Genomic DNA, 115,343 nt, shown 5'->3' with positions numbered 1-115,343 from the left:
AACAGTTAATAAAAGATAAGGTTACTTTTGATGTGGTAGTAATAGATCCTCCTAGTTTTGCTAAACAACAAAGCGAAATAGACTTGGCAAAGAAAAAATATGCACAATTGGCTAGTTTAGGATTGCAATTAACAGCAAAAAAGGGCTTATTAGTTTTAGCATCTTGCTCTAGCAGAATTCTAGCCCAAACTTTTTTTGATATAAATGCTCAAGTTTTAAGAGCTTCTAATAGAAACTATAAAATTATTTTAAAGACGCAACACGATACAGATCATCCTATAGGTTTTCCTGAAGGTGCTTATTTAAAATGTGGTTATTATAGCTTAGACCAATAAATTTTAAAGCTATAAATCTGAAAAACAGAATAAAAATGTGTCTGAAATTTAGTTTCAAATCTTATCTTTAAGATAAAAATGAAAATTGTTTATTTGTTTTTTGTAATACTTATGATACACCAAGATAACAACGCTATTATTTATCATTCAAAAACAGACCAGAACACCAATAATTGGTATGTGCTTAATGATGGTGTTATGGGAGGACTTTCAAAAAGCACAATATCAATAAATACAGAAGGAATTGCTTTATTTAAAGGGTACGTTACTACAGAAAACAATGGAGGTTTTGCTTCTGTTCGTTACGCTTTTAAAACAAAAGAAGTTTCGCCATTTACACATGTTGTATTACGAGTTAGAGGAGATGGTAAAACATATCAATTTAGAATTAAACAAAAACAAGAGCAACGTCATAGTTATGTAGCAACGTTTTCAACTTCTGGAAATTGGGAAACCATTACATTACCATTAGCAGATTTTTATCCTAGTTTTAGAGGTAAAAAATTAGATATACCCAATTATACAGCAACAACAATGGAAGAAATTGCATTTTTAATTGGTAATAAAACAAAAGAAATTTTTCACTTAGAAGTGAAAAGCATTATACTAAAATAAATATAAAAGAATAAAAATAGGTTAAAATATATCTAATATACATTAGCCAACTATACTATAAATACAAACATTATATGGCATCATTTTCAGCGTTAGGTTTACATAAAAACTATGTAAAGTCTTTAAAAGAATTAGGCATTAAAGAACCTACAGAAATACAACAACAAGCAATTCCTATTTTATTAAAATCTAAAAAAGATTTAATTGGTTTAGCACAAACAGGAACAGGAAAAACAGCTGCTTATGGTTTGCCTGTATTACATAGAATTAATCCGAATAAAGCTGAAATTCAAGCCCTAATTTTATCACCAACTCGTGAGCTTGTTCAACAAATAAAAAAACAGCTCTTTAAATTTACAAAGTATAATGATGCTAAAATATTTTGTGAAGGTGTGTATGGTGGCGAAAAAATAGATATTCAAATAAAAAATCTAAAACGTACTACACATATTATAGTTGCAACACCAGGACGATTAGTAGATCTTATTGGTAGAAACGTAGTGGATTTAAAAAATGTGGAAACTTTAGTTCTAGACGAAGCAGATGAAATGCTAAGTATGGGTTTTAAAGACGATTTAACTACCATTTTAAAAACTACAAAACCATCTAAAAACACCTGGCTTTTTTCGGCAACCATGCCTGAAGCTTTAAAAGATATTGTAAAACGCTATATAAAACCAGATGCTATTAAGCTAGAAGTAAACAGAAATAGTTTAGTAAACGCTAATATTAAGCATCTATTTGTAGAAACTACAATACAAAACAAAGTAAATGTATTGGTTTCTCTTTTAGAAGAAAGAGATACCGAACGTGGTATTATTTTCTGTAAAACTAAAGCAGGAACACAAGCATTAACAGAACAATTACAAAAAGAAGGATTTAATGTTGGCGCTCTAGAAGGCGATATGCAACAAAGAGATCGTGAAAAAGTAATGCGAGCTTTTAAAAATACCAGTTTACAAATATTAATTTCTACAGATGTTTCTGCAAGAGGTATTGATGTAAATAATCTAGGATTTGTAATTCATTACCAATTACCAGAACATTTAGAGTACTATACACATAGATCTGGTAGAACTGCTAGAGCAGGAAAAAAAGGAGAGTCTATAGCTTTAGTTTTGTCTAATGAAATTTCTAGAGTACAACAAATAGAAAAAGCGCTCGGAATTAAAATGAAACCAAAAACATTGTAATTTTTTTAATACTTTGGCTGCGTAATCAAGTAATTTGGAAGAACAAGATTTTATAAATGATTTAAAAGCTGGTAAGCAATTTGCCTATGCAAAGCTCATAGACCTATTTCAACAAAAGGTTTTTGCTACTTGCATTTCTTTTGTACCTAATAAAGAAGATGCAGAAGATATTGCTCAAGATGTGTTTTTAGAAGTTTTTAAATCTATTCATAAATTTAAAGGAAACTCTAAATTATCTACATGGATTTATAGAATAGCTACCAATAAAAGTTTAGAGTTTATTAGAAAAAAAAGTACCAAAAAACGATTTGCTTTTTTACAATCACTAACAGGAAATGATTTTGAAATAGACAAAACAAACTACTTTACAGAAATTAATCATCCTGGAATTGTTTTAGAACAAAAAGAAACCAGTGAAACCTTATTTTTAGCTATAAACCAGTTGCCAGAAGCACAAAGAATAGTATTTACATTGAATAAAATAGATGATAAAAGCTATAAGGAAATAAGTGAAATTACAAACAAAAGTATCAGTTCTATAGAGTCTCTTTTATTTAGAGCTAAAAAGAATTTACAAATTACTTTAGAGCACTTTTATAAAAATGAAAAATAAACGCAAGTTTTTAAAAATTTACGCATCTAAATAGATATGAAAGCAAATAATAATATTCAACAAAAAATAGAAAACACGTTTAAAGCTACAGAAGCTATTAAACAAGTTCCTGTTTCTCCATTTTTTAAAGATAAAACCATGCAGCATTTGTTTTCTCAAAAAGAAGAAGAAAAAGTAGTTTGGTCATGGTTTTCTCCAAAATTACAATTAGCAACTTTAGTTTGTTTGGTGCTATTAAATATTTTGGCTTTTACAAAATGGAAAGAAACAAAGTATGATGAAAATGTAAATCTGTTTGCAGAAACGTATGGTTTAACTACAAGTAGTTCTACATCTCTATTAAACTAGTAATTATGAAAAATAATAAAGTCTTATATATATTACTTCTTTTTTTAATTATTGTTAATGGTTTTTTCTTGTTTAATTACATGGCAAAATCTAACAATGATCCAGGTAGAAAAGACCCAATGAGTTTTTTAAAAAAAGAATTAAATTTTAATGAAGCTCAGTTAGAAAAATTAAAAGTTATAAATGCTACGCATCATCAAAACATGATGCGTACAAGTGATGAGATAAAAAATTTAAAAGATGCCTTGTTGACTAATATTTCTAACGAGTCTGTAAATAAAAACACCATAGATTCTATTGCAAGCTTAATAGGTGATAAGGAAACAAAGCTAGAAAAAGAAGTGTTCTATCACTTTAATAATATTCATAATTTATGCAATGCTAAACAAAAACAAAAGTTTAATAAAATTATAAAAGATGCAATGCATAAAGGAGTAGAAAGCGGAGGAAGACCTCGAGGAGCAGAAAGCCCAGAAGGTAATAGGCCACCTCCACCACCTCCAAATGGTTTTTAAAGCATTTATTTAAAAAAAAGCGTTTCATTATGAAACGCTTTTTTTTTGGCTTTTATTTAACAATATCCTGCACAAGTAATCTGCTTTACTGGCATCTAAAACTACATAACAATAAAATATTTAAATTATGAAAAGTAACACATTTAAAACAGTAGTATTCGTTTTTACATTAACAGTATGTATGACAAGCACAAGCTTTGCACAATCTCAAGATAGACAGCAAAGAACTCCTCCAACATTTAGTGAAATGTTAGAACAAATGGATGCCAATGAAGATGGTAAACTTGCTGAAGACGAAGTAAAAGGACCTTTAAAAGATGAGTTTTCTACCATTGACACAGATAAAGATGGTTATATCTCTGAAGAAGAAATGGAAAACGCTCCTAAGCCACAAAGAAGAGGAAGAAAATAATGGAATAACCCAAAATGTAATATACTATGAAAGAGGTTAAAAAGAAATTAGACATAATATTCGTAGCATTTTTATTCATTACAGCTATTAGCACGTTTAATGCGTGTAGTACAGATGATGATACTTCTGCTAGCGAAGAAGAAACACAAGAAACGGTAGATGATGCTGATTTTGTTGCAACCGATTGGACTACAGAAACCCATAGCAAAGATGTAGATCCTAATTTTGACGAGGTTTTTGAAGATAACGCAGTGAAAAGATTAGACATAGTTATTACAGAAGCACGTTGGCAAAGTATGCTAGAGGATATGACAGAAACCTATGGATCTTTTGGTTCTGGTGGTTCTGGAGCTTCTTTAGTAGATACAGACGAAAATCCAATTTTTGTGCCTGCAGAAGTGTTTTATAACGGATTAGAATGGTATCGTGTAGGTGTACGATTTAAAGGAAACTCTAGTTTGCAAACAAGTTGGCAAAACGGAATTTTAAAATTATCATTTAAACTAGATTTTGATGAGTTTGAAGATGATTATCCGCAAATTGACAACCAACGTTTCTATGGCTTTAAAAAATTAAGTCTTAAAAACAACTTTGATGATAAATCTATGCTTCGCGAAAAAGTGGCTACAGATGTTTTTAGAAATGCTGGATTAGTAGCTTCACATACCGCGTTTTATACACTTTATGTAGATCATGGTGATGGACCACAATACTTTGGTTTATATACCTTGGTAGAAGAAGTAGATGATACAGTTATAGATACCCAATTTTCTGATGATGATGGTAATTTATACAAACCAGATGGTGATGCAGCAAGTTTTGCTGCAGGAACCTATGATGAAGAGGAATATGTTAAGAAAACCAATGAGGATGAAGCCGATTTTTCTGATGTAGCTAGTCTGTTAGATGTGTTAAATGATGCTTCCAGAACAACAGACGCAAGTTCTTGGAGAACTAATTTAGATGCCGTTTTAGATACAGATGTATTTTTAAAATACTTAGCAGTAAATACAGTAATTCAAAATTGGGATACCTATGGCAGAATGACGCATAACTATTTTTTATACAATAATCCAGATACTAGTAAGCTAACATGGATTCCTTGGGATAATAATGAAGCACTGCAAACTGGTAAATTAGGTGGTTCACTAGCTCTAGACTTTTCGGGTTTAAACGATGCAGAATGGCCTCTAATTGGATATTTATATCAAGATGCTGTATATAAAAATCAATACGATAGCTATGTACAAGAAGTAATAGATAATACTTTTAATGAAAGCACCATGCAATCACAATACGCCACTTATGCTGCATTAATAGAACCTTATGCTACTTCAGAAATAGATGGTTATACCTTTTTAAATAGTAGTTCAGAGTTTCAAACTGCTGTAAATGAGTTAAACACACATGTAGCTTCTCGTGTTTCTGCAGTAAACAATTATTTAAACTAGATAAAGAAATAAAAATAAGTTTTTTGATTAGTTAATTCGTTAAAAGCTTCTTGAGGTAAAAATCTTGAAGCTTTTTTATTAATTATAATGTGTATATATCATGAGATTATTTAGAAAAATTAAAAAAAATCTAATCGCCTCAGGTAAAATAAAAAACTACCTGTTATATGCTTTAGGCGAAATTTTATTGATAGTTATAGGTATTTTAATTGCTTGGAAAATAAATAACAGCAATGAAATTAGAAAAAATAAAATTGTAGAATTAAAAATATACCAAAGCTTAAATGAAGAGTTAAATGCCAATTTAGTATTACTAGATTCTTCTGTAGTTAGGTATGCTCAAAATATACAAACCATACAAAATACCATTCAAAGCATACGCTCGCTACCAAAAGAGTTGTCAGATCAAGTAAAAGAAGGAATTATTAACGTAAACCATAAAGTTACAAAATTGCAAAGTGCTGCTATAAACTCGGTGAGCAGTACTAATAAATTCGAATTTATTGAAAGTGATTTGTTAAGAGATTTAATAGCTGCTTACCCAAATGAGCTAAATACTTTTGAAAATCAGGAAGCAAAAATTAGCAATATTGTTGTTAATCGGTTACAACCTGAAATTGAGTCGCATTTATCGTTAATTGATATTCTTTTAACTCGAGATCAAAGGCATAATAAAACAGAAACCTATTCTAAACAAGAAGACTATTATGCATTATTAAATAGTAAGGAGTATCAAAATGTGTTGATTGATCGATTGCTACAAACCGAGAATCAGCTCATAACTGCCAATAACTTGAGAGATAAAACACAAACCATTGCTTTTAAGCTAAATAAAGAATTAACAAATTAATACGTACAAACGTATTTACTATAAAAAAAGCACAAGTTTTTTGGTGTTACTGCATCTAAAGATAAAATACAATACACATGAAAAAGAAGAACCTAAAATCAATAATTTCCATTTTTTCTATGCTAATCTGTTTTAGCGTTTTTGCACAAGGACCTCCTGGTGGAGGCCAAGGTGGTAGAGGAGGAAAAGGTGGTCAAGAAAGAGAAAAACCAGATGCTTCAGAAATTTTATCCAAGTTAGATAGTAATAAAGATAATCGTATAGATAAAGAAGAAGCTGCCAAGGATCAAAGAGGTAAAATTGCTGAAGACTTTGAGGAAATAGATACCAATAGTGATGCATTTATTGACTTAGAAGAATTAGAAGATGCTTTAAATGATAGAAAAAAACCGAAAAAAATAGATCCTGAAAAATTAATAAAACAAATAGATGATGATGGAAATGGTATGCTAAATGAGTTGGAAGTTGCAGCAAAAGGAAAAAGAGATTTATCAGAAAAATTCAATGAAATAGATACTAATGAAGATGCCGAATTAGATATAGAAGAATTAAAAAGCTTCTTTGATGATAGTACAGACGACAACAAGTCAAAACGAAAAAAAAGAGATTAATTTAAAAAAAATACTAGAAATGAAAAACCTAAATACATTAAGCGTTGTCGTTATATTGGGTGCTTTTTTTGCATGTAAAAACACCAATAATATACATAGTCATGACGGATTACACAGCCATTCGCATGAGCACACTACAGATGCAAAAGAAACTGTAAATTACTTTGCAGATTATACCTTAGAAGATGAATCCTATGGTACAAAAACAAAAGTAACTATTGTTGGTGACCAACGTATTATGGTAACCAATTCTTTGCCTAATCATGAAACAGGAAGTTTTCCTAATTCAGGAAATCCAAATACTATTTCTGCGCAAAATAAAACCTATACTTTTCCGCTAAATCCTGTTTACACAGGAAAATCTAAATGGATGCGCGAACCAGGAATTGCTTTAAATGGTATTAAGTTTGAACCACAAACAGCAGAAGTTGTGGTTTGTGATACTGGTGAAAATTATCGTGTAGAAGCTATACAAAATGTTATAGATCTTGGTTTAGATTTTAATCATGCACACGTACAGCCAACAGGAGCATACCATTATCATGGTACACCAACTTCTATGATTGAAAAGTTTGATACTGGAAACGATTTGGTACATATAGGTTTTGCCCATGATGGTTTCCCTATGTATTATTCTAAAAGTGGTAAGTACAAACCAAGTTTTAAACTTTTAGATGGTAATAGAGAAGGTGAAGATTGTACTTATGATACGCCTAAAGAACATTTAGATATTGCTGTTGGTGGTCATCATGACGGAACTTTTGGTTCTGATTACGAATACGTAGAAGGTTATGGCGATTTAGATGCGTGTAATGGTATAGAAGTAGACGGACAATACATGTACCTTATAACTAATGAGTTTCCGTATGTTGGTAGATGTGTTATGGGTGAAGTTGCAGATGATAGCAACCAAAGAGGTCCACAAAACGGACCACAAGGGGGAGAAAGACCAAGTGTTTCCGAAATTTTAAAAAAATTAGATACCAATAAAGATGGTAAACTATCTATTAGTGAAACCAAAGGACCTTTAAAGAAAGATTTTGCTAAAATAGATACCAATAAGGATAATTTTTTAACAAAGGAAGAATTAAAAAATGGCTCTAACGCTAATGCACAGAGATCTTTAGGAGAACGACCACAACGAAAAGATCAGAATCGAAAAAAATAATTAAAAAAAATAGCGCAAGTATTTTGCAAGGAATGCATCTAAAAATAAAACCCTAAAAACATATATTATGAAAAACGTATTTAAACTTACCTTAGTAGCTATATTTTTAGCTTTTGGATTTGTGTCGTGCTCATCCGACGAGGAAAACATTGAAATTACAACAACTACAGAAGATGGAGAAGATGGAGAAGATGTTAATGATGTTGGTGATGACGAAAACACAGAAGCAGTAGCTCAATTACATCCAGCATTTGCCGCATTTTCAGATGCAGTAACCGTTACTTTATCAGATGATGGTACGCAAGTATATATTGAAACAACAGGTTATCCAGATCATACTTCTATTTATTGGGAAACAGACCATGCACTTTATGAAGACGAGTCTGTAAATGGTGTAGTAAAAACAACGCAAGACACATATATTGGTGGTGGTACTGGTGAAGCTGCAAGTTTTACTGTGGATGCTGTACCAAATTTAACAGGAGCATCAGAAGCTACACATTTAGATACTATTGGTATTGCTGTAAGTGGAGCTTCTATTTTTAATGACCAAGAAGGTGCGGGAGATTTAGACCAAGCTGCTGGAAGTTTAGATTATAATGGAGGTCATAAAGGTCCTGGTGTTTATCATTATCACTTAGAACCAAAATCGGTTTCTAATGATGATGATAATTTAGTAGGAATATTAGAAGATGGTGTGTTTATTTATGGAAGACAATGTAGCTCTACAGGTACTTATCCAACAGATTTAGATGCATCAGGAGGTCATACTTCTACTACACAATATACAGATGGAGAAGAAGAATACCATTATCATATCATTAATGAAGAATACAATGCTCCTTTATATGCTTATGATGAAGCAATTGTTCTTTTTGCAGGTCCATTTCAAGGATTCTAAAACAAATAAAGTATGAAACCAACTCTTTTTTTAATACTAATGGCCTTTTTTACCATAGGCTGTAAACAAACGTCTTCTAATAAAAGTACAGAAACGGTTGCTTTAAAAGAGCAAGCCAATACTATTGTTATAGATAGTTTTGAAGTATTAAAAAAAGAGTTAATTCTTAATGGAAATAAAGGAAAGTGGTATTATAAAGGAAAACCTTTTAATGGCTATTCTTTAAAATATTATCCAAATGGAATATTAGAAGAAAAATGGGGTTTTTATAACGGAAAAAGAGAAGGTGTTGCTAGACGTTGGACAAACAAAGGAAAGCTTCAAATAGAATCTTATTATAAAAACAATCGTTTACACGGAGTTTACAAAAGTTGGTGGGAAAATGGTGTTTTAGCAGGACAATCGCTTTATGAAAATGGTACGAAACAAGGCGAAGATAAAAAATGGTATCCAACAGGACAATTAGCTAAATTTAGAAACCTTGTGGATGGTAAAGAACAAGGACTTCAAAAAGCTTGGTTAGCCAATGGCAAGCTATATGTTAATTACGAAGCTAAAAATGGTCGCATTTTTGGTATGAGAAGAGCAAATTCATGTTATAGATTAGAAGATGAAGTTATTATTAAAAAGAAAAAAAAATAGAATCTTATTACTTGGTTTATTAGTACTTACTATAAGCTGTAAAAAACAAGTAAAAAAAGAAAATATAAAAGTAGTAGAAACTAGTAGAGTAGAATATTTGCCTTTTTATGAAGACGAATCTTTTACTCCGCATTGGTTAACACCTGGAAGTGATGAAGAAAAAAGTTTTCACAAAATACCAGATTTTAACCTAATAAATCAGTTAGGTGATACCATTACTCAAAATACGTTTCAAGATAAAATATATATAACCGATTTCTTTTATACAACCTGTCCTGGCATTTGTTTAAAAATGACCAATAATATGGTGAAAGTACAAGAAGCATTTAAAAATGATAATGACGTTGTAATGCTGTCTCATTCTGTAACTCCATCTATAGACTCTGTACCTGCTTTAAAAACCTACGCTAAAAATAATAATGTGATAGATAATAAATGGCATTTGGTTACAGGTGATAGAAATGAAATTTATACACTAGGTAGAGAGCATTATTTTGTAGAAAATGATTTAGGCGAAATAAAAAGTATGGATGATTTTCTTCACACCGAAAACTTTTTGTTAATAGATAAAAACAAGCATATTAGAGGAATTTACAATGGTTTAAATAGAGCTTCCATTGCGCAACTAATTACAGATGTAAAAGCATTGCAGTTAGAAAAGTAGTTTTAATGAATCTGATAGTAAAAGAGATAATTTTAATTCCATAATACAATTATAAATGAAATATAGACTTGAAATAGCATGTATTCTATTAGTTACAATAGGTTTTATAGCATGTTCCAGTGAGGATAATAGCACAACAATTGAAGAAACTACTTGGTATCAAGATTTAGATGGTGATGGTTTAGGTAATCCTAATGTCTTTATAATTTCAGATACCCAACCAGATGGTTATGTTTCAAATAATGAAGATACAGATGATGATGTAGTGGTTGTAGATTGTGTTTCAGACCAAACTTTAGATGATTCTAGAGGAGCATGTGATCAAACCTTAAGTTTTACAAATGATTATAATGAAACCATTTCAGGAAATAATAGAATAATTACCACCAATAGTATTCCAGACCATAGAGTTGGTTTATTTGGTATGGTACAAGGATCTTTAAATCCAAATGCTATTTCAGAACAAAATGGAAACTATACCATTACCATGGATCCTACAGAAGCTCCAAATATAACGCCTTTATTGGCTACAACAGGCTCAGGACCAAATGCAGGACCTCAATATTCTTTCGGTATTTTATTAAATGGTGTCGAGTTAGATCCTGTTGCAGCAGAACCTTTTCCGCATGAAGGTATTATGAGTCCTAATGTAAATTGGGAGTGGAATTTAGAAGCGCTAAATGTAAATCTTGGTGTAGATTGTAATAATGCGCATGTACAACCTACAGGAAAATACCATTATCATGGTTCGCCAACCTTGTTTTTAGAATCTTTAAATGTTCCAACCAATGCTATGACTTTAATTGGTTATGCTGCAGATGGTTTTCCTATTTATTATAAATATGCATATGCTGATGCTTATGACAATACTTCTGCTGTTATAGAAATGAGTTCTAGTTACCAGTTAAAAACAGGAGAAAGAGGAGGAGATGGAGTTACTGCTCCTTGTGATGTGTATAATGGTGTATATTCTAATGATTATGAATACATGGATGGATTAGGAACCTTAGATGCTCTTAATGGTAGATATGGTGTAACACCAGAATATCCAACAGGAACCTTTTATTATGTAATTACAGATGCGTTTCCTAGTATTCCTAGATACTTTAAAGGAACTCCTTCAAATGATTTTTCAATAGGTGCATAATCCATGAAAACTCCTAGTTTACTTATAGCTACTCTCTGCTTGTTCCTAAATTATGGTTTTGCGCATGATGCAAATAAAGCATTCTTTAAAATAGAACAAAAAGAGGATGTTGTTGTAGTAGAAGCGGAGTTTCCTTGGAGCATAAGATCTTCGCTATTAATAGCATTTCCTGATTTAGAGCTATCTAGAAAGCAAGAAGATTATGATGTTGCTTTATTTGATTATTTAAATAATCATTTAATAATCACTAATGGTTTAGAGCGTTTGCCTTTATTGTCTGTAAACAAAACGGTTTCACAAGGGCATTCGCACCAAGCTAATTATATACTTACTTTTAAAGGTGCTTCTTTTAATAAAATTACCAATAGTATAATGTGTAATTTAACAAGAGAGCAAACCAATTACCACGAGCTGTTATTACAAACTAAAAGTGTAGAATATATAACTACCAATACTGCCACTAGCTTTGAAATACACTTAGAGGAAAAAAATAATAAAAAAGCGCTTTCCTTTTATTATTTAGTAGGTATTATCGCTCTTTTACTAGGCTTTGTATGGTTTTATTTTACCAGAAAAAAAGCTAGTATGCATACTTCCGCATCATGAAAACAGATTTACTTTATCAGAATTCTTTTAAAGCCTAAGTAATTTTTATCTTAGAGCAATTAAAATGATAGGATAGATGTCTAAAAAATTATTCTCTAAGTTTTTTGCAATTTTGCTTTTAAGCTCTTGTGCAACTTATAAGGCGCAGTATAAAAATAGTACAAGCGTAAATACTTTTCCTGATAAGGAAATAGAACATTCTTTCTATTTAATTGGTGATGGAGGAAACTCGCCTTTAGGAGAATCTTCAAAAACAATTCAAGCTTTTAAATCAGAATTAGCTAAAGCATCTAAAAACAGTACAGCTATTTTTCTTGGTGATAATATTTATCCTAAAGGTTTACCTAATAAAGAAAGTGAAGACAGAGCCTTTGCAGAACACCAACTAAATACACAAACCCAAGCTACTGTAGATTTTAAAGGAAACACCATCTTTATTCCTGGAAATCACGATTGGTATAGTAACGGACTTAAAGGATTAAAACGTCAAGAAAAATATATTGAGAGTATATTAGGTAAAGACACTTTTTTACCAGAAAACGGTTGTCCTATTGATAAAATTCATGTTTCAGATGATGTAGAATTAATAATTATTGATACACAATGGTTTGTAACCAACTGGAATAATCATCCTACTATTAATGACGATTGCGAAATTAAAACCAGAGAACTTTTTTTTAATGAATACAGCAGTTTAATAAAAAAAGCAAGAGGTAAAACTACTATTGTAGCATTACACCATCCTATATATACCAATGGTTTACATGGAGGACAATATCATTTTAAAAGTCATTTGTCTCCAGCTCCAGTTTTAGGAACACTTAAAAATCTATTGCGCGTTACAACAGGAGTTTCTAATGCAGATATTCAAAATAAACGCTATAACGAACTAAGAAAAAGGCTAATAACCATTTCACAAGAAAATAGTAAAGTGGTTTTTGTTTCTGGTCACGAGCATAACTTACAATATTTAGTGCAAGACAATTTACGTCAAATTGTAAGTGGATCTGGGTCTAAAGTAACACCTACTAGAAATGTTGGAGGCGGACAATTTTCATACGGAACGCCAGGATATGCTAGGTTAGATGTCTTTAAAGATGGTTCTTCGTATGTGCGTTTTTATTCGGTTGAAGATAATAAATTGGTGTTTGAAACCGAAGTATTAAAACCAGATACCAATACAATAGATACCAAGTTTCCAGAAACTTTTCCGAAAGAAAAATCAGCTTCCATCTATTCTCAAGAAGAAACCGATAAATCTGCTTTTACTAAATTTTTATGGGGAAAAAGATACAGAGATACCTATAGTACAAAAGTTACAGTACCAACCGTAAATTTAGATACGCTTTTTGGTGGAGTCACGATAGGAAGAAGAGGAGGAGGAACACAGTCTAAATCACTGCGTCTTATTACCAAAGATGGCAAAAAACAATACGTCATGCGTGCTATGCGTAAACAAGGTACACAGTATTTGCAAGCTGCTTTTTTTAAAGACCAATATCTAGACGGAAAATTTGATGATACTGCTGCTGAAGATTTAATACTAGATGTATTTACAGGTTCACATCCTTATGCACTTTTTACGGTTGCCGATTTATCTGATGCTGTTGGTGTTTACCATTTAAACCCAAAACTATATTATATACCAAAGCAAAATGCTTTAGGAGATTATAATGAACAGTTTGGTGATGAGTTGTATATGATTGAAGAACATGCCTCTGATGGTCATGGAGATTTAGCAAGCTTCGGGTTTTCTAATAAGGTTTTAAGTACTGCAGATGTTATGGATAAGCTGCATAAAGACGAAGACTTAGTCATGGATGAAGCTGCTTATATTCGTGCTCGTTTATTTGATATGCTAATTGGTGATTGGGACAGACATCAAGACCAATGGCGTTGGTTAGAGTTTAAAGAAAACGGAAAAAAAGTATATAGACCTTTACCTAGAGATAGAGATCAGGTTTTTTCTATAATGTCTGATGGTGTAATGCTTACTTCTGCTGTTGCCATTATACCAACAGCTAGGTTATTGAGAAAATATGACGACGATTTAGTAGATGTAAAAGGGGTTAATGTAGAACCTTATCCTTTAGATATGGAGTTTATTATGCAGTCTAATAAAGAGGTTTGGAATGCACAAGTAAAAACCATTCAAGAAGGAATTACAGACCAGGTGATTGATAAAGCCTTTTTAAATTTTCCAGAAGAGGTTAGAGGAGAAGTAACAGATAAAATTAAAGCCACACTAAAAGCACGTCGTGCAAACCTTCAAAAAATTGCAGATAGATATTACAATCTAGTAAATAAATATGCTGTGATTAAAGGTACAAATAAAGACGATTGGTTTGATGTAGAGCGTTTGCCTAACGGAAAAACAAAAGTTACAGCTTACAGAATTAAAGGTGGAGAAAAAGCAGATATTTTTCATGAACGTACTTATAATAATACAGAAACTAATGAAATCTGGATTTATGGTTTAGATGATGACGATACGTTTCATGTATTTGGAAATAATACCAATAACCAAATGCGAGTACGTTTAATAGGAGGACAAAACCACGATGTTTATAATATTGAGCAAGGAAAAAAAGTGACTTTTTACGATTATAAATCTAAAGAAAGCACAATAGTAAACAAAAATGGACATCAAAAGTTTACAGATGATTATGAAACGAATGTGTATGATTATAAAAAGCTAAAAAATAATATAAACCAATTAGTACCAACTATTGGTTCTAATCCTGATGATGGTTTAAAAATAGGAATTGCTAATACCTATACGGTTTATGGTTTTGAACGCAATCCTTTTACTTCGCAACATACAATTTCTGCTGCCTATTATTTTGCAACCAATGGTTTTGAAATCGATTATAAAGGAGAATTTGCTAACGTATTTAAAGGGTTAAACTTTGGTTTAGATGCTAGTTTTAATAGTCCTAATTATGCCATTAACTTTTTTGATTATGGTAATTCTACTCCAAATCTTGAAACAGATGATGTGGTGGATATGGATTATAATCGTGTAAAAATAAGAAGCTTTTCTGTTAAACCATCTTTAATATGGCGAGGACAGTTAGGAGGTTATTTTAAAGCAGGTGTTTTATTTGAAAACAATGAAGTAGAAAGAACAACCGGAAGATTTATTAATACATTTATAGGTGATGGCAACGAAGTAAGTGATGCTTTTTATGGTGCAGATGCAACCTATTCTTTTCAAAATAAAGACAATAAAGCCTTTCCTACCTTAGGAATGCAATTTGGTTTACAAGTTGGTTTTAAAAACAATATAGATTCTAATAAAGGGTTTGGTTATATTATTCCAGAATTAGGTTTTGATTATAAATTAATACCAAGTGGTGCGTTAGTTTTAGCTACAAACTTTAGTGGACACTTTAATTTAGGAGATAATTTTGAGTTTTACCAAGCAGCAACTTTAGGAGCAAATACAGGGTTGCGTGGTTATAGAAACGAACGTTTTACAGGTAAAAGTGCATTTGTACAGAGTACAGATTTGCGTCTTAATTTTTTAAGCCTTAAAACAAATATAATACCAATAAGTCTTGGTGTTTATGGTGGTGCAGATTACGGACGTATTTGGGTAGATAATGATTTGGTTGCTAATGCTAGTTATAATAAAGATCAATGGAATACCTCATTTGGAGGAGGTCTTTTTGTTACTATGGTAGATATGTTTACTGCAAATGTATCTGCTTTTAATAGCGAGGATGGAATGCGTGTTGCTTTTAAATTAGGCTTTGGATTCTAAAAAAGTTACTCCTTTCTCCTATAATACATACAGATGCTACAGTTAATTGTAGCATCTTATTATGCCTATAATTTTATTTAATAAAAAAACACGTAATTGGTTTGGTGATACAGAAGTAATTCAATTTCTTGCATCATTAAATTTTGATTAAAAATGGATAACTTAATAGCCTTCTCAATAGCAGTGTTTACGGCATTTTTTGCTATTACAAACCCTATTTCAAACATGTCGGTTTTCTTGTCATTAACAGATGGTGCAGACAAAAAAACAAAACGAGATATTAATAAACGAGCAAATATAATTGCCTTTGTAATTGTTACGGTTTTTGTATTGCTGGGAAAATATATATTTAAACTATTTAATATTAGTATTCCTGCTTTTAAAATAACAGGTGGTATTCTTATATTTTTTATTGGTTTTGAAATGTTACAGTCTAAAAAATCAAACGTAAAAAATATTAAGAATGTTCATATTGATGAAAACATTGCAGTTTCACCACTAGCTATTCCTATTTTAGCAGGACCAGGAACCATTGTAACAGCAATGAATTTTGTGTCTAATGCAGAAGCTATACATATATTTTTGGTAATCGGTATATTTGGTTTAATGAGTTTATTAACCTTCTTTACGTTTAGATTAAGTGATCTAGTAGTTAAAATAGTTGGGTATAACGTGATCTCTGTAATTGGTAAAATCATGGGATTAATCATTGCCATTATTGGTACAGGTATGATTATTCAAGGAATTAAAATTTCTTTTAACCTAATAGCGCAATAACTAGATTGTATTAAAATATATAACATAACGTGTATATTTTAAGGTATAGATAAAAGCAAAAACCACAAAACAAGATTTATGGATAATGAATCTTGTTTTGTGGTTTTTTTATTGTTTTTACTACTAAAATTATAGTTTGCTATATGCTTATCAAATAATTTTTCTGAAACATTTTATCATAAATATCTTTGCTAAACATATATAGTTGAGCAGGTTTTTTTGAAACGCCTACTTGTTTTTCATCTAAAGCAATGATGTATTTTTTGTTTATTAATTTTCGTCTAAAATTTCTATTATCTATTTCAATTCCTAAAATAGATTCATATAAATCTTGTACGTCATTTATAGTAAACTTATCTGGAAGCAGTTTAAATATAATAGGTTTTGATAAACACTTTACCTTTAAATCTTCATAGGCCTCTAGTATTATTTGTTCATGATCAAAACCAACTTCTGGTAAATTGTTAACCGGAAACCATTTAGCCTTATTCTTATTGTTCTTTAAATTAACATCTTCGGTTTTTAATAAAAAATAATAGGCTATTGTTGTAGTTCTTAAATGGAAGGCTTCGTTTTTAATCCAAATAATATCTTTAGGATTCATTAAACGATCTGGATCACCAAAAGCTTTAAATTGCTTTTTATATTGATTTGTTAATCCTGTTAGCTCTTTTAAAACTCTAGTTGCAGTATCATCTAAGGTTTCATTTTTATATACGTGATATCCTGTTAAAACATAATCATTAACTAGAACTTCTTTTTTGTCTTCAGACTCTAAAAAACGATTAATTAATAAAACATTTAAAGACTTGGTATTTATATCATATCCAAAAACGACACAATCTACAGATATATTTAATATTTTTTCAGGCTCCATAAGTTAAAAGATTACAAAAATAGGTTTTTGGTTTGTTTGCTACTAATATATACAAAATTTAATAAACGTCATTTTTACATTATTAAAAATATCGTCCGTAATTGTAAAATCAGCAATTTAAGGGTCAATATAGTATACATAAAAGTTAAAATACTATATTTTTTTAGGGAAAAATTAGGATTTATATATTTAATTGTAATACATTTGAAAAACAAACGTAAAAATGACGTTTCTAATTGAAGCGAAATATTTAAAAAAAATACCATGAATAGACTTATAGATTTTTTTTTAAACACTATCTTAATAGAATACGACAATAAAAATTCAAAAAGAATTCTATTAGTAATAGGTGCAATGTTTTTTACTTTCAATATCGTTGAAGCGCAAGAGGAAGTTGTTGCAGATGAAATGGAGGATGCTTTTCAACCAATAAGTATTGGAGGTCATTTAAAAAATATGCACACATGGCATGGTTTTGTTGTTCATCCTGGTGCTGTACTTGCAACAAACATAGAGTATAACTCTAAAAATAAGAAATTTACATTTGGTTTTTGGGGAGGTGCTAGCTTTTCTACAGTAGATGTAAAAAATATAAATACAGGAGAAAATGAAAGTGCATACTATAAAGAGGTTTCTATTTATACCAAATATCGTTTTTCTGATAAATTCTTTATAGAAGCAGTTTCACATAACAATTATACAGGAGTAGAAGAAAGAGGAGATAAATTAGAATATTGGAGTTATGATAAAACCCAAGGATACAATTTTGTAGATTTTAATTTTGGTTATAACCTGACACCAAATACCTTATTATACTTTGCAACTATTATTGGTGGTGGTTCTGGAGATTATGAAGTACAAGACAATGGAGATTTAAAAAACTCATGGACTCATTATTTTGAAGTTTCTAGTAAAGTTTGGAAAAATCAAAATGCTAGTTTATCCTTATTTGCAGGTGGAGCTTGGTCTTTTATTACAGATAAAACTTTTTATACAGAAGGAGCAGGAAATATAATAAATGTAGGTGCTACGTATAATAAACAATTTTCGGTTTTTAAACATAATATACCAGTAGATGTAACCCTTATGTGGAATCCTGAGCAAGAAAAAACAGTAATACAACTAGATGTTACTTTATTTTAAATAATCTATTAACCAACATTTAGTACTCTCAATAATTTTAAGATTATGAAAACAAAAACTTTTAAAAACAATCTAAAAAAATACTTGTTTCCTATACTAGTTCTTTTATTGATTTTTAATCTTACTAGTTGTGCCGAACAACTTAATAATTCTGATGCTTCTACTAATAGTAGTGAGGAGTTTGATGGTGCAATTGAAAGTGAAATAGATCTTACAGGTAAAAAAATCGGATATTGCTCTCCAACACTAAATGCTCCTTATTACCAAGCGCTATGGCAGAGTATAAAAACAACTACAGAAAATAATGGCATGCAATTTTTGTCTGCAGATGGGCAAGATGATATTACAAAACAAATTGCAGCTGTTGAAGATTTAATTACAAAAGGTGTAGATGCTTTACTACTAAACCCTAAAGATCCTGATGCTTTAGTTGGTGTTACTAAAATAGCTAAAGCGGCAGGTATTCCAGTGTTTATTATTGATAGTTCTATAAATCCTAAAGCAGATTATATAACCACCATTCAAGCTAACAACCTAGCTAATGGAGCATTAGCAGGAGAGTGGTTGGCTAAAAAATTTGGTAAAAAGCAAATGAATATAGCCTTATTAAGTGGTAATGCAGGAAATCCTGTAGGTCGTACACGTAAACAAGGTTTATTACAAGGTATAACAGAAGAACAATTACGTACACAAGGGAAAATTAACTTAAACGTAAAAACACAAGCATATACAGAGTGGTCTTATGCTGGTGGTTTAAAAGCTATGGAAGACATTCTAGTAGCACATCCAGATATTAATGTAGTGATTACAGAATCTGATGTTTGTGTGTTAGGTGCTATTAAAGCCATTGCGCAAGCAGGTAAAACAGATGATATATTAATAGTAGCAGGAGCTGACGGACAAAAAGAAGCTATTAAATATATTATGGAAACCGATTTTTATGGTTGTACAGCAATGAATAGTCCTGTGCAAATAGGAAAAAATGCGGTGAAATATGCTGTTGAGTATATGAATGGAAAAAGAGATTTTGATAAAAAATCATACACAGCACCTTTGTTAATTACCAAAGAAAATGCTGCCGAATATTACAACCCAAACGCTATTTTTTAATAATTAAATATTTGATATGAAAAGTTCAGAAAATGAATATCGTCTTGAAATGACAGGAATATCAAAAAGTTTTGGTGTTGTTTCGGTACTTAAAAATGTAAATCTTAAAGTAAAACCTGCAGAAATTCATGCCTTGTTAGGCGAGAATGGTGCAGGAAAATCTACCTTAATTAAAATACTTAGTGGTGTACATCAAAAAGATACTGGTAAAGTAGTTTTAGATGGACAAGAGATTAAACCAAAAAACACGCATGAAGGACAAATTTTAGGTATAAACGTAGTATATCAAGAACTGTCTTTAGTCAATGATTTATCGGTTGCAGAAAATATTTATCTGCATAAATTAGGTGCTAATAAAACCTGGATGAATTGGAAAGGTTTAATTAAAGATGCACAAGAATTATTAGATTCTTTAGGGTTTAAAATAAATGCATCTGCCAAAGTAAAAAACTTAAGTATTGTACAAAAACAAGTGGTTGAAATTGCAAAAGCAATATCTGAAGACACCAAAGTTTTAGTGTTAGATGAGCCTACTACTGTTTTTGATCCTAAAGACGTTAAAAAGCTTTTTAATATTCTTTTTAAACTAAAAGAAAAAGGTATTTCAATCATATACATATCACATCACTTAGATGAAGTTTTTGAAATAGCAGATACTGTTACTGTACTTAGAGATGGTGTAGATACTGGTAGTATGGCTATTGCAGACACCAATAAAGATGGCGTAATTCATTTAATGATTGGTCGTGAGCTAAAAGACTTATATCCAGCAAGAACTATTGAAATAGGAGAAACGCCTATTTTTGAAGTCAAAAATTTAACCGCTAAAAATAACATGGTTCATGATGTGTCTTTTCATGTAAAACCTGGTGAAGTTTTAGGTATTGCAGGTTTAGGTGGAAGCGGAAGAACAGAAACAGCAAAACTTATTTTTGGTGCAGATAAAAAGAAATCTGGTACTTTAATTTTAGAAGGTAAAGAGATAAAAACCAACTCTCCTGTAGATGCTGCTGGTCATCAAATTGGTTTTGTGTCTGAAGATAGAAAAGAAGAAGGTGTCTTTTTACCATTGTCTATAAGACGTAATATTAGCGTTACAAGTTTCGATTCTATTTCTAGTAAACTTGGTTTTATAAATATAGAAAACGAATACAAAAAGGTTTTAGGACTTATTGAAAAACTAAACATTAAAACACCCAGCTCTGAGGTAGATGTAAAAAACCTAAGTGGTGGAAATCAACAAAAAGTAGCCTTAGCAAAATGGCTAAGTATTGATAGTAAAGTCATTTTTATTGATGAACCAACACGTGGAGTAGATGTAGGTGCAAAAATAGAAATCTATAAACTAATTAATGAGGTGGCAAAAAAAGGTGTTGGTGTTGTTGTTATTTCTTCAGATATGCCAGAAATAATGGGTATTTCAGATCGTATTCTTGTTATGCATGAAGGTACGTTTTATGGCGAATTACAAAAAGAACAATTTTCAGAAGAAAACATTTTACGTTACTCCATAGGAGAACCTTTAAAACAATATAATTAAACTAATAAACATTCACGTTATGGCTTTAACATTAAAAGAACAGCTAAGTACTCCTGGAGGTATTCTCAAGTTTTTAGTAAAGTATAATACTATATTCATTTTTATATTATTGGTGATTTTTTCAGCACTAATTTCTGATGTGTTTTTTACTTCAGTTAACCTTTCTAACTTATTAAAACAAGTTTCAGGTATTGGTATTATTAGTATTGGTATGCTTATAGTAATTTTAACTGGTGGTATTGATTTATCGGTTGGTTCTATGGTAGCATTACTAGCTGTTACCTTTGCTATTTTAATAAATATTTTCATTTTACCTGTCGCTATCTTATTTACAATTCTTATTGGTTTTGGTTTAGGAAGCATTTCAGGATATCTCGTCGCATATCAAAAAATGGCACCTTTTGTTGCCACATTAGCCTTAATGACTATTGCTAGAGGTTTAAGTTTTATCTACTCTAAAGGTTCTCCTATTACGTTTACAACAGTTGGTGGTAAGTACATGTCAGACTTTGCAAATAATGCAACTCTAGGTATTCCTAATATTGCCATTGTGTTTTTTGTCATTGTTATTATGGCAATGGTAATGTTGCGTTATAATGTTTTTGGTAGATTAATAATAGCCATAGGTAGTAATGAAGAGGCTTCTCGCTTATCCGGAATTAAAGTAAATAAATACAAATTTTTAGTGTATGCTATATCTGGTGCTTTGGCAGCAACAGCAGCTATTATTGTTGCTTCAAGAACCAATTTAGGTTCTCCTAATATGGGAATGGCTTGGGAGCTTGATGCAATTGCAGCAGTGGTAATTGGTGGCGCAAGTTTAAATGGAGGAAAAGGAACAGCTATAAATACATTAATGGGTGTACTTATTTTAGGTTTAATAGGAAACATTTTAAACCTACTAAATGTACCATCGTATCCACAACAAGTAGTAAAAGGAGCAATTATCATTTTTGCGGTTTTATTACAAAGATTTGAAAGCAAATAAATACATATTCTGTAATGGAAAATTTAAAATTAAATAATAAAAATCTTTCGCAAATAGCAGAAAGAGTTGCAACACCAAAGTATGATAGATCTGCAATTAAAACAGGAATTGTACATGTTGGTATTGGCGGATTTCATAGAGCGCATGAAGCGTTTTACACCAATCAATTATTACAAGATGGTACTGTAAAAGATTTGGGAATTTGTGGTGTTGCCTTATTAGATTTCGACACTAAAATCTATAATACTTTAAAAGAACAAGACGGTTTATATACCTTAATTGTTAAAGAATTAGATGGTACACATACTACACAAGTTATTGGTTCTATTGTTGAATGTTTATTTGCGCCAGAAAATCCAATAAAAGTCATTGAAAAAATGGCTAGTCCAGAGGTTAAAATCATCACATTAACTATTACAGAAGGTGGTTATAACTATAATGAAGCAACTAAAGAGTTTGATTTTACCAATCCGTTAATTATTCATGATTTAGAGTATCCTCAAGCACCAAAAACTATTTTTGGCTATCTAACACAAGCTTTAAAATTAAGAAAAGAACAAGGTTTAAAAGGAATAACCATTCAGTCTTGTGATAATATTCAAGGTAATGGACACATGATGCAAAAAATGCTTCTAAGTTATGTGGCTAAAGCGGAACCATCTTTAGTTACTTGGATGGAAACAAATGTATCTTTTCCAAATGCTATGGTAGATAGAATAACTCCTGTAACTTCAGCAGAAGATATAGCAAACCTAAAAGAAAACACAGGTATTGATGATGCTTGGCCAGTAGTTTGTGAGCCTTTTAAACAATGGGTTATTGAAGATAATTTTATTGCTGGAAGACCTGCTTGGGAAACCGTTGGAGCGCAGTTTGTACCTAACGTAGAACCTTATGAAAAAATGAAACTAAGCTTACTTAATGCAGGACATTCTGTAATAGGTTTACTAGGTGCATTAATGGGTTATAATACTATTGACGAAGCAGTACACAACACAAATATTAGAACCTTCCTAAATAACTATATGCATATAGAAGTTACTCCAACATTAGGAGATTTAGAAGGTATTAATCTTAACGATTATAAGCAATCGCTGTTAGAGCGTTTCGGAAACATAAATATCAAAGATCAAATTGATCGTATTTGTTCGGAAACTTCGGCTAAATATCCAATTTTCATCTTACCAACCATTAATTCACAATTAAAAGCAAATGGTTCTATAAAACTAGCTGCATTTGTTACTGCTGCTTGGGCAATATATAGTTTAGGTAAAGATGAAAAAGGAAAAGAACTAAACATTAAAGATGCTTTAAAACAAGAATTACACAAACAAGCAATAACAGCTACACAAACACCTTCTTCTTTTTTAGAAATTGACGCTGTTTTTGGAGATCTTAAAACAGAAAAAACCTTTGTAGAGGCATATACTACAGCTTATAACGATATAGTAAATAGAGGAGTAGAGGCTTGTATTAAAGAGTATAATAGCAATACAATTAAACCCAATTAAAATGAAAAATATAGTTTGTTTTGGCGAAGTTTTATGGGATGTTTTTACAACACATAAAAAAATAGGTGGTGCTCCTTTAAATGTTGCTTTGCGATTACAATCGTTAAACAATAAAGTGTCTATTATTAGTCGTATAGGTGAAGATGAAGATGGTGAAAAAATTAAAGATTATATCTTAGAGCATGGTATAGATATAGAAAACTTACAAGTAGACCAAAAACTAAAAACAGGTCAAGTGCAAGTAGTATTGAATGAAAAAGGTGCTGCTACTTATAATATAAAACTTCCTCGTGCTTGGGATAATATTAAATTAAACGAAAGCAACAAGAAAGTCACAGAAAATGCCGATGCTTTTATTTACGGAAGCTTAGCAGCAAGAAATAGTATTACAAGAATTACACTATATGAACTTTTAAAAATTGCGAAATATAAAATTTTTGATGTAAACCTTAGAGCTCCTTATTATACTATTGATGTTTTAAATATTTTAATGCAAGAAGCCGATTTTATAAAATTTAATGATGAAGAAATTATTGAAATTGGTATGGCATTACACTCTAAAACTAACGATTTAGAAAAAAACATTAGCTTTATAGCTTCACATACTAACACAAAAACTATTTGTGTAACCAAAGGTGCTGATGGTGCTATTTTATACTTTAATAACACCTTTTATTATAACAATGGTTATCCAATTCAAGTAGTAGATACTGTTGGTGCTGGAGATTCTTTTTTAGCTACTTTAATTAGTAAATTATTAAATAAAGACAATCCGCAAGAAGCCATTGATTATGCTTGTGCAGTTGGTGCATTAGTAGCAGGTAGTGAAGGCGCAAACCCAAAAATTAAAGAAGAAGATATTAATACATTTATTTCCCCTAGTTAGATTATTGATTAAATTGGATTAATAGTAGTTTAAAGCTTTATGAATTTTCATAAAGCTTTTTGCGTTTTTAATATTAACATTAAAAGAATATTATTATTTTAATAAAATAAATAGGTTTTGTTTTACTTATTTATATTTGAAGACAAAACAAAAACAAACAATTAATATATAAAATACATGAGAGCTATAGATTCCCTTTTAACCGAATATGCTGAAAGTCACCAAACAAAACTTAATATTGCCATACATTATATTTGTGTGCCATTAATTTTCTTTAGCTTAATTGGTTTGTTGGCTAGTATTCCTATGCCAGAAGCAGTAACAAATGCAATACCAATGGCTTTATTACCTTATGCACATGTAGGTACGCTAGTAATACTTTTTGGTTTAATATATTATTTACGTCTATCTATAGTACTTTTTATAGGTATGCTACTATTTTCGGCATTGGTATTATTGGGTATTCATCAAATAGCACAACTGCAAATAGCACCACTTTGGTTAATTATGATGATTATTTTTGTTGTGGCTTGGATAGGACAATTTATTGGTCATAATCACGAAGGCAAAAAACCTTCTTTTTTAAAAGATTTACAATTTTTAATGATTGGTCCTGCGTGGACTATGAGTCATTTGTTTGATGCTCTACATATTAAATTTTAAAGAATAATGTACACCAATTAAAAACAGTTTTTTAAAGCTGTTTTTTTTTGTTTTAAAACCAAAGTATTAAATTACTAAAACCAATAAAACTCTACTATCTTTGCACAAAATAAAATTTATGTCAAAATCATTTTCTAGTTTAGGTATTCACGAAGATTTACAACGCAGTTTAACAGCGTTAAATATTACAGTGCCAACAGATATTCAAGAAAAAGTAATTCCAGTAATATTAAACACGAATAAAGATGTTGTTGCTATTGCAAAAACAGGAACAGGTAAAACAGCAGCTTTTGGCTTGCCTTTATTACAATTAATAGACATAAATAAAAACAATATTCAAGCCGTAATTTTAGCTCCTACAAGAGAGTTAGGGCAACAGATTTACAAAAACCTTGAGGCTTTTAATACCGAAAAACTAAAGGTATCTATTGCAGGTTTATTTGGAGGTATACCTATTAAACCACAAATAGAAAAACTTAAAGAAACTACACATATTGTTATAGCAACACCAGGACGTTTAGCAGATGTAATAGATAGAAATGCTATAGATCTTAAAGACGTTACTTATTTTGTTTTAGACGAAGCTGATGAAATGGTAAGTGCGCATAAAGAAGGTGTAGATACCATCATTAAAGCTTTACCAAAAAAGCGAAGAACCTTATTGTTTACAGCTACTTTACCAGGAACAATAAAGCAATTGGTGCAAAATAACTTGTCTAAAAATCAAGTTACAATTGAAGCAGATATGCAAACTGTTGGTCACCAAAGTATAGACCATCAATATGTAGTTGTAGAGCCTATTGAAAAACTAAATGTATTAATGCATTTTTTAAATTCTAACGAAGGTAAACGCGGAATTATATTTTGTAAAACTAAAGCAGCAGTAAATAAATTAGCAAAAAACCTAGCTATAAATAAATTCTCATCTGGTGCTATTCATGGTAGTTTATCTCAAGGAATTCGTGATCGAATTATGGGACAATTTAGAGAAGGACATATTAATATTTTAGTGGCTACAGATTTGGCTGCTCGTGGTATAGATGTAAAAGACCTGGCCTTTGTTATTAATTATCATTTACCAGACACCTATGATGCTTATGTACATAGAAGTGGTCGTACAGCAAGAGCAGGAGCAACAGGTTTAGCTTTAAGTATTATACAAGAAGATGAAGTACAAGACATTCCTGAATTTGAAGAAGAATTAGGTATCGCTTTTACAGCATTTCAAAAAGCAGACGCTAAAAGTATTGAAGAAAATAACGGATTACTTTGGGCAAGAAAAATATTTAAAACGAAGCCTAATCGTGATATTCCTGAAGATTTTAAGGCAAAAGTAAAGACTATCTTTCATCATTTAACCAAAGAGGAGTTGGTAGATAAAATCTTATCGAATTATATAGCAGAAAACAATACCATTGTTGAAAAACAAACCGTTGAAAAGAAGAAGAAGAAAAAATAAACAATGGCACACTACAAAAAAGTACAGCAAGATATTTTAAACAAACTAAAAATAAAAGCGCTTAATCCTATGCAGGAAGAAGCCTTGCTATCTATTACTAGTACAGCAAATACCGTTTTATTATCTCCAACAGGAACAGGTAAAACAGTGGCTTTTTTATTACCAACTATTGCAGATTTAAATACCAATTGTAAAAATGTACAGTTGCTAATTTTAGTGCCATCGCGTGAGTTAGCTATTCAAATAGAACAAGTTATACGTACTATGGGTTCTGGCTTTAAAGCCAATGCTATTTATGGAGGAAGACCATTTAGTAAAGACAAAATAGATTTAGCACATACACCAGCAATAATTATTGGTACTCCTGGTCGTGTTGCAGATCATTTACGTAGAGAAACCTTTTTAGTAGATGATATTAAAACACTGGTTTTAGATGAGTTTGACAAATCTTTAGAAGTAGGATTTGAAAAAGAAATGAAAGAGATTATTAGTAGTCTTCCTAATATAAAAAAACGCATTTTAACCTCTGCTACACAAGACATGGAAATCCCTCGTTTTGTAGGTTTAAAAAACGAATTAGTAATCGATTATTTAGGTACTCAAGAATCGAATCTAGAAATTAAAAAAGTACTTTCTCCAGACAAAAATAAGCTGCAAACTTTAGTAGATTTATTACAGGATATTGGTAACAAACCAGGAATTATTTTCTGTAATTTTAAAGATACTATTCAATATGTTAGTAATTTTTTAACCGAAAATAATATTGCACATGGCTGTTTTCAAGGCGGAATGGAACAAATAGATAGAGAACGTGCTTTAATAAAATTTAGAAACGGAACGCATCAAATTATCATTGCTACAGATTTGGCAGCTCGTGGATTAGATATTCCAGAACTTAATTATATTATTCACTACCAATTACCATTAAAAGCAGAAGAGTTTACACACAGAAATGGTAGAACAGCACGTATGAATGCAGAAGGAACCGCTTATGTATTGCAATGGGATAAAGAAAAACTTCCAGATTTTATAGATACCAATATTATAGTTACTCCAAATGGTAAAACCACAACTATGCAAACCCAATGGAGTACTTTATTTATTTCTGGCGGAAGAAAAGATAAAATTTCTAAAGGAGATATTGCAGGTTTACTGTTTAAACAATGCAACCTAGAAAAATCTGAAATTGGTATTATTGAACTGAAACAAGATTGTGCTTTTGTTGCTATACCTAAAGCAAAGGCGCAAAACATTATTGCTAAAACAAACAATACACGTTTAAAAAAACGAAAAGTGCGTACTTATACCATTTAACTTTTCAAGAAAAATAAGGTAAACACATACAAACCAAGTTTAAAAGCTTGGTTTTTTTATTTTAAATAAGGAGCTAGATTTATTTTTTGTAAAAAAACAAAAACCATAAGTTAAAAAATTAGGACTTATGTATATTTATATTCTAAAAAAGGAGCGCAGCTAAAGTGTTTTTAAAGCATGTAATTAGCAAGCGCATAATGCAGAATAGTGTAAAAAAATTAAGCGAATGAAAAACGAAACACAAATTAAATGCCCAAACTGTGGTACATCTATAGATGTGCAAGACATTTTATCGCATCAATTAGAAGAAGAAATAAAACAAAAATACCAATCGCAAATTGCAGATGAAAAGAAGAAATACCAAAGTCAGCAAGAACGATTAAAACAAGAAAAGTTAGATTTTGAACAAAAGAAAAAGAAAGAAAATGAACTCTTTCAAATACGTTTAGAAAATCAGCTTAAAGCAGAAAAAAAAGAAATAGAAAATAAACTAAAGCTTAAACTAAAAGAAGAACAGTCTGAACAGTTTGATGCTTTACAAAAAGAACTAAACGAAAAATCTGCGCAAGTAAAAGAATTAAATCGCTCTAAGGCAATAATAGAAAAGCTTAAGAGAGAAAAAAGCGAATTAAAAGAAGCAGCTGAAGCTGAAGCTCAAAAAAAGCTAAATGAAATGTTAGCTTTAGAAAAAGAGAAGATTAAAAAGTTAGAAGAAGATAAAAACGAATTGCGTTTTAAAGAAATGCAAAAGCAGTTAGAAGACCAAAAAAAGCTTACCGAAGAAATGAAACGTAAGCAGGAGCAAGGTTCTATGCAATTGCAAGGCGAAGTACAAGAGCTTGCAATAGAAGAATGGTTGGCTACACAGTTTCCGTTAGATACCATTCAAGAAATTAAAAAAGGTGCTAGAGGAGGAGACTGTATTCAAATTGTACATTCTAGAACAGAACAAAATTGTGGTACCATTTATTATGAAAGTAAAAGAACCAAAGATTTTCAACCTACTTGGATTGAAAAATTTAAAGCAGATATTAGAGATAAAGGAGCAAATGTTGGTGTTTTAGTAACCGAAGTAATGCCTTCTGATATGGATAGAATGGGATTAAAAGATGGTATTTGGATTTGTAACTACGAAGAGTTTAAAGGCCTTTGTGCTGTTTTAAGAGAAGGAATTTTACAAGTAAACAATGCTATCGTTTCGCAAGAAAACAAAGGAGATAAAATGGATTTACTGTATGATTATCTTACCAGTAATACCTTTAGAATGCAAATTGAAGCGATTGTGGAAGGATTTACTCAAATGAAATCGGACTTAGAAAGCGAAAAACGTTCTATGCAAAGAATTTGGAAACAAAGAGAAAAGCAAATTGAAAAAGTGGTTACCAATACCATAGATATGTATGGTTCTATAAAAGGAATAGCAGGAAACGCCATACAATCTGTAAAAGCACTAGAATTACCAGGCTATGAGGAGGATATTAATTAACTAGAAATAAGAACGATTTTAATTTATTTTGCAATTAATTGAAATAAAAACACTAAAAAGAGTTGAACTTTGAATTAATGGCACTATACTTGCAAACTATTAAGTATAAATAAATTAAATTACATTACAATGAGTAAAGGAACAGTAAAATTTTTCAACGACACAAAAGGATTCGGTTTTATAACTGAAGAAGGAGTAGACAAAGATCATTTTGTGCACATTTCTGGACTAATCGATGAGATTAGAGAAGGTGATGAAGTTGAATATGATTTACAAGACGGAAAAAAAGGATTAAACGCAGTAAACGTAAAAGTTATCTAAGACATATTCATATATTTTCAAAAAGCCCATCTCTTGAGATGGGCTTTTTTATTTTATACGCTATTCAAATTCGTTTTATAAAACGTATTATAAACAAAAAAGGTTGCCTCAATTAGGCAACCTTTTTTAATACTATAAAACTAAATTAGTTTAAACTCTCTAATAATTTTTCTGCAACCAACTCTGAAGAAGCTGGGTTTTGCCCTGTAATTAAATTACCATCTTGAATGGCATAAGGAGCCCAGTTTTCACCATTAGAATACATAGCACCACTTTCTATAAGCATATCTTCTAATAACAATGGTACCACTTCTGTTAAACCAACGGCAGATTCTTCAGCATTTGAAAAGCCTGTAACTTTTTTACCTTTTACTAAAGCTTTTCCTTCTTCATTTTTAACATCTCTTAATACCGCTGGAGCATGACAAACAAAGGCAATAGGTTTTTCTTGGCTATTAAATTTTTCAATTAAAGCTACAGATGTTTTATCGTTAGTTAAATCCCATAAAGGACCATGACCTCCAGGATAAAATACAGCATCAAAATCATCTGCATTCATATCTAACAATTTGTTGGTATTTGCAATTTTAGATTTAGCATCTGCATCTTTATTAAAACGCTCTGTTGCTTCTGTTGCAGCATCTGGCGAATCACTACTTGGGTCTATTGGTGCAGCACCTCCTTTAGGTGTGGCAATAGTAATTTCTGCTCCTTTATCTAATAAAAAGTAATAAGGACTTGCAAATTCTTCTACCCAAAATCCTGTTTTCTTTCCGGTATCTCCTAATTGATCATGAGATGTTAATACAAATAATACTTTCATTTTTTTATCTTTTTTAGATTCTATTTTTTCGTCTGAAATTTTTTCAGAAACGATTTCCTTTTTACCATTATTACAACTAGAAGCTGTAATAATGGTAAGTGTTAAGGCTAGTGTTTTTATTAAATTCATTCTAATAATTAGTAAGCCATTTTTACAATTTTTTCTACTTTATCTGGTGATAAGTCTTGGTGTTCTCCTAAGCCTAACCAACCACGATCTGTAAAACGTTTTGAAATTTTTTCGGCAGTTCCTTCATAATCTTCCGTATAGTCTGATAATTTAGTATCAATACCTAATTCATGGAAAAAGACTACTGTTCTTTCAATAGCAGCATAGGCTTTATCGTCTGTACTACCTTCTGTAATATTCCACACACGCTCTGCATATTGTGCTAGCTTGTCTTTTTTAGCTTCAAAATTATATTTGTAATGACTAGGGGCAATTACAGCTAATGTTCTAGCATGATCAATACCAAATAAGGCAGTTAACTCATGACCAATAGCATGCACAGCCCAATCTGTAGGTACACCTTTTTGTATTAATCCGTTTAAAGCCATAGTACAACTCCACATAAAGTTAGAAGCCGCTTGGTAATCTGTAGGATCTTTAAGTACCTTTGGAGCCACTTCAATAAGAGTTTGTAAAATACTTTCGGCAAAATGATCTTGTAACGAAGCACCAATTGGATAGGTCATATATTGCTCTAAAACATGTGTAAAAGCATCTGTTAAACCATTTGCTAATTGACGTCTAGGAATAGAAGTAATTACCTGTGGATCTAGAATAGAAAATTGCGGAAATAAACCTGGTCCTCCCATAGCTAATTTCTCTTTGGTTTCTGCTCTAGTAATTACAGCACCTGAGTTCATTTCAGATCCTGTTGCAGGTAAAGTTAAAACGGTTCCAAAAGGCATTCCTTTTTCGGTTCTAATATTTTGGGTTAAAATATCCCAAGGCGTATCTCCTGTATATACAGCTGCAGCAGATAAAAACTTGGTACCATCAATAACAGAACCACCACCAACAGCTAATAAATAGGTGATATTTTCCTCTTTAATTATTTGTAGCGCATCCATTAAGGTTGCGTATTCTGGATTTGCAGGAATACCACCAAACTCTACAACATCAACATTAGATAATGCTGTTTTTACTTGATCGTATATGCCGTTCTTTTTAATACTTCCTCCACCATAAAGTAATAATACTTTGGCTTCTTTAGGAATTTCACTTTCTAATTTTTCTATGGTATCCTTTCCAAAAATTATTTTGGTTGGATTTTTAAATTCAAAATTGTTCATCTTCTTTTCTTTTTTAATTAAATTTTTACAATCATTTTTCCCTTGTTTTTACCTTCAAATAAATCGATAAAAGCATTCGGGATATTATCGAAACCTTCTACTACAGTTTCGGTATATTTTAGTTTTTCTTCACCTAACCAAGTCGCTAACTGTTGCATAGCTTCTTGGAATTTTTCAGCGTAATTAGAAACTATAAATCCTTGCATTAAAGCACTATTTTTTACTAAGAAAGGCTGTACGCTAATACTTTTAGGTGTCTCGGTTTTATTATAAACAGAAATAGCTCCACAAATAATAATTCTAGCAAAACGGTTTATATTGAATAAAACAGCATCAGAAATTGGTCCGCCAACATTATCAAAATAAATATCTACACCATTTGGAGCAGCTTTTTTAATAGCTGCATTTATATCTGTACAAGTATTATAATTGATACCAGCATCAAAGCCAAATTTGGTTTTTAGTAGTTCTATTTTTTCATCGGTTCCAGCAATTCCTATCACATGAAGCCCTAAAATTTTAGCTATTTGCCCAACAACAGAACCTACAGCACCAGCAGCACCAGAAACAACAATGGTTTCTCCTGCTTTTGGTTTTCCTATTTCATTTAATCCTAAATATGCCGTTAATCCTGTCATACCTAAAACACCTAAATACGTACTTAAAGGTGCTTTTGAGCCATCTACTTTTAGCAAGCCTTCTCCGTTAGAAACTTGTTGTGTTTGCCAAGCTAACAAGCCTGAAACAAAATCACCTTCTGTAAATTTACTGTTTTTAGATGCTATTACTTTTGCAATAACACCAGATTGAACAGGTTGGTTTAACTCAAAAGGTGGAACGTATGATTTTGCGTCGCTCATACGACCTCTTAAATAAGGATCTACAGAAACATAAACTGCTTCTAAGAGTATTTCTCCTTCAGAGATGGTAAGTGTTGTGTCTTTAGTAACAAATTCAAAATTTGAAACTGTTGGTTTTCCTTCTGGTCTGTTATTTAATAATATAGTCTTTATCATAATTGTTTTTTTTAGTCTATTACAGTTACTAATTAGTCTATTACAGTTACTAAGTCTTCCATAGGTTTTCTCACCTTAACAAGATTTACTAACCAATCTGCATCTTCTTTTCTATAACCTAATGGTAATAAAACAGCACTACGTAATCCTTTTTCTGGTAATCCTAAAATTTGATCCACAGCAGCAGGATCAAAACCTTCAATAGGTGTTGCATCTACACCTTCAAAGGCAGCAGCAGCTATAGCTTGCGAAAAAGCAATATACGCTTGTTTTGCAGCATGGTTAAAATTCTCTTCGGCATCTTTTTGAGGATATGCGTTTAATAACATTTGACGATAGTTTTCCCAACCTTCGTTTTTAAAACCACGAATATCATTGGTTAAATCAAACATATAATTAATTCTGTCTGCTGTATAGGTATCCCAAGCAGCAAAAACGAGTAAATGCGAACAGTCTGTAATTACAGATTGGTTCCAAGCTACAGGTTTAATTTGTTCTTTTATATCTTGATTTTTTATAACAAAAATTTCAAAAGGTTGTAATCCGCTTGAAGTAGGAGCTAAGCGAGCAGCTTCAAGAATACGTTCTATTTTTTCTTCGGATACTTTTTCGCCATTCATTGCTTTTGCAGCGTATCTCCAGTTTAATTTATCTAATAATTCCATGTAATTTTTTTTAGTTTTTTTTTGAAATTTGTTTAATATCATTGGAAGTTAAAATAACTTCGGCATGACTTGCACTATTTGCTAAATGTAGCATGGCTTGTGCAATATCGTTAGGTTCTATAATTTTATATTGTTTAAGTTTTCCTATAAATAATGGTTGTATTATTTTAAAAACAGCCAATGCTATTTTTTCTAATATTCGGCTTTCTTTACGGTTACCACCAATTAGAGAAGGTCTTAAAATAAAGGTATTTTTAATATTATATTGTAACACATCTTGTTCCATTTCCCCTTTTGTTTTATTGTAAAATACTGTACTATTTTTATTGGCTCCCATTGCAGAAATCACTAAAAAAGTATCAATATTATTTGCCTTTGCTAGCTTTGCAGCTGTAACAGGAATACCATAATCTATTTTTTTATATTGCGTTTTGTCAGGTGTTTTCTTTGCTGTTGTACCTATACAACAATACACTTCGTCTGCTATAAATTTGGCTTTAAAATCTTCAAGTTTTAAAAGGTCACCAATATATTGCGTGACTTTACTAGGTAATCCTTCTATTTTAGAACGAGAAAACAATTTGATACTTTGGTACCTATCATCTTCTAATAATTTTTGAAGTAATATGCTTCCGGTTAAACCGGTTGCGCCTAGTATTATAGCAGATTTATTCATTTTATTTACATTGTTTTATACTGCTCCAAGCAGATTGATAGGCTTCTTCTAATTGTTTTTCATCTAATTGAATATCACCTCTTTTTTGAATCATCATTAAAAACGATAACGGATTTATAGAATAGGCATATAATAAATAATCAGACAAGGGTTTAATTATACCTTCTTTTCTACCACGTTCCCAAAGGTCGAGTAGTGGTTGTAGGTGTTTGATACCTTCCTGTCTGCTATGTGCATCAATCATTGGTGTATTATCACATTGTGCCAAAAACATAGCGTTTTCACATTCTTTAAGTTTAAAGTCTGCAATACGTTTCCAGATGCGTTCAAAACCAGCTTCTACAGACATGGTTTCATCATAGTTTTTAAAAGCATATTCGGTGTATTCTGCTTTTACATCTATGTATGTTTGATTTACTAAATCTTGTTTGTTTTCAAAATATAAATAAATGGTAGCAGGTGATACATTTGCCATTTTTGCAATTTTACTCATTGGCGTAGCGTGAAAACCATTATTATTTACTAACTCAATGGTTGCTTTAACTAGCGCATTTCTTTTATCTATACTTTTTTGAAGTTTTGCCATTATCTAAAATTATAATACAAAGGTAAGTAAAAAATGAATGTTCATTCTTTTTTTAACATAAATTTATATTCAAAGGTATTTAGGTAAACTATAATAGAGAAGTACTGGAGTTTTACAGGTATGTATTATTTACATTATTTTCCTTCGGATTTGTTTCTGTTATAAACTTTATAAAAAGAAAAATGGAAATGATATGACAAATAATAATGATAAGCGTGAAGGTTTTAGTGAATAAAAAAAGCTCATTAATAGGAGCTAATGCTATTTGAAAAATAGTAAAAATACCTGAAGCTAATAAAATGGTTCCGTTGGCATATTTATCATTAATATAAATAACAGCAAATGTTAAAGAGAAAATAAATAAACAAAAAGCTCCTAAAAATATAAAGAACTGATTATTGTCTGGTATATAATTTATAACGAGTTCTACAACTGCTAAAATTAAATATAATACTAACATGATACCTACAATAACAGAGCCTTGAAGTAAAGATTTAAATTTACCTTTATTTAAATATTTTCTAAGGGTTAAGCTACATAGTATTAGGTATAAAGAGGTAAAAGAAGCAACCCAAACAAAGTATTCTTTAAAAGAAAATAAACTTAAAGTGGTTGAAATAAAAACAGCTATTAAAGCCACAACATACAAAGGATCTGCCTTCTTTTTTGTAATACTTAAATATTTTAATAATAATATTATAATAAGAAAAGGCATGGTACATAATAACTGCTTTTTTTCTGAAGTAATGCAAATTAAAATGGAAGCTAAAAACGATACATAAAATAAAAGATTAAGCACTTTTGTTTTAGTAGAAATATTATGATTGTCAAAATATTTTTTTACCATGTATCTTTTTAAAATAATGTCTTGTTAAGTTATAAAAATATATTATTTTTCTATAAACCTATAAAAAATAATTTAGTTTTCATATATAAATATAAAACTAATTAACTGTATATCATGAAATAAACGTTTAAATAACGTTAACTTAAATACAGGATAATGGAATAATTAAAAAATAACTTTCACACAAGGCTTAAGGAAACCTATTCATTTATAGATGAGAATATTATAATTAAATTAAAAGAATGTATAAAAACCGTTGTATTACTTATGATTTAATTATTTTTTTTGAACTAAACGGTTTAAAACTTATAAATAATAAAGTGTAAATTAACAGTAGTAGTAAATACCAGGTATTAGAAACAAGATCTACATAATCTATTTTACCATTAGAAAAACTTAAAATCATTAATACTTGTGCGCCATAAGGTAAAATACCTTGAACAATACAAGCAAATATATCTAAAATAGAAGCAGTGTTTTTGTTATCTAATTCATACTCGTCGTTTATTGTTTTTGCAATAGGTCCTGCAATAATAATAGAAACCGTATTATTAGCAATTGCCATATTAATAGTACCAACCAAAGAGGCAATACCCAATTGTGCTGATTTTTTATTTTTTATAAGTTTTTTAATATTGATTAAAAAATAATCAATCCCTCCGTTTCTAGATACTAAAGCTGCTAAACCACCAGTTAACAATGAAAGAAGAAATATTTCTGTCATATTTGTAAAACCTGTGTATGCTATTTTAGTAGATTCTATTAAGGTAAAATCTCCATATACAATTCCTAAAAACACTCCAGAAATAACACCTAAAAGTAAGGTTACAAATACATTGACACCAATTACAGATAAGGCAATAACCAAAATATAAGGCGCTATTTTTAATACAGAATAAGTATAAACAGTAGTGTCTTCTAAATTAGAATCTAGTTGTAATCCTTGAAAAACAAGAATAGCAATAGTAAACAAAGCTGCTGGAAGCGCTATTTTAATATTCTGTTTAAATTTATCACTCATTTTGCAACCTAAAGATTGTGTTGCTGCAATAGTGGTGTCTGATATAATAGATAAGTTATCACCAAACATACTACCTCCTAATAAAGCACCACATAAAATAGCTGGATCTACATTACTTTTTTCTGCAAAACCTATAACAATAGGAGCTAAAGCTACAATTGCACCAACAGAGGTTCCTGTAGAAACCGATAAAAAAGCTGCAATTATAAAAACACCAAAATAAATATACTGTATTGCTATAAAGTCTAATCCTAAATTTACAATAGCATCTACACTTCCTGTGGTTTTAGTTATGGTTGCAAATGCTCCCGCTAACAAATAGATCAAGCACATGGTTAATATTTTATCATCACCACATCCTTTTAAAAGGGTGTTTATTTTAGAATTTATAGTTTGTTTAAACATTAAAAACGCAACTATTATACCTACAATAACGGCTATTGGTGCAGGTAAAGCATAAAAGTCGTTAAGATAAATTCCTACACCTAAAAAGGTAAATACAAATACAAATAAGGGTATTAATGCAGAGAATTGTGGTGTAATTGCTTTTGAACTTGCCATTTGTCTTTTTTTTTCATTTTAAAAAGGAAATAGCTATTCGTATTAGAAGTATGGGTTAACATTTTTTCCAATGAATTGGCTTATCTATTCAGCACCTTGCTTGTTATTGCAGGTTGCTATCTCCTTTTTATGAGATTCTTGATAATTAATTTAAGTGCGCAAAAGTAATATATAAAAACAGTTCTATTTCTTAATAAATGTTAATTTTTTATAAAATATTTAAGTTCTGTATTAAAGTGAAAAACAATGAACTAACACTTAAATAGAAAAAGGTTTAGAATTTATAAAAATCTCATCGATAAAATAAAGGCATTTGTATATTCAATACTCGCAAACGTCTATCGCTTTATAATAAGTAAGTATATAGTTTCATCTTTGAATTGTTAAATCAAAACACTCAAAAAAATGAAATTATATCTCATCCTTGCCAGCATATTCTTTATGCAGTTATCTTTTGCTCAAGAGGTTTCTGATAGCAACACACCAAAAGTGTGGTCTTTAGAAGACTGCATTAGCTATGCTTTAGAAAATAATATTACTGTTAAAGATGCAACTTTAAATAAAAGCATTGCAGAAGTAGATTATAGTAAAGCAAAATCATCTAGATTGCCTAACTTATTTGGTAGTGCATCGCAAAATTTTTCTAGTGGTAATACCATTGACCCAATTACTAGCGATTATGTTACAGACCAAATTCATAGTACCAATGTTGGTATTAATAGTTCAATGACTTTGTTTAAAGGAAACCAACTTAATAATGAAATTAAGCAAAACAAAATATTGTTAGAACAGAGTATTTTTTTAGAAGAAGTAGAAAAAAATAACATCGTTTTAAACATTCTAGAAGTATATCTGCAAACCCTTTATAGTAAAGAAAATATCGCTATTGCGGAAAACAATTTATTAGCTTCAGAAACAGAAGAAGAAAGAGCTAAAGCTCGTTTAGATGCAGGAACAATCGCTTTAAGTGATTATACCGAAGCACAAAGCCAAACAGCTACAAACAAATACAATGTTATAGCAGCTAAAAATGATTACCAACAATATATTATTCAGCTAAAACAATTGTTAGAATTATCTCCAATGGATGATATGCAAGTAGAAAGCATTGATGAAAACATGGATTTAATAAATCTTGAAATGGATAAAGCAACCGTTTATAGTAAAGCTTTAGGAATTCTTCCAGAAATACAAGCTAGTAATTTAAATATTGCTGCTAATGAAAAAGAATTAGATATTGCTAAAGGAGCTTTTTTACCAACATTATCCTTAACAGGAAGTGTAGGTTCAGGTTTCACTAGTGTTAATGACAATACGTTTTCAGATCAGTTTGATATAAACTTTAATCAAAAATTAGGATTATCTTTAAGTATTCCAATTTTCAATAGAAACCAAACAAAAGCAGCAGTAAAAACAGCTGAACTAAATATTGAAAAAGCAGAAATACAAAAGCAATCTACAGAAAAAGAAGTGTATAAAAAAGTAGAAACAGCATATCAAAACGCATTATCTGCACAAGAACAAGTTATTGCTTCTGAAGCTTCTAAAATAGCAGCAGAACAATCATATAAACTAGCGCAGAAAAAATATGAATTAGGCGCTTTAAGTACTACAGATTTAGTAATAAGCCAAAACACGTTTACTAATGCACAACAAAATTATTTACAAGCTAAATACTTAAATATTTTATACCACCAATTATTACAATTTTACCAAGGAAACGACATTAAACTTTAAACCATACAATCATGAAAAATAATAAGAAAATCATAATAAGCGCCATAATATTAATAGTAATTGCTATTGTTGGTTTTAGCTTTTTTAAAGGCGATGACGCTGTAGTAATAGAACCAAAAACAGTTGCTGCTAAAAAAGCAAATGTTACTACAATGGTTACTGCAACAGGAACCATAGAACCTATAAATCAAGTAGATGTTGGTACGCAAGTGTCTGGAGTTGTAGAAAAAGTGTACGTAGATTATAACACTGTAGTTAAAGAAGGTCAATTAATAGCAGAGTTAGATAAAACCAATTTACAAGCATCGCTTACACAAGCACAAGCTGCTTATGATAATGCGGTAAGCCAGAGAGATTATACAAAAACTATCTACGACAGACAGAAAACCTTATACGATAATCAGGTGATTAGTAAGTCTGATTTTGATGATGCTAACTATAACTATCAAACAGCAAAAGGTACAGTAACACAGCGTTATTCTGATTTGCAATCGGCAAGAACCAACTTAGGATATGCTAATATTTACTCTCCAATTGACGGAGTGGTATTATCTAAAGATATTGAAGAAGGACAAACAGTAGCTGCAAGTTACAGTACACCAACCTTATTTACTATTGCTCAAGACTTAAAAGAAATGCAAGTAGAAGCAGATGTAGATGAAGCAGATATAGGACAAGTAAAAGAAGGACAACGTGTAGAATTTACAGTAGATGCTTACATAGGTGAAACTTTTAAAGGAGTGGTAACACAAGTACGTTTAGACCCAACAGTAACCTCAAATGTAGTTACTTATACAGTAGTTGTTAAAGCAGATAATGAAGATTTAAAACTAAAACCAGGTTTAACAGCAACCATTTCTATTTTTACTTTAGAGTTAAATGATGTGTTAACTGCTGAAGCTAAAGCAATCAACTTTAAACCAGAAAGAGAAATACTTGCTACTTACAACCAACAACATCAATTAGAGACAAATAATAGCGAAAGATCTAGAGAAGCAACCGCTCTTTGGGTATTAGAATCTAATGGATCTATTACACCTAAAACGGTAACACTTGGTGCTAGTGATGGTGTAAACGTTCAAATTTTAAGCGGAATTTCAGAAGGCGATAAATTAGTATATAGTTTAAAAGGTGTTTCTAAATCAGAAGCTAGTACTACAGAAAAAAGTGAAAGCCCTTTTATGCCACAACATCCAGGAGGAAACAGAAAAAAATAGAAAACCATGAGTAAAGAAATAATAAAAATACAGGATTTAAAACGTGATTTTACCATGGGAACCGAAACGGTTCATGCATTAAGAGGTATTTCATTTTCTATAAAAGAAGGCGAGTTTGTTACCATAATGGGATCTAGTGGTTCTGGTAAAAGTACTATGTTAAATATTTTGGGTTGTTTAGATCAACCCACTTCTGGAACCTATGAAATTGATGGTGTTAGTGTTAAAGATTTGTCACGTAATGAACTAGCAACTATTAGAAACGAAAAAATAGGATTCATTTTTCAATCTTATAATTTATTAGCACGAACATCTGCTATTGAAAACGTAGAATTACCTTTATTATATAACAGTAAAGTTTCTTCTGAAGAACGTAGAAAACGAGCTGTTGAAGCTCTTGAAAAAGTAGGATTAGGAGAGCGTTTACATCATACGCCTGCGCAACTTTCTGGAGGACAACAACAACGTGTTGCTATTGCTAGATCTTTGGTAAATAACCCAGTAATGATTTTAGCCGATGAAGCAACAGGAAATTTAGATACTAGAACCTCTTATGAAATCATGTCTTTATTTCAAGAGTTAAACAAACAAGGTATTACCATTACGTTTGTAACGCATGAACCAGACATTGCTACTTTTAGTAGTAGAACTGTGGTTTTAAAAGATGGTAATATTATACAAGATTACCAAAATCAAGATGTGCAATCTGCAGCTGCAGAATTAGCAAAATTACCTAAACAAGAACATTAATTATGAGACTATTAAATTTATTTAAAATCGCTACAAAAGCCATTGTTCTTAATAAAACAAGAACCTTGCTAACTATGCTAGGAATCATCATTGGTGTTGCTTCTGTAATTGCTATGTTAGCTATAGGTGAAGGCTCTAAAGAAAGTATTCGTACTACTATTTCTGCAATGGGTTCTAATATGATAACCATTCAACCAGGAGCAGACAACAGAGGTCCTGCAAGAGGTAGTGGAGGAGATGTACAAACCTTAACTTTAGCAAATTATGAAACTATAAAAGAGCAGTCTGATTTAATTAGCTACATCACACCTTTAGTTAATGGTAACGGACAAATTATTAATGGTTCTAACAACTGGCCTTCTTCCATTTATGGTGTAAACCCTGAATATTTAAATATCAAGGTAGTTGGTTTACAAAGTGGTAGTATGTTTACTGATGCAGAAGTGAAATCGGCTTCTAAAGTTGCTGTGATAGGGCAAACAGTAGTTGAGAATGTATTTCCTGATGGACAAGAACCTGTAGGGCAAATGATTCGTTTTAACAATATTCCTTTTAAAGTAATTGGGGTATTAGAGGAAAAAGGAGAGAACACCTTTGGTCAAGATCAAGACGATGTTGTGATTGCGCCTTATACCACAGTTCAAAAACGTATTTTAGCTATAGATCACCTAAACCAAATTATAGCTTCTGCTATTAGTGAAGATGATGCTCCAGATGCCGTAGAGCAGGTTAGTGCCATTTTACGTACCGAACATAAATTACTAGATGGTGAGGAAGATGATTTTACTGTGCGTTCTATGGAAGAGCTTATTTCTACCTTTAGTTCTACAAGTGAAATGCTTACCGTTTTATTAGTTGCAGTAGCTAGTATATCTCTATTAATTGGTGGTATTGGTATTATGAATATCATGTATGTTTCAGTTAAAGAACGTACCAAAGAAATTGGTTTACGTATGGCAGTAGGAGCAAAAGGAGCAGATATCTTAATGCAGTTTTTAATTGAAGCAATTTTAATAAGTATTACAGGTGGTGTTTTAGGTGTTATCCTAGGACTAGGATCAACCGTTTTCATCGAAAAATTCTTAAATTGGCCAACAAGCGTTGCTATGTATTCTATTATAATTTCCTTTGCAGTATGTGCGGTTACTGGTATCTTTTTTGGATGGTATCCAGCAAGAAAAGCTTCGGCTCTAGACCCAATTACAGCATTACGATATGAGTAATCTATTAAGTTTTAAGCATAGCATATATAAAGTAGAAATAATAACAATAAGGAGTACGGGTATATCAGATGGGCATTGGCAAAAAAAATGCTAATCAATGGTAACATAAAAATTGAAACAAGAAAATAGGGGTAAAATTAATACCGTTTAACACGAGCGTCTTTATCTTGCGGACAGTAATGTCTAAAAGTACATTGAATATACAATTTCAAAAGTGAATCATCTAGGGTTACTTTTAATGAGAAAACTCACAACCGGTAAAACCACAAACAATAAAAAAAATGAATAATTTAAGAGCACAAACTAAAGCTAAAATTGCAGCAGGACGACAAGCTAATCCTGACTTTATGAAAGGCGTTGATGAAATTATTAGTAAAGCAAAAGCCTTCCAACAAGGAGATAATGCTATTAAAATAGGGCAAAAAGCACCAAAATTTAAACTACCTACCCCTGAAGGAAAATCTATAGCGTTAGATATTTTGCTAGATAAAGGGCCAGTTGTTGTAACATTTTATCGTGGTGACTGGTGTCCGTACTGTAATTTACAGCTTAGAGCCTTACAAGCTAGATTAAATGATATTCATGAGCTTGGTGCTACACTTGTTGCTATCAGCCCACAAGTGCCAGATGGGTCAATGACAAAAAGTGAAATTAGTAAAATGGAATTTATAGTATTGTCTGACCAAGATGCAAAAGTTGCTTCGCAATATGGTGTTGCCTGGGAAGTTCCAGATTTTTTGATTGAACATATGCAAGTAGATCGTAATCTTGATTTGGAAAAAATCAATAATGGAAATGGTAAAATATTACCAATTCCAGCCACATTTGTGTTGGGAAATGACGGAATAGTGAAATGGAGCTATGTCAATGTTGATTATAGAACTCGTTCAGAGCCTAATGAGGTTATTGACGCTTTGAAAAACTTATCTTAAGTATTACGTTTACGAAATTGAGTTGCTGTAATTCCCATATTGCGCTTAAAAAACTGATTAAAATTAGCAACTTCATTAAAATTTAAGGCATAGGCAACCTCTGAAATCGACTTATCTATTTGATGTAATAATGTTTTTGCATATAACATTTTATAGTCTATAAGTACTTTTTGAGCGCTCTTACCTGTAGCGTTCTTAACACATTCCGTGAGGTAAATTGGACTAATATTCATTTGTTCTGCATATTCGTTGACTGTAAAGAATTTATTATTTCCCTTAAGGATCTGTTGTTCAAATTTAGTCATAATACTGTCAAACCTATTAGTGGAGACTATTCCTTTATTATTTTGAGTTGCACGCTTTACCTTATAAAGTAAAATTAATAATAGCGATCTAACAACCTCCTTATTGTGTATTTCTGTACTCCTAGATTCTTTATATAATTCTTGAGCAATAGGTAATATAGCTTTAAAATCGTTTTCAGACGTTTGATAAATAGGAATAGTATGGATTTTGAAAAAAGGAAATTCGTTTTGTAACCTATAGGACTGATTTAAATTAGTAAATATTGAGGCATTAAAATAAATGATATAGCCATAATCGTCATTGGGTGGTACTTTACTATAATTAATAACTTGAAAAGGGGAAACAATGGCTAAGCTATTCTCTAATTGATTAAGGGTTTGATTACCAATTTGAATGTTGGTAGTACTCTTATGTAAAATAGCAATCTCAAAAAAATCGCGCTTATGGGGTCCCCAAAACTCATCATCGGGTTCTACATGTTTCATACCCTTTGCTATTCTTCGTATAAAAAAACTGTTCGCATAATCATTAGCAGGTTGCGTATGGTTTAAAAAATAAGAGTTGATATCGCTAAATATTTTCATATGCAATGGCTTTAATTAGGAGTGCAAAAATACAAAAACCTAAATAATAATCTTTTTTACACAAATTGTAATTCACATTTTTGTTTACACTGTAGATACCTTTGCATTGTAAACAGTTATAATACAGTGAATGAGTAATTTAATACACATATTTAAAAATACAATTCTATTCTTAAAGCCTAAGAAAAATGAAGTTTCTGAAAAAAGTGTGGTTACTGAGGAAAAATATTCCTTGATAAACGACTCCATACCTAAACTACTTTTTGCCTTTGTTGGTCCTGCGGTTTTAGGGATGTTAATTAATGCACTTTACAATTTTGTGGATCGTATTTTTGTAGGACAGTATGTTGGTGTAGAAGGCTTATCTGCAGTAACAATGGTATTTCCTGTTACACTCTTTCAGTTTGGATTAATATTGTTATTTGGTAGTGGTTCTGGGATTTTAATTGCCAAATACTTAGGAGAATCTCAACCAGAGAAAGCAAGTACTATTTTAGGAAATGTTATTGCATGTATATTCTTAGTCATGTTACTTTTTACAGGACTTGGTCTTATTTATTACAAGCCCTTATTGGAGTTATTTGGAGCAAGTGGTACCTTATTAAATTTATCAGCAGAGTATTTATTGGTTATAATTTTAGGATTTCCACTTAGTTTTTTTCTGGCTTTAGAATTTACATGTAGAGCCGAAGGAAACCCAACATTTCCTGCAAAACTTCTAGTGCTTTCTTGTGTAATAAACTTATGCTTAGATTATGTTTTTATGAAAATATTTAATTTAGGTATACGTGGTGCTGCATTAGCCACCATAATTGCTCAGGCTACAAATGCGATACTTTTAATTAGATATTATGCAAGTGGAAAAAGTTTAGTGAAATTGAAATGGAAGCAAATAAGACTACAAAAATCAATTATTTTTCCTGTATTGCTTGTAGGGTTAGCACCGTTTTTAATGGATATAGCTATTAGTTTTCAGAATGTGTTTGCAAATAGTTTATTATTAAATTCTGGAGGAACTGATGGTGTTGCGGCTATGGGAATACTATTTGGCGTAAACGTTTTTTTTATGATGATTGCTTTAGGTACTGGTGACGCAATGCAGCCTATTATAAGTTTTAATTATGGTGCAAACCGTTTTGATAGATCACGTAAAACATTAGAACTTGCCGTAAAAATAGTAAGTATTGTAACCGTTTTTGGTTTTTTTATTTTAGAGTTTTTTCCAACGCAAATTACAAGTGTTTTTATAGAAAGTAATGGAAACCAAAATGTATTTGCTATTACAAAAAATGCTTTACAAATATTTGCTATTTCAATTCCATTTTATGCTGTTCAAATTATAATAACTAGATATTTTCAGGCGATTCAAAAGAATAAAACAGCAGTCTTTTTAGCACTATTGCGCCCCATTATATTATTTATTCCGATAGCGTATTTACTAAATTATAATTATGGTTTAACAGGTATTTGGATAGCTTTTCCTATTAGTGATAGTATTGCTGCTATTGTATCACTACTCTTAGTAAAAAAATATACAGTAAACGCACAAACACAAATTAAAAAAAGCCTATCAATAAATTCAACCTAAAATTAGAAGTGTTATTCGAATTCGTCAATTGATTTTGAATACTAAATATAAGAGATTTTTACAATTCCAATTAAAAAAACAAAGAAAATGAAATATCAAAAAATCAATATACAGAACTATTACTATTTATTGTTCATGGTAATTTTATTCACATCGTGTAATAACCAAAAGAAGCCAGAATTTGGTAAAGGTGTAGAAGACTATAAAGTGTTAACCATAGCAAAAAAAGATATAGAACTTTATAGAGAATTTCCAGTAACCATTGAAGGTACCGAAAACATTGAAATTTATCCAAGAGTGGAAGGGTTTATAGAAAAGGTGCATGTAGATGAAGGAGAATATGTACAGAAGGGGCAGCTGCTTTTTTCATTAAATGCCCCTGAATACCAACAAGACCTTTTAAGTACTAAAGCGGCTGTTAGCAGTGCAAAAGCGAATGTTAGTTCTGCTCAAGTGGATGTTGAAAAAGCAAAACCTTTAGTAAACAGAGAAATTATCAGCAAGTTTGAGTTGACCTCTGCTGAAAACTCACTTACAGCAGCGGAAGCAGCTTTAGAACAAGCACAAGCCAATTATTCTAATGCACAAACCAGCTTTAATTATACTAAAATTACAGCACCAGTTTCGGGCTATATTGGTTCGTTACCTTATAAACTAGGAAGTTTGGTTAATAGTAATATTACCGAGCCTTTAACTACAGTTTCTAATATTAAACAAGTATATGCCTATTTCTCAATTAACGAAAAAACGTATTTAGAATTTGCAAAGGTTGGCTTGCTAAAGAGTTTAGATGAAGTTTCTCTTTTGCTTCCTGATTATACGGCTTTTGACCAAAAAGGAAAAATTCAAACTGTTAGTGGTCAAGTAGACGAAGAAACCGGTTCGTTTAATGTCCGTGCTATTTTTGATAATCCAGATAATTTATTGAGAACAGGTAATAGTGCCACCATACAACTTCCAAGAACTATTGAAGGTGCATATTTAATTCCACAATCCGCTACTTTCGAAATTCAAGGTGGTGTTTATGTGTATTTGGTTAACGACCAGTCTCAAGTTCAATCTAAAAAAATTACGGTAACCGCAACAAATTCTGGACAAGCCTATATTGTTACAGACGGACTTAAAGATGGTGACCAAGTAGTTCTTGAAGGTATTTCAGGCTTAACTAGTGGTAAAGAAATAAAACCAGTTCAAGTAAAAGACAGTGATATAAAAGCTTTACAGCAAATCACCGAAAAAGTAACATCTACTAACCAATAAAATAGAAATTATGTTTAATAAATTTATAAAACGACCGGTGCTTTCAGCGGTAATTTCTATTATCATTTTGATTTTAGGAGTTATCGGAATAACCACATTACCAGTATCTCAATATCCTGATATTGCACCACCAACAGTACAAGTCTCTGCCTCTTACGATGGTGCCAATGCAGAAGCTGTTTTGAATAGTGTAATAGTTCCTTTAGAAGAAGCCATTAATGGTGTAGAAGGTATGACCTATATGACCTCTACTGCAACTAGTGGTTCAGCAAGTATAACGGTATATTTTGAACTAGGCACTGATCCTGATATCGCAGCAGTAAATGTTCAAAATAGTGTCTCTACCGCTACAAATTTATTACCTTCAGAGGTAACACAATCTGGTGTCACTACAAAAAAACAGCAAAGTAGTAATGTACTTATTTTTGGGCTGTACAGTGAAAGTGAAAATTATGATGAAGAATTTATCCAGAATTATGCCGAAATCAATCTCGTACCAGTATTAAAAAGAGTCGATGGTGTTGGTAGTGCTTCAGCATTTGGTGCTAAAGATTACAGTATGCGTATTTGGCTAAAGGCCAACATTATGGCAAACTACGGTTTAATTCCATCCGATATTACCGCAGCACTTAATGATCAAAACCTTGAAGCTGCACCTGGTGAATTAGGTTTGCAAGGAAATCAAGCGTATCAATACACTTTAAAGTACAAAGGTAAATTACAAAATGCTACAGATTTTGAAGAAATTATTATCAAGACTACGGATGATGGACGTATTTTACGCTTAAAAGATGTGGCTAGAGTTGAATTAGGATCACAATCATACAGTACAGATACATTTATAAATGGTAATCCAGGTATTGGTGTTGCCATTGCACAATCTGCAGGATCTAATGCGCAAGATGTTGTAGCACAATCGATTGAAATATTACAAGAAGCTTCCAAAAACTTTCCTGAAGGTGTTAAGTATACAGAAATGGTTAATGCTAATGACTATTTAGATGCATCTATTGATAAGGTAATTAGTACCTTAATAGAGGCTTTCATACTGGTTTTTATTGTTGTTTTTATCTTTTTACAAGATTTGCGTTCTACTTTAATTCCTGCGATATCAGTACCTGTGGCTATTGTAGGAACTTTCTTTTTCTTAAGTTTATTTGGATTTACCATAAACCTATTAACCTTATTTGCTTTAATGCTCGCTATTGGTATTGTGGTAGATGATGCTATAGTTGTAGTAGAAGCCGTTCATTCAAAATTAGACTCAGGGTATAAATCTGCCCGAAAAGCGAGTATAGATGCTATGAGTGAAATTTCAGGAGCCATTATTTCTATTACCTTGGTAATGGCAGCTGTATTTGTTCCGGTAACATTTATTAGTGGTTCTTCTGGGGTGTTCTATCAACAGTTTGGTATAACACTTACTATTGCCATTATTTTGTCTGCCGTTAACGCGTTGACCTTGAGTCCTGCTTTATGTGCGTTACTATTAAAACCACACGAGGAGCATAAATCAAAAAGTTATGTGCAACGTTTTTATATAGCGTTTAATGTAGGATTTGAGAAAACCACCAATAAATATAAAAAAGTAGTCACATTCTTTACTCATAAAAAGGCATTAGCTTTTGGAATTATCGTTGTTTTTATTGGTGTGTTTGTTTACCTTATGAATACTACACCAACAGGCTTCGTACCTGATGAAGATCAAGGTTCCGTTTTTGCCGATATCAGTTTACCCGCAGCATCATCCATGGAAAGAACAGACGAAGTGTTGGATGAATTACAGAAAATCATTGAAGATATTCCTGAAGTACAGTCGTTCTTAAGATCTACTGGTCGTGGCTTTATCAGCGGTTCTGGATCTAACTATGGTATGTTTATTTTAAAATTAAAACCTTGGGCCGAACGTACGGGAGAGGGACAATCTGTACAGGATATCATCGGTCAGTTATTCGCAAGAACAGCAGGTATAAAAGATGCTCGAATGATATTTTTTGCCCCACCAACTATAACCGGATTTGGTTTAAGCAACGGTTTTGAGGTGCAATTACAAGATCAAAGTGGTGGCACAGTAGATGCACTTTATGATGTGAGTCAAGATTTTATTGAAGCATTAAGTAAAAGACCAGAAATACAGTATGCCAGCACAACATTCGACCCTACTTTTCCGCAATATGAAGTGGTAGTAGATGTTGCTAAAACAAAGCTTGCTGGTTTAGATGTAGAAGGTGTTTTAGGTGTGATGCAAGGTTATTTAAGCGGGGTGTATGCTTCAAACTTCAATAAATTTGGAAAGCAATTCCGAGTTATTTATCAGGGAGAGCCAAACTTTAGAGCCAATCTTGAAAGCTTAAATGCTATTAAAGTGAAAAAAGAGAACGGTGTTATGGCACCTATTACCGAATTTATCAGTCTAGAAAGGGTTTATGGACCGCAAAGTTTAACCCGTTTTAATCTATTTAAAGCGGCAAAAATAAGTGGGGCGCCAAATGATGGGTATAGTTCGGGTGATGCCATTAGCGCTATTGAAGAAGTAGCTGCACAAACCTTACCCACCGGTTATGGTTATGAATATTCAGGTATCACCAGAGAAGAGATTTCCGCAGGTAGCCAAACCTTATTCATATTCATCTTGTGTTTTGTATTTGTTTACTTCTTTTTAAGTGCACAGTATGAGAGCTTTATACTTCCTGTTTGTGTGTTACTGTCTGTGCCAGCAGGTCTGTCTGGAGTTTTAATTTTTGCAAATTTAATGGGGATTAGTAACAACATTTATATTCAGATCACATTAGTGATGCTCATTGGGTTACTGGCTAAAAATGGTATCTTAATAGTAGAGTTTGCTTTGCAAAGAAGACGAGAAGGAGAAACAATTCTTCAATCGGCTATAGATGGAGCCACGGCTAGATTCCGACCAATTTTAATGACCTCATTTTCATTTATTTTTGGATTATTTCCTTTAATAATTGCTACAGGTGCTGGTGCTGTAGGTAACCGAACTATTGGTACAGGGGCAATTGGAGGTATGCTTATAGGAACCTTATTAGGTGTTTTATTAATTCCTGTTTTATTTGTGATTTTCCAAAGTCTACAAGAAAAAGTAGTTGGAAATAGAGATCACGATTGGGGAGATGAAGATGAAAAATTAAACGTATAAATTATAATAGTTATGAAATTTAAGACTATAAAATATATCATTCCAATTTCTGTATTTATTTTGATGTTGAATTCTTGCGGTGTTATGAATAAAAAATATACTACACCAGATAATGAATTTGCAGAACACTACAGAGATACATTGGTTAAAGATACAATATCAATGGCTACAATGCCTTGGAAAGAAATTATTTCCGATAGTATTTTGCAAAATTTAATAGAAGAAGGCTTGCAAAATAACTTGGATTTAAAAGTTGCTATAGAAAATATAAATCAGGCTAAAGCTAGTTTGGTCGAAGCAAAATTAGCGGTTTTACCTAGTTTAAATGGAAGTGCGAGTGTAACACGATCTAAAACATCAGAGTCCGCATTAAATTTAGGAGGTGTAACAGGAATTAATTTAAACACCACATCTTATATAGGGCAATTAAGTAGTAGTTGGGAGTTAGATGTTTGGGGAAAGCTACGTAGTAATAAACGTTCGGTTCTGGCTTCTTTTTTAAAGACCGAAGCTGCCACTAAAGCCATACAAACACAGTTGATTTCAGATATTGCTACTGCATATTATAATCTGCTGACTCTAGATGAGCAATTAGAAATCACTAAAAAAACTTTAGAAAATAGAATTGGTGACCAAGAAACCATGAAATATTTAAAAGAATCTGCTGTGGTTGATGGTGCCGCAGTGGTACAAAGTGAAGCCAGTAGGTATGAAATAGAAACTTCTATACCAGATATAGAAATATCCATTTTAGAACAAGAAAATGCTTTGGCGATTTTGTTGGGCAGACTACCTGGCACTATAGAAAGAACATCTTTAAAAGAACAGGAGGCATACGCCGATTTAAAAATAGGAATACCATCTTCCTTGTTAAGAAACAGACCAGATATCCAAGAAGCAGAAATGGCTTTTAGAAGTGCATTTGAAAATGTAAATGTAGCAAAAACAAATTTTTATCCATCCTTGACCATTTCAGCAAGTGGCGGTTTGTCCTCATTAAATTTATCCGATTTTTTCGATAATTCTATTTTCTATAATTTAATAGATGGTTTAACACAGCCAATTTTTGCGAACGGAGCAAACAAGGCAACACTAAAAATAAATAAATCGGTTCAACAACAGTCCTTTTATGATTATAAGGCAGCCTGGTTAAATGCAGGTTCTGAAATTTCTAATGCCCTGTATTCGTACAACAAGACTAAGGAAAAACAAGCGTCGAGAGCACATCAAATAGCTGCTCTTGAAAAATCTGTAGAATTTACGGAAGCTTTACTAGAATATTCATCTAGCACCAATTATACTGATGTATTAACTACAAAAAACAGTTTATTATCGGCACAATTAGATAGTGTAGAAGATAAAAAAGACGAGTTGCAAGCTATCATAGAATTGTACCGAGCTCTTGGAGGAGGTTGGTTAAAATAATGTGTATTAGCATGTATAAAGTCTAATCTATAAAATTTCAGTATGTATATAGAAAACCTTTTAGTATGTTTTTTCTACAGATATTAACTTTAATTAAATCATTTAAATAATAATCATGAAACAATTTAAAATTACTGTTCTTGTTATTCTTTTTGGAACAATAACAATTCAGGCTCAAAAAGATAACAAAAATAACGTTGATCAGTTAATACAACAATCTTTCGAAGCCATGGGTGGCATTGATAATTGGAATAATACCCATTTTATACAATGGAATTTTGGTAAAAGGACACTTTATTGGAATAAATGGACTGGAGATGTTAGAATTGAAAATCCTGATGAAAAATTGACTCTTATAGTTAATATTAATTCAGGAAAAGGAAAAGCTTCACAAGATGGTACATTAGTTACAGATTCAGAAGAACTCAATAAGTTGCTTGAAAAGGGTAAGAAATGGTGGATTAATGATTCGTATTGGTTGATTATGCCTTGGAAATTAAAAGATGATGGTGTCCAAATAAAGTATTTACAAACAGAATTACTTCCAAACGGAAATTTAGCAGATGTGTTAGAAATGACATTTAAAAATGTAGGTGTAACTCCAAATAATAAATATCACATTTATATTGATCAAAAAGATCATCTGGTAAAACAGTGGGCTTTCTTTGGAAATTATAAAGATGAGGAACCTCGATTTACAAGGGCATGGGATAATTATCAAAAAGTAGGTAATGTTTTACTGTCATTTAATAGAAGTGGGGATAAAAGAGGTAACCCAACTAATGTAATAGTTAAAGGAGAAATAGCATCTGATACTTTTATAAAACTATAATTTAGAATTAAATACTATCAATTATTTTATATAGATAAATTGACAGTATCAAATGGTTTAATTAGGACCCTAAACCCCAATAAAAAAGTTAACAATTTAAAGGAAGTAAGTTATAATTACTTCCTTTTTTTTCTTGTATGATTGTCTTTTAAATTGAACATATTGATGTGTTTTATAGGGATAAAATAGATATTGAATCATACTTCTTTGATTTTGAACATCAATCTAGTAATTAGGCTACAGTAGAATCTGTTTTTAATAGAATAAACAAAGGATTTCTTTATAATATTTAGAGTGTTTTAACCGCTTTTTCTTCTGTGAAATAAAATAATAAAAATAAAAAACCAATATATGTAGCTTGTAAGCCTACAAGATCCCATTTTTGGGCAAAAGAACTACCAATGACTAAAACATTCATTAAGTTAAAAGCCTCAATTGATGCAAATTTTGAATACTTGTTTATAAAAACAAAACACCTATAGTCAATTCTATAAAAGGGATGCTATATGCTAAAGGAGTTACTAATAAAGTAGGTAATAATGGTATTTATAGTTGGAAAAGCTAGTAAATAAACTAAGCCTTGATTAAGTTTATGGTAATTTTTTGTTTAATTCTATCGATAAAATTATCCTTTTTATATAGTAAATCGTCTAAACCATCTATTCTGCTAAAAATAGAGCCTAATTAAATTTATCTTTGAAATAAAACTAAAACCCTAAAACCAATACAATGAAAAAACAAGTAGATATAGGTTTATTATTAATACGAATTGCTATTGCAGGTTTAATGCTGTTTCATGGAGTTGCTAAATTAGGACATCTTGATGGTATAATGCGCATGTTATCTAAAAATAGCTTACCAGAATTTATGGCTTATGGTGTGTATATAACCGAAATAATTGCTCCAATTTTAATGATTATAGGTTATAGAACAAGATTAGCATCTTTAGCTTTTTTCTTAGGAATGCTTTTTATCATTTTTCTTGCACATGCTAATGATATCTTTGTCATTACAGATAAAGGAGCACTTAAAATAGAATTAATTTTATTGTATACACTAGGTTCTATAGCTTTGTTTTTTACAGGAGCTGGTAAGTACGCAGTATCTAAATCCAATATTTGGGATTAATTAAAATGAAATAGAATGTATAGCAACAAAAAAATAACAATCCTTTTACATCTACTAGTATGGCTAACGCTATTTTGCTTGCCTTACTTGCTGTCTTATGGCCAAGATCAAGAAATGAGCAGAATTAAAGCGCACTTTTGGGTACCTTTAATCTTTTCGGCTGTAATCTTCTACTTTAATTATTTTGTACTAATAGATCGGTTTTTGTTTCCTAAAAAAATGCTGCAATTTATTATCATTAATGCAGTAATGATTACCTTTTTCTTATTTCTAAAAGAATATATAGAAGATAATTTTTTCAAAGAAATCGCTATAAAACGTCTTGAAAATACAGGTAGAACAGAGCCTCCATTTAAAATGGCTATCTACATACAAGTATTATCATATTTGGCACCTTTACTATTTTCAATTGCTTTAAAAACAACACAACGTTGGGTAAAAACAGAAGCTGAACGTAAAGAAGCTGCAAACATCAAATTACAATTCGAATTACAGCATTTACACTATCAACTGCAACCGCATTTCTTTTTTAATTCTTTAAATAATATCTATGCTATGGTAGATCTTTCTCCAGATCAGGCAAAAACGTCTATACATAGTTTAAGTAAGTTAATGCGTTATATGTTATATGAAACCAATGTAGAAACCATTCTTTTATCAAAAGAAATCGATTTTATGAAGCGCTACATTGAACTGATGAAGCTTCGTGTATCAGACAAAACAGTGGTAACGTACAGTTTTCCTGAAAAAGAAACAGGAGTAAAAATAGCACCTTTACTATTTATATCGCTGATAGAAAATGCTTTTAAACATGGTGTATCAGCTTCTAAAACAAGCGAGATTAATATACAAATGACCTATGCTAATAACACGGTTTTATTTTCAATAGAAAACAATAATTTTCCGAAGAAAACAGACGATAAAAGTGGTTCTGGTATTGGACTTCAAAACCTTGAAAAACGTTTAGAATTATTATACCCTAACAAATTCAATTTTAAAACAATCTTAAAAAATGATCGTTTTTTAGTGACTTTAGAAATAGAAACCAACTAAACCGATCATATAATCATTAAAATAAAACAAATGAAAAACTCACTTTTAACTATTTGTTTTGTACTCCTAAGTATTCCTCTGTTTGCGCATGAAGGCGGACATGGTACACCTTTAAAACAATGGGAATTAGCAACGAATCATGAAATAGTAAATGCTAATTTTATCAAATTGCAGCATGATGACGTTTATTTACTGGATGCGCATCATGCTGTTCAGGTTTATAAAATTTCGGACTTTACAGTAGCAGATCAAAACTATATTAAAGCTAAAAGTGTATCTATTCAGGCTTTAAATAATCATCACACAGCTTCAGAATCTCAAAAAGTATTTAATTCTAGTTGGTGGTTACTTGTTTTAGGGCTCTTTCTTTTAGGCTTTTCTGTTTATAAATTAATAAAACAGAAAAAAGCCATGCACTTCACTTACGGTATTTTAGGTGTAACTATTATTGCAATTGTATCTTGTAAAAATACTAACAATACTACAACAAGTACGCTTCAAGTCCCTTCGCATGCGGTTTCTGTAATGCAAAGCTTTTTTGAAAAATTTGAAGGTGTTACTACACATGCAGACAGTACTTATTTGTACATATCCTCTAATGGTTTACCAAATCATGATATGATGGTTGGTATAAGCAATTGGCAACAGCAAGTTCCTATTCATCAAAATTATACAGGCCCTAATAGTTGGGCTATTCCTATACATCCAAAAATGGCAGAAGAACCCTTGTCTACAAAAACCAATTTGCTAAAAGGTGCCATTGCTGTAGCAGTAAACGGAATTCCTATTTTTAATCCTTTAAATAATAGAGGAGAAGATGCAAATGCTATTGGTGAATTAGATGATTGGGGAGGACATTGTGGACGTGCAGATGATTATCATTACCATTTACCTCCATTACATTTACAAGATCAAGTGGGTCAAGGAAATCCTGTGGCTTATGCTGTAGATGGTTTTCCGGTATATGGAGAAACAACAGAGTCCTTAGATGAATACTTAGGAAAAACAAACCCTGATGGATCTTACCAATACCACACCATTAAAGAATATCCTTATTTTATTGCAGGTATGAGAGGTGAAGTACAGTTAGACCCGAAAACTAAAGCGCCAGAAAATCAAGTGTATCCACAACCAAGAACACAAGAATTAAGACCTGCACTAAGACCCTTACGTGGTGCTGAAATTATCGATTTTAAATCTTTGGGAGAAAATGCCTATCAATTAACCTATCGCTTAGAAGGGAAAGAATATGTCATTAATTACAGTTGGGATAGTACAGGAAATTACACTTATCAATTTATAAATCCGGATGGTACAGCAACCGTTGAAACCTATAAAGCAAAAGAAAAATGAAACAAGCAAAAATTTTAGTATTTATCCTTTTTCTTTCTTTTATAGCTTGTAAAAACAAGAATACTGTGCTTACAACAGTAAATCATGATGATTTTAAAACCATTCATCCAGATTTTAAACTCACAAGTGTTGCTGTAGAAAATGGAGTATTATTAGAAGCGTATAAATGTGAAGAAAAGATCAAGGACGTGGAAAATTCCATACCACTGTCTTGGGAAAATGTACCTAATGGCACGAAATCTTTAGCGATTGTCATGTACCATTATCCTAAAAAGGAAGATAAGAGTGAGATAAATTCCTACTTGTTATTATGGAATATTGATCCTGAAGTAACAGAAATACCATATAATATGGCTTCTCAAGGCAATTGGTTTATGGGAGCAAATAAAGATGGTACAGCAATATCTTATACATCACCTTGTTCTCGTGGAAAAGGAAAACACGAATACACTATAGCACTTTATGCTTTGGCAGAAACACCAGCCTCATTACCTAAAGAAAACAGTTTAGACGTAGATTATAATGTGTTTATGAATGCCTTAAATACTGTAAAAATTGTTGATAGAACCACATTAACCTTTGTAGATACCAATTAAAAAAAAGAAAAAAATGATACAAATAAAGCCTAGCACACTCCTCGTTATTTTTTCTTGTTTTACACTATTAACTTGTAAAAACGCTAAAAAAACGACACCTGAAAAAACAAAAACATATAAAGGTACAGCTTCTGTATCTCAAGGACCTGCAACGGTCTTAACGCAAAATATTTATGACTGCGATAGAGGTAGAAAAGCACCTATAGGAACTTCAACATCTACAGATGGTAGCACATGGACTGTTCCTGCAGAAGTTAATTTTACGGATGATCGTTTTCCGATGGCATCCGATTTATTTAACCCTTGTACCAAAATAGAATATACCTCTGCAGATGAAGCTTTAGCAGCTTTAGATGGAAGTGATATTGTAGAAGTAGATGCAGATGGTGAACTTATTACAGCCTTTATATTTGCAGATAATTATTTTGAAATGTACATCAACGGCATTCCTGTAGGAAAAGACAATGTGCCTTTTACGCAATTCAATTCTAATATTGTTCGCTTTAAAGTTCAAAAACCTTTTACTATAGCTATGAAATTAGTGGATTGGGAAGAAAATAGTGGTTTAGGTTCTGAAGCGAATAGAGGACAAGCATTTCATCCTGGAGATGGAGGTATGGTCGCTGTTTTTAAAGATACTGAAGGAGAAATAATTGCTACAACAAACTCCGAATGGAAAGCGCAAACCTTTTATACAGCACCTTTAAGAGACTTATCTTGTGCTACAGAAGAAGGAACTTTAAGATTAAGTACCTCTTGCAGTACCGAAGATTCTAACGATGGTACAGCGTACTACGCTTTACATTGGAAAACACCTTTAAACTGGCAATCTGCAGAATTTAATGATACTCAATGGCCTAGCGCAACCGAGTACACAAATAAAACTATTGGTGTAGATAATAAACCTGCATATACCAATTTTATAGATATCTTTGATAACAGCAAAGCCGATGCAAAATTTATATGGTCTACCAATGTTATTTTAGATAATGAAGTTTTGGTAAGATATACGGTAAACTAAATTTTAATCGTTTTAAAGCTACCCTGTTTTAATATATAAATTTAACTTATGAGTAACTTAAAAATATCATGTGTTATTGTTGATGATGAACCTATGGCACTTAATTTAGTAGAAAGCTATGTAGAAAAAACTCCTTTTTTATCTTTAAAAAAGAAGTGTAGTAGTGCTATTGAAGCGATGGAGTTTATAAAAGATCAACCGGTTGATTTACTTTTTCTAGATATACAAATGCCAGATTTAACTGGTATTGAATTTTCTAAAATGTTACCTAAAGAAACACGTGTTATTTTTACAACAGCTTTTGATCATTATGCTTTAGAAGGGTTTAAAGTAGAAGCCATAGATTATTTATTAAAGCCTTTTGATTATGCCGAGTTTTTAGCTGCAGCTAATAAAGCAAATACCTGGTTTGAGCTAGTAAGAGGTAAAAGAAAAAGTATTCTTTCGGAAGAAAAAGAATTCCTTTTTGTAAAATCAGAATACAAGCAATTACGTGTTAAATTAGCAGATGTTCTATATTTTGAAGGACTTAAAGACTATATTAAAATATGGCTAAAAGATAATCCAAAGCCTATTTTAACACTAATGAGTTTAAAATCTTTAGAAGAAGAATTGCCAGACACACAATTTATGCGTGTGCATCGATCTTTTATTGTTTCCTTACATAATATTGATGTTATAGAGCGTAGTCAAATTATCATTAATGAGCAACGCATAACGGTTTCAGAACAATACAAGCCAAAATTTTTAGAGTTTATAAATAATAATTCGCTTTAAAATCATTTCGTCTATAAAAATAACCTTTTTATAGATAAATTTATAGTATAAGTATATTGCTGCATCTAATAAATAAAGGGAATCTTATTTTTGTACGAAAATTATAATAAAACAAATACAAATTATGAAAAAAGTAGTACTTACCATAGCAATTACCATAGGTTTATTTAGTTGTGATAGTGTAAAAAATGTAAACACTTCATCAGTATCTCAAGCAGCAACATTATTAAGTTCTTTAAGTTCAAACTCTACAGTGCAACAAATTTCTACACTATTTAGTTTACTAGATAACAACAATGATGAAGCTATTAGTTCTTCTGAAGCTATAGGTTCTGTTGCAGATAATTTTAATGTACTAGATACAGACAGCAATTCTAGCTTAAATTTAACAGAATTAACAGGTTTATTAGGGTTATTAAAATAACATAGTATACCTTAAGTTTTTAAAAGCATACCTTAAACGTATGCTTTTTTTATGCTTTGTAATTAAATATTAAAAAAACTAATCTATACAATTACATAATTGGTAGATACAATTCCCTTACATATCTATTTCTATTTTTTTTAAAATTTAATACTTCTACTTTTAAACTATCACAATTAAACAGAGTCTTAATTGTGAAAGAGAAATGTTGAACCCTTTTAATTATAAAATTATGAAAGCATTTATAAAAACATTCGTTTTACCAGTGGTATGTATTGTGGCTATTTCAACAACAGCTACAGCGCAATCTAAACGTAATACTAAAACAAAAACAGTTGTAACAACTAAAACAACAAAAAAAACAACATTAAATAATAGAATACCTAAATCTAAAGTTACTTATAAAAAACCTACTAAAAAGGTGGTTTCTGTAAGAAGCGTACCAAATAAAACGGTTATTAAGCACAATGGACAAAGCTATTACTATGCTAATAATAAGTTTTATACACAGTCAAGTGGTCGTTATATTGTTATAGCACCAAAGGTTGGATTTAGAATAAAAGTATTACCTACACATTACAAACGAATAGCGTATAGAAATGGTTTTTATTTTAATGTAGACGGTATATTTTATACACAAATAAACAATGAATATGAAGTAGTAGATCCTGAAATAGGAACTATTGTTTATGAATTACCTGAGGATTACGAAAAAGTAACTATAGACAACCAAACGTATTATGAATACGCTAATGTTTTATATGAAAAAGTACAAGTAGATGGTACTAGAGCATATGAAGTAGTAGGTATTATAGATTTTGATTAATTTAGTTTGATTAATAGCAGGAAAGGAGGGTAATTGTATAGTTATCCTCTTTTTTATTTTAGCGACATTACATCAATTAGAATATAAAATTAAAAAGACTCCAAGCATTATACCTGCTAACGGAATTAATTTTTTACGCTTATTTTGCTCTTTAAATACTAAACCACCAATTACCACAGCTATAAGTATCTGACTTCGTTTAATAGCAGATAATAACATGATTAAAGCGTCTGGATCTTGTAATGCTTTAAAGTAAAAATAATCTGCAGCTTGTAGCAAAACACCAACAGCAATTATAGACCATCTAAAGGTGAAATCTTTACGTTTTTCGGCAAAAGGAAACCAAGTTATAGATAATATAAATAGCAATAATAGTATGGTGTATAAACAGAACCAAAACTGTAAGGTTTGCGGATTTAAGCCCAAATTCTGAATTAAAAACTTATCATACAAACCACTAGAAGCTCCTAAAAAAGTAGCGCCTATAATAGCAAATATCCATTTATTTTTCTTAAAATTAATCCCTTCTTTTTTACCAATTTTAGAGTAGAGTAGTACCGAAAAGATTATTAAGAAAAAACCAATCCATTGGTACAAATTAGGACTTTCTTTATAAATAATAATAGCACCAATAAACGTAAAAAATGGTCCAGCAGAACGTATTGGCGTTACAATAGTTATTGGCAAGTGTTTTAAAGCTTGATAGGCTAAAACCCATGAACTAGCCATAATAACCGATTTTATAAATATAAAACCATGTGTTTGCCAAGAAATTTCTTGAAACTCATAACCGTTTTCTACAGCATATTCTGGAAAAAAAACAGATAATAAATAAAAGGTAGCTACAAATAAAAATCCACTAGAAACCGTACCTAAAAGCACAGGAAATACCGAATTGCCTTGAACGGCATGTTTTTTACATAAGTTATGTAATCCTAAAAATAAAGCGGCTAAAAGCCCTAAATACATCCACATGGCGCGAATATAGTTTTTTAAGGCATTTGGATTTAGAATTTATGCATAAAAAATTAGAATACACTGTTAGGTGTATTCTAATTTTAAAAAACGCTATTAATTTATATCAAGGATATTTAGCTATAAAAGCATATAAAAAAGGAACATTAAAATAATGTAACCTTTATTAAGTGTGTTTAATTGGCATCAAACCAAAAATCAATAGTGGCATTCTCGCTTCTTGAACCTGCATCTTGTCCGCCTTGACGACCCATTCCGCCACCTCTGTTTCCGCCTCCTCGACGTCCACCACGACCACCACCACTTCGCATGCCTTGGCTTTGACCTTCATTTCTTGATTTATTAAAATTCCCTTCCTTTTTATTGGTAACAACACCTATAGATAGTTTAGAAAAATCAGTGTTTTCTTTAGAAGCTATTCTATATTTTGGAATTTTAATTGAAAATTCAAAGATTTCATTGGATGCTGTATACTTGTTTTCAATAGTAATATCTAAACTATTTAAATCTTTATTAAAGGTTTGTTTGTCATCAAAAGAATTATATTCTGCCTCTGCTGGTAATTTTTCAATCTTACTTTCAAAGTCAATAGTTGTTATATCACTATTTCTTTGTCCTTCTTGTCTAAACTGTCCTGGTTCATTACTATATGGATACTTTACATAAACATCTTTTTTCTTCTTTCCCTTAATATCATAATAAATAGTAAGCCCATTTTTAAGTATGGACATAGCAGTCTTTTTTTCTACAGTACTTAAGTTTACATACACATAGTTGTCATCTTGACTAACTTTATATAAAACACTTTCATTAGTTACTTGCGTAGTGTCAGCAACAAAAATTCTGTTATTTGAAGCGTAAAAATGAAAGCTAGAAAGGGTTAAGAATGCAATTATTAAATGTTTCATGTGTTGTAAATATTAATTTTTTAGAATGGTCTATTTCTATTTTAGTATGCTATATAGACCCTTAAAATCTAAAAAGGTTTAATGCCTTAAAAAATAAATCTAGTTCTTACGCAAGAAAAAATGAAGATTCGCTTTTACATAAAAAACAAACTATAACAAGCACAAGCAGCAAGTAAAAAGGAGGTAATCTTATTTAAAAGTATGCCTTTGCTCTTGTGTAACAGAAGCGTTTAGCAATTGATTAAAAGTTTTTATATTATTGAAATTTTGAGTAATTGCCTTAGAAACAGCAATACCAGAAACTCCTGTTTTTAAAATAGAACTAACGTCTTCTATGGTTATTTCTCCAAACCCAAGAATAGGAATTGGCGTTTTTAATACATCTGTAATTGCAGTGTAACCGCTTACACCTAATGCAGTAGGTAGATGATTGGCAGTTGTTTCTTTTTTAAAAGGTCCTAAACTAATGTAGTCAATCTCTTGGTCTAATAGTTTTTCGCAATCGCTTAAGGTATGCGCTACAGCACCTATACTTTGCCAAGTGTATAGATTTTTTCTAACTACAGTAGGAGAGGTGTCTGTTTTTTCTAAATATACACCATCTGCTTTTATCTCTTTAGCCACTTTATAATAAGAACCAATGACTAATCTTGTTTGGTAATGCGATGTGATTTTAATGGCTTCTTTAGCTACTTTTAGCACCTTTTTTTCTGAAGTATTTTCCATACGTAACAATACCAATTCTATACCAGAAGTACATGCCTTTTGTATGTTTTCTAAAAGTTCTTTAGTGGTGTTACCTTGTACTATATAATGTAATTTAGGTATAATCATGGCTTTGGTTTTATCTTTACTTAGGTGTGTTTGATACAAGGCTTTCTAAAGCGTAATACAATCTATTTTGTGCGTTTTTTTGCGAACCAAAAATAGAACGAAACAGCTCGCCTTTTTCAGAAATTAATAGCCATTGTGGAGTTCCTTCTGCTTGAAATTGATCAAAAACTTTATGGTGTTTATCGATATAAATAGGAAACGGATTTTCACCACTTGTAAAAATAGCTTTTATAGTTTCTTTTGTGCCTTCTCTATGTACAAAATCGGAATGAATACCAGCTACCTGAAGACTTGGATATTGTTGTTGAAACTCATAAGCCAACGGAATTGCTCTACCTGTACAACCTAAGCAGTCGTTATTATAAATTAAAAGCAATAGCACCTTGTTTTTATATCGCGTCATTAAATCTACAGCATGACCATCTAAATCTAAAACAGGTATGGATTGCACAAGAGTATTCATCTATTTATTGGGCGTGTTTTTATTTGTATGTACAAATTTAGGGATTTAATACCATGCGCAGTTTATTTAAAAGTTTATTATTCCATAAATGTAATACGTTATGTAACTTTGCTTTTATTATTGGATTAAAACTTCACCAATAGCACACATATCTTGTGATTTATGAAAGCAAAAAAAGTAACCTATTCTATATTAGATCTTGCATTAGTTTCTGCAGGACATACACTAAAACAAACATTTAATAATGTTCTTGAATTAGCACAACAAGCCGAAACATTTGGTTATACACGCTATTGGTTAGCAGAACACCATAATTCTTCTAATATTGCGAGTAGTGCAACCTCTGTTTTAATTGGCTACGTAGCACAAGGTACGCAAAGTATTCGTGTAGGTTCTGGTGGTGTAATGCTACCTAATCATTCGCCATTAATTATAGCAGAACAGTTTGGTACTTTGGCTTCTTTATATCCTAACCGAATTGATTTAGGTTTAGGAAGAGCGCCAGGAACAGACCGAGAAACTGCAGAAGCCATACGTAGTGACTTTATGCAAGCAGCACATTCTTTTCCTAACGAAATAGAAAAAATAGAAAACTATTTTGCTGCAGAAAACACAACAGCAAAAGTGCGTGCTACAGTAGCAGAAGGAGTAGAGGTACCTCTTTATATTTTAGGGTCTAGTACAGATAGCGCTCATTTAGCAGCAAAAAAAGGCTTGCCTTATGCATTTGCTAGTCATTTTGCTACCACGCATTTATTTAATGCTTTAGCAATTTATAGAAAAGAGTTTCAAGCTTCTGAAGTATTGCAAAAACCCTATGTAATGGTAGGAGTAAATATTATAATTGCAGATACAGATGAAGAAGCAGAACGTTTATATACTTCTTTAATACGAATGATTATTGGGTTATTTACTGGTAAACGTGATAAGGTACAACCTCCAACAGCAATGACAGCAGATTTAAAACAAGTAATACAAAATCCGCAAGTACATCAAATGCTAAAATATGCTTTTATAGGAAGCAAAGCCACTGTAAAAAAACAGGTGAAAACATTTATAGAAGAAACCAATGCAGATGAGCTTATTGCTGTTACTAATATTTATGATATAAAAGATAGAATAAAATCGTATCAGTTATTTGCAGAGATTATGGCTGAACTTAATCAAGTGCAATGATTAAATTTTTAAAGTAGATTTAGTAACTAAAAGTATTGTAAACATGCTTTTAGTGAATCTATTATATTTTGTATACCAATTTAATTTTTCTGAAAAGTTAAATAGTCTGTTCCTCCATTTCCTCCGCTAACATCCATTAATTCTATTTTAGTTGTTGATTGTGAGAGAATATCCCAATCATCATTCAATTCTTCAAAATCATTAGTTAAATTAAAATAGATATTAAAATCTAAATCACTGTTGCTGTTACTACTACTGCTACTATTAGTAATACTCCAAATACCATCATAACTAATGCTTCCGTTATCAGCAGTTAAAACACCAGAACTATTAAACGTAAATTGATAACCTGTAAAATGGTAGGTTTCATCTGTGCCTGAATCTATAAAACTTGTTATTCTCCAGGTTCCAGATTGTACATTATTTTGTAGTTGATTTTGAGTAGTAGTGTTTGAAGTATCGTCATCATCTGAAGAACATGATGTTATAAAAAAGAATACTCCTAAAAATAAAATAGAACGATATAAAAATTGTTTAGCTTTCATAATTATATAGTGTATCAATTAAACAAAATGTAGATTTTATTGCTAACTATAATATATTAAAAATAGTTTAGCTAACCTAGAAGTTGTTTAATTAGTATAATAAACTATATTTTTAATCTGCTATACACTAGGTGTTTGTAGCTTTCTCCTATTGCTATTCTTTCGTCTTTAATAATGATTCTATTCTTTTGTATAGAGGTAATTTTATTAACGTTTACAATATAAGATCGATGTACTCTAATAAAGGTGTTTTCAGGTAGTTTAGACTGAATTTCTTTAAAACTCATGAGTGTTAATATAGGTTTAGAGTTTTCAGAATGAATTTTTAAATAATCTTTTAAACCTTGTATATATATAATTTCCTTTATATCAATTTTTAAATTTTCATATTCAGATTTTACAAAAATAAAATCATCTTCCTGTGTGGTACTTTCACCTCCTGCAGAAGAAAAATTAACAAAGGTATTGGTCTCGTTAAGCTTAATCATTTCTTTAACTCTATTCACTGCTTTTATAAAACGCGGAAACGGAATAGGTTTTACTAAATAATCTGCAGCATTTAAATCAAAACCTTCTAAGGCATATTGCGGATATGCAGTAGTAAAAATAAAGTATGGTACTTTTACCTCTAAGGCTTTTATAAGCTCAATACCAGAAATATTAGGCATTTCAATATCAGAAAATACCAAATCTATTCTATTGTTATTAATAAAGTCTAAAGCTTCAATAGCATTTGTAAATGTAGCAATCAACTCTATGCCACCAATGGCTTTGCAATAAGATTCTATAATATCAATAGCTAAAGGTTCGTCATCAATTATTATGCATTTCATCTTCCTTTAAGTTTAAGGTTAAAAGAACTCTGTAATGGCTTTTGTCTTCCATTATAGTTAGTTCATGATTGTCTTTATAGAGATAATTAAGTTGGTTCTTTATGTTTTGTAATCCTACTCCAGAATTTTTTTCATCTCTTTTATGAAGTCCTATAATATTTTCAACTTTAAAAATTAATTTATCGTTGTTTACTTCAATTTTAATATCAATTCTGGTATTTCCTTTATAATCGGTACCATATTTAAAGGCATTTTCAATAAAGGATATTAATAGTAAAGGGTGTATTTTTAATTTTTTTGTTTCTCCTATTAGTTTCAGTTTTACGGCTTCGGTATTTTTAAAGCGTAACTTTTGTAGTGCAATATAATTTTGAATATAATTTATTTCCTTTTCTAAAAGCACTTGTTCATTTCCTACTTCATATAACATGTAGCGCATTAATTCTGATAAAGTAATTACAGCTTCTGGAGCATCATCTGATTTGCTACGTACTAAAGAGTAAATACTATTTAAAGAATTAAATAAAAAATGAGGGTTTAATTGATTTCTTAAAAACTTTAATTTTATATCTTTTTGTTTGTTTTCTAGTTCTTTAGAAAGGTGTTCTCTTTTGTAAAAATTAACGACCAAGCTAAAAATACCTCCCAATAAAAATAGGGATAAAGAAAACATTACTGGAATAATATGTCTAATACGAAATGGTCGTCCTGGCATATTTTCAGGTCTATTCATGTTTCTAAACTGTAACTCTGCAGTATTAATGAGGAGTTCTTCGGTTACATAATTATATAACACTAAAAATAGAATAGAAACTAAGATGTATAAACCTAACTTTCGTTTAAGTAAAAAATAAGGAACAAATATTAAATAATTTACATAAAAAACAATAGGTCTTAAAGCTTGCCTTAAATACATTCCTGAAGGAATTTCTCCTAAATCTATGTATGCAGTAAGTAATGGAAATATACTAAGACAAACCCATACCAAGGTGTGTATAATAATTTCTTTATATGCTATTTTACTTTTCAAGCTTTTATACGTTTAAACATTAATTTACTGAAAACTAATGTTATTGGTTGTCAATTCTGCAACGGTTATTACAGGAAGTGTTTTATTAGAAAGTTTGTTAATTACAACTTGTCCTACCTTTTCTGCATCTTCTTTCGTTTTAAATACTTGTTTTCCTTTTACTGCAGGAATGTATTCTTGACGAATATATAATTGCTCTTGGTTATATACCTCATAAATCCAAGAATTTTCTTTTTCAATAAGCTTTAAACTATAAGCTGTATTTGTTTCTTTTACATTATCAACAGCATTATTTACCGATTGAAAATATAAAAATAGTATAGTAATAATGGATATTGCAGAAAAAACAGCAATGTATTTATATATATTTTTCATAACATTTAAATTAAAAAAAGAGCCAGAAGTATAACAGGATTACTAGTATACCCTGACTCTTAATTAGCGCATTACGCGACATCAAACTAAACCAATTTTTTAATTGTCATCATCATCTTGCTCTGCATTAGGGAAAAACTCCATACAGTCATCAAGGTATAAAGTACCATTTCTTCCTAAAGCTACAAAAGCACGCTCACCATTACCAAAGGCAATAGCATCTCTTCTTGCATAAAGTTCAAATTCTGTTTTTTCTTCCCATTCTTCATCTAAAGGATCAAACTCATAAACAGTATTAATACTAGAACCAAATTCACCACAAGCAATATATCCTTTACCATTAATAGTAAAAGCTACAGCACTAGATCTAAATAAGTAATAATTATCATCATCATCTTCATCAATATCTTCTAATTGTGTCCACACTTCAGTATCTAAATTAAATACCCAAAAATCTTCTTCATACACACCATTACTAATTCCTGTTGCTAAATACACATCATTATTAATGGTAAAGGTAATAGCATCTTTTCTTTTATCTCCTCCAAATCCTATAGATTCTTCCCAAGTATCTGTTACAGGATCATATCTCCAGAAGTCTTTTTTATCACTTCCATCATAACCTGTACCTACATAACCATAAGTATCAGACCCAAAACCAACAGCTCCATAACGTGCAGTACCAGCAAAATCTGAAATTTGAGACCAAGTATTTGCTCCCTCGTTATATTTATAGAAATCAGATAATTCTTGACTAGTATCTCCATTATATCCTGTACCTATATATCCTTCATTATTAATAACAAAAGATACTGCAGAACTACGAGCTATACCTGGTAAATCTGCTAATTGTTGCCAAGAGTTGGTGTCCATGTTATAGCTCCAAAAATCGTTGTAATAATCATCACCATCATACCCAGTTCCCATGTAACCAAGGTTTCCTAAGGTAAAGGCTGTAGAACTACTTCTTGCTTCTTCATTAAATGTTGATTTTTTTACCCAGTTACCAACGCTGTCATCACTATCATCGTCGTTACCACAACTAAAAAAGAGTACAGATATGGTACTTAAACACAAAAATCTTAAGGTTGTTTTGTTAATCATTTTTTTCATTTCACTTTTTATTTATATTAAAACTTAATCCTACACTTACAGATAATGATTCCGAAGAATCAAAATTGTAAATTTCATTATTACTATTATTATTTATTGTTAACGTACTATTGGTTAAATAACCTACATTAAAAGAGGTTGTCCAGTTTTTATCAAAACGAAGTTGGTAACCTAATGCTAATTTTATGGCTTGAAATTCTAGCTTAGAATCATATACTGCTGTTGTATCTTCTAAAAATAATGGAGCAGCATTATTTGCATATATAGATTCTGGTTGTGCTGTAAAATCGATACTTGATTGCTTATTTATAGTGTAATAAGCTCCTGTAACAGGAATACCTATTTGGTATCTAAATTTTTCGCTTACCTGATTAGAGTAGGTAACCAGTGGATAAAAATTAGGAGCACCAAATAAAGCGCCATAACCAGCACCTATTTTTAAGTACGATTCTTTACCATCTTTTTGCCAGTTTTTAATAAAATGAGCGGCAGAACTAAGTAAAAAATCTTCACTAGTTACTTTTTTATTAAATGTAGAAGAAAGGTAAGGCGCTATTTCTAGGCTAACTTTCCAATTGTTTGCCAAAGCTTTATTGTAATTCATATACATTTGTATGGTATGAATCTCTCTAAAAGATCTAAAAGCAGATTGTAAATCAGGACCTTTAAAATCAATACTATTATTAGTATAATTAAGTCCAAAACCAAAAGTGGGCTTCTTTAATAAGGAAGTAAAATCTATAGCAATAGATTTATTCTTCATTTTAAAACCACTTGCATCTGGAAAATATTCATATTCTATAGCAACCAAATCTTCTACATTAGTAGTAGTGAAAATTTCTTGCCCATAAGAGAGAATAGAAACCAAACTAAAGGTGAAATAAAGAAGTGTCTTTTTACGCATTACGGTATTATTTATAATATAGAATGCTAACATACTACGTCAAGCCTTTACTATACTTATAAAATATACCTATCCTTTTTTTTTGTAGACCAACAGGAGATTTTAATCTATAAACTTAGTAGTGCAGTTTTATAGTATAAATTACCTGCTTTGTAGATAAATACTTGGCATAAGTATATTATACTTTTTATTAGCTCTAAAGCGTAGTTGATTTGTGCAAATACTTATAAGCACATGTTAAAAACACCATTTTATTTAATAACCTTATTAACGGTTTTAATATTTGTAATCTCATGTTCTTCTGAAGAAGAAACACTTTTAGCTGGAAAAGATTTTACAGACACTGATATTAGAGTACTATCTATTGATACTTTTTCAGTACAACTATCTACTATTAAATTTGATTCTATTACAACTTCTACAGAAGAAAGGTTATTAATAGGACAATACGAAGATGTAGATATGGGAGTTATAAATACAGCATCGTACTTTCAACTTAGTCCGTCAACATATACCTTAAATAATGATGCTGTTTTAGATAGCGTAGGATTAATACTTGGTTATGATACGTATTTCTACAATGATACTACACAGGTTTCAACCATTAATATTCATAAGCTTACAGACAAATTACGAACAGACGACACCTATTTTTATAATACATCCTCTTTTGGTTATGAAGACACGCCTTTAGCTACAGAAACTTATCAGGCAACTCCTAATAAAGATTCGGTTTATGTAACACTACCTTTTACTTTTGGAGAAGAACTTTTTAATGGTATTAGAGATAATAATATTACAGATGATGAATCTTTATACCAACAATTAAAAGGGTTAACTGTTCAGCCAGGAGAAAATGATAACAGTGCAATTATTGGTTTTTCTACTAGTAGTGAAGAGACGTATCTTCGATTTTTCTATAGTATGCCAGACGAATTAGAAAGTGAAGAATACACCTATGATATATCTATTAACACCTATTTTAATCATATAGATAGTGATGCCTCTGGCTTGCCGCAAGAGGTTTTAACAGATCAAGAATACAATCTCTATTCTCCAGATAGTTATAACATGAGCTATAATCAGGCAGGAACTGGTTATGTAACCAAAATTGAGTTTCCTAGTATAAAAAACATTAGTGATATTGGTGCAGGTGGTACCATATTAGAAGCAACCTTATATATAGAGCTTAATGCAGATTCTTATTCAGATATTCAACCTTTAAGTGAAGAACTATTACTGTACACCTTAGATCAAAATAATGACTTTGCTAGTCAAGTAGCAAATAGTATTGATGTGGTAACCGCATCACTTAGTAGTGAGGAATCTGAATTTAACCACGTACTATACAACGTTCCCGTTATAGATTTTATAGATCAAAAATTAAGCGAAAGTCCAGAAACAGAAGATGCGCTTATTTTAATTCCTGAAAACTATAATAATACAGTGAATAAAATAATATTTAACGATAGTGAAAAATCTAATTATAACACCAAATTAATAATAACCTATGCATTATATGAATAAATCTAAATACTTAATAGTTTTAGCAATGGTGTGTAGTCTATTTGGATATGCACAAACTAATAACCTTACAAGTTCCCCTTATTCGCTATTTGGTTTAGGAGTAGAAAGTAATTCTAACACAGGTAGAAGTAGTGGTTTAGGTAAAACAGGAATTTCTCTAGATGCAAGTGGAGGAGTAAACCTTTATAATCCTGCTTCGTTTGTAACCTTAAAAGAAAATGAGTTTGTTCTTGATTTTGGTGGTTCTGCAGAATTAATAGATCTTTCTGTAGGTAACTTAAACGAGCAAAGCACTACCACTACATTTACTAATATTTCTTTAGGATTTAATTACAACGGCAAATATGGTATGGGTTTAACCTTAAAACCTGCTACTACTGTTGGGTATTCTTTAATAGGTTTACAAAGTAATATTGAAGGTAGTGATGAAGAGTTTATAACCAATATTGAAGGTTCTGGTGGTTTAAATGAATTGCGATTAGACTACGGAAGAAAAATGAATAACAATTTAAACCTTGGTATTAAAACCTCTTATTTATTTGGAAAAATTACAGAAAGCGAAAGTATTAACACCTCAGATAGTTATTTAAATATTTCTGAAAAAAACTATTATAGTGGTTTTCAAATAGGATTAGGACTACAATACAAACTTTTAAAAAAGCATAACTTAGGGTTTACATTAGATTTTCCTACAGTTTTAAAAGGCTCAAAAGATGTTACCATTGGTAAGTATTCTAATTTTGCATACGCTGTATTAGAACAAACAACAGGTGAAGATATTGATGATTTTTACCTTCCTTTAAAATTAGGATTTGGATATAGTGCCTATTTTAAAAACCTACTATTAACAGCAGATTACAATAAAAAATTCTGGTCTGCTACCAACCAAGAAGATGCCTTAGGAGATTATGTAGATCAAAATATTTTTAGCTTAGGAGCTTCGTATACGATAAACCCAAAAAGTCAAAAATATTTCAATCGTGTAAACTATAGATTTGGTTTAAACTATAATACAGGATATTTAAAAGTAGAGGATAAAAACATAGACTCTTATGCAGCATCTATAGGTTTTGGCTTGCCACTAGGTAAAAGATCCCTTATAAATATTTCTTATTCACTAGAAAAGAAAGGTACCACAGAAAGTATATTAATAGAAGAGTATATTAACACCTTAAACATTAATATCTCTTTATCCGATTTATGGTTCCAAAAACCGAAATACGATTAATATTACCAATGTTTTCTTGCTCCTAAAAACTATTAATACCAAGAACGCATAGAAAAATGTTTAATACGCAAGTATTAAGCATTTTTTTGTTTTATACATAATACAGAATGCATACAAAACAACAATAGGTAAATAACAGCATGTGCATGTCATTTTTCTTAAAATAAATCTATTTAAACATAAAGGTTATTTTAAAAATATTTAACAAATATGTTGTATATTTAATTGAAAATCAGACTTATGCCTTTATTTTTAGATTTACATCACCTTCCAGAAGGAATTACAGCTGCACATGTAGCAGAAATGCATCAGGCTGATTTAGATATAGAACACAAATATAATTGTCGAGGATTAACCTATTGGTGTGATGAAGTAAGAAAAACAGCCTTTTGTTTAGTTGAAGCACCAAATAAACAGGCGCTTATAGATTTACATGAAAATGCGCATGGAGCAATTCCTACACGAATTATTGAGGTTAATGATACCATAGTCGAATCCTTTTTAGGTCGTATTGAAGATCCTGAAAAATCAAAAAATGTAAAACTTAATATTATTAACGATCCTGCTTTTAGAGCTTTAATGGTTGTAAAACTAAAAACAAAAACCTTAAGAACTAAAGACTTTCATCTTTTAAAAGCGGCTGTTAGAGGCTATACAACATCTATAAAAGTATTAACAGCTAAGTATAACGGACGCATAGCTAAACAGGAAGCAAACACCTTTATAGTTTCTTTTGATTCTGTTACAAACGCTGTGCATTGCGCTATGCAAATTCTAGATACACACCATAATGTGATCACGCCTGACTTAGAATTTAAAATAGGAATTAGTGCAGGAGTACCAGTTACTAATAAGGATAGCATTTTTGAAGACACCATAAACGCTGCAAATTATTTAAGCGATATAATTAAAGGAGATTTTTCAATTTCTTCTGTTGTTAAGGATCTGTACGAAGGAGAAAACCAAAATAAGCCTATAACAAAAGCATCTATTCATGTTTTAAATACCAAAGAAGAGGATTTTATGTCCCTTTTAATGGATTATATAGAACGCGTATGGACACAACCAACCATAAAAGTTATTGATTTTGAAGAAAATTTAGGATACAGTAAATCCAAACTCTACAGAACCATGATGCATTTAGTAGGTAAATCTCCTAATGTTTTTTTAAAAGATTATCGCTTAGAAAAAGCCTTGCTGTTACTTGAAAAACAACATAATAATATATCAGAAATAGCGTATCGTACTGGTTTTACTAGTCCTGCTTATTTTTCAAAATGTTTCCAAAAAAAATATGGCATTTTACCTTCAAACTTCACTATAAACACCTAATAACCTGCTTCATAAATAATTATATGTAACAAATAAACAACACAAGATGAAAACAAAATTTTCTTTAATCGTATTTATCTGCACAATCACACTTAATTGTTTTTCGCAATCAGACAAAAAAGAAAACACGGTTCATTTTAATATTAAAGGAACTGGTAGTCCTGTAGTAGTATTTGAATCTGGACTAGGCGAAATACTAAAAGGTTGGGAACAAATACAAGACAGTATTTCAAAAATCACCACTACAGTAAGTTATGATAGACTTGGCTTGGGCGAATCTTCTACAACGGAAAAACCTAGAACTATAGATAATCTTGCCAATGAATTAAAAGATTTGCTTGAGGATAATAAAATAGAAGGACCTTATATTTTAGTTGGCCACTCGTATGGTGGTTTTATCATTCGAAAATTTCAAGATGTATATCCTGAAAAAGTACTAGGATTAGTTTTTATAGACCCATCACACGAAAATTTAATGGACAGAATATTAGCAACCAAAACAGAGGCAGAAGCAGATGGAATGACCAAAGGATTAAATGGGTTTTATGCAACGAAACCAATAGGTATTCAAAATGAATTTAATGAAATTCCTAATACGGAAAAGCTAATGAGAACAATAGATTTCCCTATAAATATACCAATTACACTACTTGCTTCTTTTCAAATTCCGCCACCACCATTTAAACCTGAAGATATAGAAATTAAGAAAGAATTATTTAATAATTGGGTTCAAGATAAGCCAAAAGCAAAACTGATAAGCACAGTTAAAAGCGGACATTACATACACTATTCAGAACCAATATTGGTAATTAACGCTATAATAGAGATGATTAAAAATGTAAAGCAACAATAAAAATAATGTCTTACAATCTGTATCCTAAATTGCTGGTTACTTGCCAGGTGTAAGCGTCTGCTGAATTTTTCTTTCTCAAGTTCCTTTTTTATAAATTAGTTTATTAGCATGCATAAGACCTTTATAAATACATTCGTATTGGTCTAAAAGTCTTTTTATTTGGTCTAAATGTAGATTTACAGAAGATTCTTCTGTTCTACTTTTGTTAAGAACGAAATAATGAAGACTACATTCGCCTTACTATTACGTATCCTTCTTGCAGTACATAGCATTCACTATTAGCATTCTCTTTATAAAAAAACGTTCTGCAAGAAGAAAACAAAACCTAGGTAAACAACTACAAGTAAAGGTTTTAGTCGATTTGTTTAAATAATAACTTTAAAACTATTTAAAATGAAAAATTCTGTAAACAAAATCGCTCCCAATATCCTAGAAACTTTTAAAACACAATTTAAAGGCAAGCTTGTTTTTCCTTCAGATGTTAATTATAACGACACACGTAAAGTGTACAATGGCATGATAGATAAACGTCCAGGATTATTTGCTGTCTGCCAAGATGCTGAGGATGTACAGGCTGCTGTAAATTTTGGTAGAAACAACAATATATTAGTTGCCATCAGAGGAGGAGGACACAATGGTGCAGGTTTAGGGTTGTGTAATGATGGTTTGGTCATTGATTTATCTGCAATTAAGTTTGTAAACGTAAACACTACAAATAATACCGTAAAAGTTGGTGGTGGTAATATCTGGAATGAAGTAGATACAGCAACACATGAGTATGGTTTAGCAATTCCGTCAGGAATGGTATCTAGTACAGGAGTTGGTGGATTAACACTTGGTGGTGGTGTTGGTTATTTAACTAGAAAATATGGTCTTACCATTGATAATTTATTAGAAGCAGAAATGGTCTTGGCAGATGGTTCTTTTGTAACTGTGAATGCTAATAATAATACCGATTTATTTTGGGCAATTCGTGGTGGTGGCGGAAATTTTGGCGTGGTTACTTCATTTACATTTCAAGCACATCCTGTTAAAATGCTAATGGGAGGACCTACATTATGGCCAATAGAAAGAGTAGAAGAAATTATGGCTTGGTATGATACCTTTATTCAAGACGTTACCGAAGATTTAAATGGGTTTATAACAACTATGGTAATTCCAGAGTCTCCATTTCCTGAAACCTTACACAATAAAAAATTCTGTGGTATTGTTTGGTGTTATGTTGGTGATCCTGATAAATTTGAAAGTATTTTTAAACCTGTTTTAAACCTTAATCCTGTTTTTGCGCACGTTGGCAACATGCCTTATCCTGCATTACAAACTATGTTTGATGGTTTCTTTCCTGCAGGTTTACAATGGTATTGGCGAGCAGATTTCTTTAATGCATTAACACCAGAAATAACAGCCCAACATTTAAAATTTGGTTCTAAAATACCAACCGTACTATCTCAAATGCATTTATATCCAATTACTGGAGCAGCAAGTAGAGTTGGAGCAGAAGACACACCTTGGGCCTACAGAGATGCAAAATATGCTGGTGTGTATGTTGGTGTAGATCCAGATCCTGAAAATGCCTCTACAATTACCAATTGGTGTAAATCTTATTATGATGCTTTACATCCTTACTCCGCAGGTGGAGCCTATTCTAATTTTTTAATGGAAGAAGGTCAAGAAAGAGTAAAAGCCAGTTACAAACATAACTACAATAGATTGGTTAAAATTAAAGCGACCTATGATCCTGAAAACCTATTTAGAGTAAATCAGAATATTAAACCTTAACTAAATTTCTGAATTATTATTCTCTAAGCTGCAATCGCTACAAGTAATATCTTTGGTTTTAAGTGCTTTTATACTCCAATTGTATCTACTAGCAAAAGTCTTCCTACTTATGTTAAATCCCCACAAATAAACTTCTTTAATCGCTGCAATTCTATACTACAAACGAATTGTATTTATTACTGCAATTGTGTTGCAATAGTGTAAATTAATAGTATCTTTGCATTCCTAATACAAAAAACAGGTTTTAAATTACAGTATAATTTAAATGAATAACAAACAAATAAAACATAGTATTACCTATTTTTTCATAGTACTTTTTCTTTCTATGAAAATGGTAGGTTTGCATGCATTAACTCATGAAGAAAATGATGAGCATGCTATACATTGTAATATTTGTGATCATACTATTACTAGTAATTTATATCCTTCTATTGTACCAGATGCACAAGAATGTACTCTAGTGCATACAGATTTGTTTTTTAACAAAGAGGTTATAAAACAATATCGTTTTACATACACAAACAATATTGCTACCAATAGGTTATTCTGTAGACCTCCACCTTTTTCACTATAACACTTGCTATACATTTTCAATGGTATAAGCTATAATTGCTTCAGTAAAAGTATACTTACCTAAGTGTCTTCTTATATTTTATAATAAGCACTTACAGGTTAGTAATAAGCAGTTTATAATGGCTAAAAGCTAATGTATAGAATTTATTAAAGTCTCTCAAAAAAAGTATTATTCTAATTTTTTAGTTTCCACTTATGTTTCAAAAAACATGGATTCTTTGGCTATTTTTAAGCCTGAGCTCTATGGTATTTGCACAAGGTTCTTTTAAAATAAAAGGAATTGTGTTAAACATCAACACCTTACAACCAATAGAAGGTGCCAATATTATTGGCGAAAGTTTATTTGCTATTTCCTCAACAACAGGTGAATTTGTTATAAAGCGTGTGGTAAATGGTACCTACACTTTTACAATTTCTCACCTAGGCTACGCTTCTAAAGAAATTACCATAGATGCAGATGCTAATATGGAAATGATTAAAGTTTTTTTAGAAGAATCTACTACAGATCTGGATGAAATAGAAATTACAGGTAAAACAAAAAAACGATTGGTAGACGAAACTCCTGTAGTGAGCACGTTAGTTACTAAAGAATTTCTTTCTAACAATAGAGAAAACAGCCTAATGCAAACCCTTAGTAAAATTCCAGGAGTAAGCACTATTAATATAGGTTCAGGACAATCAAAACCTGTTATTAGAGGATTAGGATTTAATAGAGTAGTGGTAGTACAAAATAGTATTAAACACGAAGCTCAACAATGGGGAAATGATCATGGATTAGAAATAGACCAATATGGTATTGAAAACATAAATGTAATCAAAGGTCCTGCTTCTTTGGTCTATGGTTCAGACGCTATTGCTGGTGTTGTAGATATAGTGCCTAACAAAATTCCTCTAGAAAACTCCTTTAAAGGAGAGCTAAACCTTCTAGCAGAAACCAACAACGACTTGTTTGGTGTTTCTTTAGGTGTACAAAAAAGAAACAAAAAATGGTTTTATCGTTCGCGTTTAACTTATAGAGATTATGCAGATTATAAAGTACCTACCAATCAAATTAATTACGAAAACTACATTTTTAATCTTCATGATAATAATTTAAGAAATACTGCTGGTAGAGAAGCCAATGCTAATGTTAGTTTTGGCTATATAAACAACCATATTACTTCAGAAACTTTTATAAGTAATGTGTATGCTAAAAATGGTTTTTTTGCCAATGCACATGGTTTAGAGGTAAGAACTTCTTCTATAGATTATGATAGCTCTAACAGAGATATAGATCTTCCTTATCATATGGTTAACCATTTTAAAATAACCAACAATACTGCTTTAGAATTTGAAAACCATAGTCTTCTTTTTGATCTAGGTTTTCAAAATAATAAAAGAGAAGAACATACAGAGCCTACAGCACATGGTTATATGCCAAAACCTAATAACACCAAAGAACGTGTGTTTTTAAAAAACACCTTTTCATTAAATATAAAAGATACGTTTACTACAGGAAAACATGATGTGGTAGCAGGAATAAATGTCGAATACCAAAATAATAATATTGGAGGATGGGGATTTTTAATTCCAGAATATAACCGATTTACCATTGGTGTATTTGCTTTTGATAAATTAGAAATAAATTCGAATCTGCACTTGTTAGCAGGTGTTCGATATGATTTCGGAATATTAGAAAACAAGGCTTATTTTGATTGGTTTCCATCTACCATTAATAATGAAGATGGTTCTACCTCATTGGTCTATCAGCAAAGAGCACAAAACAAAACACTAGATTTCGGAAACATTAGTGCTTCATTAGGTGTAAGTTACTTACAAGAAAACACCACGTATAAAGTTAATGTTGGTAAAAGTTTTAGAATGCCACTTGCTAATGAATTGGCTTCCGATGGTGTTAATTATCACATGTATCGTTATGAAAAAGGAAATATAAATTTAGATCCAGAAGAATCGTATCAATTAGATATTGATATAAATCACGACTTTAAAAAAGCAAGCATTGGCATTAGTCCGTTTGTTAATTTTTTCGAAAACTATATTTATTTAAATCCTACGTCTTCCTATTACGAAACCCAACAAATTTACGAATACACGCAAGCCAAAGTATTCAGGTTTGGTGGTGAGTTTAGAGCAAGTGCTACAATTACAGAAAATCTAAACGTAAACGCTTCGGCAGAATATGTGTATTCCAGACAAACTAGTGGAGCTAAAAAGAATTTTACAATACCCTTTTCGCCTCCTTTTTCTACGGTATTCTCTGCAAATTATCAGTTTAAAGATTTTCGCTTTATACAAGCGCCTAAACTTATTGCAGATTTCAGAATTACAGCAGACCAAAACGAAATTGTTCCACCAGAAGCAACAACAAAAGGCTATCAAGTACTAAACATGTCCTTTTTAGCAGAAATGCCAATTTTTAATGCTAGCAAACCATTGCAACTTAAATTAAAATGGAATAACGTATTCGATACCAAATATTTCAATCACACTAGTTTTTACCGCTTAATCGATGTTCCAGAAGCTGGTAGAAACCTATCTATAGCATTAACACAAACTTTTTAATAATTAAATACAATGAAAATTAATCTTTAAACCTTAAAACAAATTTTATGAAAACAAATTTTAAATTTTTAGCGATTCTTGCATTTTTTGCAACCTTTTTAAATTCATGTAGTAGTGATGACGATGCTGGTAGTACACTTGCAGCACCAGTAATTTCTAATTTTGAATATGGAGAAGGAAGCGATCATTCTACTGAACAATTTGCTTATAAAACTTCAGATATTCATTTAGAAGCAGATATTTTTGCCGAAGCTACAGTAAGTAGTATTGCTGTTTCTATTCATGCACACGATTTAACACCTGCTGCAGATGAAGTAGAGTGGCACTTTGAACAAGTTTTTACAGACAGTAATTACCTGGTAATGAACCCAACATTTCATGAGCATATATCAGTACCAAACAATATTCCAGCTGGTGAATACCACGTGGAGTTAACTGTAACAGATACACAAGGAAACAGCACAGAAGTAGAAGGACATATCCTTATTTTAGATGTTATAACTATAAGTGAGGTATCTGTAGATAGTACAGTAGTACGTGGATCTAACTTTCATGCAGAATTTTTTATTAATGCATTAAACGGTGTACATACTATTACTTTAGATATTCATGCACATGGTATAACTCCAGGAGCAGGAGAAACAGAGTATGACCAAGAACTAGTATTTGAAGAAGGTTACCATGAATTAAACGAAGTAGAATTTCATGAGCACATTACTGTTCCTGCAGATGCACCTGCTGGAGAATATCATATCACATTTACTGTAGAAGATGAAAACGGAAACACCGAAGAATTTGAAACACATATAGATATTACTGCTTAATTTAATTATAAACCGCATAGTAGCTGTTTCATTTACTATGCGGTTTTATAAACAATGACTATGAAAAACGTACAAAACTATTTTCTTGCTTTATTATTAGTAACCCTAATCATTGCATGTTCTAGTGATAATAGTGACGATAAAGATTTAGAAAAACCAACAATTACCATTAATTACAGTGATGGTTTTCCGCAAGCCTGTGAAGTGCTTACCAAAGGAGAAACCTATAATTTTAAAGCATTAGTAACAGATAATCTAGAATTAGCATCTTACAGTATAGATATTCATAACAATTTTGATCACCATACACATGATGACCAAGAAGGAGACTGTGATTTAGATGCTATAAAAGAAGCAGATAATCCGTTTATATTTATGCAGAATTATACACTTGAAGCTGGTTTAACTTCTTATGAAATAGACCATAATATTGCAATCCCTTCAGATATTGATACTGGAGATTACCATTGCTCTTTCTCTATAACAGATGCTACTGGTTGGCAAAGCATTACTTCTATAGATATAAAAATAGTAGAGTAATACCTTTCTTTATTTCTACATAGATATAGCAAACCTATAGCGCACTTTACTACCTTAAATAATACAAATACAATTATCGATCAGATGATTGTATTTGTATTTTATAACTATTCTAAAATCTAGTTTATATTCTTCGGAAGGTTTTTTAGCTATATAAATTCTGTGTTTTATACGACGAGCTTGCACTGAGCAGAACTAACTGTAGGAGGGAAGTGGGAATGTGTGTGGAATAATTTTTAAGAATAAATATTAATCTATATCTTTAAACGACAAATTTTGACGTATTCATGATTTATTTTTGAATTATGGAAAAATTTATTGATAAGATTACAGCACGTATTAAAGAATATCTAGAAACAGAAGCAAACCAAAGAATCAAATTGAATACATCAGAAATTAGCAAAAGACAGCAATTAATTCTTAAGAAATTAAGAAAAGGTAATTTCTCCTTTGATGAAATTCAGACATATTTAGAATATGAATCTGATATTCAAAGTTTAGATTTAATCCTATCTCAAAGAACATTACAAAGAGACCTAAAAATCATTTATTCTGTTTATGGAGTAGAAATAAAATATGATAGAAGTTTAAGAAAATATAGAATATTTAATGACGAACAATCTATTATACAACAAAGACTTCTCGAAGCAGTCGATATTTATAATGCTTTAAGTCTTAAAGAGAAATTTTCTAATAAGCTAATTTTTGAATTAAGAGAACCTCAAGGAACACAATACATAAGTGTGTTTTTAAAAGCAATTGAAAATAAAAAACAAATAAAATTTGATTATCAAAAATTTTGGAATGATAAATCAGCGGAAAGAATAATAAAACCAAATGCTTTAAAAGAACACAAAAACAGATGGTATGTCATAGGTAATGACGTTAACCATAAAGAACCTAGAATATTTGGTTTAGACAGAATTCAAAACCTTGAAGTAACTAATATTGATTTTAAATTTGAAGAAATTGATGTTTTAGCTATGTTTGAACATAGCTTTGGTATCATTTCTCCAAATAATATTAAGCCGATTAATATAGAGCTTACCTTTACTAGTTTCCAGGCTAAATACATAAAGAGTTTACCATTACATCATTCGCAACAGATTCTAAATGAAGATACTGAAAAGGTTGCTTTTAGTTTATTTCTTGTACCTACATTTGATTTTATTATGGAGTTGTTATCTTTTGGAAGTAATCTTATGGACATAAAACCAAAAAGCTTAAAAAACCAAATTATTCAAGAACATATAAAGTCATTAAATAACTTACAATCAACAAAAAGCTAAGTCTAATTTTCCTGTATAAAATTTTTCTAAAATTCTAATTTAAACACAATGCATTGAATGATGTTCTGCGTTTTGTAAATTGAACTTTGGCTAAAAACGAAAGTTGTTATTATGTTTTCTTAAAAAAAAATTATTCTAAAATGTTTCTTCTACAATGTTAATGAAATCGAGTTTACGAGATTCACGAGCTCTTATTTCTCAAATATAAGAGAGCGAGTAAACACTTTTTATACGACGACGTAGTAGGGAAACGTAATATATGTGGAATTGTGATTTATGTTAAAAACTTTAAATTTTAGTAGGTTTTTTACAAAACTGTCCGTAATTTTGTCCGTATCCGCAAAAACGTCCGCAATATATAATTATGGCTACTATAAACTTTTATCTTGATAAATCTGACAAAAAAGGATTTGCTCCAATTCATTTAAGAATTAATTGTAATTCGGAACAAGTAAAAATCTCAACTGGTGAAAAAATTAAACCAGAAGACTTTGATAAAGAAACTCAACTTGTAAAAGAAAAATCTGTTAGAGTAGCTGAGATAAATCATTATTTAAATTACTTAAAAGAAAGAGCAGATGAATTGTTCAATAACACGTATAAAAACAGTTATTCTAATAAAGAAATAAAATCAAAACTTACCGATTTTGTAAATGCTTATAAAGAAGATCATAACGTCAATATAATTAGAGAGAAAGTATCTCTTTATGGTAAACCTTTTACCTTTGTAGATTTATTTGCAGGAGCAGGAGGTTTTAGTGAAGGTTTCATCCAAGCAGAACATAATAATAAATTCTTTGATTTTCTTGTAGCAAATGATATCAATGAAAATTCCGAATTAACTCACGTTGTTAGATATAATCATCAATTAGGTTTAGATGCTGACTTTTTATGTCAAGACATTACAGAACCAGATTTCTTGGACAATCTTATTTCCAAAACTAAAGGCAAAAAAGTGGATGTTGTATGTGGTGGACCACCTTGTCAGAGTTTTAGTTTAGCTGGAAAAAGAAAGAAATTTGATAAAAAAGATGATTTATTTTCTCATTATTTAGAAGTAATTAAAGTACTTCAGCCAAAGTATTTTATAATGGAGAATGTAAAAGGAATTTTAACTAAAGAAAAAGGAAAAATAAAAGAACTTATACTTAAAGAAATTAATTCGATAGTTGATATAAAAGAAATTCCAACTTTAACCTCTTTTATTAAATCTTTAAAGAAATCCAATATTGATAATGATTTCCTTTTAGATTGTTTAATTAAAAGAATTGAAATTGAACAGTTTACTGATACCAAAGCTGAAGAAGCAAAAGAAACTTATATAAAAACCATCGATTCTAAATTCAAAAAGTTAACTCCAAAAATTGCAGACTACAAAAAGAGTAAAACTGACGAAAGGATTAGCACAATTAGACACGGATTTAATCTATTAGTTAGAAATAAAGAATGGGAAAAACTAAAACGAGATATTATACGAGAAAAGGATTTCTGTAATATTGACAATGATTATTTTGTAGATTCTTTTACTCAATTTCTTACTGATATTGATTCTAATGAGGTTATTAATAAGATAGAAGTAGCATTTGGTAAGTTAAATGTTGCTAAAGATTTTAAAAAATCTTGTAATGATATTATCCAAGCATTAAAAATTTATGTGTTAAATATAGATAATTGTCTTACGCTGATTCGTGATTATTGTAATAAGAAACAAAGTTCTCAATTAGATAAAATAATAAATGATATAAGACTTTATAGAATAGAAGCACCTTTTGTAGCTAATTCTTCTAATTATGGAGTTCCACAAAACAGAGAACGTGTATTGTTTATAGGTTGTAGAAAAGACCAAAAATTCATATCTGAAATCCCTGCAACAGTTACTGAAGAGGAAAAGGTTTCTGTTTTTGAAGCATTATATGATTTAGATTTTATAGGCAATAATGAAGAGGTTCATCATTATCATTTAGTTGATATTTCCAAACAATATAATGGAACTGCTAAAAAAATGAAGAGTCTTTTAAAGACTCGCTCAATTGATGGTAAACCATTAAAAACAAATGGAAAAACTTTTGCAGATTGGAGTAAAAAAGGAAGGTTAAATGGCAGGTTTACAAAAGCAAAAAAACCATTCTATGTAAAAAGTACAGAGGCTTTAAACAATAATGAAAAAGTATTTGACGTACTTCATAATCACAAAACAAGTAATCAAGGTGAAGATGTTATAAAACGACTTGATATTATTTTAAAAGAAGGAGATTATAAGAAAGCCAAAACAAAATTGGATAAATGTGGATTGTCTACAAATAAGAGAAATTACAACGTACTAAAGCCAGAGAAACAAAGCCCAACTGTAATGACGATTGCAGATGATTACATACATTATAATAGTCCTAGAGCTTTAACGGTTAGGGAAATGGCCAGATTACAATCTTTTGATGATTCATTTGTTTTTCAAGGTAAACGCTCTACAGGTGGAAATAATAGGAAGACAGAATTACCTCAATATACTTTAGTTGGGAATGCTGTACCACCACTTTTAGCAAGAGCAGTTGCAATGGAAATATTGAAAAATATTAAATAATATTAAAATAAGATAATTCTTCGGTTAAAAGTGGAATAGCAGTTCTTATCTCTGTTCTAATATTATTAGGATAACCTGACTGAAAGTTATTTGTAAAAATTTCTTTTAAAGACCTTGCAACGTGTTGCTCTGTTGTTTTACCCCAATAATTACCACCAGAAAGATTTGTAACCCTTTTTACTGCTACAGAATTAGAATTATAGTTCGCTCTTTGATTAGAAGGAACCGTTACAAAAGAATATGTAAAATTATTGGTATCGTGAATATTAAAACCATCACGACCTATAGTAATATTTCTTCCTTGGAAACCATTAGCTGAATATATCATATCCCAAAGCATAGGTATTTGAGCATTGTCATTCCAATTAGTTTTACATTGAATAACTCCAATTTCAAAACTGTCAAAATCTCTACTACATAAATAGTTAGATACTTCTATATTAAACTTGTTGCTTTTAAAATTGACTAAATCTATTCCGTTATTTTGAACAGCTAAATCTTCAATATTTGTATTAAATTCTATTACATCTGGAAATGTAATAACAGTTATATCTGACTCTGTATTACAAGCAAAATTCCCATAATTTACTGTTATTGCATCTTGAATTGGTTTAGGAACTAAACTCATTTTTCTTATAGCAACTGTTCTGCTTCCAATAGTACATAAATTAATATACCAACAAACTAAAGATTCCCAAGCAGTTCCTCCAGCAGAAACTTCACTTTGTCCGCGACCTTCGCCTCCAGTTGATCTAAATATACTCGATAAATGATCACCTAAATTTATAATATCAGTTTCATTAAAATCATCTCCTAAAATCTCATTAATACTTTCTTTCCAAATTGGCCAACAATTATTCATTGTATTCGTTGAAAATAAGCTTTCAATCGATATTTTTCTAAAATATTCTGGTATAGTCATTTATTGCTTTTGAAATTTAAGTAAATATATAAAAATCATAACGCTATTTTTTAAACAACCTGAATTTATTTTCGGCCTCATAAAATTTTGGTAAAACAATAAGTGAGTGGAACCTACATATTTTGGGTTTAGTAATACAGTTTTTTAATAGTTTAGATTATACATGGGATTTCAATACAATATTAACCAGTTACAATGTTTCCTAAAATATAGCGAATAAGGCGTTAATTGTTTCCAAAGTTATATTTAGCCTTGAATTTTTGTTTCTTTTGTTTCAAGACACTATTTTAAAGAATTGATTGAGTATTAATTTTTAAAATACTTAATAATAATGAAACAATAAAAAAAAGGAATAATTGAAAACAAGTGCTTATAATTTTAATCACATCTTTATTTATTTACAAAAACTTTAAAAGAGTTCGTGAATCTCCTAAAAAGTCGATTTCTTAAAATTTAAGTTCTTATGATTACAAACATTTTATAGAAATTAAACCTAAAATCCCAATCGCTGAGAATCGCGTATTTCATTTTTTTTGTGTCCTAGTCCAGAATATTGAAATTATACGAGAAGTAAAATCCTAATGTATAAGGATCCAAGTACAAACGTTTCTTATAAAAACTAAATATTTTTGGATATAATATAATTACGCAGTATTCGCCATTTCTAAAATTATTCTAATAAAGCCACAATTAGCTTGTACATATATCAAGGTATGTTTCATATTTATAACTTCCTATCGTATTAGACTATAATTATCCACAGGATCATTATAATCTAATAGTATGTCAAATATCGCCCAAAAGCGCTATTTCGCTAATTGTTATAAAATGTACTATAATTAATATTATGTAAAATAGAATATTTTGCTATCCTCCTTATATAAACTTTATACACCAACGTAACTTCTTTTAATAACTATACCTAAATAAGCGTTAATAAAAATTTAATACATTGGTTTAGGTGTAAAACATAAAGTACTTTTGTAATCTATTTTAAAATAATGCTATGCATACATTAAATATCTTAACAGCTATAAAACATTTTTTATACGATTACTTAATTCAAATTGGTTTATCTGCAAACACAGCTAAGTATCTTAATATGCTTGGTTTGTTTATTGCTTTAGTTATTGTGGTATTTGTCATTGATTTTATTATTAGAAAAATACTTATCAATGCTTTTAATGTATTTGCCATAAAAACAAAATCTAAGTTTGATAATATTCTTATTAAAAATAAAGTGCCTCGTAATATTGCGCACATTATTCCGCTTATTATTTCATTAGAGTTTATACCAACAGTATTTGAAGACTTTCCGTATCTAGAAAATTTTATTGAAAAAGGCCTAAAAGTATTTGGTATTGTGCTAGCACTTTGGGTAGTACGTAGCTTTTTAAATACCTTAAAAGATTACTTTAAAACGCTTCCTCGCTTTAAAGACAAACCTATTGACAGTTATATTCAAGTATTTATGATTTTTGCTTGGATGTTTGGCCTCTTCTCTATTTTTGCCATTATTACAGGAATCTCTTTCTGGAAATTTGCAACTACCATTGGTGCTGCTTCTGCTATTATTCTTTTAGTGTTTAAAGACACCATTCTTGGTTTTGTGGCTAGTATTCAAGTGTCTATTAATGATATGGTGCGTATTGGCGACTGGATTACCTTTACAAAATATGGTGCAGATGGTGACGTTATAGAAATTAACCTTTCTACAGTAAAAGTGCAAAACTTTGATAAAACCATAACCACTATTCCTACCTATGCGCTTATTTCCGATTCGTTTAAAAACTGGCGTGGAATGAGTGATTCTGGTGGTAGAAGAATTAAAAGATCTTTAATTTTAAAAGCAACTAGTGTTCGTTATTTAACCGATGAAGACATTGCGAAACTTCAGAAAATTCAGCTAATTTCTAGATATATCACAGAAAGAAAAAATACTATTGATGCTTATAATACAGAAAATAATATCGATAAATCAGTTTTAATTAATGGTAGAAACCTTACCAATCTAGGTGTTTTTAGAAAATATATTCAATTGTATATAGAAAACCATTCTGCTATTAACAAAGACATGACTATCATGACGCGTCAATTAGCTCCTACAGCACAAGGTTTACCTCTGGAGATATATGCTTTTAGTAAAGATAAACGCTGGGAAAATTACGAATATATAATTTCTGATATCTTTGATCATAGCTTATCAGCTATACCTTATTTTGATTTAGAAATTTATGAATTATCAACCATAGTTCCTAAAGAGTAAAGCTATAAGCTGGTTTTAAAAAAACAAGCTCCACTCCTCTTTAATACTCGTTTTATAGCGTTTGTAAAACCTATAAACAAAAAAAAGCTTCTTATTTTTATAAGAAGCTTTTTTTTAATATTGTATTGTGAGTAAAACTACTTCAGTATTTTTACTTTTACTGCATTCATACCACGTTGACCTTTTTCAAGTTCAAAAGAAACTCTATTACCTTCTGTTATTTGGTCTATTAAACCACTAACATGGCAAAAGTATTTTTCATTGTTTTCAGAATCTATAATAAACCCGAAACCTTTAGACGTATCAAAAAAGGAAACATTACCTGTTCTTACAGGATCAAATGCTTCTTTATCTCCTTCTAATGTTTTAGGAATACTTACTTCAATATTGGCAGCTTTTACTTTAACTTTTAAAGCAGGATCAGGCGGAGTATCTGTTAAATTCCCATTATGATCAACGTATGCAAACTGAATTCCTTCTGTTCCGTTTGCTTCTTTGTTAGCCTTTCTAGCTTCCATTTTTTTACGCTTATCTTCACGTTTTTTTAAACGTTTCTTCTCCTTTTCGCTTTTGTTAAATGTCTGTTGTGATTTTGCCATTAATTACCTTAAAATGTATTTTTTACTTGTTAATATGTCCCAAAGATATTGATTTCCTTACTCGTAAGCAAAAATTAGGGCTTACTTTTACATACTTGTTGCTAATTGCTTTTAAAAAGGGAGCTTTTGCAAATCTACATTTCCGCCAGAAAGTAGTACTCCAACCTGTTTATTTTTAAATGCATTTTTGTTTTGTAAAACCACTGCTAAAGCTACAGCACTAGAGGGTTCTACCACTATTTTAAGTCGTTGATAAATGAGTTTCATTGCTTCTAAAATAGCAACTTCATCTACGCAAATAATTTTATCTACATACTTTTGTAAAATAGGAAAATTAATATCACCTAAATGGGTTCGTAATCCATCAGCAATAGTATTTGTACTGGTATTTATTTCTATTTTTCCACTTTGTAAAGATCGGTAAGCATCATCTACAGCACTAGGCTCTCCACCAATAGCTATACAATCCTTACCAAAATAATGTATTGCTAATGCCGTTCCTGCCAATAAACCTCCTCCTCCAACGGGAGCTATTACCACTTCTAAATCAGGTTGTTCCTCCAAGAATTCTAAACCTGCTGTTGCGTTTCCGTAAATAACATCTATATCATTACTAGGATGCACAAATGTTGCTCCTGTTTCTTTTGCTATTTGTGCAGAAGTGGCTTCTCTAGCCGCAAGAGTTGCCTGGCAAATGGTGATTTTTCCATCATACCCTAAAACAGCATCTTTTTTTACTTGTGGTGCGTTTTCAGGCATTACAATATAAGCTGTTACTCCTAAACTTTTAGCTGCTAAAGATAGTGCTTGTGCAAAGTTTCCTGAAGAATGTGTTACCACTCCTCTACTGCGTTGTGCTTCGGTTAATTGCAAGATAGCATTGGTGGCACCTCGCATTTTAAATGCGCCCATTTTCTGAAAGTTTTCACATTTAAAAAATAAATTGGTTTCGCAAATGGCATTAATTCCTTGGGAACGAAGTACTGGCGTTTTATGTACATAAGGAGCAATTCTTTTAGAACTTGCTAATATGGCTTCTTTGTGTTTCATGCTTTTAAAAAAAAAGGAAATATACTAATACTTTTCAAGAGTAGTTCTATAAAAAAAAGCGAAAATTATGTACTTTGCGACTTCAAAAAAAACTGTCAATGAAAGTATGTATTGCCGAAAAACCTAGTGTTGCTAGAGAGATTGCTTCTGTTTTAGGAGCAAATTCTAAACGCGATGGTTACTATGAAGGTAATGGATATGCGGTTACTTACACCTTTGGTCACCTTTGTACCTTAAAAGAACCTAACGACTATAAACCACATTGGAAAAGTTGGGACCTTAACAATCTACCCATGCTTCCTGAGCGTTTTGAAACCAAGGTTTCTAAAGATTCTGGTATAAAAAAACAGTTTAAAATTGTAAAGAGTTTATTTGATAAAGCAGATGTAGTTATAAACTGTGGCGATGCAGGACAAGAAGGAGAACTGATACAACGTTGGGTAATAAACCAAGCTGGTTATAAAGGTAAAGTAGAAAGACTATGGATTTCTTCTTTAACAACCGAAGCCATAAAAGAGGGTTTTAGTAACCTTAAACCTTCTGAAGATTATGATAATTTATACTACGCAGGATTTTCTCGCGCTATTGGCGATTGGCTTTTAGGAATGAATGCAACTCGTTTATACACCGTAAAACATGGTGGTTACAAGCAAGTACTTTCAGTAGGAAGAGTGCAAACACCTACGCTTGCTATGTTGGTGAATCGTTTTAAAGAAATTGAAAACTTTAAACCACAACCTTACTGGGAACTACAAACCATGTATCGTGAAACTTTATTTAGTTATGAAGAAGGTCGATTTCTTAAAGTAGAAGATGGTGAAAAACTAGCATCTATTGTTAAGCAACATGATTTTGAAATAGTTTCAACCACAAAAAAAGCAGGTAATGAATATGCACCAAAGCTATTTGATTTAACAGGATTACAAGTATATTGTAATACAAAATTTGGATTTAGTGCAGACGAAACATTAAAGATTGTTCAAAAGCTATACGAACAAAAAGTGGTTACCTACCCAAGAGTAGACACCACCTTTTTACCAAATGATGTGTACCCAAAAGTACCAGGAATACTAAAAAATCTTACCAAATATGCAGCGCTAACCGAACCGCTTCATGGTAAAAAACTAAAGAAAACTAAAAAGGTTTTTGACGATAGTAAGGTTACAGATCACCACGCTATTATTCCTACAGGACAACAAATGAACTTGCAATACAACCAGCAACAAGTGTATGATATTATTGTACGTCGTTTTATTGCTGTGTTTTATCCAGATTGTAAAGTGTCTAACACCACAGTAATTGGTAAAGCCGAAAAAGTAAAATTTAAAACTACAGGAAAAGAAATTATAGAAAAAGGTTGGCGAGTTGTTTTTGAAACACCTAATAGTACTACCAAAGAAACAGGAATTTTACCTGCCTTTGAAAAAGGCGAAAAAGGTCCACATGAGCCTTCGTTTTTAGAAAAACAAACCAAACCACCAAAGCAATACACAGAGGCTTCCCTCCTGCGTGCTATGGAAACTGCAGGAAAACAAGTAGATGATGATGAACTGCGTGAGCTAATGAAAGAAAATGGTATTGGTCGTCCTTCTACACGTGCCAATATTATAGAAACCTTATTTAGACGAAAATATATAAAGCGAAATAAAAAACAAGTGATTCCTACAGTAACAGGTATTCAACTGATTGAGACCATTCAAAATGAAATGCTAAAATCTGCAGAACTTACTGGTAAATGGGAAAAACAGTTAAAAGATATTGAAAAAGGAACTTGTAGCGCAGGAACTTTTATTAAACAGATGAAACAAATGGTAGATCGTTTGGTGTATGAAGTAAGAAGCGAAACCAAAAAAGCCAATATATCTGCTGTTAATAATAAACCTGCTGGAGCAAAAAAGAAAACTTCCAAAAAAGCAAGCAGTGCATCAACAGGAATAACCTCAGAGAAATGTCCGAAATGTAAAAGTGGAAACATTATAAAAGGAAAAACAGCTTATGGATGTGCAAACTATGCCAATGGTTGCAAGTTTGTTTTACCTTTTTCTTTTGAAGGAAAGAAAATATCCGAAAAGCAGTTTATTCGCTTATTGCAAAAAGGATCTACAGTAAACCTTAAAGGTTTTAAAACAGATCATGGTAAAGTAGAAGGATTACTTCGTTTTAATGACAACTTCGAGTTGGTTTTAGAACCTAAAAAAACGGCTACTACTAAAATTCCTGATACCTTAACTTGTCCGAAATGTAAAAAAGGAACCGTTATAAAAGGAAAAACCGCTTATGGTTGTTCGGAGTATAAAACGGGTTGTGATTTTGTTTTTACTTTTGATGATTTAAGAAAAAAAGCAGGAGATAATAAACTTACTAAAGAGCTTGTTTTTAAAATATTGAGTAGTTAAAAAAGGGGCTTTTATTGTCTGTACTACAAGAAACAATTCACTTCTTTTATCGTTGTTTTGTCATTCTTTTGTCATTCCTGCGAAAGCAAAAACACCTCTCGTTTTGTCATTCCTGTGAAAACAGGAATCCATAAACATACAAGTAATAATAATATTCAAATTCCTGCCTACGCAGGAATGACAGACCAATCGTATTCGAGTCTGCTATAATGAATGCATCAAAAAGAAAGATTAAATATCAAGAATTAATACAGCAACACTACTAAATGCGTTTTTGTCATTCTAGTAAAAAAATAATTCACCTCGTTTTGTCATTCATTTGTCATTCCTGTGAAAACAGGAATCCACACTTAAACAACAAGTATAATTAGTACACTATTTATATTATAAAACACTAAAAGCTTATCCATTCTTGTCATTCCTGTGAAAACAGGAATCCATAAAAATGTAAGTACTAACTCTATTTAGATTCCTGCCTACGCAGGAATGACAGACCATTCATGTTTAAAATACTGACTAAAACTTACTTTTCTCTTGTACTTCCTGTGAAAACAGGAATCCATAAAAATGTAAATACTAACTCTATTTAGATTCCTGCCTGCGCAGGAATGACAGACCAATCCTATTCAAAATACTGCCTAAAACTTACTTTTCTCTTGTCATTCCTGCGAAAGCAGGATTCCATAAACATATAAGTAATAATAGTATTTAGATTCCTGCCTACGCAGGAATGACAGACCAATCGTATTCTAGTCTACTATAATGAATGCATCAAAAAGAAAGGATTCTGTATCAAGAATTAATACAACAAAACTACTAAGTACGTTTTTGTCATTCTAGTAAAAAAATAATTCACCTCGTTTTGTCATTGTTTTGTCATTCCTGTGAAAACAGGAATCCATAAAAATGTAAGTACTAACTCTATTAAGATTCCTGCCTGCGCAGGAATGACAGACCAATCCTATTCTAGTCTGCTATAATGAATGCATTAAAAAATAAAAATTATGTGTCAAGAATTAATACAACAAAACTACTAAGTACGTTTTTGTCATTCTTGTAAAAAAATAATTCACCTCGTTTTGTCATTGTTTTGTCCTTCCTGTGAAAACAGGAATCCATAAAACTGTAAGTACTAACTCTCTATTTAGATTCCTACCTACGCAGGAATGACAGACCAATCGTATTCTAGTCTGCTATAATGAATGCATTAAAAAGAAAGAATGTGTATCAAGAATTAATACAACAAAACAACACTACTAAGTACGTTTTTGTTATTCTTTTAAAAAGGAATTCAACTCGTTTTGTCTTTGTTTTGTCATTCCTGCAAAAGCAGGAATCCATAAACATGCAAGTAAGAATAGTATTTAGATTCCTGTCTGCGCAGGAATGACAGACCAATCCTATTCTAGTCTGCTATAATGAATGCATTAAAAAGAAAGAATTATGTGTCAAGAATTAATACAACAAAACTACTAAGTACGTTTTTGTCATTCTTGTAGAAAAGGAATTCAACTCGTTTTGTCTTTGTTTTGTCATTCCTGCGAAAGCAGGAATCCATAAACATATAAGTAACAATAGTATTTAGATTCCTGTCTGCGCAGGAATGACAGACCAATCCTATTCAAAATACTGCCTAAAACTTACTTTTCTCTTGTCATTCCTGTGAAAACAGGAATCCACACTTAAACAACAAATATAATTAGTACTCTTTTTTCATTATCCAAACACTAAAAGTTTATCCATTCTTGTCCTTCCTGCGAAAGCAGGAATCCATCCTCATGCTAATAACGACACTATTCAAATTCCTGCCTACGCAGGAATAAAAGTCTTACTCTGGTTTTCTACCGTGAATTTTCTCAAAATCAGCATCAAAATTATCACGTAAATACGCACGAAGTTTTAATCTGTAATCGTTTTTCAACCACTCTACAAAATTAAAAGTACTTTTACTAATACACTTAGTGTATCTTCCTATTCTGTAATCAATATCATCACCAAGCATTTTTGCTAATCCTAAGGCATCATATACATCTTCAGAATTCTCAATACATATTTTAGCATGGTGTTTAATAGAGCGTTCAAGAACAACTTTTGAAGATTCACCAGCTTTTATAGAATTAATATAGGTTTTCTTAATATCAAAATACACATCTTCAGAATTAGAAAACTCTGCGCGAAGTTCTTCAGGCATTTCGTATCTAAAATTCTCTTCAATGTCTTCATCATTAATCAATCCGTCAAGATAGAAATTAGGCGTTCTAAAAATACGTTGCCAATCTAAATCTGCTCCCCAAGGACCAAAACGATGTAAGTTATTTCCTAAGTCAATAACTTGAAAGGTAGTTTTATTCTTTAGTACACGAGACCCTCTACCAATCATTTGGTAATAAAGAGTAAGTGATTTTGTTGCTCTATTTAAAATAATAGCCTCTACAGATGGTTCATCAAAACCAGTAGTTAATATACTAACAGAAGTTAATATAGCGTCTGGTGTTTCATGAAACCATTTTAAAATGGCTTTACGCTCTTTTTTAGTATTGGTATTATCTAAGTGTGCTACAGGATAACCTGCTCTTTTAAAGGTGTCATATACGTGTAAAGACGTATTAATACCATTATTAAAGATAAGTGTTTTCTTGCCTTTACATCTTTCTTCATAAGCTTGTATAAGCTTAGAAAGCATGTCTGTATTGGTATATAAATCTTCAGAAGATTTTACAGTATAATCTCCATTAGCACCAACAACTAAAGAAGTTAAACCTACATTATACGAATAGATTTCAGCACGTGCTAAAAATTCGTTTTCAATAAGGTGTTCTATGGTTTCACCAACTATAAGCTCGTTATAGTTGTCGTTCATAGGAAGTTTAATATTAGAACTTAATGGTGTTGCTGTAACTCCTAATATAAAAGATTTTTCAAAAAACTTAAACAGTTTAGTGAACGAGTTATAGTGTGCCTCATCAATAATTACCAATCCAATATCAGAAATATCTAATTTGTTTTCTTGTAATCTATTGTTTAGGGTTTCTACCATGGCAACAAAACAACTATATTTTGCTTGGTCGTCAAGATTAGCCTTACTACTAACAATTTTATTTTCTACACCAAATTCTGTAAGCATATATGATGTCTGCTTACATAACTCGATCCTGTGTGTCATCACTAAAACTTTCTTTTTGTGATGTTTTAAATATTGTCTAACTATTTCAGAAAAAATTACTGTTTTCCCTCCTCCTGTTGGTAATTGGTATAAAAGGTGGTAATCTTCTGGAGCGTCTTCAAAGGCTTTAAAGATTCTATTAATTGCTCCACGTTGGTAACTGTAAAGATTCTTACCAGCATTTCTTTCTTCTTGTTCTGTAGTAGTAATAACGTTTCCCATAATTTTTTAGATGTGCAAAAATAACATCTTTCTTGCGTTTTTAAAGGGAATTTGGAAAGAAAATTTTAAAAAATATGTTAAAGGCTATTTAACTATGATGATAGAAGCTTTTACTCCTTTGGCTAGATTCCATTGATTACCAGATATTACACTACCATCATCATCTAAAATTTGAAACTCTGCAGTGTTAGGTGAAACCTGTCCTGTATCTAAGGCATAAAAGTCTATTTTGTTAATACCTTCTACCAACTTAAATTTAAAACCTGTATAATCTGGTGTTAATAGAACTGTAGCTTTTACAACATCATCATTGATAAATATTCTAATATGATCACCATCAAAAGCACCATAATCTCTATACACAATATTGATATTTTCTGAAGTTGTTTTGTGATCACCAAAAAATTGTGTGGTAGTGTTTCCTCGGTATTGTTGCTCTTTTCTTAATTCGGTATAACGAGCGTGTTTTTTAATTCTATCTTCATACAACTCACCAGGATTACCAAACTCTTCTTTGCTAAACATAGAAAACTCTTCTTTTGGTAAATCTGTAGGTTTGTATTGTTTTGGTACTGTTAAACCATTTATATTATCTTCTTTAGGAATAATTAAACCTTGATTGTTTATAGGTCTTCCCTCTTCTTCTACTTCTTGTTCTATTTCTCCTTCTTCACTTTCTATTACAGGAATAGCAACAGATTTTTGCTCACTATCAACTTGTGCTTGTATAGAAAGACTAAATAAACTTAAAAAAATGAATAACAATAAACGCATAGTGTATTAAAAAGATTCTTTTCTCTTTTTTCAAAAATCGTACCTAAGATTTTAAAATCCAATTTTAATGGCAGTTTTTTATTTTATTTAACGCAATTATCAGCAGGAACGTACATTCCCTATTCCTTTTTTTCTACACTACATACTTTTAAAAGTGTTAAAAAAAGTTAATTTACTAATATGTATAGCATAGTACTGTAACAAAATTGTTTCTGTGTCGTCTATATAGTATAACAATCAAAAAACAACAATCATGAGAACTTTAAACAACAATCAATTATCAGGAACTTTAAGTAGTACAAAAAGTCATACTTGGAATAGTAAAAGACGCTACAGATAAGTATTAAGTAAAGAGAAAACAAACCATTAAAAAACCACCAAATTATGAGAACATTAGCAAAATTATCTAAAAAAGTAAGTGGTATTGTAGAAGAGCAAAACCTTATCAATAGACATGTTATTCGTTTTTGTAATTCAAACACTACCCTTTGGAAAGGAACCAAAAGGTTCGCGCATTAAATTTTATGCATTAAAAAATTAGTCTAAAAAAAAGCCAGTACGCATTAAAATAGCATACTGGCTTTTTTATATTATTGATAAAGCGTTTTATTCTGTAATACCTTCTAAATCTAAGAAAAAACTAAAAACCAAAGCATTTTGCTTGTAACGTTCAAACCTTCCAGAAGCACCTCCATGACCATTATCCATATTACAATCTAAAAGCAATAGGTTATCATCTGTTTTTAGGTCTCTTAATTTAGCTATCCATTTTGCAGGTTCCCAATATTGTACTTGACTATCCCAATAACCTGTGGTAATTAGTAAATTAGGATACGCTTTAGCTTCTACATTATCATAAGGCGAATACGATTTCATATAATCATAATAGGCTTTTATTTTAGGATTTCCCCATTCATCAAACTCAAAAGTGGTTAAAGGAATACTTTCATCAAGCATAGTAGATACAATATCCACAAAAGGAACTGCGGCTACAACGCCATTCCATAATTCGGGTTTCATATTTATAATGGCTCCCATAAGTAATCCTCCTGCACTTCCGCCATAAGCGTAAAGATGATCACTACTTGTAAATCCTTCTTGAATTAAATATTCTCCACAATCTATAAAATCGGTAAAAGTGTTTTTCTTTTTTAATAGTTTTCCGTTTTCATACCATGCACGACCCATTTCTTGTCCTCCACGTATATGTGCAATGGCATACACAAATCCACGATCTAACAAACTTAAACGTGTAGCATTAAATCCTGGGTCTACACTAATTCCGTAAGAACCATAAGCATATAGTAATAGTGGATTATTCCCGTTTTTTTCTAACCCTTTTTTATATACCAGAGATATTGGTATTTGCGTACCATCTTTTGCTGTTGCAAAATGACGTTCGGAAACATAATTAGCAATAGAAAAATTAGGATCTAAAACTTCTTCTTGTTTTAATATTTTAGAAGTTTTGGTTTCCATATTGTATTCATAATCGGTATCAGGAGTGGTTAAAGAGGAATATTTATAGCGTAATTTATTGGTGTCAAAATCTAAATTTGCTGTAGTATACGCAAGGTATGCAGGATCGTTAAAAGGAATGTAATGCGCTGCTCCATTCCAGTTTTTTACTCTAATATTAATTAATCCTTCTTTACGCTCTTTTACCACTAAATAATTTTTGAATAAATCGAAACTTTGAAAATATACATCCTTACGATGCGGAATAACATCTACCCAATTTTCTTTTGTAGTTTTTGTGATTGGCGTTTTTACTAATCGGAAATTTTTAGCATCTAAATTGGTACGAATGTAAAAATGATCCTCAAAATGATCTACTTGGTATTCTAAATCACTTTCTCTAGGCTGTACTAGTTTCCATTCGCCATTTGGTGTATTAGCATCTAGGTATTGCATTTCTGTAGATAGTGTTTGAAAACTACCAATAAACAAGTAGGCTTTTGATTTAGACTTCCATACAGAGCATCTATACGTGTCGTCTTTTTCTTCATAAACCAACACGTCTTCAGCTTGATCGGTTCCTAAAGTATGCTTATAAATTTTATCTTGTCTTAATGTTTCTGGATCTTTAGTGGCATAAAAAACAGTTTTATTATCATTAGCCCAAGTTGCGTTTCCGCTAGTATTACTAAGTTTATCTGCTAGAAGTTTTCCTGTGTTTAAGTCTTTAAAATAAATGGTATACTGACGTCTAGAAATAGTGTCAATTCCAAATGCAACCAAGTTATTATTAGGGCTTACAGCACGTGAACCAATACCATAATAAGCAAAACCTTTTGCCATTTCTGGACCATTAAGAATAATTTCTTCTTTTGCATTTTCTTCTACTTTTTTTCGGCAGTACAATGCATAATCACCACCTTCTTCATAACGAGAATAATAGGAATACCCATTATCTAATACAGGAACCGAAGCATCGTCTTTTTTAATTCGGCTAATCATTTCTGTATATAGCTTTTCTTGTAAAGCATTGGTATGCTGCATGGTTTTAGCAGTATACTCGTTTTCTTGCTCTAAATAATCTAAAACATCTTGCGTTTGTTTATCTGGAGTTTCTGCATTTTTTTGCTCATCACTTAGACGCATCCAGAAATAGTTATCTATTCTAGAATCCTCATGTGTGATAATTTCTTTAGGTATTTTTTTAGCAATTGGAGTTTCGTTGTTACTTTGTGCTAAAAGCGTGTTGTTTTGAAGGCTTACAAAAAAAACAAACAAAAAAGTAAACAAATAGTGAATAGGTGTTTTCATGTGGTTTTTTGATTAATTAAAACATAAAGTAACAAAAAAAACAGATAACCACAACGATGTAATTATCTGTTTTTTAATATATTACACAGATAAATAGAAGTTTAATATTGCACTAATTGTAATAATTCGTTTTCAAATTTATCTCTAGATAAATACTGATCTTCTAATTGATTAATAAACGGAATAGGTGTTTCCATACTAGCAACACGTTTTACAGGAGCATCTAATTGCTCAAAACAGTTTTCCATAATTAATGCTGAGATATCGCTGGCTATTCCTCCAAAAAGCGAATCTTCTTGTAAGATAATTGCTTTACCTGTTTTTTTAACCGAAGCATAAATAGCATCAGTATCTAAAGGTTGTAAAGAACGTAAATCAATAACATCTGCCTGTATATTGCTATGTTTATCTAAAGTGTTTAAAGCCCAATGTACTGCTGCACCATACGCAATAACAGTAATATCCTTTCCTGTTCTTAAAAGAGAGGCTTTACCAAGAGGTAGTGTAAAATAATCTGTAGGTACTTCTTGACGTACACTTCTATATAAAGCTTTGTGCTCAAAAAACAACACAGGGTTAGGATCATTAATTGCTGTAGCTAAAAGCCCTTTTGCATCATAAGGAAACGCAGGATATACTACTTTTAAACCTGGTGTTTTAGTAAACCAAGCTTCATTGGTTTGGCTATGAAAAGGTCCTGCAGCTACTCCTGCTCCACAAGGCATTCTTAATACTACATCTGCATTTTGGTTCCATCTATAATGACTTTTTGCTAGATAGTTTACTACAGGATTAAAACCGGAAGTCACAAAATCTGCAAATTGCATTTCTACAACAGATTTTATTCCAGCAATAGAAAGTCCCATTCCTGCTTCAACAATTGCAGATTCGCATATTGGTGTATTGCGTACTCTTTCTTTTCCAAAGGCTTCTACAAAACCATCTGTAATTTTAAAAACACCTCCATATTCAGCAACATCTTGTCCCATGATTACTAAATCTTCATGACGCTCCATACTCTGTTTTAAACCTTCAGAAATAGCATCTACAAATCGAAGTTCTTTTGTTTCGTTGTTCTCTGTAACTTCTTGGTATTTAAAATTTTGAAATACATCATTTAATTCATCGCTTTCAGATGGAATTATTGATTCTTCAGCACCTGCTTGCTCTAAATGTGCATTAATTTCATGCGCTATTTCTTTTTTTATCGTTACCTCAAACGCTTCGTCTATAATCCCTTCATTTTTCAAAAATTCTTGATAATTTTCTAAAGGGTCTTTTTTAGCCCAAGCATCTAATAAGTCCTGAGGCACGTATTTGGTTCCGCTAGCTTCTTCGTGACCACGCATTCTAAATGTTTTAAATTCTAGCAAAACAGGACGTGGATTTTTTCTAATGTCTTCCGCTAAAGCGTTTACTTTAGTATATACTTCAAGAATATTATTTCCGTCAATAATATGGCTTTCCATTCCGTAACCTAAAGCTCTATCTGCAATGTCTTTACAGTGGTATTGCTCATTGGTAGGTGTTGAAAGTCCGTAACCATTATTTTCAATACAAAACAAAACAGGAAGCTGCCAAACTGAGGCTACATTTAACGCTTCATGAAAATCACCTTCGCTAGTTCCTCCTTCACCAGAAAAAACAGCAGTAACCTGGTTTTTATTTTTTAATTTACTTGCTAATGCAATACCATCTGCTACACCTAATTGTGGACCAAGATGCGAAATCATACCAACAATATGATACTCTTGGGTTCCAAAATGAAAACTTCTATCTCTTCCTTTTGTAAAACCGCTAGCCTTACCTTGCCATTGACTAAAAAGCCTGTATAATGGGATATCACGAGAGGTGAAAACACCAAGATTTCTGTGCATTGGTAAAATATATTCACTGCTTTGCAATGCCTTAGTAACACCAACAGAAATGGCTTCTTGACCAATGCCAGAAAACCATTTAGAAATTTTTCCTTGACGTAATAGAATGAGCATCTTCTCCTCTATCAATCTAGGTTTCAGCATGCTTTTGTATAAATCGATTAAGGTTTCTTTATTTAAACCTTCTTTATTGTAGTTAATCATAACTTTAGAAATCGTTTCCAATACCTTTATATTTATAAATCAAATGTAAGTAATTTTTCATGTTAAGAGTTCATTAAGTTTAATTTTACTCAAGATTTTCGTTACATTTGTAATTCGACTTTTAAAATAAAGAATATGGACAGAATACCTAGTGTAAACCTGAATGATTTTATTTCTGGCGATTCAGTTAGAAAGCAAAAATTTGTAGATGAAATTGGTAAAGCCTATGAAGACATAGGGTTTGTTGCGCTTAAAGGACATTTTTTAGACGATACTTTAGTAGATAATTTATATGGAGAAGTAAAGAACTTCTTTGACCTTCCTGTTGAAACAAAACGTAAATATGAAATACCAGGAATTGGTGGACAACGTGGTTATATTTCTTTTGGAAAAGAAAGTGCAAAAGGAAAAAAAGAAGGAGATTTAAAAGAGTTTTGGCATTTTGGGCAGTTTGTAGAAAACGATCCTAAACTAGAAGCTGAATATCCTGATAATGTGACTGTAAAGGAACTACCTGAATTTAATAAAATTGGGAAGCAAACCTATAGAATGTTAGAAAAAACAGCTAAATACGTATTACGCGCTTTAGCTTTATACTTAAACTTAGAAGAAACCTATTTTGATCAATATATTCATAACGGAAATTCTATTTTAAGACCTATACACTATCCTCCTATTCTTAACGAACCTAAAAATGCTGTTCGTGCTGCTGCGCATGGTGATATTAATTTAATTACCCTTTTAATGGGAGCGCAAGGAAGAGGTTTACAAGTACAAAAACATGATGGTGAATGGATTGACGCCATTGCAGAACCAGATGAGTTAATGATTAATGTTGGTGATATGCTTTCACGCCATACCAACAACAAATTAAAATCTACTATACACCGAGTAATTAATCCACCAAGAGAACTTTGGGGAACTTCACGTTATTCTATTCCATTTTTTATGCATCCTATAAGTGATATGAAACTAGATGTATTAGAAAGCTGTATTGACGAAGAAAACCCAAAGCAATTTGAAGATATTACTGCTGGTGAGTTTTTACACGAACGTCTTGTTGAATTAGGACTTATTAAAGAATAGCAATAGCTTGTAAGTATAAAAGTTTTAAAAAAAGACTGCTATACCTGCAAACGGAAACTGTAAACTAAACAAAATGGACTTACAAGACCAACTTAAAAATTTGTTTCCAGATCATGTAAATGAAACACCTGAAGAGGAAACCTCTACAGAAAAAGGAATCTGGTTACAAGAAGAACCTATTCTCTGTAAATACGAAAAACGCAAAGGAAAACCCATTACTATTTTAGATGGTTATACTGGAGCTACAGAAGATTTTAAAGCTTTAGCAAAAGAACTAAAAACCAAACTTAGTGTTGGCGGAAGTTTTAAAGATGATAAAATTATCATTCAAGGAGATTATAGAGATAAAATCATGCAAATGCTGAAAGAAAAAGGCTTTAACGTAAAACGAGTTGGTGGTTAATATGGAAAAAAAAATACTTCATATTACCAATGGTAGCAGTTTAACAAATTATTTAAACGATTTAAACTATAAAGGAGATTTTTTAACATGGCATGAAATGCTATGCGAAGGTCCTGCCAACAGACTTATCAATACAGATGCGTTTATTAAAGTAAGAAAAGACTTTTTAAACGAGTTTTATAATATCGAAGTTAATATAGAGGAATATAAAAAAGAACTGCAAAAGCTAGATGCTATTGATACGTATTCTGAAATTGTTTTATGGTTTGAATATGACTTGTTTTGTCATTTAAACATGATGGCTGTAATTAGTCTTTTAAATGAAAGAAAAATTAAACTGCCAATATCTCTAGTATGTAGTGGTAGAATAGCACACGAAGAAAACCTAAAAGGACTAAGTGAGCTTACACCAGAACAACTAGATACCCACTATAAAAGCAGAATACCATTAACCAAAAAAGATATAGATATTGCTGTTAATATATGGCAAATTTACTGTGGTAAAGACCATAATTTATTAAAGAAATATATTACTAAAAAATCTTCTTTTGAATATTTAGGTTGTTGTTTAAAAGCACATTTAGAGCGTTTTCCTGATGCTAAAAACGGATTAGGTGCACTAGAGCAAAATATTTTAACCTTAATAGATACCTATGAGGTAAAATCAAAACACCACTTGCTAGGATATGCTTTAAACTATCAAGGCTATTATGGTTTTGGCGATATACAATTACTACGCATTATAGATAAACTTGCTATATTTTATAATGAAGAAAAAGATAGCATTACGTTAAACAGAAAAGGACATGAAGTATTGTTAAATCATCATAATTATGCTTCAGAAATAAATGATAATATGATTTATGGAAACGTAAACCGTTTAGATTTTCAGTTTAACAAACAAGAAAATAAACTTATAAAAACAATATTGCATGGCGATTAAAGAATCTGAACTTATATTAAATCCTGACGGAAGCGTATATCACTTAAACTTAAAACCAGAAAATATTGCTAAAGATATTATTTTTGTTGGTGATCAAGATCGTGTAGAAAAAATAACCAAACACTTTGATAGTATTGAGTTTTCTACACAAAAAAGAGAATTTAAAACACAAACGGGTTTCTATAAAGGAAAAAGACTAACAGTTTTATCTACAGGAATTGGTCCTGATAATATTGATATAGTAATTAATGAATTAGACGCTTTAGTAAATATAGATTTACAAACAAGAAAGCAAAAAGAAACCCTTACTAGCTTAAATATAGTACGTGTTGGTACTTCTGGTTCGCTGCATAAAGATATTCCTGTTGACGCTTTTGTTATGAGTAGTCATGGATTAGATTTAAATGGTATGCTTCATTTTTATCAAATAGACGCTGTTTCTAACCCAGAAATTGAAGATGCCTTTATAGCATATACAAATTGGAGTAAAAACAAAGCAAGACCTATTGTTATTAGTAATAGCAAAAAACTAGAAACCTTACTAGATGGTGAAAATGTACACAAAGGCATTACTGCTACTGCAGGAGGTTTTTACGGACCACAAGGACGTGTTTTACGTTTAGCTCTAGAAGATGCTACCTTAAATAGTAAAATGGATTCCTTTCACTTTAACGAATTTAGAATTACAAATCTAGAAATGGAAACTTCTGCAATCTACGGTTTATCTAAGCTACTAGGACATCACGCACTCTCAATGAATGCAATTATAGCTAACAGAGCAACAGGAAATTTTAGTAAAGACCCAAAAGCTGTTGTTAACAATTTAATAGAATACACCTTAAACAAATTGGTAGAATAATATTTGCCCTGTTTGAGCTTACAATATAATAACATTACCCGCTTTCGCGGAAAAATATGAAGAAAGTAAACATTGGTGGTGTACCAGAGCATTTTAATCTTGCTTGGTATTTAACACTTAAAAATGGCGAGTATAAAGACGAAGGAATAAACCTACGTTGGAAAGATTACTTTGGTGGTACAGGAGAAATGTGTAAAGCACTTCGAGAAGGCGAAATAGATTTAGCAGTAATACTTACCGAAGGTATTGTTAAAGATATTATAGCAGGTAACCCAAGTACTATTGTACAAACCTTTGTTGCTTCTCCTTTAATTTGGGGCATCCATGTTGCAAATAACTCTAAATATAAAAGCACAGAAGACTTAAAAGGAACAAAAGCTGCAATTAGCAGATTTGGTTCTGGCTCGCATTTAATGGCTTATGTCAATGCACAAAACAACAATTGGAATTTAAACGAAGACCTAAACTTTGAAGTAATTAAAAATCTAGATGGTGCTGTAGAGGGATTAACCAATGAACAAGCAGATTATTTTATGTGGGAAAAATTCACCACGAAACCCTTAGTAGATGATGGTACTTTTAGACGCATAGATAATTGCCCTTCTCCTTGGCCATGCTTTGTTATTGCTGTAAGAACAGAGTTTCTTGAAAACAATAAGGAAGATGTAAAAACCATTTTAAATATTATTAACGAAACTACAAAAGAGTTTAAAGACATACCATGTATTGATACTACTATTGCTAATAGATATGATCAAAAAATTGAAGATGTAGAAGAATGGTTAAAAATAACCGAGTGGTCACAAGAAGTAATAGATAAAAAAACAATTGCTAACGTACAAGACACATTATTTGATTTAGATATAATTCCTGAAAAATGGGATTACAATAAGTTAGTAACCAAATTATAAGCTTAGAAACAGTAAGAAAGCATCGATTAAACCGTAAATAACTGCATTTTAGCCACTTAATTTGTGAAATTTGTTAAATTTTACTTAAATTTAATAAACCAATACAAATATTTGTATAGTAAAACCTACAAATTCTAAAACAGAGTGCTTATGCTATTAATCATTACATTTACTCTCTTTTCTTTAGTTGCAATCAACTTTATACTTTTAGCATTTAGTTGTAATAAAACGAGTAAAAGTTCAAAAAAACCAAACCAAACCAAAAGAGTCATTAACGTAAGGTCTACCAAACCAGAGGCTGAAAACCATCTTGCTCCAACAGGAAGTTAGTTTCACTAAAGTGTTTATTACCAAACCAATATCCTCTATTAGCACTTAATGGAGATGGATGTCCTGTACTTAAAATATGATGTTTTTTGGGGTCAATTAATTTGGCTTTCTTTTTAGCATATCCTCCCCAAAGTAAAAAAACCACGTTTTCTTTTCTATCACTTATTAATTTAATTACAGCATCTGTAAAGGTTTCCCATCCTTTTTTTTGATGACTTCCCGCTTGGTGCGCACGTACTGTTAAAGTAGCATTTAACAATAAAACCCCTTGCCTAGCCCAAGATTCTAAATTTCCGCTTTCAGGAAGACTTTTGTTTACATCGTCTTTTAATTCTTTAAAAATATTTTTTAACGAAGGCGGAAACGCAATACCATCATTAACACTAAAACACAATCCGTTAGCTTGGTTGCAATCATGATAAGGATCTTGACCTATAATTACCACTTTTACATCTTCAAAAGCACATAAATTAAAGGCATTAAAAATAAGTTCCTTTTCCGGAAAACATGTATGCGCTTCATATTCAGCTTCCACAAAAGCTAACAACTCTGCAAAATAAGGCTTATTAAATTCTTCGTTTAAATGTTTTTTCCAACTAGTATCTATATTAATCTGCATTTCTTCTATTCCATATTTAAGAAAGTCTAAAATAATACTATCTTTAAACTTGATAAAATTTTCAGTACGTAATTATAATATGAAAAAAATTAAATTCCCTTCTGCTCAAACTATTTTACTTATTATAGCAGGATTGGTTACTTTATTAACGTGGATTGTTCCTGCTGGTAAATACCAAACATTAGCATACAACAAAGCAGACAACACCTTTTCCAGAATAGGTATAGACAAAACCGAAACAATAGCTGCAACCCAAGAAAACTTAGAAACACTACACATAAAAATTCCGTTAGAAAAATTTACAAACGGAGACATTTATAAACCCATAAACATACCTAATACCTATCAAGAACTAGAAGCACAACCACAAGGTGTTTTAGAGTTTATAAAATCTCCTGTTAAAGGTATTATAGAAGCTGCAGATATTATTTTTCTGGTGCTAATTATAGGTGGTTTAATTGGCATTATTAATAGCACAGGAGCTTTTGATGCAGGAATAAGTTGGCTTGCAAATGCACTAAAAGGTCGTGAGTTTATACTTATTATTTTGGTAACTACCCTTGTGGCTGCAGGAGGAACTACCTTTGGGTTTGCAGAAGAAACCATTGCCTTCTTCCCTATTTTAATTCCTGTTTTTTTAGCTGCAAAATATGATGCTATGGTTGGTATTGCTTGTATATTTCTAGGAAGCTCTATTGGTACCATGTGCTCTACCATAAACCCTTTTAGTACCATTATTGCTAGTGATTCTGCAGGAATAAGCTGGACTACAGGTCTTGCAGGAAGACTTTTTATGCTAATTGCCTGTTTAACCATTGCTTTAATTTACATTATACGCTATGGTAAACGCGTACAAAAAGATCCTACAAAATCTATTGTGTATGACCAACAAAAAGAAATAGCAGCACTATTTACACAAGAAAACACTAAAACAGTAAGCTTTACAACGCGTTTACGTTTATCTTTATTGGTATTTGCACTATGTTTTATTGTTATGATTTATGGTGTAGTTGCTCTAGAATGGTGGTTTGTAGAAATGACTGCTACCTTTTTGGTAGGTGCTATTCTTATTGGTTTTATAGCAAAAATTAAAGAAACCGATTTTATAGATACCTTTGTAAAAGGAGCAGGAGATTTACTAGGTGTTGCGTTAATTATTGGTATTGCTCGTGGTGTAACCGTTATCATGGCAGATGGCTTAATTAGTGATACCCTTTTACATTATTCAAGTTCTTTAACCCAAGACATGAACAAAGGTATATTTGCTAGTGCCATGACAGCAGTTTACGCAGGACTTTCCTTTTTTATACCAAGTAGCTCTGGTATGGCTGTACTAACCATGCCAATCATGTCTCCTTTAGCAGATAGCGTTGGTGTTGGTAGAGAAATTGTAGTAAATGCTTACCAATACGGAATGGGACTTTTCTATTTTGTAAATCCAACAGGACTCATTTTAGCATCCTTAGCAGTAGTAAAAGTAGGCTTCAACAAATGGTTAAAATTCGTGATGCCTCTATTTATCATGCTTATTGTTTTTACCTTAATAGTAATGACAGTTTCTAGTTATATATAAATAACGCTTTCGCGGAATAGATGCTGTTAGCATAAAACAAGTGTATACTTAGTGTATTTAGTACTAGCTAGAGTAATTTTTTATGCATCCTTCCATAGGATTAAGAAGCTATAACGACATAAACAGACATAAAAAAGCAGCAACTAAGGTTGCTGCTTTTTCGCTTTTAAAATTAGTATAATATTAAGCATATTCCTTTCTACTAATTAAAATAGTTACACTACTTTTGACGCTTAAAAAATGATAGAATTACTATTTTTAATAAAGTTAGCGGTAGCCATTACATTTGTAATTGGACTGTCTTTTCTTGCTGAAAATGTAAGTCCTAAGGTGGCAGGAATCCTATCTGGATATCCTACAGGTTCTGCTATTACTTTATTTTTCTTTGGTTTAGAGGTAAGTCCAGAATACGCAGCAAAAAGTGCTGTTTTTAATATGATTGGTTTAACTGCTGCTTTAACCTTTGTTTACGTATACTATCTAGCATCTAAGTACTTTAAAAAGTATACTATTCTTTGGTCTTCTGTAACTGCTATACTTGCCTATTTTTTAGTAGTTGCTGTTTTAAATCAAATAGAATTACCTAAATATATTGCCATATTTATTCCTATTAGCTTTTCGTTTTTAAGTATTTACCTTTTTAAAAACATTCCAAATATTGGTATACAAACCAAAGCAAAAGTTAATTTTAAAATTCTCTTTGTGCGCGCCTTTTTTGCAGCTTTAATTATTTTATTAATTACCACAGTACCTAAATTTGTTGGTCCTAGTTTGGCAGGACTTTTTTCTGCTTTTCCAACTACCTTATTTCCGTTAATGATTATCATTCACTTTACCTATTCTAAAGAGCATGTGCACACCATTATTAAAAATGTGCCTATAGGTATGTTTTCTTTAATCATTTATTCCTTAACCATATCTATTGTGTATCCATTGTATGGTATTTATCTAGGTACGCTAATTTCTTTTGGCACAGCAACCTTATACCTATTGGTATATAGTAAAATAAAAAGGTATTTAGATAACAGGTCGCATTTAAAATAATACTACGTATTGTAAATCAATACGTTAAATAGTAAATTAGCTGTAATAAAATTACAACTAGAGTTATTTTACTAATGGATAACAGAATTTTAATTGTTAAATAAAACATTGTGTATCCTTAAAACCTTAAATATGAAAATAGTTAAAAAGTCTATCTTAAAATATTTTCTTGAACTTTTAATTGTTGCTTTTGGAGTCTTTTTAGGAATAGAAGTAAGTGAATACAAGTCGGATAAAAAAATGAAAGAAAATATAAATGAATCCTTGAAATTAATAACAAAAGAATTACAATCAAATGCTTTGAGATTGGAAAAATCTATTCTTTATCATCAAAAAATAAAAGTAGGATTTGATAGTATTAGAAAAAATGTTTCTAAAGAAAACGCATATTTACCGTACTTTTCTAATTCCGTATTTAGACATAATTCTATTCCAAGTTGGAATGGTCTTGGAATTCCTGGTATTGAAGACATCGCTTTTGAAAGTGCAAAAATTAGTGGTATTTTTCAAGAGTTAGATATTGAAAAAACAAAACTAATATCGAATGCTTATAAAAAATTAGATGCAAATACAGAATTAGGTAGAAGCTTAACTACTAAATTTATAGGAATAGATTCAACTACCAAAATTTTAGATATTATCGGGATTTTAGAACTGTTAACCAATGATGTGTTATTGACAGAAAAGTATTTAAAAAAAGAGTTAGATGAAACTATAGAGAAACTAAAAAAAGCTATTAATACTGCTTCTAGTTCATAGCAAACATTACTATTTTAAACTAAGCTTCCTTACTCCAAAAACTCCAACATCTTTGTATTTACTACTTCGGCTTGATCTATAGACAAAAAGTGTCCAGCATTTTCTATAACTTCTCCTTTTCCTTGAGGAAGCATATTAGCAATTTCTATGGTTCGTTTTTCATTAATCATATCATCATCACCAATTAAAACCAAAACAGGCATTTGTAACGATTTTAATTCGTCGTTAGAAAACGGTTTCATACTAGACATAAACTTGTTTACCGAATCTTTTTCTGTAGCTATATAATATTGCTCTAAATAGGCAGCATTAATATTACTAACATTACTAGACATGCTTTCCAGGCTTTGTGCAATGCGTTTTTCTTTTGAAGAAACTAACGAAACTATATTTTTAAGCAAATCTGTACTAGGTTTAATCCATGTAAAGGTTTGTGCTGGACTAAGTAATATCAAACTTTCTATTTTTTTCTGATTACGTAAAGTAAGATGTACAGCCAGCCAACCACCACGAGAGGCACCAATTACATGAAAACGGTCTAAATCAAGAACAAACAAAACCTCTTGATACCAATCTATAACATTGTCTACACTCGCTATATCATTGTACAAATACGATTTTCCTGGCTCTAAAATAAAATCTATAGCATATACGCGATGGCTTTTGGTAAGCGCTTCAATATTAGGATACCACATGGTAGAACTAGCATTCATACCATGTAATAAAACTAAAGGTTCGCCATCTTCAGGACCACTAACGATTACGTGTGCAATACCATAGGTTGTTGGTATATACAGTTCTTTAAAAGAAACATGCCATTGTTGCAAAGTGGTATCATAAGCTTCAAAATACAACTTGTCGGTACCACGAGCATTGCTAATATAATCTGGTACTTTTGTATACTTTTCATGTTTATTAGAACAATTAAAAAGTAAAACTGCAAAAACAAGGAATAAAAAAGCTCTCATTTAGTTACATATTAGTTACTACAAATCTAAGTATAATTACAAGTAACATTAGCTAGTTAGTGTGATATTTTAAAACATTATACCTAACTTTGTTTTTCTTAAAAAAGCATTTATTAAATCAAAAGGAAGATTCCCGCTTTGGTGGGAAAGGTTATGATTCATATTCACGAAAAAACATTACAAGATTTAGAGTTTTCAACCGTTTTACAACAAGTAAGCGAACTTTGTATTACGCCTTTAGGAAACGCAAAAGCATTAGAAATAACACCTTATAAAACCAAAGAAGAATTACTTTTAGCTTTACAACTTGTAAATGAATATTTAGCTTCGTTTTATAATGATAACAGAATACCAAATCATGGTTTTGATACCATTAGCAAAGAACTAAAACTTTTAAAAATTGAAAATACTTTTTTAGAAATTCACAGTCTAAAAAAAATAGTAGCCATTTCACTAACCTGTAATGAAATTGTAACCTTTCTTAAAAAGTTTAAAGAGTACTATCCTAAACTTAATGATTTTGCTTTTTATATAGAAGTTACCAAAGAAATTATTGAAAAGGTAGATGCTAATGTAGATCGTTTTGGTGATATTAAAGATGATGCTTCTGCGCTTCTTTTTGAAATAAGACAAAGCATAAACAACCTTAAAGGTAAAATTAATGCCAGTTTTACTTCGGCTTTAAACACGTATCACCAATTAGAGTATTTAGATGATATTCGTGAATCTGTAGTAGAAAACAAACGTGTTCTTGCTGTAAAAGCCATGTACAGACGTAAGGTTAAAGGTGCCATCATGGGAAGCAGTAAAACAGGAAGTATTGTTTATATTGAACCTGAAGCTACTTTAAGACACACTAGAGAACTAAATAATTTAGAGTTTGAAGAAGCCGAAGAAATTGTAAGAATCCTTAAAGAGATTACTAATTTTGTCAGACCCTTTTTACCTCTTTTAGAAAAATATCAAGATTTTTTAATTGCCATAGATGTTATTTCTGCTAAAGCAAAATACGCAAAGTCTATGAATGCTATTCTTCCTGAAATAAATGAAGACAGAAGAATGTTTTTGCGTGATGCTTACCATCCTTTATTGTATTTAAACAATCTTAAAAAGAAAGAAAAAACTTTTCCGCAGACCATAGAATTAAAACAAGACAGCAGGATCATTGTTATTTCAGGACCTAATGCTGGAGGAAAAAGTATTACTCTAAAAACCGTAGGTTTATTACAAGTTATGCTACAAAGTGGTATGCTAATTCCTGTACATGAACGTAGTAATATTTGTTTGTTTGATAGAGTTTTAAGTGATATTGGTGATAATCAATCTATAGAAAACCACTTAAGTACCTATAGTTACCGATTAAAGCAGATGAATTATTTTTTAAGAAAATGTAATAAAAATACGCTTTTCTTAATTGATGAATTTGGTACAGGATCAGATCCAGAACTTGGTGGTGCCTTGGCCGAAACTTTTTTAGAAGAGTTTTACCATAGAGAAGCTTTTGGTATAATAACCACGCACTACTCTAACTTAAAACTTTTGGCAAATGAAATGCCATACATGCAAAATGCAAACATGCTTTTTGATGAAAAAAGTTTAGAACCTATTTACAAACTAGTAATTGGTAATGCAGGAAGCTCGTTTACTTTTGAAGTGGCACAAAAAAACGGAATACCTTATAGCTTAATTAACAGGTCTAAAAAGAAAATTGAACGTGGTAAAGTACGTTTTGATGCTACTATTGCTAAGCTTCAAAAAGAAAGAAGTAAACTTGAAAAAACAGGACAATCTTTAAAGCAAAACGAAAAGAAAAAAATTGCGGAAGCAGATAGATTAGAAGAAATTAATGCGAAGATTCAAAAAAAGCTAGAAAGCTATCAAGAATTGTATGATAGCAACCAGCGTTTAATTTATTTAGGACAAAAAGTAAATGATTTAGCCGAAAAATTCTTCGATAATAAACAAAAGAAAGCTTTAATGTCTGAATTATTTAAACTGGTTCAGATTGAAAATTCTAAACGCAAAAAAGTTTCTGCTAAACAGAAAAAAGCAATCAAAGCGAAAGAAACTAAAGTAAAAAAAGAAGCCGAAAAGAAGGTAGAAGTTATACGTAAAAAGAAAAAAGAGGCGAAGAAAAAAGCCATTGTACCAGAAAAACCAAAACCTATTTTAAAAGTTGGTGATCGTGTACGTATGCAAGATGGTCGTGCTGTTGGTAGTATTGATACTATTGAAAAAAATAAAGCCGTTGTTAATTATGGTATTTTTACGACTAATGTAAATATAGATATGCTTGAACTTGTTGAAGCTGTTAAAAAGTAGCAATTATTAAAAACCAATACAAAACCGTTCTACTTTTGTGAAAAATATGATGAACCAATTACCAAAACATAAAAAACTTATTTTATTTGATGGTGTTTGCAATCTATGCAATAGCACTGTACAATATGTTATAAAACACGATAAAAAAGATAGGTTTCGTTTTGCGCCTTTACAAAGTGAAATTGGTAAAAGCATTATAAAAAAGTACAATATAGATCCTGTAAAAACAGATTCTTTACTACTCTTCTCCAACCCAAATGGTTTGCAAGTAAAATCTACTGCTGCCTTACATATAGCAAAACATTTAGGTTTTCCTAATAATATAATGGCTGTGTTTTTGTTGGTGCCTACCTTTATACGTAATGGCGTGTATGATTATATTGCTAAAAACAGATATAGATGGTATGGTAAAAAAGAAGCTTGTATGATACCAACTCCTGAACTAAAAGCTAAGTTTTTAGATTAAGCTTTCTATTCTTCGATTCTGGTATAAGGAATCTCTGAAATAGCGCTTAAAACCAACTGTCCTTCTGCATTAAAATAATAAGGAGTTTCAATCACTTCATGAATTAGTAATTGCAATTGATTATTAGCAGAAATCCACTCTAAAGAAGTAGCATTAGAAATTGCTGTATCATCTATATTGGTTTCTGAAGAGATTTGTATTCCAGAATTATCAGCGTTAAAAACAAACTTGTTTTCAAAACTAGAAGTAGAATCGATACGTTGCCATACACCAACTAAGGCATTGGTAGTATTTTCAGTATCATCTGCATCAGAACTACAAGAAAATAATGTAGATAGTACAGTAAAAAGTAATATTAGGCTAGATTTGAAGGGCTTTTGCATGTTAATTTGTTTAAAGTAGGTAGGTTGTTATTAACAAATAGTATTGATTTTTTTGGTTTTAAAGATTAAATCTTTTCTTCCAGAAAGTGTGTTTTCAATAATATACTTGTAAGATTTTTTTCTTGCTATAGTATTTTCGTCAAAAAGAACAGGTATTTCAATCTCATTTTCTAAAGCAATAGAAGTAATTTCTGTAGGTGTAGAAATTGCTTGTAAAGTAGTATCTATTTCTAAATCTTGAGCAGATACTGAAAAGATTGAAAAAACAAATAAAGATAAAAAAGGTACTAATTTCATGTGACTAAATATTATTAACACTACAAAGATATACGTAGTATAAAAGGCACTAAAATTAAATCGGTATACAACCGTAAAACTAGATAAGTAATAATTAGGTGTAAAAAAATCCGTTAAACTACACGCTTATTTCAAGTTATCTAAAATATACTCAATGGTTTTGTTGCTATTCTTGTTTTGTAAGTAAGAATCTGTAATGTGTTTTGCAGGAACAGAAAGTCCTTTATCATGAAGAGACGCAATAGAATTTAAATACGATAAAGATATTTTTCCGGTAAGTAAAAGCTTTAAATCTTTACCTTGTTTGTAATAATTGTACACTTTTTTCAATCCTGATAAATACAAGTAATCTTTAGTAAAACCTCCTCCTCTATGCGCTCTTAACGTAATATAAAAAGCAGTTTCTCTATCTAAATCATATTGGTTGTGCAGCTCTCTAAAGGTTCTTGAAAACGAATATCCTTTTGCTAAACCATCTACAGCAATTACACGATAGGCTAATTCTTTTAATCTGTTAACAGTAAGATTATTGCTCATGTACTCTGAAAAAACAGCCAAGCCTTCTTGTGTTTCTTCGTAATTAGGAAAACCATGAGAAAAAATCTTTAAAGGATGTAACATACCATTAATAGCTGTAACCATATGTACACCAATTTCATGATTGGTTAATACTTCTATTTCATTTTCAGAAAAAACGTGATTTTTATTAATCACTAAGGTTTGAATATTATTTAAAACCATAGCAATAGCACTCATTTTATCCGATAGCTTTATATGATAACTAAAGTCATAACGTGTAGAATATTCGCGAAATTTTTCTTGAGTTTCTTCTGTCCTGTACTTCGGAAGAAATTGTTCGTCATGAGCATCTTCTCCTTTGAAATGAAGAATAAACTTAGCATTTTCTACGTCTGCTTCGGTTGGTGTTCCAAAAGAATGTAAAGAATTGTAATAGAACTTTTTTCCTTCGCCAATAGTTTCAATACATGCAATAAGTCCAGAATAAGCGTAAATAATATCTTCATATAATTGTCTAATTTCTAGATCTTCAATTTGCTCAATAGGTTGTGCAAACAATTCACGATGTAGTTTAAAACGATCAAAATTTATTGAAGGATAGGTAAACACAGGATCTGTTAAATATTTACTAGAAAAGAATTTCTCTTTTTCGGTTTCAATATTTGTAGGATTTACATAGCTTAAAAGTTCAATCTTCTTGACAAGTTCGTCTATTCGATTGTCTATTTTTAGTAAGGCCTTTGTGCTTGAATTTACTGCATTCATATAAAAACTATCTGTGTTTTTTGTAAAATGCCGCTGCATGTTCTGGCAGTCTGCTCTGTAACTCTTTTTCAACAGCAGCTACCACTTCTGGATAAAGAATTTGTTTGTACTCATCACAGTATACTTTGGCTATTTCTGTTGCCAAAACTAATGTATTTTTAAAATTATTGGTGATATATTTTAAAAAATAACCGTTGCCTTGAAAGGTATTGTTAATTTTTGAAGTGCTTTTTATATGGTTAGGTAGTTGCATTTGACTCAAACTGTTTCGCCAAGTTTCAATAGCTTCACCAAATCTATTATTATCTACATTAGAGGTTCCTAAATTCCATGTTGGTACTTCTCTTGTCCAACGTTTCCAGTTGTAGCTATGCATATCATATACCACACAAACGCCAAACTTTTCCTCTAATTTTTTAATTAACGCATGTACTACTTGGTAAAAATTGGTATGCTTTTCTAAGCTTTTTGCTACCATATTTTCAGGTAGTTGTTGTTTCCAAAGTTGTTTTCCCCAAGCATCTGTATATATTGCTGTTTCTGGGTCACGATTTAAATCGTATTCAAATCTAGAATCCATTCCTGCAATTACAATAGGATGCGATTGCACCATGTTTTTGGTTTCTGGATCTTCTTCATACCAACGCTCATATTCACTATGCAAACAATTATCCCAAAGTTCTTTTCTAAATTGATGACCATCATGTACTGCACCACAAACATAGTGTGTATAAGAATCAATTTTAAGAGTAAAAGAGTAATCTTGAGCTACTGCATGAAAACACTCTTCTGCTTCTATTTTAGAAACTATTTGCGCTATACTAAGTTTTTGCATTACTCTACACTTAATAATTTGTTTAAACTTCTAAACATAATACGCTCATAAATATCAAAATCACCATCAGCAAAAAACAGGTTTTTTATTTCTAATAGTAACTTATCTACATCTTTTTGAGTAAACTGATGTTCTTCTAAGCCCTTTTGAATTTTTTGTATGCTTTGGTAGTCATTATCTGCAT

General features: G+C 31.0%; 106 protein-coding genes and 1 riboswitch (2 of these 107 only partly in view). Of the genes, 72 read left to right on the top strand and 34 right to left on the bottom strand.

Annotated elements, in window-relative coordinates:
• From ACFSSB_RS04200 to ACFSSB_RS04115, 18 genes are all read left to right on the top strand, one after another.
• Positions 1-335: the end of a class I SAM-dependent rRNA methyltransferase gene (locus tag ACFSSB_RS04200; RefSeq protein ID WP_379901293.1), read on the top strand. 892 nt of this gene lie to the left of the window's left edge; only the last 335 of its 1,227 coding nucleotides appear in the window; the start codon falls outside the window, past its left edge; it ends in the stop codon at positions 333-335.
• 111 nt (positions 336-446) lie between these two features.
• On the top strand, positions 447-950 hold the full coding sequence (locus tag ACFSSB_RS04195; RefSeq protein ID WP_379901291.1) for a CIA30 family protein: 504 nt from the start codon (positions 447-449) through the stop codon (positions 948-950).
• A gap of 74 nt (positions 951-1,024) precedes the next feature.
• Positions 1,025-2,143: a DEAD/DEAH box helicase gene (locus tag ACFSSB_RS04190; RefSeq protein ID WP_379901289.1), complete on the top strand. Its 1,119-nt coding sequence runs from the start codon at positions 1,025-1,027 to the stop codon at positions 2,141-2,143.
• Between the two features lie 34 nt (positions 2,144-2,177).
• Positions 2,178-2,756: an RNA polymerase sigma factor gene (locus tag ACFSSB_RS04185; protein WP_379901287.1), complete on the top strand. Its 579-nt coding sequence runs from the start codon at positions 2,178-2,180 to the stop codon at positions 2,754-2,756.
• 36 nt (positions 2,757-2,792) lie between these two features.
• Positions 2,793-3,104 carry a hypothetical protein gene (locus tag ACFSSB_RS04180; RefSeq protein ID WP_379901285.1) on the top strand — a complete coding sequence of 104 codons (312 nt, stop codon included), beginning with the start codon at positions 2,793-2,795 and terminating at the stop codon, positions 3,102-3,104.
• Positions 3,105-3,109: 5 nt separating this feature from the next.
• A complete protein-coding gene (locus ACFSSB_RS04175) occupies positions 3,110-3,619 on the top strand; it encodes a Spy/CpxP family protein refolding chaperone (RefSeq protein WP_379901283.1) in 510 nt (169 codons plus the stop codon).
• A 127-nt stretch (positions 3,620-3,746) separates the two neighbouring features.
• Positions 3,747-4,031 carry an EF-hand domain-containing protein gene (locus ACFSSB_RS04170; RefSeq protein WP_379901281.1) on the top strand — a complete coding sequence of 95 codons (285 nt, stop codon included), beginning with the start codon at positions 3,747-3,749 and terminating at the stop codon, positions 4,029-4,031.
• Between the two features lie 26 nt (positions 4,032-4,057).
• Complete coding sequence (locus ACFSSB_RS04165; protein ID WP_379901279.1) at positions 4,058-5,482, top strand: CotH kinase family protein; 1,425 nt, start codon at positions 4,058-4,060, stop codon at positions 5,480-5,482.
• A 100-nt stretch (positions 5,483-5,582) separates the two neighbouring features.
• On the top strand, positions 5,583-6,332 hold the full coding sequence (locus ACFSSB_RS04160; protein WP_379901277.1) for a hypothetical protein: 750 nt from the start codon (positions 5,583-5,585) through the stop codon (positions 6,330-6,332).
• A 77-nt stretch (positions 6,333-6,409) separates the two neighbouring features.
• Entirely contained in the window at positions 6,410-6,943 is a 534-nt protein-coding gene (locus ACFSSB_RS04155; protein WP_379901275.1) for an EF-hand domain-containing protein, read from the top strand.
• 19 nt (positions 6,944-6,962) lie between these two features.
• The gene (locus ACFSSB_RS04150) at positions 6,963-8,111 is read left to right on the top strand and encodes a YHYH protein (RefSeq protein WP_379901273.1); all 1,149 of its coding nucleotides are present in this window, start codon (positions 6,963-6,965) and stop codon (positions 8,109-8,111) included.
• A gap of 67 nt (positions 8,112-8,178) precedes the next feature.
• On the top strand, positions 8,179-9,012 hold the full coding sequence (locus ACFSSB_RS04145) for a YHYH protein (protein WP_379901271.1): 834 nt from the start codon (positions 8,179-8,181) through the stop codon (positions 9,010-9,012).
• A 12-nt stretch (positions 9,013-9,024) separates the two neighbouring features.
• Positions 9,025-9,654 carry a toxin-antitoxin system YwqK family antitoxin gene (locus tag ACFSSB_RS04140; protein WP_379901269.1) on the top strand — a complete coding sequence of 210 codons (630 nt, stop codon included), beginning with the start codon at positions 9,025-9,027 and terminating at the stop codon, positions 9,652-9,654.
• Positions 9,623-10,318 carry an SCO family protein gene (locus ACFSSB_RS04135; protein WP_379901267.1) on the top strand — a complete coding sequence of 232 codons (696 nt, stop codon included), beginning with the start codon at positions 9,623-9,625 and terminating at the stop codon, positions 10,316-10,318. Before ACFSSB_RS04140 ends, ACFSSB_RS04135 begins: the two co-directional genes overlap by 32 nt.
• Positions 10,319-10,373: 55 nt before the next feature.
• Complete coding sequence (locus ACFSSB_RS04130; RefSeq protein WP_379901265.1) at positions 10,374-11,465, top strand: YHYH protein; 1,092 nt, start codon at positions 10,374-10,376, stop codon at positions 11,463-11,465.
• A 3-nt stretch (positions 11,466-11,468) separates the two neighbouring features.
• A complete protein-coding gene (locus tag ACFSSB_RS04125) occupies positions 11,469-12,071 on the top strand; it encodes a hypothetical protein (RefSeq protein WP_379901263.1) in 603 nt (200 codons plus the stop codon).
• Positions 12,072-12,147: 76 nt separating this feature from the next.
• The gene (locus tag ACFSSB_RS04120; protein ID WP_379901261.1) at positions 12,148-15,837 is read left to right on the top strand and encodes a metallophosphoesterase; all 3,690 of its coding nucleotides are present in this window, start codon (positions 12,148-12,150) and stop codon (positions 15,835-15,837) included.
• A 153-nt stretch (positions 15,838-15,990) separates the two neighbouring features.
• Positions 15,991-16,614: a MarC family protein gene (locus ACFSSB_RS04115; protein WP_379901259.1), complete on the top strand. Its 624-nt coding sequence runs from the start codon at positions 15,991-15,993 to the stop codon at positions 16,612-16,614.
• 139 nt (positions 16,615-16,753) lie between these two features.
• Here the strand turns inward: ACFSSB_RS04115 and ACFSSB_RS04110 are convergent, their stop codons facing one another.
• Positions 16,754-17,491: an NUDIX hydrolase gene (locus tag ACFSSB_RS04110; RefSeq protein WP_379901257.1), complete on the bottom strand. Its 738-nt coding sequence runs from the start codon at positions 17,489-17,491 to the stop codon at positions 16,754-16,756.
• Positions 17,492-17,755: 264 nt separating this feature from the next.
• Here ACFSSB_RS04110 and ACFSSB_RS04105 point away from each other — a divergent pair, with 264 nt between their 5' ends.
• The 11 genes from ACFSSB_RS04105 to ACFSSB_RS04055 all read left to right on the top strand — a co-directional run bounded on the left by ACFSSB_RS04105 (position 17,756) and on the right by ACFSSB_RS04055 (position 29,912).
• Positions 17,756-18,634, top strand: coding sequence for a hypothetical protein (locus tag ACFSSB_RS04105; protein ID WP_379901255.1), 879 nt, complete (start codon positions 17,756-17,758; stop codon positions 18,632-18,634).
• A gap of 45 nt (positions 18,635-18,679) precedes the next feature.
• Complete coding sequence (locus tag ACFSSB_RS04100; protein ID WP_379901253.1) at positions 18,680-19,744, top strand: substrate-binding domain-containing protein; 1,065 nt, start codon at positions 18,680-18,682, stop codon at positions 19,742-19,744.
• A 16-nt stretch (positions 19,745-19,760) separates the two neighbouring features.
• Entirely contained in the window at positions 19,761-21,284 is a 1,524-nt protein-coding gene (locus ACFSSB_RS04095; RefSeq protein ID WP_379901251.1) for a sugar ABC transporter ATP-binding protein, read from the top strand.
• 19 nt (positions 21,285-21,303) lie between these two features.
• A complete protein-coding gene (locus tag ACFSSB_RS04090; protein ID WP_379901249.1) occupies positions 21,304-22,272 on the top strand; it encodes an ABC transporter permease in 969 nt (322 codons plus the stop codon).
• Between the two features lie 14 nt (positions 22,273-22,286).
• Positions 22,287-23,783: a mannitol dehydrogenase family protein gene (locus ACFSSB_RS04085; RefSeq protein ID WP_379901247.1), complete on the top strand. Its 1,497-nt coding sequence runs from the start codon at positions 22,287-22,289 to the stop codon at positions 23,781-23,783.
• 1 nt (position 23,784) lies between these two features.
• Positions 23,785-24,669, top strand: coding sequence for a carbohydrate kinase family protein (locus ACFSSB_RS04080; RefSeq protein ID WP_379901245.1), 885 nt, complete (start codon positions 23,785-23,787; stop codon positions 24,667-24,669).
• Positions 24,670-24,846: 177 nt separating this feature from the next.
• Positions 24,847-25,332, top strand: coding sequence for an Mpo1 family 2-hydroxy fatty acid dioxygenase (locus ACFSSB_RS04075; RefSeq protein ID WP_379901243.1), 486 nt, complete (start codon positions 24,847-24,849; stop codon positions 25,330-25,332).
• A gap of 118 nt (positions 25,333-25,450) precedes the next feature.
• Positions 25,451-26,791, top strand: a complete 1,341-nt coding sequence (locus ACFSSB_RS04070) for a DEAD/DEAH box helicase (protein ID WP_379901241.1) — start codon at positions 25,451-25,453, stop codon at positions 26,789-26,791.
• A 3-nt stretch (positions 26,792-26,794) separates the two neighbouring features.
• Positions 26,795-28,105, top strand: coding sequence for a DEAD/DEAH box helicase (locus tag ACFSSB_RS04065; RefSeq protein ID WP_379901239.1), 1,311 nt, complete (start codon positions 26,795-26,797; stop codon positions 28,103-28,105).
• Positions 28,106-28,331: 226 nt separating this feature from the next.
• The gene (locus ACFSSB_RS04060) at positions 28,332-29,591 is read left to right on the top strand and encodes a DUF2130 domain-containing protein (RefSeq protein WP_379901237.1); all 1,260 of its coding nucleotides are present in this window, start codon (positions 28,332-28,334) and stop codon (positions 29,589-29,591) included.
• Between the two features lie 129 nt (positions 29,592-29,720).
• A complete protein-coding gene (locus tag ACFSSB_RS04055; protein WP_379901235.1) occupies positions 29,721-29,912 on the top strand; it encodes a cold-shock protein in 192 nt (63 codons plus the stop codon).
• Between the two features lie 145 nt (positions 29,913-30,057).
• Here ACFSSB_RS04055 and ACFSSB_RS04050 read toward each other — a convergent pair whose 3' ends face one another.
• From ACFSSB_RS04050 to ACFSSB_RS04015, 8 genes are all read right to left on the bottom strand, one after another.
• The gene (locus ACFSSB_RS04050; RefSeq protein ID WP_379901233.1) at positions 30,058-30,864 is read right to left on the bottom strand and encodes a type 1 glutamine amidotransferase domain-containing protein; all 807 of its coding nucleotides are present in this window, start codon (positions 30,862-30,864) and stop codon (positions 30,058-30,060) included.
• 8 nt (positions 30,865-30,872) lie between these two features.
• Positions 30,873-32,033, bottom strand: a complete 1,161-nt coding sequence (locus tag ACFSSB_RS04045; protein WP_379901231.1) for an iron-containing alcohol dehydrogenase — start codon at positions 32,031-32,033, stop codon at positions 30,873-30,875.
• A 17-nt stretch (positions 32,034-32,050) separates the two neighbouring features.
• Complete coding sequence (locus ACFSSB_RS04040; protein WP_379901229.1) at positions 32,051-33,049, bottom strand: NADP-dependent oxidoreductase; 999 nt, start codon at positions 33,047-33,049, stop codon at positions 32,051-32,053.
• Between the two features lie 32 nt (positions 33,050-33,081).
• Entirely contained in the window at positions 33,082-33,714 is a 633-nt protein-coding gene (locus tag ACFSSB_RS04035) for a nitroreductase family protein (protein ID WP_379901227.1), read from the bottom strand.
• Positions 33,715-33,724: 10 nt separating this feature from the next.
• The gene (locus ACFSSB_RS04030) at positions 33,725-34,390 is read right to left on the bottom strand and encodes an NAD(P)H-binding protein (RefSeq protein WP_379901225.1); all 666 of its coding nucleotides are present in this window, start codon (positions 34,388-34,390) and stop codon (positions 33,725-33,727) included.
• A 1-nt stretch (position 34,391) separates the two neighbouring features.
• The gene (locus tag ACFSSB_RS04025; RefSeq protein WP_379901223.1) at positions 34,392-34,976 is read right to left on the bottom strand and encodes a TetR/AcrR family transcriptional regulator; all 585 of its coding nucleotides are present in this window, start codon (positions 34,974-34,976) and stop codon (positions 34,392-34,394) included.
• A 112-nt stretch (positions 34,977-35,088) separates the two neighbouring features.
• Positions 35,089-35,823 (bottom strand): hypothetical protein, encoded by a 735-nt coding sequence (locus tag ACFSSB_RS04020; RefSeq protein ID WP_379901221.1) that lies wholly within the window; start codon positions 35,821-35,823, stop codon positions 35,089-35,091.
• Positions 35,824-36,088: 265 nt separating this feature from the next.
• Positions 36,089-37,405 (bottom strand): Na+/H+ antiporter NhaC family protein, encoded by a 1,317-nt coding sequence (locus ACFSSB_RS04015; RefSeq protein WP_379901219.1) that lies wholly within the window; start codon positions 37,403-37,405, stop codon positions 36,089-36,091.
• 51 nt (positions 37,406-37,456) lie between these two features.
• Positions 37,457-37,555, bottom strand: a riboswitch (SAM-I-IV-variant riboswitch).
• Positions 37,556-37,810: 255 nt separating this feature from the next.
• On the opposite strand from ACFSSB_RS04015, the gene ACFSSB_RS04010 reads away from it, so the two are divergent.
• The 5 genes from ACFSSB_RS04010 (at position 37,811) to ACFSSB_RS03990 (ending at position 43,264) form a co-directional block, all read left to right on the top strand.
• Entirely contained in the window at positions 37,811-39,142 is a 1,332-nt protein-coding gene (locus tag ACFSSB_RS04010; protein ID WP_379901217.1) for a TolC family protein, read from the top strand.
• Positions 39,143-39,153: 11 nt separating this feature from the next.
• A complete protein-coding gene (locus ACFSSB_RS04005) occupies positions 39,154-40,359 on the top strand; it encodes an efflux RND transporter periplasmic adaptor subunit (RefSeq protein WP_379901215.1) in 1,206 nt (401 codons plus the stop codon).
• Positions 40,360-40,365: 6 nt separating this feature from the next.
• Positions 40,366-41,109 (top strand): ABC transporter ATP-binding protein, encoded by a 744-nt coding sequence (locus ACFSSB_RS04000; protein WP_379901212.1) that lies wholly within the window; start codon positions 40,366-40,368, stop codon positions 41,107-41,109.
• Positions 41,110-41,111: 2 nt separating this feature from the next.
• Positions 41,112-42,332, top strand: coding sequence for an ABC transporter permease (locus ACFSSB_RS03995; RefSeq protein ID WP_379901210.1), 1,221 nt, complete (start codon positions 41,112-41,114; stop codon positions 42,330-42,332).
• Positions 42,333-42,613: 281 nt separating this feature from the next.
• On the top strand, positions 42,614-43,264 hold the full coding sequence (locus ACFSSB_RS03990; protein ID WP_379901208.1) for a peroxiredoxin-like family protein: 651 nt from the start codon (positions 42,614-42,616) through the stop codon (positions 43,262-43,264).
• Here ACFSSB_RS03990 and ACFSSB_RS03985 read toward each other — a convergent pair.
• A complete protein-coding gene (locus tag ACFSSB_RS03985; RefSeq protein ID WP_379901206.1) occupies positions 43,261-44,154 on the bottom strand; it encodes an AraC family transcriptional regulator in 894 nt (297 codons plus the stop codon). The genes ACFSSB_RS03990 and ACFSSB_RS03985 overlap by 4 nt on opposite strands.
• Before the next feature lie 130 nt (positions 44,155-44,284).
• Here ACFSSB_RS03985 and ACFSSB_RS03980 point away from each other — a divergent pair, with 130 nt between their 5' ends.
• The 13 genes from ACFSSB_RS03980 (at position 44,285) to ACFSSB_RS03920 (ending at position 59,594) form a co-directional block, all read left to right on the top strand.
• On the top strand, positions 44,285-45,742 hold the full coding sequence (locus tag ACFSSB_RS03980; protein WP_379901204.1) for an MATE family efflux transporter: 1,458 nt from the start codon (positions 44,285-44,287) through the stop codon (positions 45,740-45,742).
• 87 nt (positions 45,743-45,829) lie between these two features.
• Complete coding sequence (locus ACFSSB_RS03975; RefSeq protein WP_379901202.1) at positions 45,830-47,002, top strand: efflux RND transporter periplasmic adaptor subunit; 1,173 nt, start codon at positions 45,830-45,832, stop codon at positions 47,000-47,002.
• Between the two features lie 10 nt (positions 47,003-47,012).
• Positions 47,013-50,159 (top strand): efflux RND transporter permease subunit, encoded by a 3,147-nt coding sequence (locus tag ACFSSB_RS03970; protein WP_379901200.1) that lies wholly within the window; start codon positions 47,013-47,015, stop codon positions 50,157-50,159.
• Positions 50,160-50,171: 12 nt separating this feature from the next.
• Positions 50,172-51,584 (top strand): efflux transporter outer membrane subunit, encoded by a 1,413-nt coding sequence (locus tag ACFSSB_RS03965; protein WP_379901198.1) that lies wholly within the window; start codon positions 50,172-50,174, stop codon positions 51,582-51,584.
• A gap of 115 nt (positions 51,585-51,699) precedes the next feature.
• Positions 51,700-52,416 carry a hypothetical protein gene (locus ACFSSB_RS03960; RefSeq protein ID WP_379901196.1) on the top strand — a complete coding sequence of 239 codons (717 nt, stop codon included), beginning with the start codon at positions 51,700-51,702 and terminating at the stop codon, positions 52,414-52,416.
• Between the two features lie 729 nt (positions 52,417-53,145).
• Positions 53,146-53,544: a DoxX family protein gene (locus tag ACFSSB_RS03955; RefSeq protein WP_379901194.1), complete on the top strand. Its 399-nt coding sequence runs from the start codon at positions 53,146-53,148 to the stop codon at positions 53,542-53,544.
• Between the two features lie 15 nt (positions 53,545-53,559).
• Positions 53,560-54,597, top strand: coding sequence for a sensor histidine kinase (locus ACFSSB_RS03950; RefSeq protein ID WP_379901192.1), 1,038 nt, complete (start codon positions 53,560-53,562; stop codon positions 54,595-54,597).
• 30 nt (positions 54,598-54,627) lie between these two features.
• Entirely contained in the window at positions 54,628-55,950 is a 1,323-nt protein-coding gene (locus ACFSSB_RS03945) for a YHYH protein (RefSeq protein ID WP_379901190.1), read from the top strand.
• Positions 55,947-56,546: a YbhB/YbcL family Raf kinase inhibitor-like protein gene (locus ACFSSB_RS03940; protein ID WP_379901188.1), complete on the top strand. Its 600-nt coding sequence runs from the start codon at positions 55,947-55,949 to the stop codon at positions 56,544-56,546. Before ACFSSB_RS03945 ends, ACFSSB_RS03940 begins: the two co-directional genes overlap by 4 nt.
• Positions 56,547-56,559: 13 nt before the next feature.
• Positions 56,560-57,567 carry a hypothetical protein gene (locus tag ACFSSB_RS03935; RefSeq protein WP_379901186.1) on the top strand — a complete coding sequence of 336 codons (1,008 nt, stop codon included), beginning with the start codon at positions 56,560-56,562 and terminating at the stop codon, positions 57,565-57,567.
• Between the two features lie 48 nt (positions 57,568-57,615).
• Positions 57,616-58,344 (top strand): LytR/AlgR family response regulator transcription factor, encoded by a 729-nt coding sequence (locus ACFSSB_RS03930; RefSeq protein WP_379901184.1) that lies wholly within the window; start codon positions 57,616-57,618, stop codon positions 58,342-58,344.
• Positions 58,345-58,468: 124 nt separating this feature from the next.
• Positions 58,469-58,768, top strand: a complete 300-nt coding sequence (locus ACFSSB_RS03925) for a hypothetical protein (RefSeq protein WP_379901182.1) — start codon at positions 58,469-58,471, stop codon at positions 58,766-58,768.
• Positions 58,769-59,000: 232 nt separating this feature from the next.
• Positions 59,001-59,594 (top strand): DUF6515 family protein, encoded by a 594-nt coding sequence (locus tag ACFSSB_RS03920; protein ID WP_379901180.1) that lies wholly within the window; start codon positions 59,001-59,003, stop codon positions 59,592-59,594.
• A 72-nt stretch (positions 59,595-59,666) separates the two neighbouring features.
• Here ACFSSB_RS03920 and ACFSSB_RS03915 read toward each other — a convergent pair whose 3' ends face one another.
• The 4 genes from ACFSSB_RS03915 to ACFSSB_RS03900 all read right to left on the bottom strand — a co-directional run bounded on the left by ACFSSB_RS03915 (position 59,667) and on the right by ACFSSB_RS03900 (position 62,774).
• Positions 59,667-60,569 carry an EamA family transporter gene (locus ACFSSB_RS03915; RefSeq protein ID WP_379901178.1) on the bottom strand — a complete coding sequence of 301 codons (903 nt, stop codon included), beginning with the start codon at positions 60,567-60,569 and terminating at the stop codon, positions 59,667-59,669.
• Positions 60,570-60,745: 176 nt separating this feature from the next.
• Positions 60,746-61,477: a hypothetical protein gene (locus tag ACFSSB_RS03910; protein ID WP_379901176.1), complete on the bottom strand. Its 732-nt coding sequence runs from the start codon at positions 61,475-61,477 to the stop codon at positions 60,746-60,748.
• Positions 61,478-61,666: 189 nt separating this feature from the next.
• Positions 61,667-62,311, bottom strand: coding sequence for a thiamine phosphate synthase (locus ACFSSB_RS03905; RefSeq protein ID WP_379901174.1), 645 nt, complete (start codon positions 62,309-62,311; stop codon positions 61,667-61,669).
• Between the two features lie 16 nt (positions 62,312-62,327).
• Positions 62,328-62,774, bottom strand: coding sequence for a TlpA family protein disulfide reductase (locus tag ACFSSB_RS03900; RefSeq protein ID WP_379901172.1), 447 nt, complete (start codon positions 62,772-62,774; stop codon positions 62,328-62,330).
• A 162-nt stretch (positions 62,775-62,936) separates the two neighbouring features.
• Here ACFSSB_RS03900 and ACFSSB_RS03895 point away from each other — a divergent pair, with 162 nt between their 5' ends.
• Complete coding sequence (locus tag ACFSSB_RS03895) at positions 62,937-63,950, top strand: LLM class flavin-dependent oxidoreductase (protein WP_379901170.1); 1,014 nt, start codon at positions 62,937-62,939, stop codon at positions 63,948-63,950.
• An 80-nt stretch (positions 63,951-64,030) separates the two neighbouring features.
• Here the strand turns inward: ACFSSB_RS03895 and ACFSSB_RS03890 are convergent, their stop codons facing one another.
• The 6 genes from ACFSSB_RS03890 to ACFSSB_RS03865 all read right to left on the bottom strand — a co-directional run bounded on the left by ACFSSB_RS03890 (position 64,031) and on the right by ACFSSB_RS03865 (position 68,750).
• The gene (locus ACFSSB_RS03890; RefSeq protein WP_379901168.1) at positions 64,031-64,495 is read right to left on the bottom strand and encodes a hypothetical protein; all 465 of its coding nucleotides are present in this window, start codon (positions 64,493-64,495) and stop codon (positions 64,031-64,033) included.
• A 104-nt stretch (positions 64,496-64,599) separates the two neighbouring features.
• Positions 64,600-65,328, bottom strand: coding sequence for a LytR/AlgR family response regulator transcription factor (locus tag ACFSSB_RS03885; protein ID WP_379901166.1), 729 nt, complete (start codon positions 65,326-65,328; stop codon positions 64,600-64,602).
• The gene (locus ACFSSB_RS03880; RefSeq protein WP_379901164.1) at positions 65,309-66,358 is read right to left on the bottom strand and encodes a sensor histidine kinase; all 1,050 of its coding nucleotides are present in this window, start codon (positions 66,356-66,358) and stop codon (positions 65,309-65,311) included. The genes ACFSSB_RS03885 and ACFSSB_RS03880 overlap by 20 nt, the downstream gene beginning before the upstream one ends.
• A 24-nt stretch (positions 66,359-66,382) precedes the next feature.
• Complete coding sequence (locus tag ACFSSB_RS03875) at positions 66,383-66,733, bottom strand: DUF4907 domain-containing protein (RefSeq protein WP_379901162.1); 351 nt, start codon at positions 66,731-66,733, stop codon at positions 66,383-66,385.
• A 99-nt stretch (positions 66,734-66,832) separates the two neighbouring features.
• Positions 66,833-67,837, bottom strand: a complete 1,005-nt coding sequence (locus ACFSSB_RS03870; protein ID WP_379901160.1) for a Kelch repeat-containing protein — start codon at positions 67,835-67,837, stop codon at positions 66,833-66,835.
• A gap of 10 nt (positions 67,838-67,847) precedes the next feature.
• A complete protein-coding gene (locus ACFSSB_RS03865) occupies positions 67,848-68,750 on the bottom strand; it encodes a DUF6268 family outer membrane beta-barrel protein (RefSeq protein WP_379901158.1) in 903 nt (300 codons plus the stop codon).
• Positions 68,751-68,984: 234 nt separating this feature from the next.
• Between ACFSSB_RS03865 and ACFSSB_RS03860 the strand changes: the two genes are divergently transcribed.
• The 11 genes from ACFSSB_RS03860 to ACFSSB_RS03810 all read left to right on the top strand — a co-directional run bounded on the left by ACFSSB_RS03860 (position 68,985) and on the right by ACFSSB_RS03810 (position 83,835).
• Positions 68,985-70,277 (top strand): hypothetical protein, encoded by a 1,293-nt coding sequence (locus tag ACFSSB_RS03860; protein ID WP_379901156.1) that lies wholly within the window; start codon positions 68,985-68,987, stop codon positions 70,275-70,277.
• Entirely contained in the window at positions 70,270-71,505 is a 1,236-nt protein-coding gene (locus ACFSSB_RS03855; protein WP_379901154.1) for a hypothetical protein, read from the top strand. Before ACFSSB_RS03860 ends, ACFSSB_RS03855 begins: the two co-directional genes overlap by 8 nt.
• A gap of 240 nt (positions 71,506-71,745) precedes the next feature.
• Complete coding sequence (locus ACFSSB_RS03850) at positions 71,746-72,837, top strand: nickel-binding protein (RefSeq protein ID WP_379901152.1); 1,092 nt, start codon at positions 71,746-71,748, stop codon at positions 72,835-72,837.
• Positions 72,838-72,883: 46 nt separating this feature from the next.
• Complete coding sequence (locus ACFSSB_RS03845) at positions 72,884-73,690, top strand: alpha/beta fold hydrolase (RefSeq protein WP_379901150.1); 807 nt, start codon at positions 72,884-72,886, stop codon at positions 73,688-73,690.
• A 393-nt stretch (positions 73,691-74,083) separates the two neighbouring features.
• On the top strand, positions 74,084-75,469 hold the full coding sequence (locus tag ACFSSB_RS03840; RefSeq protein ID WP_379901148.1) for an FAD-binding oxidoreductase: 1,386 nt from the start codon (positions 74,084-74,086) through the stop codon (positions 75,467-75,469).
• A gap of 265 nt (positions 75,470-75,734) precedes the next feature.
• A complete protein-coding gene (locus ACFSSB_RS03835) occupies positions 75,735-76,043 on the top strand; it encodes a hypothetical protein (protein WP_379901146.1) in 309 nt (102 codons plus the stop codon).
• 194 nt (positions 76,044-76,237) lie between these two features.
• A complete protein-coding gene (locus ACFSSB_RS03830; RefSeq protein ID WP_379901144.1) occupies positions 76,238-78,604 on the top strand; it encodes a TonB-dependent receptor in 2,367 nt (788 codons plus the stop codon).
• A gap of 47 nt (positions 78,605-78,651) precedes the next feature.
• Positions 78,652-79,428, top strand: a complete 777-nt coding sequence (locus tag ACFSSB_RS03825) for a DUF4625 domain-containing protein (protein WP_379901142.1) — start codon at positions 78,652-78,654, stop codon at positions 79,426-79,428.
• 60 nt (positions 79,429-79,488) lie between these two features.
• Positions 79,489-79,968, top strand: coding sequence for a DUF4625 domain-containing protein (locus ACFSSB_RS03820; protein WP_379901140.1), 480 nt, complete (start codon positions 79,489-79,491; stop codon positions 79,966-79,968).
• A gap of 305 nt (positions 79,969-80,273) precedes the next feature.
• Positions 80,274-81,257 (top strand): helix-turn-helix transcriptional regulator, encoded by a 984-nt coding sequence (locus tag ACFSSB_RS03815; protein ID WP_379901138.1) that lies wholly within the window; start codon positions 80,274-80,276, stop codon positions 81,255-81,257.
• 364 nt (positions 81,258-81,621) lie between these two features.
• Entirely contained in the window at positions 81,622-83,835 is a 2,214-nt protein-coding gene (locus tag ACFSSB_RS03810; protein WP_379901136.1) for a DNA cytosine methyltransferase, read from the top strand.
• Here ACFSSB_RS03810 and ACFSSB_RS03805 read toward each other — a convergent pair.
• Entirely contained in the window at positions 83,828-84,697 is an 870-nt protein-coding gene (locus ACFSSB_RS03805) for a hypothetical protein (RefSeq protein WP_379901134.1), read from the bottom strand. The two genes, ACFSSB_RS03810 and ACFSSB_RS03805, sit on opposite strands and share 8 nt — an antisense overlap.
• A 1,066-nt stretch (positions 84,698-85,763) precedes the next feature.
• Here ACFSSB_RS03805 and ACFSSB_RS03800 point away from each other — a divergent pair.
• Positions 85,764-87,023 (top strand): mechanosensitive ion channel family protein, encoded by a 1,260-nt coding sequence (locus ACFSSB_RS03800; RefSeq protein ID WP_379901132.1) that lies wholly within the window; start codon positions 85,764-85,766, stop codon positions 87,021-87,023.
• Positions 87,024-87,160: 137 nt separating this feature from the next.
• On the opposite strand, the gene ACFSSB_RS03795 is transcribed toward ACFSSB_RS03800, so the two are convergent.
• A complete protein-coding gene (locus ACFSSB_RS03795) occupies positions 87,161-87,622 on the bottom strand; it encodes a cold-shock protein (protein ID WP_379901130.1) in 462 nt (153 codons plus the stop codon).
• A gap of 111 nt (positions 87,623-87,733) precedes the next feature.
• Positions 87,734-88,672 (bottom strand): pyridoxal-phosphate dependent enzyme, encoded by a 939-nt coding sequence (locus tag ACFSSB_RS03790; protein ID WP_379901128.1) that lies wholly within the window; start codon positions 88,670-88,672, stop codon positions 87,734-87,736.
• Positions 88,673-88,770: 98 nt separating this feature from the next.
• Between ACFSSB_RS03790 and ACFSSB_RS03785 the strand changes: the two genes are divergently transcribed.
• The gene (locus ACFSSB_RS03785; protein WP_379901126.1) at positions 88,771-91,068 is read left to right on the top strand and encodes a type IA DNA topoisomerase; all 2,298 of its coding nucleotides are present in this window, start codon (positions 88,771-88,773) and stop codon (positions 91,066-91,068) included.
• 1,828 nt (positions 91,069-92,896) lie between these two features.
• Here ACFSSB_RS03785 and ACFSSB_RS03780 read toward each other — a convergent pair.
• Together ACFSSB_RS03780 and ACFSSB_RS03775 are read right to left on the bottom strand one after the other, a co-directional pair.
• Positions 92,897-94,453 (bottom strand): DEAD/DEAH box helicase, encoded by a 1,557-nt coding sequence (locus tag ACFSSB_RS03780; protein ID WP_379901124.1) that lies wholly within the window; start codon positions 94,451-94,453, stop codon positions 92,897-92,899.
• Between the two features lie 84 nt (positions 94,454-94,537).
• Positions 94,538-95,218, bottom strand: a complete 681-nt coding sequence (locus tag ACFSSB_RS03775; RefSeq protein ID WP_379901122.1) for a hypothetical protein — start codon at positions 95,216-95,218, stop codon at positions 94,538-94,540.
• 393 nt (positions 95,219-95,611) lie between these two features.
• Here ACFSSB_RS03775 and ACFSSB_RS03770 point away from each other — a divergent pair, with 393 nt between their 5' ends.
• Positions 95,612-95,746 (top strand): hypothetical protein, encoded by a 135-nt coding sequence (locus tag ACFSSB_RS03770; protein WP_379901120.1) that lies wholly within the window; start codon positions 95,612-95,614, stop codon positions 95,744-95,746.
• Between the two features lie 87 nt (positions 95,747-95,833).
• On the opposite strand, the gene ACFSSB_RS03765 is transcribed toward ACFSSB_RS03770, so the two are convergent.
• Both ACFSSB_RS03765 and ACFSSB_RS03760 read right to left on the bottom strand, forming a co-directional pair.
• The gene (locus ACFSSB_RS03765) at positions 95,834-97,996 is read right to left on the bottom strand and encodes a S9 family peptidase (protein ID WP_379901118.1); all 2,163 of its coding nucleotides are present in this window, start codon (positions 97,994-97,996) and stop codon (positions 95,834-95,836) included.
• A 101-nt stretch (positions 97,997-98,097) separates the two neighbouring features.
• The gene (locus ACFSSB_RS03760) at positions 98,098-100,077 is read right to left on the bottom strand and encodes an alpha-ketoacid dehydrogenase subunit alpha/beta (RefSeq protein WP_379901116.1); all 1,980 of its coding nucleotides are present in this window, start codon (positions 100,075-100,077) and stop codon (positions 98,098-98,100) included.
• A gap of 135 nt (positions 100,078-100,212) precedes the next feature.
• Between ACFSSB_RS03760 and ACFSSB_RS03755 the strand changes: the two genes are divergently transcribed.
• From ACFSSB_RS03755 to ACFSSB_RS03735, 5 genes are all read left to right on the top strand, one after another.
• A complete protein-coding gene (locus tag ACFSSB_RS03755; RefSeq protein ID WP_379901114.1) occupies positions 100,213-101,163 on the top strand; it encodes an isopenicillin N synthase family dioxygenase in 951 nt (316 codons plus the stop codon).
• 73 nt (positions 101,164-101,236) lie between these two features.
• Complete coding sequence (locus ACFSSB_RS03750) at positions 101,237-101,566, top strand: translation initiation factor (RefSeq protein ID WP_379901112.1); 330 nt, start codon at positions 101,237-101,239, stop codon at positions 101,564-101,566.
• Position 101,567: 1 nt separating this feature from the next.
• Complete coding sequence (locus ACFSSB_RS03745) at positions 101,568-102,509, top strand: DUF1835 domain-containing protein (protein ID WP_379901110.1); 942 nt, start codon at positions 101,568-101,570, stop codon at positions 102,507-102,509.
• Entirely contained in the window at positions 102,499-103,368 is an 870-nt protein-coding gene (locus ACFSSB_RS03740) for a nucleoside phosphorylase (protein WP_379901108.1), read from the top strand. Before ACFSSB_RS03745 ends, ACFSSB_RS03740 begins: the two co-directional genes overlap by 11 nt.
• Before the next feature lie 56 nt (positions 103,369-103,424).
• Positions 103,425-104,279, top strand: a complete 855-nt coding sequence (locus ACFSSB_RS03735) for a substrate-binding domain-containing protein (RefSeq protein ID WP_379901106.1) — start codon at positions 103,425-103,427, stop codon at positions 104,277-104,279.
• 283 nt (positions 104,280-104,562) lie between these two features.
• On the opposite strand, the gene ACFSSB_RS03730 is transcribed toward ACFSSB_RS03735, so the two are convergent.
• Positions 104,563-105,228, bottom strand: a complete 666-nt coding sequence (locus ACFSSB_RS03730) for a uracil-DNA glycosylase (protein ID WP_379901104.1) — start codon at positions 105,226-105,228, stop codon at positions 104,563-104,565.
• 79 nt (positions 105,229-105,307) lie between these two features.
• On the opposite strand from ACFSSB_RS03730, the gene ACFSSB_RS03725 reads away from it, so the two are divergent.
• The 3 genes from ACFSSB_RS03725 to ACFSSB_RS03715 all read left to right on the top strand — a co-directional run bounded on the left by ACFSSB_RS03725 (position 105,308) and on the right by ACFSSB_RS03715 (position 108,604).
• A complete protein-coding gene (locus ACFSSB_RS03725; RefSeq protein ID WP_379901102.1) occupies positions 105,308-106,801 on the top strand; it encodes a YfcC family protein in 1,494 nt (497 codons plus the stop codon).
• A 240-nt stretch (positions 106,802-107,041) separates the two neighbouring features.
• A complete protein-coding gene (locus ACFSSB_RS03720) occupies positions 107,042-107,845 on the top strand; it encodes a hypothetical protein (RefSeq protein ID WP_379901100.1) in 804 nt (267 codons plus the stop codon).
• 132 nt (positions 107,846-107,977) lie between these two features.
• On the top strand, positions 107,978-108,604 hold the full coding sequence (locus ACFSSB_RS03715) for a hypothetical protein (protein WP_379901098.1): 627 nt from the start codon (positions 107,978-107,980) through the stop codon (positions 108,602-108,604).
• A gap of 29 nt (positions 108,605-108,633) precedes the next feature.
• Here the strand turns inward: ACFSSB_RS03715 and ACFSSB_RS03710 are convergent, their stop codons facing one another.
• Positions 108,634-109,572, bottom strand: a complete 939-nt coding sequence (locus ACFSSB_RS03710; RefSeq protein ID WP_379901096.1) for an alpha/beta fold hydrolase — start codon at positions 109,570-109,572, stop codon at positions 108,634-108,636.
• Between the two features lie 153 nt (positions 109,573-109,725).
• On the opposite strand from ACFSSB_RS03710, the gene ACFSSB_RS03705 reads away from it, so the two are divergent.
• Both ACFSSB_RS03705 and ACFSSB_RS03700 read left to right on the top strand, forming a co-directional pair.
• Positions 109,726-111,894 carry an endonuclease MutS2 gene (locus ACFSSB_RS03705; RefSeq protein WP_379901094.1) on the top strand — a complete coding sequence of 723 codons (2,169 nt, stop codon included), beginning with the start codon at positions 109,726-109,728 and terminating at the stop codon, positions 111,892-111,894.
• Between the two features lie 46 nt (positions 111,895-111,940).
• Positions 111,941-112,360, top strand: a complete 420-nt coding sequence (locus tag ACFSSB_RS03700; RefSeq protein ID WP_379901092.1) for a thiol-disulfide oxidoreductase DCC family protein — start codon at positions 111,941-111,943, stop codon at positions 112,358-112,360.
• A gap of 5 nt (positions 112,361-112,365) precedes the next feature.
• Here the strand turns inward: ACFSSB_RS03700 and ACFSSB_RS03695 are convergent, their stop codons facing one another.
• The 5 genes from ACFSSB_RS03695 to ACFSSB_RS03675 all read right to left on the bottom strand — a co-directional run.
• Positions 112,366-112,743, bottom strand: coding sequence for a hypothetical protein (locus ACFSSB_RS03695; RefSeq protein ID WP_379901090.1), 378 nt, complete (start codon positions 112,741-112,743; stop codon positions 112,366-112,368).
• A gap of 30 nt (positions 112,744-112,773) precedes the next feature.
• Positions 112,774-113,040, bottom strand: coding sequence for a hypothetical protein (locus ACFSSB_RS03690; RefSeq protein WP_379901088.1), 267 nt, complete (start codon positions 113,038-113,040; stop codon positions 112,774-112,776).
• Between the two features lie 126 nt (positions 113,041-113,166).
• Positions 113,167-114,324, bottom strand: coding sequence for a flavohemoglobin expression-modulating QEGLA motif protein (locus ACFSSB_RS03685; protein WP_379901086.1), 1,158 nt, complete (start codon positions 114,322-114,324; stop codon positions 113,167-113,169).
• Between the two features lie 7 nt (positions 114,325-114,331).
• Positions 114,332-115,159 carry an N-formylglutamate amidohydrolase gene (locus tag ACFSSB_RS03680; RefSeq protein WP_379901084.1) on the bottom strand — a complete coding sequence of 276 codons (828 nt, stop codon included), beginning with the start codon at positions 115,157-115,159 and terminating at the stop codon, positions 114,332-114,334.
• On the bottom strand, positions 115,159-115,343 hold the end of the coding sequence (locus ACFSSB_RS03675; RefSeq protein ID WP_379901082.1) for a sulfurtransferase. 982 nt of this gene lie beyond the right edge of the window; 185 of the gene's 1,167 nt are visible here — the last part of the coding sequence; its start codon lies beyond the right edge, outside the window; it ends in the stop codon at positions 115,159-115,161. The genes ACFSSB_RS03680 and ACFSSB_RS03675 overlap by 1 nt, the downstream gene beginning before the upstream one ends.

Source organism: Lacinutrix gracilariae (assembly GCF_042684485.1).
GTDB classification, from domain to species: domain Bacteria; phylum Bacteroidota; class Bacteroidia; order Flavobacteriales; family Flavobacteriaceae; genus Oceanihabitans; species Oceanihabitans gracilariae.
The sequence above is the reverse complement of the archived record's forward strand: the minus strand, read 5'-3'. Positions and strand labels throughout refer to the sequence as shown.

Bases quoted from the DNA above. Each gene is read 5' to 3' on its own strand.
- ACFSSB_RS04195 (WP_379901291.1), top strand. From the start codon at position 447: ATGATACACCAAGATAACAACGCTATTATTTATCATTCAAAAACAGAC.
- ACFSSB_RS04190 (WP_379901289.1), top strand. From the start codon at position 1,025: ATGGCATCATTTTCAGCGTTAGGTTTACATAAAAACTATGTAAAGTCT.
- ACFSSB_RS04180 (WP_379901285.1), top strand. From the start codon at position 2,793: ATGAAAGCAAATAATAATATTCAACAAAAAATAGAAAACACGTTTAAA.
- ACFSSB_RS04175 (WP_379901283.1), top strand. From the start codon at position 3,110: ATGAAAAATAATAAAGTCTTATATATATTACTTCTTTTTTTAATTATT.
- ACFSSB_RS04170 (WP_379901281.1), top strand. From the start codon at position 3,747: ATGAAAAGTAACACATTTAAAACAGTAGTATTCGTTTTTACATTAACA.
- ACFSSB_RS04165 (WP_379901279.1), top strand. From the start codon at position 4,058: ATGAAAGAGGTTAAAAAGAAATTAGACATAATATTCGTAGCATTTTTA.
- ACFSSB_RS04160 (WP_379901277.1), top strand. From the start codon at position 5,583: ATGAGATTATTTAGAAAAATTAAAAAAAATCTAATCGCCTCAGGTAAA.
- ACFSSB_RS04155 (WP_379901275.1), top strand. From the start codon at position 6,410: ATGAAAAAGAAGAACCTAAAATCAATAATTTCCATTTTTTCTATGCTA.
- ACFSSB_RS04150 (WP_379901273.1), top strand. From the start codon at position 6,963: ATGAAAAACCTAAATACATTAAGCGTTGTCGTTATATTGGGTGCTTTT.
- ACFSSB_RS04145 (WP_379901271.1), top strand. From the start codon at position 8,179: ATGAAAAACGTATTTAAACTTACCTTAGTAGCTATATTTTTAGCTTTT.
- ACFSSB_RS04140 (WP_379901269.1), top strand. From the start codon at position 9,025: ATGAAACCAACTCTTTTTTTAATACTAATGGCCTTTTTTACCATAGGC.
- ACFSSB_RS04135 (WP_379901267.1), top strand. From the start codon at position 9,623: ATGAAGTTATTATTAAAAAGAAAAAAAAATAGAATCTTATTACTTGGT.
- ACFSSB_RS04130 (WP_379901265.1), top strand. From the start codon at position 10,374: ATGAAATATAGACTTGAAATAGCATGTATTCTATTAGTTACAATAGGT.
- ACFSSB_RS04125 (WP_379901263.1), top strand. From the start codon at position 11,469: ATGAAAACTCCTAGTTTACTTATAGCTACTCTCTGCTTGTTCCTAAAT.
- ACFSSB_RS04120 (WP_379901261.1), top strand. From the start codon at position 12,148: ATGTCTAAAAAATTATTCTCTAAGTTTTTTGCAATTTTGCTTTTAAGC.
- ACFSSB_RS04115 (WP_379901259.1), top strand. From the start codon at position 15,991: ATGGATAACTTAATAGCCTTCTCAATAGCAGTGTTTACGGCATTTTTT.
- ACFSSB_RS04110 (WP_379901257.1), bottom strand. From the start codon at position 17,491: ATGGAGCCTGAAAAAATATTAAATATATCTGTAGATTGTGTCGTTTTT.
- ACFSSB_RS04105 (WP_379901255.1), top strand. From the start codon at position 17,756: ATGAATAGACTTATAGATTTTTTTTTAAACACTATCTTAATAGAATAC.
- ACFSSB_RS04100 (WP_379901253.1), top strand. From the start codon at position 18,680: ATGAAAACAAAAACTTTTAAAAACAATCTAAAAAAATACTTGTTTCCT.
- ACFSSB_RS04095 (WP_379901251.1), top strand. From the start codon at position 19,761: ATGAAAAGTTCAGAAAATGAATATCGTCTTGAAATGACAGGAATATCA.
- ACFSSB_RS04090 (WP_379901249.1), top strand. From the start codon at position 21,304: ATGGCTTTAACATTAAAAGAACAGCTAAGTACTCCTGGAGGTATTCTC.
- ACFSSB_RS04085 (WP_379901247.1), top strand. From the start codon at position 22,287: ATGGAAAATTTAAAATTAAATAATAAAAATCTTTCGCAAATAGCAGAA.
- ACFSSB_RS04080 (WP_379901245.1), top strand. From the start codon at position 23,785: ATGAAAAATATAGTTTGTTTTGGCGAAGTTTTATGGGATGTTTTTACA.
- ACFSSB_RS04075 (WP_379901243.1), top strand. From the start codon at position 24,847: ATGAGAGCTATAGATTCCCTTTTAACCGAATATGCTGAAAGTCACCAA.
- ACFSSB_RS04070 (WP_379901241.1), top strand. From the start codon at position 25,451: ATGTCAAAATCATTTTCTAGTTTAGGTATTCACGAAGATTTACAACGC.
- ACFSSB_RS04065 (WP_379901239.1), top strand. From the start codon at position 26,795: ATGGCACACTACAAAAAAGTACAGCAAGATATTTTAAACAAACTAAAA.
- ACFSSB_RS04060 (WP_379901237.1), top strand. From the start codon at position 28,332: ATGAAAAACGAAACACAAATTAAATGCCCAAACTGTGGTACATCTATA.
- ACFSSB_RS04055 (WP_379901235.1), top strand. From the start codon at position 29,721: ATGAGTAAAGGAACAGTAAAATTTTTCAACGACACAAAAGGATTCGGT.
- ACFSSB_RS04050 (WP_379901233.1), bottom strand. From the start codon at position 30,864: ATGAATTTAATAAAAACACTAGCCTTAACACTTACCATTATTACAGCT.
- ACFSSB_RS04045 (WP_379901231.1), bottom strand. From the start codon at position 32,033: ATGAACAATTTTGAATTTAAAAATCCAACCAAAATAATTTTTGGAAAG.
- ACFSSB_RS04040 (WP_379901229.1), bottom strand. From the start codon at position 33,049: ATGATAAAGACTATATTATTAAATAACAGACCAGAAGGAAAACCAACA.
- ACFSSB_RS04035 (WP_379901227.1), bottom strand. From the start codon at position 33,714: ATGGAATTATTAGATAAATTAAACTGGAGATACGCTGCAAAAGCAATG.
- ACFSSB_RS04030 (WP_379901225.1), bottom strand. From the start codon at position 34,390: ATGAATAAATCTGCTATAATACTAGGCGCAACCGGTTTAACCGGAAGC.
- ACFSSB_RS04025 (WP_379901223.1), bottom strand. From the start codon at position 34,976: ATGGCAAAACTTCAAAAAAGTATAGATAAAAGAAATGCGCTAGTTAAA.
- ACFSSB_RS04020 (WP_379901221.1), bottom strand. From the start codon at position 35,823: ATGGTAAAAAAATATTTTGACAATCATAATATTTCTACTAAAACAAAA.
- ACFSSB_RS04015 (WP_379901219.1), bottom strand. From the start codon at position 37,405: ATGGCAAGTTCAAAAGCAATTACACCACAATTCTCTGCATTAATACCC.
- ACFSSB_RS04010 (WP_379901217.1), top strand. From the start codon at position 37,811: ATGAAATTATATCTCATCCTTGCCAGCATATTCTTTATGCAGTTATCT.
- ACFSSB_RS04005 (WP_379901215.1), top strand. From the start codon at position 39,154: ATGAAAAATAATAAGAAAATCATAATAAGCGCCATAATATTAATAGTA.
- ACFSSB_RS04000 (WP_379901212.1), top strand. From the start codon at position 40,366: ATGAGTAAAGAAATAATAAAAATACAGGATTTAAAACGTGATTTTACC.
- ACFSSB_RS03995 (WP_379901210.1), top strand. From the start codon at position 41,112: ATGAGACTATTAAATTTATTTAAAATCGCTACAAAAGCCATTGTTCTT.
- ACFSSB_RS03990 (WP_379901208.1), top strand. From the start codon at position 42,614: ATGAATAATTTAAGAGCACAAACTAAAGCTAAAATTGCAGCAGGACGA.
- ACFSSB_RS03985 (WP_379901206.1), bottom strand. From the start codon at position 44,154: ATGAAAATATTTAGCGATATCAACTCTTATTTTTTAAACCATACGCAA.
- ACFSSB_RS03980 (WP_379901204.1), top strand. From the start codon at position 44,285: ATGAGTAATTTAATACACATATTTAAAAATACAATTCTATTCTTAAAG.
- ACFSSB_RS03975 (WP_379901202.1), top strand. From the start codon at position 45,830: ATGAAATATCAAAAAATCAATATACAGAACTATTACTATTTATTGTTC.
- ACFSSB_RS03970 (WP_379901200.1), top strand. From the start codon at position 47,013: ATGTTTAATAAATTTATAAAACGACCGGTGCTTTCAGCGGTAATTTCT.
- ACFSSB_RS03965 (WP_379901198.1), top strand. From the start codon at position 50,172: ATGAAATTTAAGACTATAAAATATATCATTCCAATTTCTGTATTTATT.
- ACFSSB_RS03960 (WP_379901196.1), top strand. From the start codon at position 51,700: ATGAAACAATTTAAAATTACTGTTCTTGTTATTCTTTTTGGAACAATA.
- ACFSSB_RS03955 (WP_379901194.1), top strand. From the start codon at position 53,146: ATGAAAAAACAAGTAGATATAGGTTTATTATTAATACGAATTGCTATT.
- ACFSSB_RS03950 (WP_379901192.1), top strand. From the start codon at position 53,560: ATGTATAGCAACAAAAAAATAACAATCCTTTTACATCTACTAGTATGG.
- ACFSSB_RS03945 (WP_379901190.1), top strand. From the start codon at position 54,628: ATGAAAAACTCACTTTTAACTATTTGTTTTGTACTCCTAAGTATTCCT.
- ACFSSB_RS03940 (WP_379901188.1), top strand. From the start codon at position 55,947: ATGAAACAAGCAAAAATTTTAGTATTTATCCTTTTTCTTTCTTTTATA.
- ACFSSB_RS03935 (WP_379901186.1), top strand. From the start codon at position 56,560: ATGATACAAATAAAGCCTAGCACACTCCTCGTTATTTTTTCTTGTTTT.
- ACFSSB_RS03930 (WP_379901184.1), top strand. From the start codon at position 57,616: ATGAGTAACTTAAAAATATCATGTGTTATTGTTGATGATGAACCTATG.
- ACFSSB_RS03925 (WP_379901182.1), top strand. From the start codon at position 58,469: ATGAAAAAAGTAGTACTTACCATAGCAATTACCATAGGTTTATTTAGT.
- ACFSSB_RS03920 (WP_379901180.1), top strand. From the start codon at position 59,001: ATGAAAGCATTTATAAAAACATTCGTTTTACCAGTGGTATGTATTGTG.
- ACFSSB_RS03915 (WP_379901178.1), bottom strand. From the start codon at position 60,569: ATGTGGATGTATTTAGGGCTTTTAGCCGCTTTATTTTTAGGATTACAT.
- ACFSSB_RS03910 (WP_379901176.1), bottom strand. From the start codon at position 61,477: ATGAAACATTTAATAATTGCATTCTTAACCCTTTCTAGCTTTCATTTT.
- ACFSSB_RS03905 (WP_379901174.1), bottom strand. From the start codon at position 62,311: ATGATTATACCTAAATTACATTATATAGTACAAGGTAACACCACTAAA.
- ACFSSB_RS03900 (WP_379901172.1), bottom strand. From the start codon at position 62,774: ATGAATACTCTTGTGCAATCCATACCTGTTTTAGATTTAGATGGTCAT.
- ACFSSB_RS03895 (WP_379901170.1), top strand. From the start codon at position 62,937: ATGAAAGCAAAAAAAGTAACCTATTCTATATTAGATCTTGCATTAGTT.
- ACFSSB_RS03890 (WP_379901168.1), bottom strand. From the start codon at position 64,495: ATGAAAGCTAAACAATTTTTATATCGTTCTATTTTATTTTTAGGAGTA.
- ACFSSB_RS03885 (WP_379901166.1), bottom strand. From the start codon at position 65,328: ATGAAATGCATAATAATTGATGACGAACCTTTAGCTATTGATATTATA.
- ACFSSB_RS03875 (WP_379901162.1), bottom strand. From the start codon at position 66,733: ATGAAAAATATATATAAATACATTGCTGTTTTTTCTGCAATATCCATT.
- ACFSSB_RS03870 (WP_379901160.1), bottom strand. From the start codon at position 67,837: ATGATTAACAAAACAACCTTAAGATTTTTGTGTTTAAGTACCATATCT.
- ACFSSB_RS03865 (WP_379901158.1), bottom strand. From the start codon at position 68,750: ATGCGTAAAAAGACACTTCTTTATTTCACCTTTAGTTTGGTTTCTATT.
- ACFSSB_RS03860 (WP_379901156.1), top strand. From the start codon at position 68,985: ATGTTAAAAACACCATTTTATTTAATAACCTTATTAACGGTTTTAATA.
- ACFSSB_RS03855 (WP_379901154.1), top strand. From the start codon at position 70,270: ATGAATAAATCTAAATACTTAATAGTTTTAGCAATGGTGTGTAGTCTA.
- ACFSSB_RS03850 (WP_379901152.1), top strand. From the start codon at position 71,746: ATGCCTTTATTTTTAGATTTACATCACCTTCCAGAAGGAATTACAGCT.
- ACFSSB_RS03845 (WP_379901150.1), top strand. From the start codon at position 72,884: ATGAAAACAAAATTTTCTTTAATCGTATTTATCTGCACAATCACACTT.
- ACFSSB_RS03840 (WP_379901148.1), top strand. From the start codon at position 74,084: ATGAAAAATTCTGTAAACAAAATCGCTCCCAATATCCTAGAAACTTTT.
- ACFSSB_RS03835 (WP_379901146.1), top strand. From the start codon at position 75,735: ATGAATAACAAACAAATAAAACATAGTATTACCTATTTTTTCATAGTA.
- ACFSSB_RS03830 (WP_379901144.1), top strand. From the start codon at position 76,238: ATGTTTCAAAAAACATGGATTCTTTGGCTATTTTTAAGCCTGAGCTCT.
- ACFSSB_RS03825 (WP_379901142.1), top strand. From the start codon at position 78,652: ATGAAAACAAATTTTAAATTTTTAGCGATTCTTGCATTTTTTGCAACC.
- ACFSSB_RS03820 (WP_379901140.1), top strand. From the start codon at position 79,489: ATGAAAAACGTACAAAACTATTTTCTTGCTTTATTATTAGTAACCCTA.
- ACFSSB_RS03815 (WP_379901138.1), top strand. From the start codon at position 80,274: ATGGAAAAATTTATTGATAAGATTACAGCACGTATTAAAGAATATCTA.
- ACFSSB_RS03810 (WP_379901136.1), top strand. From the start codon at position 81,622: ATGGCTACTATAAACTTTTATCTTGATAAATCTGACAAAAAAGGATTT.
- ACFSSB_RS03805 (WP_379901134.1), bottom strand. From the start codon at position 84,697: ATGAATAATTGTTGGCCAATTTGGAAAGAAAGTATTAATGAGATTTTA.
- ACFSSB_RS03800 (WP_379901132.1), top strand. From the start codon at position 85,764: ATGCATACATTAAATATCTTAACAGCTATAAAACATTTTTTATACGAT.
- ACFSSB_RS03795 (WP_379901130.1), bottom strand. From the start codon at position 87,622: ATGGCAAAATCACAACAGACATTTAACAAAAGCGAAAAGGAGAAGAAA.
- ACFSSB_RS03790 (WP_379901128.1), bottom strand. From the start codon at position 88,672: ATGAAACACAAAGAAGCCATATTAGCAAGTTCTAAAAGAATTGCTCCT.
- ACFSSB_RS03785 (WP_379901126.1), top strand. From the start codon at position 88,771: ATGAAAGTATGTATTGCCGAAAAACCTAGTGTTGCTAGAGAGATTGCT.
- ACFSSB_RS03780 (WP_379901124.1), bottom strand. From the start codon at position 94,453: ATGGGAAACGTTATTACTACTACAGAACAAGAAGAAAGAAATGCTGGT.
- ACFSSB_RS03770 (WP_379901120.1), top strand. From the start codon at position 95,612: ATGAGAACATTAGCAAAATTATCTAAAAAAGTAAGTGGTATTGTAGAA.
- ACFSSB_RS03765 (WP_379901118.1), bottom strand. From the start codon at position 97,996: ATGAAAACACCTATTCACTATTTGTTTACTTTTTTGTTTGTTTTTTTT.
- ACFSSB_RS03760 (WP_379901116.1), bottom strand. From the start codon at position 100,077: ATGATTAACTACAATAAAGAAGGTTTAAATAAAGAAACCTTAATCGAT.
- ACFSSB_RS03755 (WP_379901114.1), top strand. From the start codon at position 100,213: ATGGACAGAATACCTAGTGTAAACCTGAATGATTTTATTTCTGGCGAT.
- ACFSSB_RS03750 (WP_379901112.1), top strand. From the start codon at position 101,237: ATGGACTTACAAGACCAACTTAAAAATTTGTTTCCAGATCATGTAAAT.
- ACFSSB_RS03745 (WP_379901110.1), top strand. From the start codon at position 101,568: ATGGAAAAAAAAATACTTCATATTACCAATGGTAGCAGTTTAACAAAT.
- ACFSSB_RS03740 (WP_379901108.1), top strand. From the start codon at position 102,499: ATGGCGATTAAAGAATCTGAACTTATATTAAATCCTGACGGAAGCGTA.
- ACFSSB_RS03735 (WP_379901106.1), top strand. From the start codon at position 103,425: ATGAAGAAAGTAAACATTGGTGGTGTACCAGAGCATTTTAATCTTGCT.
- ACFSSB_RS03730 (WP_379901104.1), bottom strand. From the start codon at position 105,228: ATGCAGATTAATATAGATACTAGTTGGAAAAAACATTTAAACGAAGAA.
- ACFSSB_RS03725 (WP_379901102.1), top strand. From the start codon at position 105,308: ATGAAAAAAATTAAATTCCCTTCTGCTCAAACTATTTTACTTATTATA.
- ACFSSB_RS03720 (WP_379901100.1), top strand. From the start codon at position 107,042: ATGATAGAATTACTATTTTTAATAAAGTTAGCGGTAGCCATTACATTT.
- ACFSSB_RS03715 (WP_379901098.1), top strand. From the start codon at position 107,978: ATGAAAATAGTTAAAAAGTCTATCTTAAAATATTTTCTTGAACTTTTA.
- ACFSSB_RS03710 (WP_379901096.1), bottom strand. From the start codon at position 109,572: ATGAGAGCTTTTTTATTCCTTGTTTTTGCAGTTTTACTTTTTAATTGT.
- ACFSSB_RS03705 (WP_379901094.1), top strand. From the start codon at position 109,726: ATGATTCATATTCACGAAAAAACATTACAAGATTTAGAGTTTTCAACC.
- ACFSSB_RS03700 (WP_379901092.1), top strand. From the start codon at position 111,941: ATGATGAACCAATTACCAAAACATAAAAAACTTATTTTATTTGATGGT.
- ACFSSB_RS03695 (WP_379901090.1), bottom strand. From the start codon at position 112,743: ATGCAAAAGCCCTTCAAATCTAGCCTAATATTACTTTTTACTGTACTA.
- ACFSSB_RS03690 (WP_379901088.1), bottom strand. From the start codon at position 113,040: ATGAAATTAGTACCTTTTTTATCTTTATTTGTTTTTTCAATCTTTTCA.
- ACFSSB_RS03685 (WP_379901086.1), bottom strand. From the start codon at position 114,324: ATGAATGCAGTAAATTCAAGCACAAAGGCCTTACTAAAAATAGACAAT.
- ACFSSB_RS03680 (WP_379901084.1), bottom strand. From the start codon at position 115,159: ATGCAAAAACTTAGTATAGCGCAAATAGTTTCTAAAATAGAAGCAGAA.